The following is a 115,343-nucleotide window of genomic DNA, read 5'->3' as shown; positions in this document are numbered from 1 at the left end:
CAGCGGGGCGATCGGCAGACAGCGCTCGCCCGGCACGTCCAGCGGCTGCCGGCTGGTGGCGAGCACGCTCAGCCCGGGGGCCTCGCGCAGCAGGATGTCGCAGAGCATCGCGCACGCGTCGACCAGGTGCTCGCAGGTGTCGAGGACGATCAACATCCGCCTGCCGCGCAGATGTTCGACGATGGCGTCCAGCGGTGTCATCCCGGACTGCTCGGGCAGCTCCAGCACGCCCGCGAGCGTCGGCGGCACCAACTCCGGGTCGTGCAGGGCCGACAGCTCCACCAGCCGTACTCCGTCCGGGAACCGGTCCGCGACCGCGGGGGCCGCCCGGAGTGCCGTACGGCTCTTGCCGACGCCGCCCGGTCCGACCAGCGTGACCAGCCGCGACCGCGCCAACTCGCTGTGCAGCAGCGCGAGTTCGTCGGTGCGTCCGACGAAGCTGGTCAACTCCACCGGGAGTTGACCGCCCCGCCGCTGTCCGAAGCCGTATCCCATGCCGCCCCCATACCCGTCCGCCAACCGGTCACCAGCGTAGGGTCACCACAGCGTAGGCGAGTGACTCCCGAGCGTGAACGGTAGTCGAGTCCGGCGGGTGGGCGCGAGATCGCGCCGGTGGCTCAATGAGGGGGCGCGCCGATCAGGCGGTGTGCGCGCCCCTCACGCCGGGCTCGCCCACCCGCCGCTCTCGACGGAGCGCACCATGGCGTCCAGTACCGCCGCGCTGCGTACGGCGTCCGGGAGCGTGGCGCCGTACGGCTTGCCCTCGGCGACGGACCGCAGGAAGCGGTACGCCTCGATCACCTTGAGGTCGTCGTAGCCCATCGCGTTCGCCGCGCCCGGCTGGAACGCGCCGAACTCGCCGTCGCCCGGGCCGACATACACCGTGGTGACGGGCTGGTCCTGGTACGTCGTGCCGCGGCTGACGGCCAGTTCGTTCATCCGGCGGAAGTCCCAGAACACCGCGCCCTTGGTGCCGTGCACCTCGAAGCCGTAGTTGTTCTGCTCGCCGACCGAGACCCGGCAGGCCTCCAGGACACCCCGGGCGCCGGAGGCGAAGCGCAGCAGGCAGTTGACGTAGTCCTCGTTCTCGACCGGGCCCAACTCGCCGCCGGTGGCCAGGGCGTGGCCGGCGGTCGCGCCGGTGGGGCGGGCCCGCTGCGGGAGGAAGATCGCGGTGTCGGCGGCGAGGGAGGTGATGTCGCCGAGCAGGTAGTGAGCCAGGTCCGCGCCGTGCGAGGCGAGGTCGCCCAGGACGCCGTGGCCGCCGCGCTCCAGCTCGTAACGCCAGGTCAGGGCGCCGTCCGGGTGGGCCGCGTAGTCGCTGAACAGGCGGACGCGGATGTGGGTGACCGTGCCCAGCTCGCCCGAGGCGATCAGGTCGCGGGCGGCCTCCACGGCGGGCGCGTTGCGGTAGTTGAAGCCGACCGCGCCCTGGACACCGGCCTTCGCGACCGCGTCGGCCACGGCGGAGCTGTCCGCAGTCGAGAGGCCCACCGGCTTCTCGATCCAGATGTGCTTGCCGGCCTCCGCCATCGCGACGCCGATCTCGCGGTGCAGGAAGTTCGGCGCGGTGATGCTCACCGCCTGCACGCGCGGGTCGGCGACCACCTCGCGCCAGTCGCGTGTCGTGGAGTCGAAGCCGAACTGCTCGGCGGCCTGCTCGGCCCGCCCGGGCACGTCCTCGGCGACCGTCACGAGCCGCGGCCGCAGGGTCAGCTGCGGAAAGTGGTGCGGGACACGGGCGTACGCCTGGGTGTGCACCCGCCCCATCCATCCGAAGCCCACGACGGCAACACCGAGCGAGGTCACCATGACTGCCCTTCTTTGGACCGGTCCATAAACTGTCCCCGCCACATTGGAACCCGTTCGTCCTGATGTCAATACGTGGACGTCAACACAGAGTGTCCGTGCCTTTGACAGGGGGCGCGACCGCGTGGAACGGTCCAGCCATGAGCGCTCCGACCATCCGTGATGTCGCCGAGCGGGCCGGTGTGTCGAAATCCCTGGTCTCCCTGGTGCTGCGCGGCTCCGAGCAGGTACGACCGGAGAAACGGCAGGCCGTGTTGGCCGCGGTGGAGGAACTCGGCTACCGCCCGAACGCCGCCGCCCGCAGCCTCAGCGAACGCCGCACCCGCTCGGTCGGCGTCCTGCTGAACGACCTGCGCAACCCCTGGTTCGTGGAACTCCTCGATGGCCTGGGCTCCCGCCTGCACGAGAACGGCCTGCACATGATGCTGGCCGACGGCCGCCTCAACCGCCACCTCGGCGAGGACCTCACCCGCATCTTCACGGAACTCCGCGTCGACGGCCTGATCGCGGTGGGCACCCTCCCCGGCTCCGAGGAACTCCTCGCCGCCGCGACCCACATCCCCACGGTGGTCGCGGGCGCCGTCGAGCCGGTCCTGCCTCACGTCGACGTCGTGGCCGGCGACGACTCGTACGGCGCCGCCCTGGCCACCGAGCACCTCATCGACCTGGGCCACCGCCGCATCGCCCACATCGCCGGCCAGGGCGTCGCCGGCGAACTCCGCCGCACCTCCTTCGAAAGGGTCATGCACGCCCACGGCCTGACCGACCTCGCGACGGTCGAACAGGGGGACCACACGGAGGAGGGTGGTTACCGCGGGATGGTCCGCCTGCTCACGGCCCCGCAACGCCCCACGGCCGTCTTCGCCTTCAACGACATCGCGTGCGTCGGCGCGCTCTCGGCGGCCGAGGAGTTGGGCCTCCAGGTGCCTCGGGACCTGTCCCTCGTCGGTTACGACAACACGTACCTCGCGCGCCTACGACACCTCTGGCTCACCACCGTCGACAACGGCAGCCATGACATCGGCCGCCGCGCCGCGCAGCTTCTCGTCCACCGGATGAAGGACCCGAGGCGGGCGGCGGAGACGGTGTTGTCGGAGCCGCGGCTCGAGGTGCGGGGGACGACGGGGCCGCCGCCCGTGACCGGCACGCCGTAGCAACTGACGCGCACGGCCCGGTGGTTGAGTGGCAGGATGGGCGGCTGTGAGCGAGCACAGCGCATTCAGGACCATCGCCGGGGCCGCCGCGCCGCTGTACGTGACCACGCTCGCCGCCTCGGCCGGCTCGCTCGTCGACACCGCGTTGCTGGGCCGGCACGCCACCGTCTCGCTGGCCGCGTTCGCCGTGACGGTCGCGGTGTTCAGCCCGGCCACCGCCACCGTGGCGGGCGCGTTGCGCGGGGTGATGCCGTTCGTCGCGCCGCATCGGGACGACCCCGAGGGGCTGTTGCCGCTGGTGCGCAGCGGGATGTGGCTGGCGTTCGCGGTGGGCGGGGTGTGCGCGGCGGCGGTCGCCGCGGTGCCGCTGCTCGGCGGGGCGTTCGGGGTCCCGGGCGCCGTACTCGACCAACTGGGCGTGTTTCCCTGGATGTTGGCGGGCAGCGTGCTGCTGATCGCCGTCAACTCGTCGGCCACGTCCGTGCTCGTCGCGCTGGGGCGGTCGGCGCAGGTGATGCGGTCCGGGCTGGTGGGTACCGCCGTGTCCGTGACGCTGTCGGTGCTGCTGGTCGGGGGACCGGGGCCGCTGCCGAGCTTCGGGCTGACGGGCGCCGGCGCGGCCATGCTCGCCTCCGCTCTGGTCGGGGCCGGTCTCAACCAGTACGCGCTGCGCCGCCGCACGGTGCTCGCCGGACGCCCGGTCCGACCCGGCCGGCCCGATCCGCGCGAGGTGCTGCGGCTGGCCCGGGTCGGCCTGCCGCTCGGCGGGACCGTGCTGGTGAAGTTCTCCGTGCTGGGCGTGCTGACCTTCGCCGCCGCCCGTATCGGCACCGACAGCGCCGCCGTGCACAGCGTCTCCGAGTCCCTGGTGAACGTCGTCTTCAGCGCCGCGGTGGCCGTCGGCCAGGCCACGGTGCCGCTGATCGCCGGTTACGCCGAGGAACGCGACCTCGCCCGCATCCGGCGCAGCGTGACCGCCGGCTTCGGGGTCGCCCTGTGCGCGGTCGTCGTCCTCGGGGCCGTCCTGGTCGTGCTGCGGGACCCGGTGATCGGCCTGTTCACCAGGAGCCCGGGTTTGGCGGACCAGGTCGTACGACTGTTGCCGCTGGTCCTCGCGGTGGTCGTCACCGACGCCCTGCAGGCCGTCGCGGGCTTCGGCCTCGTCGGCCTCAAGCGCACGATGCCGAGCCTGGTCTCCACGGCGGTGTGGTTCGGGGTGCTCGCGGCCCTCGCCGTGCCGGTCGCCGACGCGGCGGGCCTGACCGGCCTGTGGACCGCACTGGCCTGCGCGAACCTGCTCCAGGCGGTCACCAAGTCCGTGTCCTTCCGGCGACACAGCGCCCGGATCATCGGCGCGGCCGGCCCGGCGGTGGTGCGGGACGGGGGCGCCGGTGCGGTGCAGAGGCGCTGAGCAGCGGCAACGGGGACCCGGCGAGGTCAACAGGGCGCGCCCGCAACGGTCGTAGGACCGGTCCGAGTCGTTGAACACGGGCGTCCGCGCCCGCCACCTGGTACGACGCCGGTGCTGTCGGGCGCCTCGCGATGTGACGTCGCCGCGCCGCGCCCATTACGGTCGTAGGGACCACGGGAGCGCCGGAAGAGGGGCAGCATGGGCAGCCGGAACGCGGGGGAGCTCACGCGGATCGAGGACGCGGCGCTGACCCTGGCCGCGCAGGCCGGTGATGTGGCTGCCCTGGGACTGCTGCTGGAGCGGCACCGGGCGGGGATGCGGGCCGTCGCGGTGAGTGTGCTGGGGCCGGGGCCCGATGTGGACGACGTGGTGCAGGACGCGGCGCTGACCGCGCTGCGGCGGGTGGGGGACGTGCGGGATCCGGAGGCCGTGGGGGCGTGGCTGCGGATGATCGTGCGGAACGCCGCCCGTTCGCTGCTCCGGGGGTCCGTCGACTTCCGGCCGCTCGACGACGCGCAGGTGCCCGCCACGGACGCCGGTCCGGAGCGGTGGCTGGAGCATCACGCGATGCGGAACTGGATCTGGGAGGCCATCGAGGAACTGTCTCCCGTACTCCGACTGCCGCTGGTGCTGCGGTACTTCAGCGTCGGCGTCACGTCGTACGAGCAGATCGCCGAGGCCTGCGGAGTCCCGGTCGGCACGGTGCGCAGTCGGCTCAGCCAGGGGCGGGCCAAGCTCGCGCCGGCCCTCGCCGCCACGGCGGACGCTCCGCACGGCGACGTAGGACGCCGCACCCGCGCCAGCCGGATCGAGGCGCGCGAGACGCTGGACGCGGCCGAGAGCGGGCACTTCGGCAAGCTGCTCACCGAGCGCTGGTCGCCCGAGGCCGCCCTGATCCAGGGGAACGTACCGGTGGGCGGCCGGAGTCTGCTGGTGCGCGGGATGGAGTGCGACCTGGAGGCAGGCGTACGGCAGCACCTCGCGCACGCCGTGGCCGGACGGTCGCTCGTCGTCTGGGAGATGGACATCACCAACCCCGACGACGACCCCGAGCACTGTCCGCCCGCCGTGGCCTGGCTGATGAGCCTGGACGGAGCCGGGCGGGTGCATCGCCTGCGTCTCGTCCACCCCCGGCCGGTGCCGATCCCGCAGTCCCTCATGGTGTGACCGGCGTCACGTCGCCTGTTTCGAACTTCGGCCTCTCTCCCGCGTCCTGTCCGTGTCATCGCCGCACGCCGAACAGGGAGATCCCATGAGCACCACCCCCTCGACCGACCCGCTCGCGACCGGAACCCACACCGTCGAGATCGACGGGGTCACGCAGAGCTACCACGTCCACGGCGCCGGACCGGTCTGCATCGCGCACTCCGGCGGACCGGGCATCTTCTGGGAGTACCTGCGCATGCCCGCGCTGGAGGAACACCTCACGGTCGTCTACCCGGAGCCCATCGGCACCGGCGCCTCCGGCCGGCTGCCCTCCCACCCGCACGGCTACACCCGGGCCCGCTACAGCCGGTACCTCAGCGGGCTGATCGAGCACCTCGGTGTCCCCGAGGTGTATCTGCTGGGCCACTCGCACGGCGGTTTCGTCGCCCAGTACCACGCCCTCCACCACCCCGACCGCATCGCCGGAGTGATCCTCTACGACAGTGCTCCCGTGACCGGTCCCGAGCACGGCGCCGAGGCCATGCGCAAGGTGCAGGCCTTCGCCGAGCGGCACGCGGACAACCCGGGACTCCCCGAGGTCGTGGAGGCGTTCCAGAGCATCCCCACCATTTCCGACGACGCACAGATGACCGCCGTGGCGCGGGGGATCTTCCCCGCCTACTTCGCCGACTTCTGGGGCCGGGAGGCGGAGTTCGGTCCCGCGCGGGGCGCGGTGGAGGCCACCTACATCTCCGGCCTGGACGAGGACCTCACCCCGGACGTCATCGACGACCGAGCCGACCTCGGTTCGCTGACCGTTCCGACCCTCGTCCTCGTGGGTCGCCACGACGTCATCTGCGGGGTGCGCTGGGCCGAGGAACTGCACGAGCTCATCCCCGGTGCGGAGTTGGTGATCCTGGAGGACAGCGGGCACTTCGGGCACCTGGAGGAACCGGAGGTCTTCGCGAAGGCGGTGACGGCGTTCGTCGAAGCCCCCGACGGGAACGAAGCGGCTGCCGGGAACGAAGCCGCTGCCGGCAACTAGGTCATTTGGTCGAAGCCCCGACGGACGGTCCGGCCTAGCTTGGACTTGTCCGGAGGGTTTCCGACAGGACAGACCGACAAGACACAAGGAGCTACGGCATGAGTGCCGTCAAGAACATCGTTCTCGTGCATGGCGGATTCGTCGACGGTTCCGGCTGGCAGAAGGTGCACAGCCTGCTCACCCAGGACGGCTTCCACGTCAGCGTCGTGCAGAACCCGACCGTGTCCCTCGTCGACGACGTGGCGGTCACCCACCGCGCCCTCGACGCCCTGGACGGCCCGGCGGTCCTCGTCGGCCACTCCTACGGCGGCGCCGTGATCACCGAGGCCGGCCGGCACGAGGGTGTGGCCGCGCTCGTCTACATCGCGGCCTTCGCGCCGGACAAGGACGAGTCGGTCGGCACGCTGGTCGCCGACCCGGCGCCCGGCGCGCCCGTGCCGCCGATCCTGCCGCCCGTCGACGGGTTCCTCTTCCTGGACCGGGACAAGTTCGCCGCGTCCTTCGCGGGCGACCTGCCGGCCGAGGACGCCGCGTTCCTGGCCGACTCGCAGGTTCCGTGGGGCCTGGAGGCGCTGGGCGGCCCGATCACCGAGCCGGCCTGGCGTGCCAAGCCGAGCTGGTACCTCGTGGCGACCGACGACCACATGATCCCGCCGCCGGTCCAGCACCAGATGGCCGAGCGCGCCGGCGCCACCGTGACCGAGGCCGCCGGAAGCCACGCCATCTACGTCTCCCAGCCCGCCGCGGTGGCGGAGCTGATCAAGCAGGCCGCGGCCCACCAGGCCTGACCTCTGACCTCTGACCACCTGTCAACTCCCCGCTTCAGCCCGCCTGTTCACAGGCGGGCTGTCCGCGTAGCCTCCTGAAGAAACCGAGAGGGAAACAGAGCCCCATGACGACCGCCGTCCAGCCGTCCGTCGCCGAGCAGTCCGAGGCGGAAGCCCTCTACCGATTCCAGACGGAGACCCCCGAGTCCGTCCGCAGCGCGCTCGGCATGAGCGCCACGCGGATCGGCGGCGGTGTGGTGCTGTCGATGCGCAACGACATCACCCGCTTCTGGAGCAAGGCCCTCGGCTTCGGTGTCACCGCCCCCGTTACCGCCCAACTCATCGAAGAGGTCTGCGACTTCTACCGGGCGGCGGGCACTCCGCAGGCCGCCTTCCAGATCGCGCCCGCCTTCCTGCCCGAGGACTGGCCGGAGATCTGCGCACGGGAGGGCATCGTCCGCGACTCGTCCTGGGCGAAACTCGTCTGCGCGACCGAGGAGGCCGTCGCCCGCGCCGACGCCCTGGACGTCCTCCCCGACGGCATCCGCGTCACGCCCCTGGAGGCCGAACACGCCCTGGAATGGGGCACGGTGATGATGCGGGCCTTCGGAACACCGGTCGAGCACTACGCCGAGATGGGCGCCTCCACCGTGACCCGGCCGGGCTGGCATCCCTACGGCGCCTGGCTGGACGGGGAGTTGGTCGGCACCGGCACCCTGTACGTCCGCGGTGACACGGCGCAGATGTTCGCCGGCGCCGTCCTTCCCCACGCCCGCGGACGCGGCGGCCAGACCGCACTGCTCGCCGCCCGGGCCCGCACGGCACGGGAGTTGGGCTGCCGTGTCCTCGTCGCCGAGACCGGTGCCGAGACCCCCGGCACCCACAACAGCTCCCTGCACAACATGCTCCGCCTCGGCTTCGAGGTGGCCTACGAACGCCCCAACTGGAGCTGGCACCTCACGCCCGACCAACAGTGAGCCGGTCGCCTCACGGGACGGGGCCGGTCAGCGCGTCGCGCAGGCCGCCCCGCGAGGTGACGTTCAACTTCCGGAAGACACTGCGGAGATGGGCCGCCACCGTGCGCGGGGACAGGAAGAGCTGCGCGGCGATCTGCTTGTTCGTCAGCCCCGTGGCGGCCAGTTGGGCCGCCTGCCGCTCCTGCGGAGTCAGCAGTGCGTGCGGGTCCTGGCCGTCGGACTCGACGGGCCTGACGGGAATCCCGCTCGCCCGCAGCTCGTTGGCCGCCCGCGCACTCCACGGGGCGGCCCCCAGCCGCTCGAACGTGCCGAGCGCCGCGTCCAGATGCGTGCGGGCCGCGCCGCCCGCCTTGGCACGGCGCAGCCTCTCGCCGTAGGCCAGGCAGATCCGCGCCCAGTCGAACGGCCAGCGTTCGGCGCCCGGTGTGGCGATGGCCGCCTCGAACAGGTCGTGGTCGATGAAGTCCGGGGTGGCCATGGCCTCGGCGGCGTCCGTCAGCATGGCCAGCCGGGGCGAGAGCGACGGGATGTCGGTCTTCCGGACCGCCGCGACGTGCGCGGCGGCCTCCTCGTGGTGGTCGGTGCGGGTCGCGGCCTCGGTGAAGTCCAGCAGCAGCCACAGGGCGTGCGGCATGAACGGCCGTACCTCGCCCGGTGTGCCGAGGGCCCGCAGGTGGCGGTGGGCGGCGTCGAAGTCCGCGCTGCCGAGCGCCGACAGGGCCCGGATGCGGGAGGCGTAGACCCGCAGCGCGCCCAGTCCGCGCGGGTTGCCCCAGGACACGAGCCGGTCCGCGATCTCGCGCGCGGTGCTGCCGTCGCCGCGCGCGGCGGCCACAAGTCCCTGCTGGAAGTGGCCTGTTGACGCGGTCAGGCGGTAGTCGTACGTCTCGCACCAGGCGAGGCCCTCCGCGGTGATCTCCAGCAGGTCGTCCCACTGGCCGCTCGCGTAGGCGTCGTTGCCGAGCAGGAACTGCGCCTGGATCGCCAGGGCGATCGCCCCGCCGTCGCGGCCGTCGTCGACGACCCGGCGCAGCGCGCTGCGGCAGCCCGGCAGCCGGTCCACGTACGAGGCCGAGAGCGCGACCCCGAAGACCCGGACGGGGTCGGTCTGTTGGTGCAGGCCGGAGACGAGGTGGTCGAGCCGGTCGAGGAACGGCAGCGCGCCGTACGCCGGGTCGCCGAAGGTGCCCAGGATCACCGGCAGCAGGCGGCGCGAAGTGGGCGGACGCCGTCGCTTCACGAGGTTCTCGAAGGAGTGCCACAGCTCCGGTCGGCCGCCGTAGAAGCACACCATGAGAAGGGTGTTCAGGGCCTCGCGGAAGATGTCCTCGACCGTCTCGCCGTCCTCGGGCCACACCTGGGTGTCGATGGCGCCGATGAGCAGCCGGTGGGCGGTGTCCACATCGCCCTCGCCGTTGAGGAGTCGACTGGCCGCCGCTGTGGCGGCGGCGAGGGATTCGACGCCGGACGGGTCGGCGCGGTCGGCATTGTCCAGCAGCGCGCGGACGTTGCGCAGATCGCCGGTGATGTTGGCGCCGAGGCAGGCCGCCTCCGCCAGTCGACGTGCCTTGCCCGTGCCGGTGACGCTCAACTCCGAGGCGCGCAGCAGGGTGGTGATGGCGCCGACGGCGTCACCGCGGCGCAGGGTGCCGTAGGCCACCTCGTGCAGCAGGGCGGCCACTTCGTCATCGGGCCCTACGGCAGCTTCGGCCAGGTGCCGGGCCCGGTGCTCGGAACCCTCGGGGAGTTCCGCGGCGAGCGCAAGATGTCCCCACCGGCGCTCCTCGCTGGTCGACAGCTCCAGCACCGCCGAACGGGTCAGCGGATGCCGGAACTCCAGCCTGCCGGTGACACCGTCGACCTGGACGAGCCCGGCCCGCTCGGCGGGGGACAGCCCGGCGAGACCGTCCGGTTCACCCAAGGCCCGCTGGAGGATGTGCAGTTCACCCGAGCCGTCCAGCACGGCGAGCAGGAGCAGCTTGCGGGTCGCGGTCGGGAGCGCGGCGACCCGGATGGAGAAGATGCCCTTGAGGCGCTCGGTCAACGGCAGTACGGCCGGCAGGGTGCCCCGCTCCGTCTGCTGCAAGTCGTTGAGGGGGACGGGCAGTTCGAGCAGTGCCAGGGGATTGCCCAGGGCTTCCGCGACCAGTCGCCGGCGGACCCTGGCCGCCATGGCGGGGAACCGGTCGGCCACCAGCTCGTTCGCCGCCGCGTCGTCCAGGGGCCGGACCTCGTACTCGCGCAGCCTGATGTTGCTCAGGAACGACTCGTCCCCGGTACGGGACGCGCCCAGCAGGGCGACCGGCTCGGTGTGCAGGGAGCGGGCGAGGCTCCCCAGGACCGTGGCGCTGGGCCGGTCCACCCATGCCACGTCGTCGACGAGCAGCGCGAGCGGACCGGCCTCCGTGGCCACCCGGGCCAGCAGGGCGTGCACGGCGTTCGCGATGGCGAGGAAGTCGGTCGGCTGCTCCTCGGACAGCCCGCGGACCGCCTGGAGGGTCTCCGCCTGCCGTGCGGGCAGCGCGGGAATCCCCTCGGCGAGCGGTTGCAGCAGCTGGTTCAACGCCGAGAAGCCGATGCCCTGTTGGAACGGGCAGCCCCTGACCCGCAGCACCTGGAAGCCGGCCTCGGACGCGCGCGACGCCGCGGCCTCCAGCAGCGCGGTCTTGCCCACCCCGGCCTCCCCGGTCAGCATCAGCGCGGCTTCCCCCGCGAGGGCGGTTTCGAAGTGCCTGTCGAGGACGGCCAGTTCGGCCGATCGTCCGATGAGGACCGGCGGGGTGAGGGATGCCGATGCCATGACGCCTCCCGTGGTGGTCGAGCGGGAACAGGAACTGACGGATCGTCCGATGTCGGGGCTCAGGCGGATTGCCCGATGCCGGTTCACGCGATGTGTGCGGCCGCCTCGGTGGCGGCGTGCTGGGCGGCGACGCGGTCGACCTTGACCGTCTCGCCGTCCACGACGACGGCCTCGCCCGCGACCCAGACGTCCTGGACCGCGCGGGAACCGGCCGCCCACATGAGGTTGGCGAGCAGCCGGCCGTCCTCGACGTCGAGGCCCGCGGTGAAGTGGGGCCCGTCCACGGAGAGATGGATCATGTCCGCCCAGTTTCCCGGGCGGAGCGAGCCGATGTCGGTCCGGCCCAGGGCCGCCGCTCCGGCCGAGGTCGCCATGAGGAAGGCGTCCGTGGCGGTGAGGGCCATGGCGTCGGAGGCGGCGAGACGGGCGAACATCATCGCGAGGCGCGCCTCCTCCCACAGGTCGAGGTCGTCGTTGCTCGCGGGCCCGTCGGTACCGAGACCGACCGGGACGGACGCGGCACGCAGGGCACGCAGGTCGGCCGTACCGGAGGCAAGTTTGGCGTTCGAGCCGGGGCAGTGCGCGACACCGGCACCCGCCTCGGCGAGCAGCCGGATGTCGTCGTCGGAGAGGTGCACGGCGTGGGCCGCGAGCAGCCGCCCGTCCAACAGCCCGGTCTTCCGCAGCAGTTGGGGAACCGAACCGTGCAACTCCCGCTGGGCGACGTCCTCGGCGAGGGTCTCCGCGACATGGATGTGCACCAGGGCGCCGCGCTGTGCCGCCTCCTCCGCCGTCGCCCGCAGTGCCTCCGGCGGCAGGGTGTAGGCGGAGTGCGGCCCGTAGCAGAGCTCGACGCGCTCACCCGGTCCGAAGCGCAGGCCGTCCGTGTCGATCCACTTCCCGATCGCCGCGAGAACGGTGCGCCAGTCGTCGCCGGGCCGGTCGAAGTACGCCGGGGCGATCAGGACCCGGCTCCCGGCCTCCAGCGCCGCGTCGGCCACCTGCTCGGCGTGCGCGTACATCTCGGCGCTGGTCGTGACGCCGTAGCGGAGCATCTCGACGCAGCCCAGCAGCATGCCCGCGTGGGCGTCGCGGGGGCGCATGCGGGCCTCGGCCGGCCAGATGGCGTCCTGGAGCCAGGACGACAGCGGAAGGTCGCCGCCGAGTCCCCGCAGGAGCGTCATCGGGGAGTGCGCGTGGGTGTTGACCAGGCCGGGCGCGAGGATGCCGGACAAGGAGGTGAGCGGGACGCCGGCCGGGAGCGGGGGAGCGCCGGCGGCCGGACCGCAGTGGGTGATGCGGCCGTCCGGGCCGACGTCGACCACGGCGTCGCGGAGCACGGAACAGGACGGGTCCGCCGGGAGGACCACGGGGGCGAGGAAACGTCGTGACAGGGACATGGGCGAGCTCGCTTCCGGTAGGCGGTTCCGACGTGGACAAGATGCGGGACCGGTCCAAAAGTTCGATCCGGGCGGGGTGAAGTCGATCACAGGGGTGGGGCCGGGTGCATCTGTCTGTCATGGGCACCGCCGGTTTCGGGCGGATAGGATGAGATGTGTCTTCCTGGAGCCAAGCTCTGACCGTCTCCTCCGCGAGTGCCTGGGACGAGGTCTTCACCGACTTCCACGGCGCGAGCCGCATCCAAGTGCCGGACCGCCGCGCACCGTGGACCGGGCACCTCGAGTGGCAGCGGTCGAAGACCTACAGTCTCGCGCTGTGCTCCGGCGGGGCGGAAGTGGTCGACCGTGACACCCGGCACATCCGCACCGATCCCCGCGGCACCTACGAACTCCTCGTCCCGCTCACCGGATCGGCCCGGGTGGAGCAGGGTTCGGCGTCCGGCGAGATCGGGCCCGGCGTCATGGCGCTGTGCGACATCGACCGGCCCCTGACGTTCGCGCACGGAGCCGACCTCCGCAGCATCTCCCTCATCGTGTCCGGGCAGCACGTCTCCGCGCGCAGCCCGCTCGCGGCCCGGGGACCGCACCTGATCGGCGGCGACCGCGGACTCGGCCGTGTCATACGGCAGTTGACGACCACCCTGCACGAGGAGCGCGAGCACCTCTCCGAGACCACCTTCGACATCGCCTGCGACCGGCTCCTCGACCTGGTGTGCCTGGCCGCGGAGGGCGGGATCGACTCGGCGCCCACCGGACAACGGGCGAGCGTCGAGGCCGCGATCCGGCGCTACGTCCGCGAGCACGCCTGCGACCGGGACCTGGACGTCGTCGGCATCGCGCGGGCGCTCGGCTGGTCCGCGCGCTACGTCCAGCAGGTGCTCCAGGCCGCCGGCACGACCTCGCGCGACCTGATCCGCCGGGAACGCCTGAACATCGCCCGTTCCCGTCTGGCGAGCGCGAGGTGGAGCACGTACTCGATCGCGGAGATCGCCCACGCCAGCGGCTTCGGCAGCCACGCCTCCTTCGCCACCGCGTTCCGCGCGGAGTTCGGCCTGACTCCGCGCGAAGCCCGGGGCAGGCCCTAGGAGTTGACCGGGGTGAAGTACCGGCGCGGGTTGTCGACCAGCATGGTGGTGAGCTGGGCCTCGGTGACGCCGGCGGTGCGCAGGGCCGGGAGCACCTGGTCGTGGAGGTGGGTGTGGTGCCAGTTCGGCGCGATCTGCTCCCGTACGCCCGGCGGGAACCAGTCGATGTGGCAGGACGCGTCGTGCGACAGAACCATCCGCTCGGCGAACCCCTCGTCCGCGAGGGCCGCGACGGTCGCCACCCGCTGGTCCTCCGGCAGCAGGATGTCGAGGCCGAAGCGGTCCATGCCGACGTACGAGCCGTTGTCGATGAGCTGATGCAGATAGTCCAGGTCGGCGGTGTCGCCGCTGTGCCCGATGACGACCGCGCCGAGGTCCACGCCCTCGCTGCGCAGGATGTCCTGCGCGACAAGTCCCGTACGAGCGGCGGGACTTGTGTGCACCGTGATCGGGGCGCCGGTGCGCAGATGGGCCTGGGCGACCGCGCGCATCACCCGCTCGACGCCCGGGGTGAGTTCGGCCTCGATCGCGCACTTGAGGAACGCGGCCCTGATGCCGGTGTCCGCGATGCCCACGGTGAGTTCGCGGACGAACAGGTCGGTCATGCCCTCGGGGCCTCCGAGGATGGTGCCCGGGCCGTGGTAGCGGAAGAAGTCGGGGATGTCGGCGAGTGTGTAAATGCCGGTCGCCGCAACGATGTTGAGGTCGACCTGCTCGTTCACCTGCGCGACGCGCGCCACGTTGCGGCCGAGCCCGATGACGGTGGGGTCGACGAGGGTGGAGACACCGGTCGCGGCGAGGGCCTTCAGCCGGGTCACGGCGTCGGCGACGCGCTCCTGCTCGTCCCAGGTCTCCGGGAGGCTCTGCCGGAGTTCCTCACTGACGACGAAGACGTGCTCGTGCATCAGGACGGAACCGAGTTCGCTCACCGGCACGGGGCCGCGGACGGTCTGCACCTGCGGGGTCGGGGTCATGCTGATCCTTTGTTCCTTTGTCGCTGAGAGCTGATGGCTGATACCGGAATCGCCGTTCAACAGGGCGTCCGGGACGGGGTGTTGAGGCTGGGGGCGCGGGGAGCGGAGGTCAGCTGCCGGCGACGCCGGCCGCGGCCCGTCTGACGAGGTCGGCCACGACATCGGGCCGGGACACGTACACGGCGTGGCCGGCGTCGGTCCCGGTGACCGTGCTGCCCGCCCGCCGGGCCATGGCCCGCTGCACGGCGGGCGGGATCATCCGGTCGTCGGTCGCCACCAGATACCAACTCGGCTTGTGCCGCCAGGCCGGCTCACCGATGGCACCGCCGAGCGCGTCGAGCCCCCACGGCACCTGCGAGTCGGCCATGAACTCGGCCTCGGCGGCGGGGAGATCGCCCGCGAACGCGACGTGGAACCTCTCCCGGTCGAGGAACAGGAACCCGTCCACCGGCGGCAGGATCGGCGGCACCGGTGCCCCCGGCGCGGGGTCGGCGATCAACGTGCCGACGGACTCGCCCTTGTCGGGCACGAACGCCGCGATGTACACGAGCGCGGCGACCTTGTCATGCGTACCGGCCTCGGTGACGACGGCCCCGCCGTACGAGTGCCCCACCAGGACCGCCGGCCCGTCCTGCGCGTCCAACACCCGCTCGGTCACCGCGACATCGCCCGCGAGGGACACGGTCGGATGCTGCACGACACTCACCCGGAACCCGTCGTCCGTCAGCATCCGGTACACCTCCCGCCAACCGGAGCCGTCCACGAACCCGCCGTGGACGAGTACGACGTTCTTCACCAGTTCCGATGTCATGGAGCCGACTCTTCCAAGACACCACCGACGCCGTCTTTCGCGCCGGCGCGCAGTCCTTTCGCGGGAGCGCGATGCCCTGCCGGGGGCTGAGCGGGTGCCGGGGCTCGGGTTCGTGGTGGGGCTCGGGTTGGTCGGTGGGGCCTGTCGAGGGCTCGGGGGCGGAGTAGTTGCCGGCGGTTGGCTTCCCGACTGGCTTCGGGGGAGCCGTGGCCGGGGCCCCGGGACCGTACCGCCGGGATTCGTGGTTCTGGTCCGGGCGGTCGGCGGGTCCTGTCGGCGGGCCGTAGCGCAACTCGCCGCGCGAGCGGAGCAGCCGTTGGGGTCCCGGGGCCCGCACACCCCGCTTCGCCCCCCGCTTCGCGGGCTCCGCTCCTTGCAGCCCGCGACGACCCGCCGACGGCACGCGTCCCGGCTCACCAAAGGTCCCGCTCACCTGGTTCCCGTGCCGGACCGCCTATCCCGCCACCGCCCACTCCGCCTACCTCGACCCCGTCACTGCCCGCCCCCCCCGTCCCCCCGCCCCGCCACTGCCTCCTCGCTTCCCCCTCCCCGCACACCACGACGAACCCCCCTCCGCGCGCTCCCCTCATGTCGTGAATAGCGTGCTACGTCATGTTCCGCCCCGCGCTGGTACGTTGCTCGGGCGTCGGAGTCGTCCGGCGCCGACCCACGCACCCACGCGCTCACCCACGCGCCCCGGGAAGAAGGAGAGGCGTCCAGTGGCCCCGCACGGGACGCGCCGCAGCTTGCCTGCCCTGTTCACCGTCGCTCTCGCGTTCGTCCTGCTGGCCGGACCGGCCTGCGTACCCGGCGTGGAGGCACCGCCCCCGCCCCCGCAGGCGGCCCCCGCACACCAGTCCGACCCGCCGACGGCCTACGGCGCCTACGTCGGCTACGGCGCCGACGCCGTACGCCGGGTCGCGGGGTTCGGTGCCTGGCTGGGCCGGCCCGAGCCCCGGGTGGGGCACGCGTATCTGCCCGGTGACAACTGGAGCGACATCGAGGGCGCGTCGAGCGACCTGGACCAGTGGGCCGACTGGCGCCGGGCGCGGCAGGACCGTCTGCTGGTCCTCAACGTGCCGATGCTGGACCGCAACGAGGCGCACCTCTCCGACGACGTGGTCCGCACGGAGTTGGAGGACGGGGCGGGCGGGCGGTACGACGACCACTTCCGCGCGCTCGCGCAACGGCTGGTCCGACTCGGCGTCCCGGACACCGAGATCGTCCTCGGCTGGGAGATGAACGGCATCACCTACAGCCACCGCTGCGCGCCCGCCCCCTCGTCCTGGAAGCAGTACTGGACGCGCATCGTCACCGCGATGCGCTCCGTACCCGGACAGCACTTCCGCTTCGACTTCACGCCCACCCGCGGCCTCGACGCGATCCCCTGGACCGACTGCTACCCCGGCGACCGCTGGGTCGACGTCATCGGCATGGACGCCTACGACAGCCCCCGAGGCATGCCCTTCACCGACCAACTGACGGAACCGTACGGGCTGTTGGCGCAGGTCGACTTCGCCCGCGCCCACCACAAGCCGATCGCCTACCCCGAGTGGGGCTTGTTCGACAACGGCGACAACCCCACCTACGTGCGCGGCATGCTCACCTGGATGGCGGGCCAACACCCGCTCTACCAGACCATCAGCGACTACTGCCCGCACGGCGTGTGGCGCTGCCGCGCCAACCCCAAGTCCTCGGCCGTATACAGGGCACTGACGGATCATCAGCCGTGAGCGCGACGGCGAGGACGCGGAGAACGGCACCGCCCGGGGGAGAGGGTGGTGCCGTTCTTCGTCGTAGAAAGCAGAGCGTCGAACTACCCTGCTACGCCGTCCACTTGACGTTCGGGTTCACCTGGCCGGTCCAGTTGAAGATCGCCATGTTGTCCCAGCCGTCCCCGCTGTTGGCGATGTCGGCCGGGTCCCAGCCGTTGCCCGCGACCGCGTACCAGGTCGGCTCCCAGTAGAAGACGCCGATCGCACCCGCGCTGCGGGCCGTGTTCTGCACGGCGGTGAACTCCGCGCCCTGGCCCGCCCAGGTGAGCGGATAGCCCGAGCACCCGGACGTGACCGAGTTCGCCGTGCTGTCCGCGTCGGACGTGGTGAACGGGTAGGCCGTCTCCGCGATGATGACGTCCTTGCCGTAACGGGACTTCATGTCCGAGACGACGCTGCCCATGTTGGCCAGCGTGCCGTGCCACATGCAGTAGTAACTCAGCCCGGTGATGTCCCAGTTGACGCCCTGCGCCTTGATGCCGTCGTAGAACCAGCGGGCGTTGGAGTCGCTGTCCGCGTCGGCGGTGTGGATGATCACCTGCGTGGAACTGTTGCACGCCTTGGTCGCGTTGTAGCCCGACTTCAGCAGCAGCGCGAGGTTGGTGAAGCTGTTGTTGACGACCTTGCCGTCGTCCCACAGCATGCCGACGTTGATCTCGTTGCCGATCTGCACGCTGTCCGGGGTGGTGCCCTGGGACTTGAGGCTGTTGCAGACGTCGTAGGTGTAGTTGTAGACGTCGGTCTGCAGCGCGCTGATGCCGTGGCTCGACCAGGCCGCCGGCTTGTACTGCTTGCCCGGGTCGGCCCAGGTGTCCGAGTAGTGAAAGTCGACCAGCAGCTTCAGGCCCTTGGCCTTGACCTGCTTCGCGTACGCGAGCACCTTCGCCTTGTTGTTGTAGCCGCTGGCGGGGTTGTTCCAGATCCGCAGGCGCACGTAGTTGACGCCCGCGGCCTTGAGGATGTCGAGCGGGTCCTTGGCGGTCCCGCTGGAGTCGTAGTACTTGGCGCCGAGGTCGATCGCGCGCTGCGCGGAGGAGACATCGGCACCGAGCATGGTGAGCGAGTTCGCGGCGGCGGCGTTCGTGGGGGTGAGCATCGCCGCCGGCAGGGCGACTGCGGCCAGCAGCAAGGCGGCCTTCACTATGCGGCCCGGGATTTTCACGGGGAACCCGACCTCCTTGGGTCGACTGACATGCGCATGCGGGTTGGGGTCTGAGAACGTTCACAGTAGGAGAGGTAACAGGCGCTGTAAATATGTGTGTCGGTTGTATTTCCCGCAGTTGGTGGGCGTGATGTTCGCGCGAGCGGGTTGGGAACGTACACAACCAGGCGCACAGGGTGGTACCTCGGTACTACGCCCGCGCCCTCAACGGCCCCTCGGTACGACGGGTTCGGGACCCCCGCGCCCCTAGCGTGGCCGGTGCCCAGTGGGGGCAGTGGCACGCGAACGTGAGGGATGTCGATGATCGAGGCGCAACAGCTGACGAAGCGGTACGGGGAGAAGACGGCGGTCGACCGGCTGGACTTCGTCGTCAAACCGGGCACGGTCACCGGCTTCCTGGGCCCGAACGGTGCCGGGAAGTCCACGACGATGCGGATGATCGTCGGCCTGGACGCGCCCACCGGCGGCACGGTCACGGTCAACGGCAAGCCCTACGCCGAACACACCGCGCCGCTGCAGGAGGTGGGCGCGCTCCTGGAGGCCAAGTCGATCCACCCGGGCCGGTCCGCGTTCGACCACCTGATGGCGCAGGCCTACACGCACGGCATCCCGCGCCGCCGCGTCGACGAGGTCATCGAGCTGACCGGACTCCAGTCCGTGGCCAAGAAGCGGGCCGGGGCCTTCTCCCTCGGCATGGGCCAGCGGCTCGGCATCGCCGCCGCGCTCCTCGGCGACCCGGCGACCGTCATGCTCGACGAACCGGTCAACGGCCTCGACCCCGAAGGCGTGTTGTGGATCCGCAACCTGCTGACCGGGCTCGCGGCGGACGGTCGTACCGTCTTCGTCTCCTCGCACCTGATGAGTGAGATGGCGCTCGTCGCCGACCACTTGATCGTCGTCGGACGGGGGCGGCTGCTGGCCGACACCACCGTGCAGGACCTCGTCCGGACGGCCGGCGGTGACACCGTCACCGTGGCCTCCGAGCAGCCGGCCAGGCTGCGCGAGGTCCTCGCCGGTCCCGGGGTCGAGATCACCGGCGAGGTCGGCTCCGAGGAACTGCACGTCACCGGGCTGACCGCGCGGGCCATCGGCATCAGGGCCGCCGAGCACGGCATCCCGCTGTTCGAACTCAGCGCACGGACCGTCTCGCTGGAACAGGCGTTCATGGACCTGACCCGGGACGCCGTCGAGTACCACGGCTCCACCACCGTCGAGACCGCAGGGAGGGCCGCGTGAGCACCATCACCGCGACCGACAGCGCCGCACCCGCAGCCGTACGGCAGGCCCGTCCGCCGTACAAGGTCACCGGGCGCCGGGTGCTGCGCTCCGAGTGGGCCAAGCTGTGGTCCCTGCGCTCCACCTGGATCACCCTGGGCCTCGGCCTGCTGTTCCTGATCGCGTTCGGCCTGATCGCCGCCGCGCACTACAAGTCCTCCTACGACGGCGGGCATCTGCGGCCCGACGACGCCAACTCCACCGCGCTCGACATCTCCCTCTTCGGTACGAACTTCGCGCAGCTCGCCCTCGGTGTGCTGGGCGTCCTGGTCACCGCGGGCGAGTACTCGACCGGCATGATCCGCTCCACCCTGGCCGCCGTACCGCGCCGCCTGCCGGTGCTGTGGTCCAAGGCCCTCGTGTTCGGCGTGGTCGCGCTCGGTGTCTCCCTCGTCGGGGTGTTCGTCGCGTTCCCGATCGTGAGCGGCATCGTCTCCGGTACCCCGGCCGCTCTCACGTTCTCCCACTCCGGAGTCGTCCGCAGCCTGTTCGGCGCGGGTCTCTACCTCGGCCTGGTCGGTGTGATCGGCACCGCGCTGGGCGCATGGCTGCGCTCGGTGGCCGGCGGTATTTCGGTCCTGGTCGCCTCGCTGATGCTGGTGCCGGGCCTGATCTCGCTGCTGCCCAGCTCCTGGCAGGACAACATCAGCCCGTATCTGCCGAGCAACGCGGGCGAGGCGATGTTCTCGCTGACCCACGACGCGACGACCCTCTCGCCCGGCGCCGGACTCCTGGTCTTCCTCGGCTGGACGGCGCTCGCGCTGGGCGGGGCCGCGTACCGGCTGGTGCGCAGCGACGCCTGAGGCCGGTTCCTCTCGCGGCCACGACGCGGCATCCGTCCTGTTCACGAGGCGGGTGCCGCGCCGACGCTCCCCGCGGGAGAGCCCCCACAATGGACAGGTGACCTCCATGAACCCGGACCAGTGACACCGATGAGTCTCGACGACCCCGCCCGCACGGCGTTCGCGGAGGCGGACCTCCCGTGGGGTCACCCCCTGGCGGGCGGGCTGTCCCGGTTCGGCCGGCGGATCAAGCTGGGCGACCGGCGACACCCCTGGGTGCTGGACACGGCTCTGATCGTCCTGGTCGTGGTGATGTTCTGCCTGCCGGACATGCTGGACGGCGACGACGGCCGACGGCGCGGCTTCGACAACAGCTTCATCCACCTGCCCTGGCCGGCGACCATCGCCCTGCAGGCGGGTCTGGTGCTGCCGCTGCTGTGGCGGCGACGCCGGCCGACCCTGGCCTTCGCCCTGATCGCCGCGGTGTTCTTCGTCCAGGCCGCGCTGGGGGTCTGGCTGCGCGCCGACGTCGCCCTGCTCATCTCCCTCTACAGCCTGGTCCTGCACGGGCAGTTGCGCCGGCTGCCCGCCGCCTGCGCCGTGACCCTCGCAGCCCTGGGACTGTTCGCTCTCCGGCTGCCGTCCCAAGTCCCGGTCCTGGACGCGCTGTTCGTGCTGTTCAGCACGATCACCGCCGCCGTCGCGCTCGGCTTCGTCGTCCGCATCCGACGCGCCCAGCTCGCCGTACTGCGCGACCGCGCGGCCCGCCTGGAGATCGAGCGCGACCAGCGCAGCAAACTCGCCGCCGCCGCCGAACGCACCCGTGTGGCACGGGAGATGCACGACATCATCGGCCACAACCTCTCCGTCATCATCACCCTCGCCGACGGCGGCGCCTACGCCACCGAACTCGCCCCCGAACGCGGAAAGCAGGCACTGCTCCTCATCGGCGACACCGGCCGCCAGGCGCTCGGTGAACTCCGGCGCATGCTGGGCGTGTTGCGCGTCCAGACCGCCACCCCGGACGCCCCCGAACTCAGCCCCCAGCCGGGCGTCGCCGACCTCGACGCCCTGTGCGCCCGCATCCGCGCGGCCGGACCGCAGGTCGTGTACCGCACCGGCGGCGAACCGGCCGCCCTGGATCGTGGGGTCCAACTGACCGTGTACCGCATCGTGCAGGAGGCGCTCACCAACGCGCTCAAGCACGCGGGCCACGACACCCGCGTCGAACTGGCGGTGAACGTCGAGGACTCGCGGGTGCACATCGACTGCCACGACACCGGCCCGGGCGAGATCGCCGCCGGGCCCGTACCGGGCCACGACGAAGGACACGGACTCGCCGGCATGAGAGAACGCGCCGCCCTCTACCACGGCACCGTCACCGCCGGACCCGCCCCCGGCGGCGGCTGGACGGTACGGGTCACCCTCGACCTCACCCCGCTCGACGCGATCGGGGGAGCGGCATGACGACCGTGCTCATCGTGGACGACCAGCCCCTCCAACGCCTCGGATTCCGCATGCTGTTGGAGGCCAACCCCGACACCGAGGTGGTCGGCGAGGCCGGGCACGGCGGCGAGGCGGTGCGGATGGCCGCCGAACTGCGTCCCGACGTGATCCTGATGGACGTACGGATGCCCGGCATGGACGGCATCGAGGCCACCCGCCGGGTCGTCTCGGCCGGCGACCGCTCCCGCGTCCTCATCCTCACCACCTTCGACCTCGACGAGTACGCCCACGAGGCACTGCGCGCGGGAGCCAGCGGCTTCCTCCTCAAGGACGCCCACCCCGAGGAACTCCTCGCCGGCATCCGCGCGGTGGCCTCCGGCGACGCCGTCATCGCCCCCGCACTGACCCGCCGCCTGCTGGACGCCTACGCCCAGCACCTCCCGAAACGCTCACCGGAAGGACCCGCGCCCGCACCGGCGACGGACGACCCCCGCATCCGCGCCCTCACCGAACGCGAGCACGAGATCCTCGTCGCGATCGGCCAGGGCTGGACCAACGGCGAGATCGCCGAGCGCCTGTTCCTCTCCGAGTCCACGGTCAAGACCCACGTCGGCCGCGTCCTGGCGAAGGTCGGCGCCCGCGACCGCATCCAGGCCGTCATCCTCGCCTACGACCTCGGCCTCGCCCAGCCCAACGCGCCTGACCAGTGACCGTCCGGTGCTCCACGCCGGTTGACCGTCGCCCCACAAACCCCCTGCTCACGCCGGGTTTCCCGGTTCGTCCCCCGGACGGGCAACAGGAAACCCGTCGACCCCCGCAGTCCCCCGGGACAGGCTGATCCCGTCAGCACGAAGGACGGCCTGCGACGACGCAGGAGACCCGCTAGGGGGAAACATGCGCAAGATGTTGAGCGCCGCCGCCGCGTTCGCGACCGCGGCCACCGCGGTGGTGGCGATGAGCGGAGCGGCCCAGGCAGCGCCCGCCAGTGGCAGCACCGTGTGGGGATGTCCGTCCGGGGCGGTGTGCATCTGGGGCCAGGGCGTCTACCCGCCCGACAACCCGAACCCGACCAACGTGTACTACAGCTACGGCGCCCACAACCTGAGCAACCAGCTCGGCTACCACTACGTCCTCAACAACCAGTACGGCGGCGCCTCGGCGAGCCTGTGCAAGAACTACGGCGGCACCAACTGCGTCCTGACCCTGCAGCAGGACTACGTCACCTACTACGACCTCACACCCATCAACTCCATCACCCTCAACCGGCCGTAGCCGGACCTCTCGCCACGGGGGAGCGACTGCCGGGACCGGTCCACACCGGTCCCGGCAGTCCCGTTCTCGCCACTCGGGTGAAAGTCCTGTCTCCCTGTCGGACCCCCGCAGTAACCTGGGCATCCGCCGTCTCACGATCCGGGCAGACCAGTGCCAGGGGGGACGCCTTGGGGGACCAGGCACACGACCACGCGGGCGCCGACCGGACCGACCAGCCGGAAAACACCGCGCAGGCCACGCTGTCCTTTCCCGCGCAGCTCAGACGGCTGCGCAGGGAACGCGGACTGTCGCTGGCCGACCTCGCACGCCGGACGCACTACAGCAAGGGCTATCTCAGCAAGATCGAGACCGGCGTCAAGCGCGCGACCGTCGACGTCGCCCGTCAGTGCGACCACATCCTGCGCGCCGAGGGCGAGTTGCTCCGCCTGGTGGAACCGGGCAGGGAGCGCGGCAACGATGTCACCGCTCCGCCGTGCCCCTACCGCGGACTGTCGGCGTTCACCCCGCAGGACGCCGGCTGGTTCTTCGGCCGGGAGCGGGCCACGGCCGCGCTGGTCGAGCGGGTCTTCCAACGCGTCGGCGGCGGACCGCTGTTACTCGTCGCCCCGTCCGGCGCCGGCAAGTCCTCGCTGCTGAACGCCGGTCTCGTCCCGGCACTCCGCCGCCCCGGCGGCTTCCCGATGCCGGGCGCCGACCGCTGGCCGGTGGTCGCGCTCACGCCCACCGCCCATCCGCTGGAGGAACTCCTCGAACGGACGGCGAAGATCCTCGGCAGCGATCTCGACCTCACCGCACAACAGGTGGCGGACCGCCCCGAGATCCTGCTGGAAGCGGTCCGCGCCCGCTCGGACGCCACCCCGCCGGGCCCCGACGGACGCCGCCCGCCACCGGCCCTGCCGGTGCTGCTGGTCGACCAGTTCGAGGAACTGTTCACCCTCTGCTCCGACGAGAGCGAGAGACGGAGCTTCGTACGGGTCCTGCGCGCACTGTCCACCGGCCCGGACCCCGCCGTCGTCGTGCTCGGCGTCCGCGCCGACTTCTCCGGGCGCTGTCTCGAACTCCCGGAAATCGCCCCGGTGTTCACCGACGGACTGTTCGTCCTGCTCCCGATGTCCGTCGCCGAACTGCGGGAATCCATCACCCGCCCCGCCGAACTCGCCGGCGTCACCCTCGAACCCGGCCTCGTCCCCCTCCTCCTGCGCGACGCCGGACTGCGCGACGAACCGGGCGGCGCGACCGGCTCCACCACCCCCGACGACACCCCGTCCGGCGCCCTGCCCCTCGTCTCCCACGCCCTCCTCGCCACCTGGCAGCAGCGCGAGGACACCACCCTCACCGTGGCCGGATACGAGCGCACCGGCGGCATCCAAGGGGCCGTCGCCCGCACCGCAGAGACCGTGTTCGCCCAGCTGTACCCGGCCGAGCAGAAGACCATCCGGCGCGTGCTCTCCCGGCTCGTCCACGTGTCGGACGACGGGACCGTCGCGACCCGGCGCCGGGCCGGCCGCAGCGCGCTCATGGAGCAACTCGCCGACGTGGACGCCGCGTCGGCCGCGCTCGACGTGTTCGTGCGGGCCCGCCTCATCACCGTGGACCGCGACACCGTGGAGATCACCCACGAGGCGCTGTTGCACGCCTGGCCCCGACTCCGCGACTGGATCCACGCCGACCGGGCCGGACTCCTCATCCACCAGCAACTCGCCCACGCAGCAGCCGAATGGGAGCGCGAGGACCACGACCCGTCCGCCCTCTACCGCGGCACCCGCCTCGACACCGTCCGCGCCTGGGCCGACGACCTCGACGGCCGCAGCCGGCTCGGCCCCCGCGAAGAGGCCTTCCTCCGGGCCAGCCAGGCGGAGGAGGACACCCGCCGGCATCTGGCGAGGCGTCAGATCCGGTTCAGGCAGGCCCTGTTGGCGACCCTCGCCGTCCTGCTCGGCCTCGCCGTGACCGCCGGCGGCCTCGCCTACCAGCAGCGCGCGAGCGCCCTCGACCAGGAACGCGTCGCCCGCTCCCAGGCCCTCGCCGTGCAGTCGACCTCCCTGGCCGGTGGCCGGCCCGAGGCGTCGATGCTGCTCGCCGAGGAGGCCTACCGCGCCGACCCCACCCCCGAGGCACGCGGAGCCCTGCTGAGCACCCAGGCCCAGGCCTTCTCCGCCCGCCTCACCGGCCACAAGGGGCCCGTCAACTCGGTCGCCTTCGCCCCCGGCGGCGCCCTGCTGGCGACGGCCGGCGGGGACGGCACCGTACAACTGCGCCGCACCGCCGACCACCGCACGATCGCCACCCTCACCCTCCCCGGACGGGCCCGGTCCGTCGCCTTCAGCCCCGACGGGACCACGCTCGCGGCGACCTCCACCGACGGCCCGGTACGGATCTGGGGCACCGCCGACCACCGGGTACGGACCCTGCTGCCCCCGAGCACCGAGGGCGCCCGCGCAGTCGCCTTCGACCCCCGCGGCCGTACCCTCGCGATCGCCGCCGCCGACGGCTCGGTCCAGCTGTGGGACACCGGCGGCGACCACCCCTCCGACGTACGGCTCGTCGGGCACACGGGCCGGGTCGACGCGCTGGCCTACGCCCCCGACGGGCGGACCCTCGCCTCGGGCGGCTCCGACCGGACCGTACGCCTGTGGGACACCGACCGTTGCCGCCCCCTCGCCGTCCTCGAGGGGCACACGGATGAGGTGCTCGGGGTGGCGTTCGCGCCGGACGGCCGGAGCGTGGCCTCCGGGGGCATCGACCGGACCGTACGCCTGTGGGACGTCGCCTCGCACCGGACCACCGCGATCCTCACCGGGCACAGCGACGACATCAACGCGGTCGCCTACACGCCGGACGGCGCGACGGTCGTCAGCGCGAGCGGCGACGGCACGACCCGCCTGTGGGACGTGCGCACCGGACGCACGGCCGCGATCCTCGCCGGGCACACCGACTACGTGATGTCCGTCGCCGTGAACTCCACCGGGACGACCCTGGCCACCGGCGGGTTCGACCAGTCCGTGGTGCTGTGGGACCTGCGCGGCCCGGTGCTGACGGCGCGTCCGTTCACCGAGGTCACGCAGGCCGCGTACAGCCCGGACGGGACACTTCTCGCGACCGCCGACGCGGACCACACCGTCCGGCTGTGGGACGTGGCGCGGCGCCGGGTCGTGGCGACGTTCACGGGCCACCGCGAGAGCGTCTTCTCCGTGGCGTTCGCACCGGACGGCCGCACCCTCGCCTCGGCCGGCTCCGACGGCACGGTCCGGCTCTGGGACGTCCGCGCCCGCCGCCCGCTCGCCGTCCTCACCGGCCACACCGGGGACGTCTTCTCGGTGGCGTTCGCTCCCGACGGCCGCACCCTCGCCTCCGCCGGCTCCGACCGCACGGTCCGGCTGTGGGACGTGTTGACTCACCGTCAACTCGCCGTCCTGAAAGGCCACTTGGACTCCGCCAACGACGTCACGTTCAGCCCCGACGGCCGCACCCTCGCCAGCGCGGGCGACGACCTGACCGTACGACTGTGGGACACGGCCGACCACCGCCTGCTCGCCACCCTCACCGGACACACCGGCGCCGTACGCGGCGTCGCCTTCAGCCCCGACGGCCGGACCCTCGCGAGCAGCGGCAACGACGGCACCGTCCGCCTGTGGGACGTCCGCCACCGCCGCGCCGAGGCCTCCCTGACCGGGCACACCGGATCGGTGCGCGGCATCGCGTTCTCCCCGGACGGCCGGCTCCTCGCCAGCAGCGGCAGCGACCGTACGGTACGACTCTGGGACGTGCCCGGACGGCGGCCCTGGGCCACCCTCACCGGGCACACGAACGCGGTGTGGGGCGTCGCGTTCGCCCCGGACGGGCGGACTGTCGCCAGCAGCAGCAACGACGGGACCGTACGACTGTGGGACCTGGACCTCGGGGCACGACTCACGCGAATCTGCCGTATCCGCAGGGCGATGGGACCGCAGGAGCGCAGGACGCTGATGCCGGGACTGCCCGTGTCCTTCACCCCCGCGTGCGCGAAGCCCTGAGCACGGAGGGCCAAGTGCCCCTGGCGGGAGGGGGTTTCCCCAGGGTTTCCCGTTGCCCTTCGGGGTGGGGTGACGCCCGGTCCTCGACCGGCCGGGCCGCGCTCGGCAGGCTGATGGACGACCACTCACGGATCAGAGAAATCGGGGGTCCCGGCATGCTCCGGCGGACCGGAATCATCGGCACACTCATCGGGCTGTTCGCCCTCCTCCTCTGGGCACCCGCGGCCGTCGCCGCCCCGGCGGCCGACAGTTGCGGTGTCCTCGCACCCGGCGGCTCGGCCGCCGCCGAACGCGCGATCGCCGCCGCCTGCGCCCAGGTCGACGCGGGCACCTGGTACACGTGGGGCGGCGGCCACGGCGCACAACCCGGCGCCACCTACGGCCAGGTCGACCCCACCGACCCGGCCAGCGAACACGACCCGGAACGGCTCGGGTTCGACTGCTCGGGCCTGGTGCGGTACGCCTACGCGCAGGCGGCCGGCTCCGACATCCTCAACGGCGTCGCGAGCCAGCAGTACTACACGGTCCGCGCAGCCGCCCGCTTCACCGCAGCCGAGGGCGAAGCCCCGCTGCTGCCGGGCGACCTGCTGGCCTACGGCACCTCGCAGAGCCTGCACCACATCGCCATCTACCTCGGCGCGGGCAAGATGGTCGAGGCTAAACAGTCCGGCACGCATCTGATGGTCAGTGATGTCCGCCTGGGCGGCGACTACTTCGGCGCCGTCCGCGTCAACACCGGTGCGGTGACCGGCCATGTCTTCCAGACCTGGGGCACCGGGGTCTGGACGAAGACGGCACCCTCCGTCAGCGCCGGCCGCGTCTACGCCTTCCCCTACTCGACCACCATCCGCGTCGAGTGCCAGAAGCACGCGGAGGTCGTCACCTCCGACGGCTACACCAACGACGCCTGGGCCTATCTGCCCGACTACAAGGCATGGATGACCAACATCTACATCCAGGGACCGGCCTGGCTCGACGGCGTACCCACCTGCACCTGACCACCTGCCCCTGAAAAATCCGATGCCCCACCACCCCGGGCTTCCCTACACTCGCCACATCCGTTGACGAGTGAGGGGAGCCCGCCGTGCGTGACCGCACCGCCGTGATCCTCCTGTCCTCGTCCCTCCGGTGCCCGCTGCGCGGCCGGTACCGGACACCCGTGACGAGTCACTGACGTCACGTCAACCTTCCTTACTCGTACGGGAATTGCGCCGCCCTGCACGGAATCACTCTCGAAAGGCCACGGGCCGTGCGCACCGAACGCCCTGTCACCAACCCGCTCTCCGCCGTCCGCAACCTGGGCATCCTCGCCCACGTCGACGCCGGCAAGACCACCGTCACCGAGCGGTTCCTCTACCTCACCGGCACCACGCACAAGCGCGGTGAGGTCCACGACGGCACCACCGTCACCGACTTCGACCCCCAGGAACGCGACCGCGGCATCACCATCTTCGCCGCGGCCGTCACCTGCGCCTGGGACGGCCACCGCATCAACCTGATCGACACTCCGGGACACGTCGACTTCGCCGACGAGGTCGAGCGTTCGCTGCGTGTTCTCGACGGCGCGATCGCGGTGTTCGACGGCGTCGCGGGCGTGGAGCCGCAGAGCGAGTCGGTGTGGCGCCAGGCCGACCGGTACGGCGTGCCGCGCATCGCCTTCGTCAACAAGCTCGACCGCGCGGGCGCCGACCTCGACACGGCCGTCGCGTCGATCCGCGAGCGGCTCCATCCGGCGCCGCTGGTGGTGCAGTTGCCGATCGGCACGGAGGACGGTTTCACCGGAGTCGTCGATCTGCTGCGCCTACGGGCCCTGGTGTGGACCGACGGCAGCGATACGGCGGAGGAAGTCCCGGTACCGGAAGGCCTGTTGGCGGAGGCACGGCGGCGAAGGCGATTGCTGGAGGAGGCGGTGGCGGAGCTACACGCGGTTGCCCTGGAGGAGTTCTACGCCGAATCCACGCTGTCCGCCGGGACGTTGAGCGCGGCACTGCGCGACCTGACCCGCACCGGCGACGGTGTGGTCGTGCTGTGCGGCTCGGCCTACCGCAACCGCGGCATCGAGCCGTTGCTGGACGCCGTGGTGGCGTATCTGCCGTCGCCGTCGGACGTGCCGGCGGTACGGGGGACGGATGAGGACGGCGGTGAGCAGAAGCGAGCCCCCGACCCTCAAGTGCCCTTCTCCGCACTGGCGTTCAAGGTGAGCGCGGTCGGCGCCGGGCGGCTGACGTATCTGCGGATCTATTCGGGCACGATCGAGAAGGGAGACACGGTGTGGGACCCGGGTACGCGGCGTACCGAGCGGATCGGGCGCATCCTGCGGGTGCAGGCCGACCGGCACGAACGCCTGGACCGGGCGGTCGCCGGGGACATCGTCGCCGTGGCCGGGCTGAAGTCGGCCCGCGCCGGTTCGACGCTGTGCGCGCCGGACGCCCCGCTCGTCCTCGAACCGCCCACGGTCGCCGACCCGGTGGTCTCCGTGGCGGTCGAGGCCCGCAGGAGCACCGACACCGACCGGCTGGCATCGGCCCTGGCCCGACTGGCCGAGGAGGACCCCTCCCTGGTCGTACGGACCGACGCCGAGACCGGCCAGACGGTCCTGTCCGGCATGGGCGAACTGCACCTGGAGGTCGCGGTGGAGAAGATCCGCCGGGCGACGGGTGTCGAGGTCAACGTCGGCCGCCCGAGGGTGGCTTACCGGGAGACCGTCGTGCGCGGGGTGTCCGGGCTGGTGTTCCGGCACGTCAAACAGGACGGCGGTGCGGGCCAGTTCGCGCACGTGGTGCTGGACGTCGAACCGCTCGACGGCCCCGGCTTCGAGTTCAGGTCGGCGGTCGTCGGCGGCCGGGTACCGCAGGAGTACGTCCGCTCGGTGGAGGCGGGCTGCCGTGACGCCCTCGCGGAGGGACCGATCGGCGGCCATCCGGTGACCGGGCTGCGCGTCACGCTGACCGACGGGGCGACCCATGTGAAGGACTCCTCGGAACAGGCGTTCCGCACGGCCGGCCGCCTCGGCCTGCGGGAAGCCCTGCGCACCTGTACGACGGCCCTCCTCGAACCGGTCGTCGAGGTCACGGTCACCGCGCCCGAGGACGCAGTCGGCACAGTCCTCGGCGACCTCGCCGCACGACGCGGCAGGGTCACCGGCACGACGACCCGGGGCGGCTCGGCGCTCGTCACGGCGACCGTGCCGCTGGCCGAACTCTTCGGCTACGCGACGCGGTTGCGCGGCCGGACCCAGGGCCGGGGGACGTTCACGGCCCGGCCGGCGGGGTATGCGCGGGTGCCGGGCGGGGTGGCGGTCGCGCGGTAGCGGTACGGGCGGGAGGTGTCTCCTCACGGGGGCGCCTCCCGTTGCCGATGGCGGGGGGACGCTCTCCGCGCGGGTGAAGGGGGTGCGTGTGGGCGCGGGGTGGAGTGGCAGCCCGGTGGCTGTGCTCGGACGAGGGAGTCCCGGTACGCGACACCTCCCGCCGCAGGTCTCGGGACCAGCACATTCGCATCCGAGGTGGTGTGGACAGGGAGATTCCACCTCCGCTGAGCGGCTCCTGGCAGGACGTGTGAGGGGTAGAAAGCCACAGGCCAGAGAGCATGTGACAGGCCATCAGACAACAGTTGTAGCCCGCCAGTCCAGCCGTCGAGCCCAGCCTCGTTAGCCAGCAGGGTGAACAAGCAAACAGCGCCCGACCTGCGGCAGGTGGTCGGGCGCTAGAACGCGGGGCCTACGACCACGACGCCCGACGCCGCGCGAGCACAGGGATAGCCGTGGCCCTCAGGCATCAGGTCTGCCCACACCAACCCGTGTGGTGTGGGCACTTGGGCACGAGCACCGAGATGTTACCGCTCGGACTTTTCTACAAGATCCGCAACGCCAAAAGCGCCGACAAGTAGTAGCTGGTCCACTAGATCAAGAACCTGTCCCCGGCTTTCGCTCGATGTGGACTGCGCGTACGCCCGGATAAGCAGCTCACCGACATGCCGCGCATCGGCAGCAGCGCGATTCTGGATTTTTCCGGAGGCCCCACCATGGATCTCAATAAATCGGCGTGCACACTCCAATGCCAAGTCGTCGACGCGGTCCGGAGCATGCTCAAGAGTGATTAGCAGTTGCGGCAAGGCATCCTCGAAGGACGCGGACTCCATTAGCTGCCTGAGAGGATCTCGCAGAGGACGGAGTCGCTCACCTCGCACAGCCGAAGCAAACTCGGCAATTGCCTTGCGCACCTCGCCTTCAGGGTCATCAATGAACTGCTCGAAGGCTCGCTGAGTGATGATCATGTCGGTCGCGTTAGACAGCCCTTGAGCACAAGCCCTGGCAGCGCCAATGCGACTGGCTACGTCTTCACCTGAGAGCACTGAATCCAACAGTTCTGCCGAGCTCCACTGCATTGCAGCCAGGGCGGCCAATTGCCCGCCGCACTGCCGCGCCGCATAGCTGTCCGATTGCAGCATGCGTTCAATCACGGGCTTCGCTACGTCAGGGTTCTCAAAACCAATGTGCGCGATAAGCCGTACTACATGACGCGTAGCAAGTAGTTCATCGTCTGCATCAACGAGCCGAGCGAAGGCATGCAAAGCCTGAGGACGAGCGTGACGCATGGAAGCATGGATCAAATGTGCGACACAAGATCGCACTGTAACGGCTGGGTCCACAGCCATTACGTCTAGAACTGGCAGAACCAGTGCTGTTCGAGAAGCATCCGCGTCATAGATAAGGAGGTCACCTAGAACCTCCGCCGCACTACCTCGCGAAGAATTAATCCCGGACACGTACAGGTCTTTCCCCTGAGTGTGCTCTTGATTAGCAGTTTGGACAGTCAGGCTGCCGTCAGCTGGATCACTAGCGCTAGTCGCACGGTCGACGACTAGTTGAACAATATCGAGGGGAACTACTTTGAGGTAATTCCTGATGGCAGATCCCAGCCACTGATTGTTTGCCTCGTGTCCGAGGGAAGCAATGTGTCTGACAGCGTCAAACACCGGCGCAGGGTCGGCAAGGGCTTCGGCATTGCCTAGTCCCATAAGGATTGCATCACAGTAAGCAGGGTGGACGCTTTCATCAAATCGAAGAGCCAGCCGAGAGAACCTCTCAGGGTCGCTCTTCGTTTGTTCCTGTAGGACATGCGACTGCTCGTAAGCACCGCCGGTGTGAGTCTGCCAGTTGGTTTTTTCTGAGTTGTGTCTTGCGATGGCACCCAACCACTGCTCATCGTTCATGTACCCAGCGGCAGCCTGATTAATGGGAGCGCCGATAGCACCGCCCACTATTCCTTGCGGCTCTGCTGGTTGATCTGTGTCAAACTTCCTGCGCAGTTCGCCGAGTCGACGGCGCCCTTGCTCAGATAGCCGATCTTCCTGCATCGCTGAAAGCAGATTGAATGGATACCAGCCCGTCGGCTTGGATTCCCAGGGAAAACGAACTTCGAAAATCGCAGCTTCAAGCCTGGAAAATGTCTCATCAGACATGAACTGGCTCGTGCTCTGGATCAGTTCCCGCGTTTTCCATACAGCGTTTGCTGCATAGTAGCCACTAATGAATCGGTGGGTCCCTTGAAGTAGAATCTCGGCTGCCCAATCCGCGTAATGGCTGCCCGCCGCGCGCAATGCTTCGTAGAGGAGCCACTGCGCAGTGTCGTGGGGGTCAGATGCGAGGCTTTCGAGAACAGGGCGAGCCGACTCAGCGTCCTTTTCAACCAATCCACGAAGCGTCGTAGCAGCTCCAGCTAGAAGTGCGTCTTCAAGCTCATGAACGTTAGTCCGTGGGTACCTATGAGAGAAGTGTCGATCTCTAATAGGACGGTCCTCACCGCCTTCATAGGCCGTCGCAGCCATCACTTGCAGCATGTACGGGATTAGGTGTTCACAGAAAAGATCGGGCGCTCCGACTGCCGCGAGCTGCACGAGTTGGATTACGGAGTAATCCTGGTCAAGTAGCGCCTCAACTTTCCCATTGTCGTCCACGGCCATTGCGTCAGGCCGATCGACAAGGTGAGCAGCCAACAGCTCCACTGCCCACTGTGGCTCATGTTTACCCAGGTCATGAGCCGATAGCCAGAGCTCATCCGTCCTTGCTGCATATTGACCGCTCCTCACAGCATCGAGGAGTAGTTCAAATATCGGGCGACTACGGTAGATGTCAGAGAATCGGGTCACCCAAAGAAGATATTGTGGATACTCTGGCACAGCTTTGTGCGCCTCAAGGATCGCTGCTAGACGGTCAGGGTTGGTCTTCGCGGCGCCAACCATAATGTCAATGGCTCGCCCCTGGTGTGCTTCATCCGGTCCAGCCAGCCACTCTTCGATTACGCCTTCAGCATCAAGGCGCTCAAACCATCCTGCGGTTTGGAGAGAGCGCCACAAACGCTCATCAAAAGTCGGATCCGTATCCTGAACACTTGTCACCATCTCCCATTCACGGACCGATGGGTTCGACAAGGATCCAACAATTTTGAGGGCCACATCCTTGATGTGGAACCGAATATCAGGACTTTTTAGCAGAGCCTCCACCTCTACAGCAAAGCGGTCTGGTTCAAGCTCCCGTAGATGGTTCATGATCTGGCGAACTTGCGCCCGCCGGAAGAGTTCTTGTTCTCCGCCCAACAAGAACGTTACAAGTGATTCATGGCGCTCGATCCAGCCGCGAGAAAAGGCGTAGTCAAAGAAGCTCTCATGGAAGAACGCAATCTGCTGGCCATCACGAACCAGAACATGCTCTGAGACAAGGAGTCCCGCATCATCAGCCAGATCATCGGCGTCTAGAGCAGTAATCGGGACAGAGAGCCTCTGTCTTGCACTGATGGCCTCAGCAAGGGTCGAGATGACTTTGTTAAAGCGAACTGCATCACGTCGCTGACGGCAGTCCGTCAGCTTGCGCTGCCAGAAGGCGTCGAAGAGGTTCTTCGTGGCTTGAAATGCCATGGCGTCTTCGTCGCCGGCGATGCTCTTCAGTAGTACAAGATTCAGTGGAGAGCGCAGCAGTCTCTTTTGATGGGAAGTCAGAACGTTTGCATCCAACCCCATTGCACGAACCGACTCTGCGACTTGCTCGTCGGATAGCTCCCCGACCTCGACATGCGCACAAATCTTAGCGTCTACGAGTTCGCGGATCCGATAGTCATTCTCGACATCAAATTTCCGGCAAGCGAGAATGACCGTCATCGCAGGGAATGCTGAGGCTTCGCGGACCAAGCTCGCAACGGCGTCGAAGTTCCTCGGCATTCTCCCCGACGCCAGGCTCACGGCATCCAACTGATCCACGATCAGGACACTCGAGCGCTCTCCAGCAACCGCAGCAAGCGCCGTGACGGGAGAAACATCGACGCCGATCCTTTCCCCTAGCTCAGTCGTAGAGGAGAAAGGTTCGAGGCGATCAAGCCGGAAAGCTAGAAGTGGCACCGAATTCGCGTCAAGAGATTCGTAGACGTGATGAAGTGTGGCACTCTTTCCCCCGCCGCCATGACCCATCAATAGGAGAAGCTTGTCCGACCCATTGACTAGATTTACTAGCTGGGCGGTTTCCGAGCGGTCGATAGCCGGCTGAAGGAGCTCTCGTTCAATACTCGAAGCCCACCCCTTAGAAACCGAGCTGACCTGTTCGGAAATTCCACTTGCGTTAAGTAGCCGTGCCCGGCTCAGTCCATAGGTGCCCAAGCGGGCCTCAATTGCCGGGGCATCAAGCGTTACGCCAAGAGCGTTCTGAACCAAATCCCCCAAGCCGACTGCCGCAAGGCTTCCAGCCGCACCTTCCAAGAGCAGCTCCGCTAGTGCTCCGTTCATATTTACAATGTCTTGCTCATCCGGCCAAGAGATCCAGAAGCCCCGCAAGATTTCCCAGGATTTCTCCGCAGATCCAAAGATGTCAGGAGAGCAAAGATCATCAAAAGGATCCCTGAGCCCCTCCGTTAGCCAATGCTTAATGAAATCCTCATGACTCGCTGAACGTCTCGCACGATCGGCAAGATCTTTGAGGGAGCTGGCAGGCAACAGGGAAATGAAGTGGAAGTGACGTCCATCTTCGACGTGCGAGCGAACGTTCTCCCAAATCCCTTTACTTTGAAGAGACTTGACCGTCCAGGTGTTTGCGCTGCCGTTCTGACGCTTTAGTTGGTGAACCTCCATGGTGTCGCCATATAGATAAGTGAACTCGACGCCCTGGCTCAGATCGCCAACGCCCTCCACCGTTAGAGAATTGCCTGTGCCAAGAAGCACGTAGAGAATGTGCCGAATCGTCCAGGCTCCTTCGTAGCGGTTACCAAATTTGTCAGCCTCACCTCCCGGCCGAGGACTCATGAGGACCTCCTCTTCTGTTGCGAGTCCTGTGCAAGATCGTTCATCTACAACTAAGGAGACATCGTCTCGGGCTCCACCTTTCTACTGCCATTCTACTGTTTATGGTGACTTCATTACCACGCTAGGTAGTGGCTCAGTCAGGCCGTTCGGTTGCAGCAAGCTTCGTCAATACAGGGATAGCGGCGATCTTCTCGGGCGTGAGGTCTGCCCAGACCAACCCGCTCGGTCGACGGCGGTTGGCGCACGGGATCACCTCGTCTGGGGTGACGATGTAGTCCACGCTGAAATCGTGCTCGGTCTCGGGGATCTCGTCGTCGATGACCTGGAGCGAGTGCACGGGCGCGACGATGACCGTCTTCATGGTGACGAGGCCGGCTTCGATGAGAAGGGCAACTTCAAGGTCGGAGTACCCCGCGCCCTTACCGATGCGAGCACCGGAGCGGTTCACGGCGACGCTGCCGCAGACCACGATGTCGATGGGCTGCACCTCATCTACGCCGACACGTTGGGCGACCTGAGCCGCCCCCTTCTTCTCGGCGGCCTCCTCGGGAGGAAGCGTCAGCTTCTGGGGGTCGAGCAGGTAGAACGGTTGGACGCTGGCCATCTTCGGCACGGCCATGTAGACCCGCTTGCCGTCCTTCAGGGCCCGAACGCGCACCGGCAGTTGTGCCCAGTCAGGGTTCGCCTTGATGGTTGTCGCCTCGCGCCACTCGTCCAGACCGGCAAGTTGTTCCGCGGTCGCCTCCGAGCCGTAGAACCCGGGAATCTTGCCGTACGAGTCGGCCGGGGCACCGTCACCGTCAATGAGTCGACGCCACACCCGCTCGCGTACGGCCTGCTTGGCCTGGTCGATGTCTGTCACGCCCCACCTATCTACATCAGGGCGAGCAGGCGATCGTTAATCTCCTGCGCCCACGGCTCCGTCCTCCACTGCCGTAGCTCACGGCCAGCAGAGAAGGCCAGATTAAGGCCACCCCCACCGCGAGTCAGCTCGACAGCATCAATGGTGCGGTGCATGGTCGCGGCGGCTTCGTCGAGTTTGCCTTGGCGGATGAACGCCAACGTCAGGTTGCCAAGCGCGATGGCCTGAGACTTCTTCTTGGCAGCCAGAGCCCGAGAAGTCATGCGTAGGATCGGTTCGGCTCGCTCAGGGAGATCGAGCGCCAAGTAGCAGGAGCCCGCCAGCCGATTGAACTCGTTGACCGTGTAGTACGGCGCGGCCAGATCGTCCGGGTGCACCCGGTCAAACTGAGCCTCGGCCTTTTTCAAGGAGTCCTCGCACTCCTTGAGTGCGCCGGTCATGGCGTGCCCCTCAGCAACGTGCAGAAGGCTCAGACCAGTCAGCGACGGACTGACCGCCTTGGCGACCTCGGCGGCCTGCTCGGCAAGCGTCACCCCTCGGGCAGCGTTCTTCTGACCGTACAGCGCAACGAAGCTCATGCGGAGCGTGGCGTACGACTCGGTGGATGGGTCACGAGCATGTCTTGCTGCTGCGACGGCTTCTTGGAAGTACCGAAGCGGTGCGGCATGGTCGCGCCGCTGAGAGACATCCCAAGTCAACTGGCCAAGGAATGTTGCCGAATCTGCTTCGACTTCGTAGAGCGCGCGGCGCACACGAGGGTTTCCAGCGTTCTCGCGGAGGTACTGCACCTGCCCATGAAGTTGACCAGCCGTACCAAGCAGGCTGGTCGAAGACTCTTGGTCGTAGGACTCATCGAGTTGCCGCAGCCGCTCGTGAAGGTAGGCGACCACCACCAGGTCCGCGGAGGCCGGATTCTCCAACGCATACGTCATGCGGTCGCTGGGCTTGGTGTCCGTGACCGTGATGTCGTCGAGGAGGGCTTGAAGTTCCTCGGTCGAGACCCTGAGCGTCCGCGCCAGTTTTGGCCGTATATACGCTTGAGGTTCGGTCTCGGCAGCTTCCCAGCGACCTACCGTGCTGCGCTCGACGCCAAGAAACTCGGCAAGGCTCTCTTGCGTGAAGCCTGCCGCTTTGCGACGTTGACGAAGACCGATGCGCTTCGCTGCCATCGCCCATCCCTCCGGTTACGGGGCGAGCTGCAACCGTAGCGGTACGTAGGCCATTTGCGCAGGCCAGACCGGTGGATGCATCGTGGATACGTCATGCGTGCGGCACGTTTGCTGTGGTCTTTGCGCAGGTCAAACCGCTTCTCTGGGTTGCAGGTTGGCGGGCAGTTGGATCCCCCGCCGCTGCTCGCCAACCGTTCCCACCCCCGGAGGAACGGATGACCCCGCCATGTTCGGATACATGCGGCTCGCCGCATCCGATGACGACACGGACGACGAAAACGAGGCAATCAAGCGGGAGTTGGCGAAGCACGCCAGCCGTGAGGGCTTCACGCTGGAGCGACTGTTCATCGAACGGCTCCACGCTGACGAGGAGTCGGCGTTCTTCTCCTTGATCGACGCACTCAAGAGCACCAACGTTCGCCATGTGATCGTGCCGTCCCTGTGGCACTTCGCCCGGCTCCCTGGTCTGCAAGCAGCGATGCGAGACCACGTCGAGCGCGAGCTTGGCGTGCGTCTTTGGGTGGTTCAGGGCTCTTCGATGCCGAGGAGCAACGCGTCATGAGCCACGCCGACGTTGTGCACCCGATTCCGCTACTGGCCGCGTCGCTTCGGTTGACCGCCATCCCTACGGCAGTCGGCCACTCCCGGATGTTCGTCCGACACACGCTGAAGCGCTGGAACCTCGAAGAACAGGAGGAACCAGCAGCACTCGTCATGAGCGAGCTGGTGACGAACGCGATCAAGGCCAGTGGCATCACCGACCCCAACCCGGAGCCGTGGCAGATCAAGGCCGACCACGTCGTCGGCGTGCAGCTGCAAGTCGTGCACGGCAAGTTCTTCGTCGAGGTATGGGACCGCACACCAGAGACGCCGGTGCGTCAGAACCCCGACTTCAACGCCACCAGCGGTCGAGGGCTGTTGCTTGTCGACGCTCTGGCCGAGAAGTGGGACATCTACCGTCCCCATGTCGGCGGCAAGGTCGTCTGGGCCCAACTGCTCGTAGAGCTTCCCATAGATCAGCCCCCCTTCGATGTGCCGCAGCGACCGTTGTTGTTGCCTGCTGGCGTTCGGGCTCCCTGGGGACCGGTTGAACTTCAGGCGCGTCAAGCACTGCTCGACCGTCTAGCCGCGACAACGCTCGACCGAAGGGGGTGACACGCATGGGAGGACAGTCCTAGGCGCTGGGGCCGGCGAAGGGTTGGTCGGCTCGATCGAAACGAAGTCCACACAAGGAACCGCACCTCCGTTCAAGTGAGCGGGGGTGCTGTTTGATGACCGTGGAATGCAGTGGAGCTTGTCGGACCCGACGACTACCGTTGATCTATGACGGACAGTCAGCTTGATCCTCTCGCGAGACCTGCGCGCCTTGATCCCTTCAGTTCAGGCACGCCGCACTTCGTCGGCCTCGTGGACACCAACGCCCTGATGAGCAGCATCGAAAACGACTGCCGTCACGGACGTCGGTCACGGCTGCTGAGGATGAGCGACAACGGATCTGCCGTTCTGTTCGCCGCCGATCACGTCTACGACGAGATGTACGAACGGCTTCCTCGGTTCGCCAAGCGCTGCAAGGTGCCCCTGGCACCGTTGGTGGAGTGCTTCGAGGAGGTCTACCTCCCCGTGCTTCGGTTCGTCGCCCTGTCAGACCTGGATGTTCCAGACCAGCAAGTGCTCGCCATCACCGACCCGGACGACGTACCAACTGGCTTGCTCGCCAAGCTCGTTGCACCATGCGTCGTGTTCTCAGAAGACAGGCACCTCAAGAAGCCCGGTCTGGCACCGAAAGAGTGGCGCGAGGCTGCCGCTTCGGCTGTGGACATCGCAGAAGGTAGCCAAGACCAAGAGACCACCATAATTGTCGCCGCCTTGCCCTTCAGGCTCACAGCCGAGCTAGTCATCTTCTTTGGGCGCAAGATGGGGGTGTCTCCGTGGCTCCTTGGCGGCATCCTCCTTGGCGCGGGTGTTCTCCTGCTTCAGAAGCAGGATCGAAGAAAGACAACGACTCAGGTGGCTGGCAAGGTCATCGAGGCGATTGCCATCCAACTCGCCGACGGCATGGCGCAAGAACGGCGAGGCATCGAGAGTCTGCGTGATGTCCTCCTCCCAGCGCCTTCACGGCCGACGCTCCGACAGCAGGTAGCCATCGCGTTGGCCCGGCAGCCCCAGCCACTGCTGGCCGCAGAGGTGCACGAGCTGATCTACGGCCACTTCCCGGACGAGCCGGCCGTGAGCGTCCAAGATGTGCGGGCTGTGCTCGAAGAAGGTTCGGAGTTCGTTCGGGTGCAGCGCTATCGATGGCAACTCGGGCGCGAGGTGGCACCGCGGACGCGGTGAACGCGGTGACCAACCTCGCTCAGGCCGCAGCCAGTTGGGCACTCATGTTTAAGGTCGATGCCACCAGCACGAGGACGGATCAACTCCCACCTGACTCCTCCTCGTGGGGGTTCACCAATTCATCTCGCGTCACGACTCGCGGACTTGCCTTCCCCCGTTGGCTCGCGCGCGGGGTCCGAGGGACGCTACTTACGCGCCCTCCAGGAGGTGTGCCGGCGCCGGGCGCGGTGATGAACCGCCCGGTGCCCGTCCCCGTAGGGGAGGTGTCCACGGTGGAACACCTCCCGCCGCCTGCCCGTGGGAGGCACGCCCGGGACCACACTTGTCCACGGGCCGACCCCGACAACCGAGGAGCACCGCATGATCTTCATCGCCGTACGGTTCCCCGTCCGCCCCGAGTTCCGCGACGAATGGCTCGACCGGGTCGCCGACTTCACCGCCGCGACCCGGGCCGAGCCGGGGAACCTGTTCTTCGAATGGTCCGTCGACGCGACCGACCCCAACCGCTTCGTCCTACTGGAGGCGTTCGCCTCGCCCGAGGCAGGTGCCGCGCACGTTGGTTCCGAGCACTTCAAGGCGGCGATCGCGTGGATGCCGGACGTCGTCGCCGAGACGCCCGACATCATCAACGTCGAGACGGAGGGCGGGGGTTGGTCGCCGATGGCGGAGATCACGCCACGGCGGTGACGCTGATGGTGACGGTGGCGGGTGTGGGCCGGAGGGGGAGCTCCGGCCCACACCCGCCACGACCTCAGGGGTACGACACCACCGTGGACGGGATCGTCGACGTGCCCGAAGTCGCCGCGCCCGTCTCGTTGATGACGTGTTCGTACTGGCCCTGGCCGCCGAGCGAGACGACCAGCAGGTCGTGGAACTTCACGCCCGACCGGGTGGGGGCCGAGAAGCCGTTGTGCTGCACGATCGTCGGGTCGACGTTGTAGTAGCAGTAACTGCCGAGACCCCAGCCCTCGTGCACCGTCACGTTGGCACCGACCTTGTAGGCCGCGTAGCCCTTGATCGAGCCGTTCTGGATCGCGGCCTGGTTCGGGGCGTCGTACGCCTTCTCGTTCTGGAAGAAGATCGTGCGGCCCCGCTCGCCGTTCCACTGGACGTCGTACTTGTTGAAGTGCTCGACGAACAGGCCGGTGGTCAGCACGTCGGCGCCGTTGACGACGAGGCCGTAGTCGGCCCGGTTGGTGTCCCAGCCGATGCCCGTGCCGTGGTCGGCGCGCCAGAGCCAGGTGTGGTCGACGATGGTGTGGCGGTTGTTGATGACCATGCTGGTGGTGGCCTTGCCGGCGCCCGCGCCGCCGATGCGGACGAACACGTCCTGCACGGTGGTCGGGTTGGCGGAGTGGTCCGTCGTCGTGCCCGAAGGGCCAACTTCCAGCAGGGTGTTGGAGTTGACCGTGCCCGCGTCGATCAGGAACCCGGCCAGGCGTACGCCGTCCACGTCGGCGGTCTTGAGGGCCGTAACTCCGTTGTCGGGGACGAGAGTTGCGTAACCCAGGCCCAGGACAACGGTGTTGGCGCGGTTCACCTGGATCGGCTGGTCGAGGTGGTAGATCCCCGGGGTCAGCAGGAGGTGAAGTCCCTGCGTGAGCGCCTGGTTGAGGGTGGCCGCCGTGACGCCCGGCTTCGCGACGTAGAACTGGGAGAGGGACAGCGAGGTGCCGCGCGGTGTGCCGTTGCCCCAGGTCACCCCGCTCGCGTTGGTGCGCTTCTCGGGGAGGAAGACGCGGTACTCGGTGCCGTTGAGGTAGAGGAAGGGCTTCTCGCGCGAGACGGGGGTCGTGGCGAGGGTGGTGTACACCGGGTTCGGGAAGCCCTGTGCCGGTGCGCCCTGCACGCCCGAGAACACCATGTTCCAGACGCCGTTGAGCCAGCTGCCGATCACGCTGTCCCGGGTGTACCACTGCTGCTGCGAGTACGGCTGGACCTGGCCGTCGATCCGGCTGTCGGCGATGTAGCCGCCGCTCGCCCAACCGTAGCCGTTGGGCGCGAGGTTGAGGTTGCCGCGCACGTGCATCCGACGGAAGGGGGCCGCCTGAGCCACGGCCCACCTGTTGGTTCCGCTGACGGGGACCAGCGCGAGGTTCTCCGCCGAACGCCAGAAGTTCTGGGTGGCGTTGCCGTTGAACCAGCCCGCGTCGACCGTGACATCGCCGTTGATGGTGGTGTCGTCGGGGGAGAGGCCGAGGCCGGCGATCGAGGTGTAGAAGCCGAGTTGGGCGTTGAGCCCGGAGTAGGTGCCGGGCTTGAAGAAGAAGGCATAGCGGCCGGTGCCGAACTGGGCCGTCTCCTGCTGGGCGAAGATCTGGTCCAGCTTCGCCTGGATGCCGGCGGTGGACGGGTCGAAGACGATCACGTTGGGGCCGAGATCGCCGCCGCCCGGCAGTGCGCGCGGTGTCACCGCGGTGGGGGTGGACGGGGCGGCCGAGGCGGCTGTGGGCAGGCCGGCCAGCGCGGACGCGGCGGCGGCCGCAGCGAGAACGGTTCTGCGTCGAACTGAGGACATGTCGCGGCTCTCCTTGTTCATGAAATGAACGCCGGTGGGGTTGGGAGCGCTCTCTCGCGGGGGAATGCTTCAGGTCCGTGAACGCGGTCGTCAAGAGGTACGACCGAGTTCGACGAGTGGCGTCCAAACTCTTGACGCCTTTGGCTTCCGAGGTTTAACTCACGTCCTAAATTAAGTCGTGAGTGCACTCCCTGAAGGGACACCCGGAGCATGCGCAGCATCCGAGCCGCGGCCGTAGGCGCCGTCACCATGTCACTCGCCCTAGCGGCCACGGCCTGCGGAGGCGGTTCGTCGACGGGCGGGGGGTCCAACGACTCGCCCAAGACGCTGACCTACTGGGCCTCCAACCAGGGCGCCAGCATCGCGATCGACAAGAAGGTCCTCCAGCCGGAACTCGACAAGTTCAAGAAGCAGACCGGCATCACGGTGAAGCTGGAGGTCGTGCCCTGGTCCGACCTGCTCAACCGCATCCTCACGGCGACGACTTCGGGCCAGGGCCCCGACGTCCTGAACATCGGCAACACCTGGAGCGCCTCCCTTCAGGCCACCGGCGCCTTCCTGCCGTGGAACGCGGCCAACTTCGCGAAGATCGGCGGCAAGGACCGCTTCGTGGACTCCGCGCTCGGCTCCACCGGCGCCACGGGCAAGGACCCGGCCGCCGTCCCGCTGTACTCGATGGCGTACGCGCTCTACTACAACAAGCAGATCTTCGCCGACGCGGGCATCTCCCAACCCCCCGCCACCTGGGCCGAGTTGGTCGCCGACGGCAAGAAGATCCAGGCGAAGGGCAAGCAGGTGCTCGGCGCCGAGGGCGCCAACGTCTCGGAGAACATCCACCACACCTTCGTCTTCGCCAAGCAGCACGGCGCCGACTTCTTCACCGCCGACGGCAAGGCCGACTTCACCAACGACGGTGTCGTGGCCGCCGTCAAGCAGTACGTCGACCTGATGGCCAAGGACAAGGTCATCCCGGTCGGCAACGCCGAGTACGCGCAGAACCAGTCCGTCAGCGACTTCGCCAAGGGCAAGACGGCGATGCTGATGTGGCAGTCCGCGTCCGCCAACCTCAAGTCGCAGGGCATGAGCGACAGCGCCTACGGCATCGCCCCGATACCCGTGCAGTCCGGCACCCCGGGCACCGGCGCGCAGGTCGATTCGATGGTGGCCGGCATCAACCTGGCCGTCTTCAAGAACACGGACAACTTGGACGGTTCCACCAAGTTCGTGAAGTTCATGACGAGCGACGCCGAGCAGAAGATCCTCAACACCGCCTACAGCTCCATCCCGCCGGTGAAGGCCGCGCAGGAGGACACGGCGTTCAACACCCCGGCGAACTCCGTCCTGAAGAACACCCTCGCGACCAGCGCCGCCGCGCTGCCGCAGGTCGCCGACGAGTCCCAGTTCGAGACGGCGGTCGGCACGGCCGTCAAGGACCTGTTCGCCGACGCCGCCGCCGGACGCGCGGTCACGACCGCGTCCGTCAAGGCGGAGCTCGAAAAGGCCCAGCAGCAGATGCCGGCGAAGTGAGTGCGACTGTGACGAGCACTGTCACCCCGGAGGCCGCCGTGCGGAAGAACCCTTCCGACCCGGCGGCCCCCGGCCCGCGCCGGCGGCGCGGCGAACGGATCCGCCGTATCGGACTGCCGTACCTGCTGCTCCTGCCCGCCCTGATCCTCGAACTCCTGGTCCACCTGGTGCCGATGGTGATCGGCATCGTCATGAGCTTCAAGGAGCTCACCCAGTTCTACATCCGCGACTGGGGCACCGCGCCCTGGTCCGGCTTCGACAACTACAAGGTCTCGGTGGATTTCAGCGCCCCGGTCGGCAAGGCGCTCCTCCACTCCTTCTTCGTCACCGTGGGCTTCACCCTGCTGTCGGTCGGCTTCTGCTGGCTGATCGGCACGGTCGCCGCGATCTACATGCAGGACGAGTTCCGCGGCCGTGGCTTCCTGAGAGCGCTCTTTCTCATCCCGTACGCGCTGCCGGTCTACGCGGCCGTCATCACCTGGGTGTTCATGTTCCAGCACGACAACGGCCTGGTGAACCACGTCCTGCACGACCAGCTGCACCTCACGGACAAGCCGTCGTTCTGGCTGATCGGCGACAACAGCTTCTACGCGCTGTTGATCGTCTCGGTGTGGAAGGGCTGGCCGTTCGCCTTCCTGATCGTCATGGCCGGCCTGCAGAACATCCCCAAGGAGTTGTACGAGGCGGCCTCGATCGACGGCGCAGGACGCCTGCAGCAGATCCGCCGCATCACCCTGCCGTCGCTGCGCCCGGTCAACCAGGTGCTGGTCCTCGTCCTGTTCCTCTGGACGTTCAACGACTTCAACACGCCGTACGTCCTGTTCGGCAGGGCGGCCCCCGAGGCCGCGGACCTCATCTCGGTCCACATCTACCAAGCCTCGTTCGTCACCTGGAACTTCGGCACGGGCTCGGCGATGTCGGTCCTGCTGCTCCTGTTCCTGCTCGTCGTCACCGGCGTGTACCTGGTGCTCACCTCACGCGGACGGAGGTCGGCCGATGTCTAGTTCCTCTCTGACCAGGTCGCCGATGGCCCCGCCCCGCTCCTTCCTCTGGTCGCGGCGGATCTTCCTCACCCTGCTCGCTGGCTTCGTCCTGGTGCCGGTGTACGTCATGCTCTCCAGCTCCCTGAAACCGCTCTCGGACGTCACGGGCAAGTTCCGCTGGCTGCCGAGCGGTTTGACGATCCGCCCGTACATCGACATCTGGTCGACGGTCCCGCTCGCGAAGTACTTCGTGAACTCGCTGATCGTGTCCGTCGCCGCGACGGTCTGCTCGGTGGTGATCGCGGTCTTCGCCGCGTACGCCGTCAGCCGCTACGAGTTCCGCGGCAAACGCGTCTTCACGGTCACCGTGCTGTCCACCCAGATGTTCCCCGGCATCCTCTTCCTCCTCCCTCTGTTCCTCCTCTACGTCAACATCGGCAACGCCACGGGCATCGCCCTGTTCGGCTCGCGCGGCGGCCTGATCCTGACGTATCTGACCTTCTCCCTACCCTTCTCCATCTGGATGCTGATCGGGTACTTCGACTCCGTGCCGAAGGACCTGGACGAGGCCGCCCTGGTGGACGGCTGCGGTCCGCTCGGCGCGCTGCTGCGGGTCGTCGTACCGGCCGCGATCCCCGGCATCGTCGCGGTCGCCGTCTACGCCTTCATGACCGCGTGGGGCGAGGTCCTCTTCGCCTCCGTGATGACCAACGACGCCACCCGCACGCTGGCCGTCGGACTGCAGGGCTACTCCACGCTCAACGACGTGTACTGGAACCAGATCATGGCCGCCTCGCTGGTCGTCAGCGTGCCCGTGGTCGCCGGCTTCCTGCTGCTGCAGCGCTATCTCGTCGCCGGGCTGACGGCGGGCGCCGTCAAGTGACCGACCCGACCAACTCCGCTGACCGTAAAGGGACTTCAGTGACCATCGACTTCGCCGCGCTCCCGCACGACTTCCTGTGGGGCACGGCCACCGCGGCGTACCAGATCGAGGGAGCCGTCGCCGAGGACGGACGCGCGCCGTCGATCTGGGACACCTTCTCGCACACCCCCGGAAAGATCGACAACGACGACAACGGCGACGTCGCCTGCGACCACTACCACCGCTGGCGCGAGGACATCGGCCTGATGCGCCAACTCGGCGCCAACGCCTACCGGTTGTCGATCGCCTGGCCCCGGGTGATCCCCGGCGGCGACGGCCCGGTGAACCCCAAGGGCCTCGCCTTCTACGACGAGTTGGTGGACGGACTCCTTGAGGCGGGCATCACCCCCTCCGTCACCCTCTACCACTGGGACCTGCCCCAGGCGCTCCAGGACCGGGGCGGCTGGCCCGAGCGGGCGACCGCCGAGCACTTCGCCGCGTACGCCTCGGTCGTCGCCGAACGCCTCGGCGACCGCGTCACCCACTGGACGACCCTCAACGAGCCCTCTTGCTCGGCCTGGATCGGCCACCTCGAAGGCAAGATGGCCCCGGGTTGGACCGATCTAACGGCGGCCGTCCGCGCTTCCTACCACCTGCTGCTCGGCCACGGCCTCGCGGCGCAGGCGATCCGAGCCGCCTCCCCGTCCGCCCAGGTCGGCATCGTCAACAACCTCTCCACGGTGTACCCCGCGAGCGACCGCGACGAGGACGTCCAGGCTGCCCGCCGGCAGGACGGTCACGTCAACCGCTGGTGGCTCGACCCGGTCCACGGCCGCGGCTTCCCGGCCGACATGGTCGAGACGTACGGCGTCGAACTCCCCGAGCAGCCGGACGACTTGGCGACGATCGCGGCGCCCTTGGACTGGCTCGGCCTGAACTACTACTTCCCGGCGACCGTCGCCGACGCCCCCGACGGCCCGGCCCCCTACACCCGCGCCGTGCGCCGCCTCGGCGTCCCGCGCACCGGCATGGACTGGGAGATCGACGCGTCCGGCATCGAGACCCTGCTGCTCCGCCTCACCGAGGAGTACGACCCGCGCCGGATCTACGTCACCGAGAACGGCTCCGCGTTCCCTGACGTCGTCCGCCCCGACGGCACCGTCGACGACCCGGAACGCCAGGACTACCTGGTCCAGCACCTCGCCGCCTGCGCCTCGGCCGCCCGCAGGGGCGCCCCGCTGGCCGGCTACTTCGCCTGGTCGCTGCTCGACAACTTCGAGTGGGCGTACGGCTACGAGAAGCGGTTCGGACTGGTCCACGTGGACTACGAGACCCAGGTCCGCACGATCAAGGGCACCGGCCGCCGGTACGCGGACATCATCCGCGACCACCGCAGCCGGGCGCGGCGCGCGGCCTGACCGAGACCGCCCCGGTGGGTGAGGGCGGGGGAGCCCGCATCCACCGGGGCACCATCAGTCCCATCAGCATCAGCAACCCCATGAATGTCATGCGCACGACAACAAGATCGGCACCTTCATCGCCCTCTCCACCACCTCCTTCAAGGAGACCCGCATGCCATCCCGCACGCTCCTCACAGCCCTCGCCACGCTCACCACCGCGGCCCTGCTGTCCACGGGCCCCGCCCTCGCCGCCCCCGCCCCGCAGGTCGCGGCGGCCGCGACCTGGGACACCGACCGCGCGGCCGCCGCCTACGCCGCGAACCCGGCCGCCGTCACCGCCTCCGGCAGCGAGAACGCCGGCACTACCCCGGGCCTCGCCTTCGACGGCGACGGAGCCACCCGCTGGTCCAGCAACTTCGCCGACGACGCCTGGATCCGCCTCGACCTCGGCACCACCCTCCGCGTCGACCGCGTCACCCTCGACTGGGAGGCGGCCTACGGCAAGAGATACGTCCTGGAGATCTCGAAGAACGGCACCGACTGGACCCCCTTCTACACGGAGACGGCGGGCACCGGCGGCTCGATCACCACGAGCACGTACCCCCAGGAGGTGACGGGCCGTTACGTCCGCCTGCGCGGCCTCGAACGCGCCACGCCCTACGGCTACTCGCTCTACTCCTTCAAGGTCTACGGCGGCGAACCGGCCCCCGCGTCCACGACCCGCACCAACCTCGCCCTGAACCACCCCGCGTACTCCAACTACTACCAGCACAACGGCAATTCACCGGCCTACGTCACCGACGGCGGCTGGCCCGCCAACCTCAAGGACGACGCGACCCGTTGGTCCAGCGACTGGAACGCCGACCGCTGGGTCTCGGTCGACCTGGGCGCGACCTCGACGATCGACACGGTCGACTTCTACTGGGAATCGGCGTACGCCGTCGACTACTTGCTCCAGGTCTCGGACGACAACACCACCTGGCGCACGGTCTACGAACCCTCGGCCGCCGACATCGCCGCCCGCCGGGCGAACATCCAGGCCCCCGCCGACGCGACGGGCCGCCATGACACGGTGACCCTGCCCCAACCGGTCACCGGCCGCTACGTCCGCATGCTCGGCAAGGAACGCCGCTCCTTCTACAACCCGGCCCCCTACACGGCCCAATTCGGTTACTCGCTCTACGAGTTCCAGGTCTGGGGCACCGGCGGCAACGCGTCCGCCGCCTACCCGGCCCTCCCCGGCGACCAGTCGGGCACGTACCAGACCACGTTCTTCGACGACTTCACGTCGGCGGCCCTGGACCGCTCCAAATGGCGGGTCGTGCGCACCGGCACGGAAATGGGCTCGGTCAACGGAGAGTCCCAGGCATACGTCGACTCGACGGACAACGTCCGCACGCAGAACGGCGAGTTGATCCTCGCGGCGAAGTACTGCAAGGGCTGCACGCAGGCGGGCGGTGGTACGTACGACTTCACGTCGGGCCGCATCGACACCAACACGAAGTTCGACTTCACGTACGGCAAGGTCAGCGCCCGCATGAAGCTCCCGGTCGGCGACGGATTCTGGCCGGCTTTCTGGCTGCTGGGCAGCAACGTGGATGACCCGTCCGTGTCCTGGCCGGCCTCCGGCGAGACCGACATCATGGAGAACATCGGCTACTCCAACTGGACGAGCACCTCGCTGCACGGCCCCGGCTACTCGGCGGACGGCAACATCGGCGCCCGCCAGACCTTCCCGAACGCCGGCACCATCGACCAGTGGCACACGTACGCCGTCGAATGGACCCCGACCGCGATGCGCTTCTACGTCGACGACAACCTCGTCCAGGAGACCACCCGCAACAAACTCGAATCGACCCGAGGCCAATGGGTCTACGACCACAACCAGTACGTCATCCTCAACCTCGCCCTGGGCGGCGCATACCCGGCCGGCTGGAACCAGGTGACGACGCCGTACTGGGGCCTGCCGCAGTCGAGCGTCGACAAGGTCGCGGCCGGGGGAGTGCAGGCGGAGGTGGACTGGGTGCGGGTCGAACAGAAGAAGTGACAGCTGGGCCGGTCCGGAGCGCGGCACCGGACCGGCCCGTTCGGCGGGGGGCAATGCGGTTGCCGCCCGCCCGGCCCCCTGACACGCTCACGCCCATGCCGACCTTCTCCGCCCCCGACGGAACCCGCCTCGCTTATCACGCATCGAGCGACGGGCCGCCCCTGATCTGTCTCCCCGGCGGACCGATGCGCGACTCTGCCTACCTCGGCACCCTCGGCGGCCTGACCGCCCACCACGATCTGATCCGGCTGGACCTGCGCGGCACGGGCGCGTCGGAGGTGCCGAGGGACCCGGCGTCGTACCGCTGCGACCGCCTGGTGGACGACGTCGAGGCACTTCGCGAGCACCTGGGTCTCGACCGGATGGACCTGCTCGCCCACTCGGCCGGCGCGAACCTGGCCGCGCTGTACACGGCCCGCCACCCGCACCGCGTGTCCCGGCTGGCCCTGATCACCCCCAGCGTCTACGCGGTCGGCATCCGGATCTCCGCCGAGGACCGCCTGGCGGTGGCACGACTGCGCGGGTCCGAACCGTGGTTCGGACCCGCGTTCACCGCCCTGGAGGAGATCACCGCCGGCCGTGCGACCCCCGACTCCTGGCAGGCCATCTCGCCCTTCGCGCACGCCCGTTGGGACGAGGCGGCACGTGCCTTCGACGAGGCCGACGCGAAGGAGAAGAACGCGGAGGCCGCGACCGCCTACGCCGCCGAAGGCGCCTTCGACCCGGCCGAGACCCGCGCGGCGCTGGCCGACTTCACGTCCCCGGTGCTGGTGCTCGCCGGGGAGTTCGACATTTCGGGGCCGCCGCGCGCGATGGCGGAGTACGCGGAACTGTTCCCGAACGCGCAGTTGGAGATCCAACCAGGTGCCGGGCACATGCCGTGGTTGGACGACGCGGAACGGTTCCTTGTCGCCGTCGGGGCCTTGCTGACATAGGGGACACCGGGCTCTGTGCTAGGTATGACGCCATGCCGCTTCCGCATTTCGAGCTCAGTAGTTCCCAGTACAGGATTCTGGCCGAAGCGTCGCTCCGACCCCTTCCCGATCCTGCGAACGACGAGGCAGCCCAACAGGAGTGGATCGTCAGGGAGTTGGATCCGGAAGGGGTTCAGTCCGAGGTGTCGGAGCTGGTTTTCCTCGGGCTCGTCGTTCGAGAGGGCAGCGCTCTGGCCCTGACCGCGCTGGGATCGGCTGTGCATCACCGCGCCGGTCATGAGGCCGCCGAGGAGCGACTGGCCGCTGTGGCGCGGCTTGCCGAGGCGATGGAGGACGCGAATCCTCGGCTGGCCCGTACCGTTCGGCAACTGGTGCAGGGAAGCATCTCGCTCGGGGAGGCGCTGGCCCGAGCGGCCAGGAGAGAGTGAGAGGTGAGCGGGCGTCAGCCATGGTCGGCCCCCGACGCGAACAGCGTGCCTTCCTGGTGGTGCCGGGCCTTCCGTGCCGAGGGTGGGACGGGAAGAATTCCCGCCGTGGTCAGATCGGCGACCGTCACCATGTTTCCGGCCAGAACGTCGGTGAGCAACGCGCTCTGCGCGGGTGCCAGATCGGTGAGACGACGCAGGGCGGAGAGAAGCTCGATCAGATCGGTCGTCCACTCGTGCGGCCAGCTCTCGACATGGATGTCGTCCAGGGGGCTGGTCTTCTTGCTGGTGGGAGATGCCTTGCGGTAGCCGAACCACTTGTTCACGATCCCCATACCGCCGACGTCGTATCCCCAGACGGCCTCGGGCACCGGTGAGAAGGCGGCCTCGCCGACGTACAGCGTCTGGACTTCGGCGTCGTAGCTGATCCGGGCCGGGAGCTGCTCACCGATGTGGCTCAGATACTTCACCTGCCGCTCGTCCCCAGGGACGTATTCGACGTTTCGGGGCCGTGCGAGCGACGGAGCCGTACCGCGCTCTCCGTACGTGGATGCCCAAAGTACTGCGCGGCCGAGTGCGACTCCCCGTTCCCACAGTTCCCGTTCCCGAGTGAGCGGGAGACGTACGCCCGGGGTGAGCAGTTCCTCGGTGAAGTGTTCGGTGAAAGCCCTGTGGCCGGCGACGGCGACCGTGTACGCCGCGAGATCGTGGACGGTGACCCGCTCCATGTCCAGGACACGGGCGAGATACGGCAGGAGCCCGGCGGGAGTGTTCGCGGAGGCGTCGGGATGGAGGAGCGGCAGGACCCGGCCGCCGCGGCCGTTGAAGTGGTGCGTGTCGGGGAGCAGGTGCGTCGCCACCACGGCCGGTCCGGAGTCGATCGCGTGGGACGACTGCTGGTTGAGGAAGATCTGACCCGGCTGGAGGGAAGCCCACAGATCAGGGCGGGGGCGGTCGAGGACGCGACTGTCGGCGATCAGAAATTGACGATCGAAGCTCCGGAGCCCGATCTGTATCAGCTCCGGTGTGGAGACGGTTTCCCGACCTATGGGGAGCGCGGAGGCGCCATGTCCCGGCAGCGGATCTCGTCTGTCCGCCAACGTACGGCCATCTGTCTCCTTGAACAGCTTGGCCTTCTCAACGGGGTCGGTCTCCCGGACCATCCGGGCCCATCGGCGACGTAACGTCTCGACCGAGGGAGAGCTCACCCAGGAGCGATTCGATGTAATCCCCAGGCTGCCCCAGGGAAACAGGTCGGCCAGTTCGGGGAACGAGCCCCAACCCGAGTGCGTGGCCGGTGTGAACGGTAGTGGGCTCTCGGCGTGAGTGTCCCGCCAGCCCTCGTCGTCCAGGCGGACGTCCTTGATCTGACGGAACTTGTCGGCGCGTCGGCCGGTCACCTCTCGATAGTGGACGAGGGCCTGGTGCTTCGGCCCACGTACCGCGTCCGCTCTGCGGACGAAGATGTGAATCGCCAGGGGCTGTGCGACGCCGGGGAAGACCCGGTTGGGGACCGGCGCCCGCAGACCTTCGGGCGACAGGTTGATGATCCAGCCTTCGTCGCACGTCCGGCGCAGGTAGTCGCGCATACCGCGTCCACCCGGCCCGGTGGCCCACCCCGACGGGGTGATCAGGCAGACGACTCCGTGCCGGTCCTCGGGATGTGCGTCGAAGACCTTCCAGGTCGCCCAGCGCCAGAAGTACACGTACATGTTTTTGAGCACGTGCTCGTAGCGCCCGTTGTCCGGGTAGCGGAAGGCGTCGAGAAGCGGAGGTTCCTGGCCGGACGGACGCTTCTCCACCCAGCCGCCACGGTCTTCCGCCTTGTCGTCGTAGGGAGGGTTGGTGACGACCGCGGTCACGGGTGTGCGTGCCTTGATGCGGTTGGCGCGTCGGCGGGAGTCGGCGAGGGCACCGTAGGTGGAGGCCAGGTACTCCTCCTCCACGAAGGGGTTGTCCAGGGTGTCCGTGACGAAGAAGCTCAGGCCGTTCCGCGGAAGTGGCGCTCCGTAACGCTTGAGCAGGTCGGACGCGCGGAGTTCGGCGACCGCGAAAGGGCCCATTTGGAGCTCGAACCCGAACAGTCTGGTGGCGAGCCGGGAGATCGCGTCGCGGGCCATCGCCGGGCCATGACGCTCCGTTGCCTGCTCGGCCACCCGCTCGATGATGGTGTGGAGGAACGTGCCGGTGCCCATGGCGGGATCGATGATCTTCACCTCGTCCGCGCCGAATCCGTCCTCCTGGCCGAGCCGGGTGCGCACGACGTCCTCGGTGAGTCGGACCATCTCCTCCACGATCTCGTGCGGTGTGTAGTACGAGCCGCTCTGCTGGCGCAGCTCCGGGTCGTAGACCGTGAGGAAGTGCTCGTAGAGATGGAGGTACGCGTCGCGGTTGCCCGCTCGAATGACCTCCCAGTCCACATGCGCGATGCTGCGGGTCAGCAGGTCGAGCGTGACGGTGAAGCGTTCGTTGATGTTGTCCGTGAGCAGTTGGAGCGCTTTGCCGATGAGGGCGTGGTCCGCGTCGAGCCGACGGCCGATCTCGTGAAAGGAGTTGGGCTCCAGCGGGATGTGCTCGGTGTGGGCCAGCAAGAGGGCGAAGGTGATGCTTTGGGCGTATCCGTCGGCGAAGGTCGCGTCGTCGGCGGTGGGAAAGAGTAATCGCCGCCAGTCGTTCCTGAGGCCGGTGAACGGGCGGGCGCGTACGTCGTCGTCGGGAGCGGACGACCGCGCCTCGAAGCCCAGTTGCTCCAGAACCGTGGAACGAAGCAGTCGGCAGAGGGGTGCTATGTGCTGAACGAGGCGCGAGACCTGGGTGATCCTCGGCGGGGTCCAACGCAGGAACTGTTTCAGCAGAGCGTCGAATGCGGTGGGGTTGTCGAGCGAGAGCCTCTCGCCCGCGCTGTGGAGCGTGCCTCGGAAGAAGACGGTCTCCCCGACCTGCTCGCCATGGCGGAACAACCGCCACTCGGTCCCGTTCGAGTAGAGGAGGTTGGGCAGATCCTGGAGCTTCTCCCATTGCTCGCGGTTGTGCCGGGAAAACGTCTCCGGGTCCACGGACAGTCCGGGTTTCTTCAGTTCGACATAGCCCGTGATGTCATTGTTCGCGCGCACCGCGTAGTCCGGGCGTACCCCCAGGTCGGGGAGACGGTATTCGTCGTGCCAGGTCACATCGTGGAACTGGTGACGCTCGCCCACGGTTTTCAGCAACACCTCGAGTGGAGCCCGTATGGCCGACTCCTGACCGCCACCGCCGGACAGTTTCCGTCGGCACTCCCGACCGAAATCCGCCACGGCCCTGCGTAACCAGCCGTACTCGTCATCAGGCATGTTCCCCCCGAATGAGAATCGCCCCAGCCGACTCGTTCCGGGGCGCACCGCATGCAAGTCAGTACGTCAAATGCGCTGTGCCTGACTGATCGTGACGGACCGTATCCGGTGTGTCCATCCCCCGGGCCGAGAGTTCGCGGCCCAGCGCGCCGCTCCTCTGAAGTGCGAACGGCCTCGGTGAGGACCTGATCCGTCTACTCGACGCGACGGGCGTCGAGTAGACGGTCTGACGGCGGGGAGCTGTATCAGCAGTCCCTGAACTCCGGCGACTGATTCAGCACCTGCGACCGCACCGAAGTGAACCGCGCATACGTCTCCCCGCCCAACGCCCCCGGCCGGAACGCCGCCACCCGGTGGCAGTTCTGGAAAGCCAGCGCCACCCCGAAGTGGCGCTCCAGGCTGCCCCGGATCGCGTCGCTGGCGAGGGCACGGAGGAGTTGGCCGCGCTCCTTCTCGGACGGGGGCGGGGTCTGGTTGTCGGTGAAGTCGGCTGTGGTGTCGCGGAGTTCGGTCGCGAGGCCGGCGATGAGGTCGTAGGCGTAGGGCAGGGACGTGCGGACCGTGTCCACGAAGTCCGCCTCGCGGATGTCACCGTTCTCGGCTTCGGCGAGGAGCTTCGGGGAGACGTCGAGAGACATGAAAAGGGGTGTCCTGTCGGGTAGTTGGTGAGTGGTGGGGAGATGGAGATCAAGGCTGTGGTGTCGGGCCCGGCACGTACTCCGGGTCCACCTGTGCCGCCAGGTCCAGGCCCGTCGCCCTGTCCGCCCACGCCCGCGCGTTGCGGAGGTGGAAGTCGACGGCGTGGCGGTGCAGGGTCGGCCAGTCACGGGGGTGGGCGTCCACGGCATCGCGGAGGACGTTCAGGGCGTGGCGGTTGTGCGGCTCCAGCGCGTCCAAGTCGAGCGGCCCGCGGCCCTGTTCGGCCGCGCGTACCCCGGGGGAGTGGACCAGGTGGGTGAGGAGGTCGTCGCCCACCTCCTCCTTGAGGAAGAGCAGGTCGTCCTCGCCGGTCACCTTGTTGCCGATGACGGCGACGCGGATGCCGAACTCCCGCGCGTGGTCGCGGTATTGGCGATAGACGGAGACGCCCTTGCGGGTGGGTTCGGCCACCAGGAACGTCAGGTCGAAGCGGGTGAAGAGGCCGGAGGCGAAGGCGTCGGCGCCGGCCGTCATGTCGACCACGACGTATTCGCCGGGGCCGTCGAGCAGGTGGTTCAAGTACAGCTCCACCGCGCCGAGTTTGGAGTGGTAGCAGGCCACCCCGAGGTCGCTCTCCTCGAACTCGCCCGTCGCCATCAGCGGTACGTCACCCGCACGGACCACATGACGGGCGTGCACCTCGTCGTCGCCGAGCAGGCGCAGCAGGCGTGAACCGCGCCCCGGCGGGGTGGTCTTGATCATGGCCTCGGGGGAGGGGATGCGCGGGTTGGTGCCGCGCAGGTGGTCCTTCAGCTCGGTCAGGTGGGCGGCCAGGGGTGGGGCGGTGACCGGTTCGGTGTCGGGGGACAGCGCCTCGGCCAGGTGCTGGTTGATGTCGCCGTCGACGGCGAGCACGGGGGCGCCGGAGCCGGCCAGATGGCGGGCGAACAGGGCCGACAGCGTGGTCTTGCCGCTGCCACCCTTCCCGACGAACGCGACGCGCACTACCGGTCCGCCGCAATCGCAGTTTTGAAAATGAATGTCATGTGGCTAGGTTTTAGGGGTCGGCCGCAGGGCTGTCAAATCGGGAGCGGCCATCGGGGGTGCTCGCCGTGACGATCAAGGACCGGAGTCTTAATGCATATGATGTGCAAGTGCTTGATTACTGCATCAGGGCGGCGGGCCCAAACGACCTCGACGGTGCGCGTGCCGTGATGCTCGACACCGTCTACCGCGACTTCACCACCGGGTACGTGCCCCGCTGGCACGGCGACATCATCGACCCGGCCGCCGCCTACCTCGCCCCCTCCCGCCACACCCTCCTGGTCGCGCTCGACCCCGCCGACGACGCCGTCGTCGCCACCGGTGCCCTCGACTCCCGTGCCCCGGCCCACCCGCCGAACCCGCGCCGGCTCGCCGAGCGTTACCCCTCCGGCGAGACCGCCCAACTGCGCCGGATCTACGTCCGCCCCGACCACCGCCGCCGTGGCCTCGCCCGACGCCTGGTCGGCGAGCTACTCGCGTTCGCCGCCGCCGACGGCCACTACCGCGCCGTATATCTGCACACGGATCCGGCGGTGCCGGGTGCCGAGTCCTTCTGGCGGTCGCTCGGCAAGGTCGTGCTCGACGAGCGCGAGGAACCGGGCGGCGGCCAGGGGATCATCCACTTCGAGATACCGATGGGGCGGTAGACGCACCGTGCACCGTTTTCGACTCCTGCTCGCTCTCCTCCTGGCCCCGGCCCTGACCGGCTGCTTCGCCTCCGGGGGTGCCGACGACCCGTCCGGTGAGGCGAAGTCCGGCTCCCGGCTGCGCGTCGCCCTCGCGTTCCCGCCCGCCGAGAACCTCTCCCCGTACGGCGCCGACGCCACCCTCCTCAGCCGCCTCGGCGTCACCGAAGGTCTGACCTCGCTGGACGCCAACGGCGCCGCCGCCCCCGCGCTCGCCCGTTCCTGGCAACGCGAGGGCGACCGCAGCTGGCTGTTCACCCTGCGCGAGGCGACCTTCCAGGACGGCACCGAGGTCACCCCGGCCCGCGTGGCCGCCGCCCTCACCCACGCCACCGAGGCGAAGTCCGCCCCCGCCGCGCTCTCCGGCGTCACCCTCACCGCGGAGTCCGCGGGCGGCGACCGCGTACGCGTCACCACCAACTCCCCTGATCCCGTAATGCCGTTGAGGCTGGCCGGTCCCGCTCTCGCCGTCCTCTCCCCGAAGGCGTACGACGAGAAGGGCCGCGTCGACCCGGTCGGCACCGCCACCGGTCCCTTCGAACTGACGAAGGTCACCGGCTCCACGGCGGCCACCCTCGACCGCTTCGACGACTACTGGGGCGGTCTCGCGCAGGCCTCGGGCATCGACGCACGGTTCATCGCGGACGGCACCGCCCGCACCAACGCCCTGCGCACCGGACAGGTAGACATGGCGGAGGCGATACCCGTCGCCCAGGCCGTCGGCCTCGACGCGGCCACCCGCCGCGAGACCGCCACCACCCGTACCACGAGCCTCCAACTCAACACCAGGACAGGGCCGTTCAAGGACCCGAAGCTCCGCGCCGCCGCCCGCGAGGCCGTCGACACCTCCGCACTCGCCAAGGGCGTCTACGAAGGCCACGCCGACGCCGGTACGGGCATCTACGGCCCCGCCGTCACCTGGGCCGCCGGCAAACGCGAGCAACCGGTCGGGCGGGCGAAGGCTGCGGCGCCGGACGGGACGACGATCACCCTGGCGACGTACGACAACCGGCCCGAACTCCCCGAAGCCGCACAGGTGTTGAAGCAGCAGCTGGAACAGGCCGGATTCAAGGTCGAGTTGGAGGTGCGCGAGTACTCGCGGATCGAGAGCGACGCCCTGGCCGGGAAGTTCGACGCGTTCGTCGTCGCCCGCAACACCCTGGTGGACACCGGCGATCCGGTCGCCGTGCTCGCCAGTGACTACACCTGTGACGGCGGCTACAACCTCGCCCTGCTCTGCGACAAGGACGTCGACCGGGCCGTCGCGAAGGCGCAGCGCACCGCCGACACCTCCGCACGCCAGAGTGCGGCGATGGCGGCCGAGGCCCAGATCCTCGGCACGGACGCCGTCGTGCCGCTTGTCCACCAGCGGGTCGTCACCGGCGTCAGTACCTCCGTCAAGGGCGTGCTCCTCGACCCGTACGAGCGCACCCTCGTCGGCACCGGAACCCGGCGCTGAACCATGCCGCACCGCACGGCCACACTCCTGTGGCGCGCCTTCCTCGCGGCCGCCCTGGTGTGCGCCGTGGGCCTGCTGCCCTGGCTCTCCCGCACCGACCCGGCACTCACCGTCCTCAAGGCGCGGTCGGCGGAACGTGACCCCGATCCCGCGGTGCTCGCCGCCGTCCGCGCCCAACTCGGCCTGGAGGACGGTCCGTTGCGGTTGCTCGGGCAGTGGCTCGGCGGGCTGCCGCGCGGGGATGCCGGGCGGTCGTGGATCTCCGGGGACGCGGTCATGCCCGGGGTGCTCCAAGCACTGGGCGCGTCCCTGCTGTTGATGGGCGCGGCGCTGGTGGTGGCCTTCGGCACCGCCGGGTTGGTGTGCGCCCGCACGTTGTGGCGGGGCGGAGCCGAGGCGTCGCGACCGGGCGGCTCCGGCTCCGCCGTGCTCGCCGCGCTCCCCGAGTTCCTCACCGCGTCCGTGCTGGCCACCGTCGTCGGTGTGCAGCTCGGCTGGCTGCCCGCCCTCGGCTGGTACGGGCCGCGCTGGATCGTGCTGCCCGCGCTCGCGCTCGGGCTGCCCGCCGGGGCCGTGCTCGGGCGGCTGCTCGACGATCTGCTGCCCGGTGCGTTCGCCGAGCCGTGGGCGCGGGCCGCCGCCGCGCGGGGGCTGCCGGAGCGGACCGTCGCGCGGCAGGCCGTACGCCGTTGTCTGCCCGGGCTGTTGCCGAACATGGGGTTGTTCGTCGTCGGGCTGACCGGCGGGGCCGTCGCCGTCGAGCAGATCTTCGACATCCCCGGACTCGGCCGCACTACTCTCCAGGCCGCCCTGGCCCAGGACCTGCCCGTCCTCCAGGCCGGCACCCTCGCCCTCCTCCTGCTCGCCGCCGTCGCCGCCGGACTCTCCCGCCTCGCGACCCGCCTCCTCGTCGGCCCCGCACTTCGTTCCGGCGCCCTCCCGTCCCTCCACGGCCCCGCCCCAACTGCCCGACGGACCCTGCCCGTTGTCTACGGCTCCCTGCTCCTGGGAGTCGTCGCACTCGGGCTGCCCCGCGACCCCCTCGCCCTCAACACCCGTCTGCGTCTCCAACAGCCCACCTGGGCCCATCCGTTCGGCACCGACGCGCTCGGCCGGGATCTCCTCGCGCGGGTCGCCCACGGTGCCGTCGACACCCTGCTGCTCGCCCTCGCGATCAGTGCCGTCGCGCTCGGTACCGGCGTTCTGCTCGGGCTGCTGCCCCGGGTGTCCGGGCCGCTCGTCGACACGGTGAACGCCGTACCGCCGGTCCTCGCCGCGCTGTTGGTCGCCGCCGTGGCCGGAAACGGCAGCGGTACGCCCACCCTCGCCGTGGCCGCCCTCGCCTGGACCCCGCTCGCCGCACACACCTCCGCGCTGCTGCGGCAGGAACGCGCCACCCTGCACGTGACCGCCACCCGGGGCCTGGGCGCGGGCCGTTGGCACATCCTGCGCCACGAACTGCTGCCCGCCGTCCTGCCACCCGTCACCCGCCACGCCCTGCTCCGGCTGCCCGGTGTCGCCCTCGCCCTCGCCTCGCTCGGCTTCCTCGGCCTCGGCGCCCAACCCCCCTCCCCGGAATGGGGCCTCCTCCTCGCCGAGAACCAGCCCTACGCCGAACGCGCCCCCTGGGCCGTCCTCGCCCCCGCCGCCGTCCTCGCCCTGCTGGGCGCGCTCGCGGTGACGGCGGCCGGAGGCCTGCGAGTCGCCCCAGTCAACAGAGCTGGCAGGCAAAGGGAGTTGGCCGCCCGATGACCTCCGTGGCCCTCGCGCGAACCCCTCTCTCCCCGCTGCTCCGGTTGCTGATCCTCACTCAACTCGCCTTCAACATCGGCTTCTTCGCTGTCCTGCCGTTCCTCGCCGAACACCTGGCGGACGTGATCGGCATGGCGGGCTGGCTCGTCGGGCTGGTGCTCGGGCTGCGCACCTTCAGCCAGCAGGGGCTGTTCGTGGTCGGCGGGGCGCTCGCAGACCGGTACGGCGTACGGCCCGTGGTGCTCGCGGGGTGCGTGCTGCGGATCGCCGGGTTCGGCTGGCTCGGGTACGCCGAACGGACCTGGGCCGTCGTCGGGGCGGTCCTGCTCATCGGGTTCGCCGCCGCGCTGTTCTCACCGGCCGTGGAGTCCGAGGTCGCGCGGCAGGCGGTCGCGTGGGAGGAGAAGGGCGGGGGTGAACGGACGCGGGTGCTCGCGCTGTTCACCGTCGCGGGCCAAGTCGGGGCGTTCGTCGGGCCGTTGCTCGGTGCGCTGCTCCTCGCGGTGGACTTCAGGGTGACCTGTCTTGCCGGAGCCGGAGTGTTCGTGCTCGTTCTCGCCGGCCATGCGTGGTTGCTGCCGCAGCACATCCCCGGACGGGCGCGGATCACCCGGAAGGGCGGCATGCGGACCCTCGTGCGCAACCGGCCCTTCCTGGCGCTGTGTTGTGCCTACGGCGCCTATCTCCTCGCGTACAACCAGCTCTATCTCGCCCTCCCCGAAGAGGTCGAGCGCGCGACCGGTTCGCAGGCGCCGCTGGCCTGGCTGTTCGCGTTGTCCTCGCTGCTGGTGGTGACCGCGCAGCTGCCGGTCACAGTGTGGGCGGGGGAGCGGCTCGATCCACGCCGGTCCATGGCGGCCGGGCTGCTGCTGATCGCCGTAGGGTTCACGGCCGTGGCGGTGGCACGTCCCGCCCAACTGACCGGCACCGCCGGGCTGTTGCCCGCGACCGTCCTCGTCGTCCTGCTCACCCTCGGCCAGATGCTCATCGCCCCCGTCGCCCGCGCCTGGATCCCGGACCTCGCCGAACCCGACCGCCTCGGCCTCTACACCGGCGCGCTGTCCTCCGCCTCCGGACTGATCGTCCTCCTCGGCAGCGCGGCCACCGGCACCCTTCTCGACACCGGGCTGCCGGCCGCCATGCCGTGGCTGGTGCTGGCCGCCGTACCGGCAGCGGCGATCGGGTTGTTGCCGCGCGGAAAGTCCCGGTAAATCAACGCATGCCCGCATGAGTTCCCCCACCCCGACTGAACGCCCCACGCGCCACCCCCGTACCAAGCCATGAACCAGATATGAGCTGCCCCCTAAACCGCCATCGACGGCTACGGCGGCAGCGGCCCGTGGGAGGATCCGTCACCATGAGCGCATCCCCGGCGGTACGGAGCCTGCGCGCCGCGGTGTTCGCCGCGGTGTGTGTGCTGCTGGCTGCCGCCGGGCACGGGCTCGCCACCGGCGCGACGCCCCCGCTGTGGGCGGACGGCGCCGGGTTCCTCGTCGTGTTCGGCATGGGGTGGCTGCTCGGCGGACGGGAACGGTCCATGCCCGGCATCGGTGCCGCCATGCTCGCCACTCAGGCCGGCCTCCACCTCGGCTTCGACCTCGCGCGGCCCCGGACCGGGATGGCGATGGCCGGGATGGCGCACATGTCGGGGCACACCATGGCGCCCATGCGGCAGACGCAGGCGATGACCCCGCACGCCGTGGCCGCCCATGTCGTCGCCGCGCTCGTCGCGGCCTGGTGGCTGCGGCGCGGTGAGGCCGCGCTGTGGTCGCTGCTGCGCTGGGCCGTCGCCTTCGTGCCGGGACTGGTCGCCTGGTGGCGGGACGCCCCCGCCCCGTTGCCCGCCCGCACCGCCCGCCGGTCCGGACGCGCCGCCGCCGACGCGGCCCCCCTGCGCCAGCTCCTCCTGCGGCACGCGGTCAGCCGCAGAGGGCCACCGGCCCCGATCCCGTACCCGGTCTGACCACCCAACTTCCTTTTCCCGTACGGAGATCACTTCACCATGTCCGCACACCGCACCACCCTGCGCCGCGCAGGCACCGTCGCCGCGCTCGCCACCGCCGGAGTCCTGGCCGCCGCCGGCGTCGCCTCCGCGCACGTGACCGTCCACCCGGAGAGCTACGCCAAGGGAGCCACGGACGGGGTCATCACCTTCCGGGTCCCCAACGAGGAGGACAAGGCGAGCACCACCAAGGTCCAGGTCTATCTGCCCACCGACCACCCCGTCCTCGGCGTGCTGGTCACCCCGCAGAACGGCTGGACCGCGAAGGTCACCACCAGCAAGCTCAAGACGCCGGTGAAGACCGATGACGGGACGATCACCGACGCCGTCTCCGAGATCACCTGGACCGGCGGCAAGATCGGCGCCGGCCAGTTCGAGGACTTCAACGTCGCCTTCGGTCAACTGCCCGACGACACCGACCAGTTGACCTTCAAGACGCTGCAGACCTACTCGGACGGCAACGTCGTCCGCTGGATCGAGGAGACCACGGCAGGCGCCGACGAGCCGGAGAACCCGGCGCCCGTCCTCAAGCTCACCGCGAAGGAGAGCGAGGACGGCGACGAGACCCCGGCCGCCTCCGCCTCCACGGCGGCCACCGACACGAAGACGACCTCGGCCTCCTCGTCGAGCTCGAGCAGCGACTCGACCGCCCGCGGGCTCGGCATCGCCGGCCTGATCGTGGGCGTACTGGGTCTGGCGGCCGGCGCGTTCGCGGTCGTGCGCAGCCGGTCCCCGCGGTCGTAACCCCGTAGCCCCGCAAGCCGAAGGGCCCGGATCCACCACCTGGTGGTCCGGGCCCTTTCGGCGTGAGCGTGCCAACTGCCTCTACTGCGAGACCAGTTCGAGGACCTTCTCCTCGGCCGGGATCTCCTCGACGAGGGAGGTGCGGGAGGTGCGCCACAGCCACAGGATGTCGCGGCCGAAGGACCACACCAGGGTGCCCAGCGCGAGCGCGACGACGCCGATGTTGGCCGTGTGCGGCAACAGGTCCGCGCCCGCGAGGAGGAGCAGGATGCCCTGGGTGGCGGCGACCGTCTTGCGGGCCGTGCTCGGCGGCAGCGGGGCGTTCAGCCACAGCCAGACGCGGGCGGCGGCGACGAACGCGTAGCGCATGCCGCCGATCAGCAGGACCCACGGGCCGAGCTGTGTCGAGACGTACACGCTGAGGACGAGGATCAGGAACGCGTCGACCTCCATGTCGAAGCGCGCCCCCAGCGCGGTGGAAGTGTTCGTGCGCCGGGCGACCTTGCCGTCGACGCCGTCCAGGATCAGGGCCACCGCCGTCAGGCCGACCAGCAGGGTGACCGGCGGCGAGCTCTCGAAGGAGTCCGCGACCAGCGCGGTCACCCCGCCGACCAGGATGGCCCGGCCGAGGGTGACCCGGTTGGCCGGGCCGAAGGAACGGGTCCGGGTCCGGTGCAGCGCCTTGGAGAGCACGGCCCAGGTGGCGATCGCGAATGCCAGGCCGGTCAGCCAGCCGGCCGGCCCCATTCCGATCGCCGTGCCGAGCAACGCCAGCAACAGGATCTGAACGCCCGCTCCCACAGCGGTCTCCTGCTGGACCAGCCTTGCTTCGTATGTGTTGTTCAGGGCCACCGCACACCCTCCGGCCGTATGACAGAGTCGATCAACGCCGCGTACTGTGCGCGGCCTGTGGTTACCCGTACGTGAACAGCTTCCCGATCGTTCAGGAGGAATCCGATGAAGCGCACCGCGAGGGCGTTTTGGATCGGTCCACCCGGTCACGGCGAGATACGAGACGTCGTCCTGCCCGACCCCGCCGAGGGCGAGGTGCTGGTCCGTTCCCTGTGGTCGGGCGTGAGCCGCGGCACCGAGACCCTGGTCTTCCGCGGGGGCGTCCCCGAGAGCCAGCACGCGACCATGCGAGGACCGTTCCAAGAGGGCGACTTCCCAGGTCCGGTCAAGTACGGCTACCTCAACGTGGGGGTCGTGGAGGAGGGCCCGGCCGCGCTGCTCGGCCGTACCGTCTTCTGCCTCTACCCGCACCAGACGCGCTACGTCGTCCCCGCGAGCGCCGTGACACCGGTGCCGGACTCCGTGCCCGCCGGGCGGGCCGTCCTCGCCGGGACCGTGGAGACCGCGGTCAACGCCCTGTGGGACGCGAGGCCGCTGATCGGTGACCGGATCGCCGTGGTCGGCGGCGGCATGGTCGGCTGCTCGGTGGCCGCGCTGCTGGCCCGCTTCCCGGGCGTACGTGTCCAGTTGGTGGACGCCGATCCCACGCGCGCGAAGATCGCCGAGGCGCTGGGAGTCGGCTTCGCGCTCCCGGCGGACGCGCTCGGCGACTGCGACCTCGTCGTCCACGCCAGCGCCACCGAACAGGGCCTCGCCCGCGCCCTGGAACTCCTCAGCGCCGAGGGCACCGTCCTCGAACTGAGCTGGTACGGCGACCGGAAGGTCAGCCTCCCGCTCGGCGAGGCCTTCCACTCCCGCCGCCTGGTCATCCGCAGCAGCCAGGTCGGCACCGTCTCCCCGAACCGCGCCAACCGCAGCTACGCCGACCGGCTCGCCCTCGCCCTGGACCTGCTCGCCGACCCCGCGCTCGACGCGTTGGTCACCGGGGAGAGCGACTTCGAGGAGTTGCCGGAACTGCTGCCGAGGCTCGCCTCCGGGGAGGTTCCGGCACTGTGCCACCGTGTCCGTTACGCCGACATCGGCTGAGAACCGTTCAATTCCGTACGACAAGCGCGTCTGACCTGAGAAAAGAGTGAGAGTCGGCTGAACAGGGGGAGGCGTGCAGCCGTACTACACGGCATCCCCCGGCAGGGATCAGCCGGGGGACCAGACGCGCCGCACCTGGAGGGTCGTCCGTTGTTCAGCATCACCGTTCGCGATCACATCATGATCGCCCACAGCTTCCACGGCGAAGTGTTCGGACCCGCGCAGCGGTTGCACGGGGCCACGTTCCTCGTGGACGCCACCTTCCGGCGCGAGCAGCTGGACGACGACAACATCGTCGTCGACATCGGCCTGGCCACCCAGGAACTGGGCGCCGTCGTCAGCGAGCTGAACTACAGAAACCTCGACAACGAACCCGACTTCGCCGGCGTCAACACCTCGACGGAGTTCCTCGCGAAGGTCATCGCCGACCGGCTCGCCGAGCGGATCGAGAAGGGCGCACTCGGCGAGGGCGCCCGCGGCCTCGCCGGTCTCCAGGTCACCCTGCACGAGTCGCACGTCGCCTGGGCGAGTTACGAGCGTGCGCTGTGAACGACGTGACCATCGACCGCACCACCTCGCTGGGATTCCTGCCCGCGCAGCGCGCCGCCTCCCGGAATGCCGAGATCATCCCCATGTCCCTGCGCACCGTGCACTTCGTGATGCCGGGCGGCGTCGACGACCCGGCCACGCCGAGCGGCGGCAACGCCTACGACCGGCGCGTCAGCCTGGACCTGCCCGGCTTCGGCTGGCAGGTCCACAAGCACGCCGTGGACGGCGAGTGGCCCCGGCCCGGTACGGCCGCCCGCGCCGAACTGGCCCGCGTGCTGAGCGAGTTGCCGGACGGCGCCGCCGTACTCCTCGACGGGATCGTGGCCTGCGGAGTCCCCGAGATCATCGTCCCGGAGGCCGACCGGCTGAGCCTGGCCGTCCTCGTCCACCTCCCGCTCGGCGACGAGACCAGCCTCGAAGCTTCCGTCGCCGCCGAGCTGGACGCAAAGGAACGCACCGTCCTGCGGGCCGTGTCCGCGGTGATCGGTACCAGCGACTGGGCGGTCCGCCGCCTCGTCTCCCACCACGGCCTGGCCCCCGACCGGGTCCATGTCGCCACCCCCGGCGCCGACATCGCCCCCCTCGCCTCCGGCACCGACGGCGTCTCCCGCCTCCTGTGCGTCGCCACACTGACCCCGCGCAAGGGCCAGCACCGGCTCATCGAGGCCCTGGCCGCCGCGGCCGACCTGCCGTGGACCTGCGAGTGCGTCGGCGGCTTCGGCAACGACCCGGAGTACGTCGACCACCTGCGCGACCTCATCAAGCAGTACGGCCTCCAGGACCGCCTGCACCTCGCCGGCCCGCGGGCCGGCGCCGCACTCGACGCCACCTACGCCTCCGCCGACCTCATGGTCCTCATGTCGTACGCCGAGACGTACGGGATGGCCGTCACCGAGGCCCTCGCACGCGGCATCCCCGTGTTGGCCACGGACGTCGGCGGTCTCCCCGAGGCGGTCGGCCGCGCCCCCGACGGCGGCGTGCCCGGCATCCTCGTCCCGCCGGAGGACCCCGCCGCCCTCGCCGCCGAACTGCGCGGCTGGTTCGGCGAGGCCGACGTACGCCGACGGCTGAAGGCGGCGGCCCGGGGTAGACGAGCGGCGCTCGACGGCTGGGCCACCACGGCCCGCAGCCTGGCCGGCGTACTCACCCGGCTCCCCAGCGAATCCCGGAGGGCGGCATGACGAACACGCAGGCCGCACAGACCGGACGGATTCCGGCGCAGCCGGGTCCCAGGGGCGTACCGCTGGGCATGTTGGTGCCCCCGGCGCAGCCCGCAGTGCAGGACGCGACGGCCGAGCGGCCGGGGCCGGAGGACGTGATGGCGGGGACGGTTTCAGCGGATGCCGGCGAGCAGACCGGGCCGGGTTCCGTGATCCCCGGCGCCGGGCCCGCGAACCGCCCCGGCGAGCGGGCCACCGTACGGCTGCGGGACGTCGGTCCCGACGATCCGCCGCGCTACGCGCCCGAGTGGCTGGAGCTGCGGGAGGGTGCCGACGCCGTCGCGCGGGCGCCCGAGCTGCTCGACCCGCTGCGCATCCGGCTCGCCAACCTGCCGGGCCGGTCCGGGGTCGTCATCCACGACCTGGGCTGCGGCACCGGCTCGATGGGACGGTGGCTCGCGCCCCGCCTCGACGGCGCCCAGCACTGGATCCTGCACGACCGCGACCCCTATCTCCTGCACTTCGCCGCCGTGGCCTCCCCGCGTGCCGCCGCCGACGGCAGCCGCGTGACGGTCGAGACCCGGCGCGGCGACGTGGCCCGGCTGACCCCGGACGCGCTGGTCGGCGCCTCGCTGGTGACGGCCTCCGCACTGCTGGACGTCCTCACCCGCGAGGAGGTCGACGCGCTCGTCGCCGCCTGTGTCGGCGCCGGATGCCCCGCGCTCCTCACCCTCTCCGTGGCCGGACGGGTCGAGATCACCCCGTCCGAACCGATGGACGCGGAGATCGCCGACGCGTTCAACGCCCACCAGCGGCGCGACGGACTCCTCGGCCCGGACGCCGTCACCGTCACCTGCGAGGCGTTCGCCGCGCACGGCGCGACGGTCCGGGTCCACCCGAGCGCCTGGCGGCTCGGCCCCGACGAGGCCGCGCTCACCGCCGAGTGGCTGCGCGGCTGGGTCGGCGCCGCCGTCGAGGAGCGCCCCGAACTGAAGGAACGCGCCGACCGCTATCTGGAACAGCGCCTGGCGGCCTGCGCGGCAGGGGAGTTGACGGTGCTGGTCCACCACAGCGATCTGCTGGCGCTGGCCCGGCCGACGGGGGGAACGTCATGAGCGTCGAGACGATGAGGACGGTCGCACCGCGGGCGGCCACCAAGACGCGCAGGGTGCGCGTGGAGCGGTCCGCGCCGGTCGCCCTCGAACTGCGTGCCGAGAACGCGGTGCAGCAGGTGCAGCGACGGCCTCGGCACACCCCGCCGCTGCACAGCTCGGCCGTCTCCGGCGACCGCATCGGCGTGATCGTCGCCGCCCCGCGCCCCGGCACCGACCGCGCTTCCGGCGCCCGCCGCGTCCTGGGCGCGATCCTGACCCGGGTGAACTCCCGCGCGGTACGCACCCACTTCGGCACCGTCGCCGGTGTCACCATCCTCGGCGTCCTCCTGTGGCGCCTGGGCACCGGCGTCTTCCTGGACGGGCTGCGCCGCATCGACGTACCGACGCTGCTGATCGGGCTCGGGATCGGGGTCGTCACCACGGTGTTCAGCGCCTGGCGGTGGGCCCTGGTGGCGCGCGGACTGCGCATCAAACTGCCGCTCGGCCCGGCCGTCGCCGACTACTACCGCGCCCTGTTCCTGAACGCGGCCCTGCCCGGCGGCATCCTCGGCGACGTGCACCGGGCGGTCCGGCACGGACAGAGCGCCGGCGACATGGGCCGCGCCGTACGCGCCGTGGTCCTGGAGCGCGTCGCGGGCCAGATCGCGCTGGCCGTCGTGGGGGTGGCGGTCCTGCTGGGCCTCGACTCCCCGGTGATGGCCGACGCCCGCAGCATCGCCCCACTCGTACTCCTCGGCGCCGTCGGGGCGTTGGCGGTCGTGGCCGCCCTGCGGATGAACCGCCCGCCCACCGCCACCCGCCGCGGCCGCGCGCTGCGCACCACCCTCGACGAGGCGCGCGCCGGACTGTTCTCCCGCGCCAACTGGCCCGGCGTCACCGTCTCCTCGCTGATCATCCTGGCGGGCCACCTCGCGATGTTCGTGGTCGCCGCCCGGGCCGCCGGATCCGCCGCCACCGTCGCCCAGCTGCTGCCGATCGCGGTCCTCGCGCTGGTCGCCATGGGCCTGCCGCTGAACGTCGGCGGCTGGGGCCCCCGCGAGGGCGTCACCGCTTGGGCGTTCGGCGCCGCCGGCCTGGGCGCGAGCAGCGGCCTGTCCGTCTCCGTGATCTACGGCGTGCTCAGCTTCGCCGCCGCCGCGCCCGGCCTGCTGGTCCTGGTCGCCCGCTGGTACACCGGCCTGCGCACCGCCGGGACCGGCACCGCCGTACCGGACCCGGAACCCGCTCAGGCGTCCGCGGTCAGCATCGAGAAATACGCGCCGAAGGAATCGGCGAGGCTCGCCAGCAGTGCCTTCCCCTTTTCCGCCGAGCCGAGGGACGGGCGCCCGATGACGCCCGACTCGGTATAGCCGGACATACCGAGCGTCAGGAGATGGCGACGGTCGTCGGCGACGAAATCGGAGGTCTCATAACCGGGACGGATCAATTCGGGATGAGCGTGCAGCAGAATGGAGGTCTCGATTTCCCCCGCATGCATATCGGTGAGCAACGAGGTCACCACCCCCGCCCGCTCCAGCGCCGTCTCCCAGTCCTCGGCGGCCGGGAACAGCGCCATCCGCTCACCGCGCGCGGAGGACTCCTGAACGACGTTGCCCAGCACGTAGTTTCCGCCGTGACCGTTGACCACCACCAGGGTCTCGACCCCCGACCGGCGGAGCGAATCAGCGATGTCCCGCACCACCGCATGAAGGGTCACGGAAGAGATGCTGACGGTCCCCGGCCAGGCCGCGTGCTCGTGCGAGCAGGCGATCGTCACCGGTGGGAGCAGATGCACCGGGTACGCCGCCGCGATCTCCCGGGCGACGGCACAGGCGACGAGGGTGTCGGTCGCCAGCGGGAGGAACGGGCCGTGCTGCTCGAAACTGCCGACCGGAAGGACGGCGACCTGTGTTGAAAGACTTGCCCCCCTAGTCCGTACGTCCTCCGTGGTGTCCGCCGGCACCAGTCCGTATGCCGCCGTCCGTGAGTCCGAACCATTCATTTTTTCACGGCCTTTCGTCTCTGCTTAGGAACCAGATCATGACAGAAAACATTGGCGTACTCGGCAAGAAGAAGTCTCCACAGCCCACGGGCGTGGAACGCGTCGTGAATGCTCCCTTGCCCACCGTGTACGGCAAATTCCAGGCGATCGGCTACCTGGACCACGACCGCGGTGACGAGCAAGTGGCCCTGGTCTACGGCGACATCGGCACGGACGACGTACTCACCCGACTCCACTCGGAGTGCCTGACGGGTGATGCCTTCGGCTCCCAGCACTGCGAGTGCGGCGACCAGTTGGACGCGGCGATGCGGGCCGTGGTCGCCGAAGGCCGGGGCATCGTCGTCTACTTGAGGGGCCACGAGGGCCGCGGGATAGGCCTGCTCGCCAAGTTGCGCGCGATGGCCCTGCAGGCGGAGGGCCTGGACACCGTCGAAGCGAACCTCGCCCTCGGCCTGCCGGTCGACGCCCGCGACTACGGCGTCGCCGCCGAGATCCTGCACGACCTCGGGGTGGCGAGCGTCCGCCTGCTCTCCAACAACCCGCGCAAACGCGAGGCGTTGCTGGAACACGGCATCAAGGTCTCCGAAGAGGTACCGCTGTTGATCCCGCCCTGCGAGAACAACATCACCTATCTCCGCACCAAGCGGGAGCGCCTCGACCACCACCTGCCCCATCTGGACGCGGTGGCGCACTGGTCCTGATTCCGGCGAGCGGAGTCCGGATAGGAAGAGGGAATGACCGACGACGTCCTCTTCCTCTCCGGCGACCGGATCAGGCACCTGCTCGACGCCGACGCGGCCATCGCCTCGCAGCGCGCGGCCTTCACCGCGCTCGGTGCCGGCGACGCCGACCTGCCCGGCAAGATCATGCACCCGAGCCGCTTCGACGACAGCGTCGTCTTCGCCTATGTCTCCCGGCTGTCGGCGGACACCGGGGCGGTCGCGAAGTTCGGCAGCGTCAACCCCGCCAACGCGAAGGCCGGACTGCCCACCGTCCACGCGGTGATCAGTGCCCTCGACCCGCGCACCGGGCAACTGGTCGCGGTCATGGACGGCACGGCGGTGACCACCCTGCGCACGGCCGCCGGTAGCGCGGTCGCCGTCGACGCCCTGGCCGTCCCCGACGCCGACCGTCTCGCCGTCCTCGGCTCCGGCACCCAGGCCCTCGCCCATGTCCGCGCGATCGCCCGGGTCCGGGACCTGAAGTCCGTACGACTGTGGAGCCCGAACCCGCAGCGACGCGCACACGCCGCAGAAGCGCTCTCCGCCCAACTGCCCTTCCCCGTCGAGGCGGTGGACACCGCGAAGGAAGCCGTGACCGGCGCGTCCGTGGTCGCCGCCTGCACCCTCAGCACCACCCCCGTGGTGCACGGCGCCTGGCTCACGCCCGGCTGCACGGTCGTCAGCGTCGGCTCCTTCGAACCCACCCGCAGCGAGGTCGACGCCGAAGTCCTACGACGATCGGCGGCCGTCGTGGTCGACGACCCGGAGACCGCCGCCGGGCACGCCGGACCGGTCGTGACCGCCCTGCGCGACGGACTGCTCGCCCCCGACGACCTGATCCCGCTCGGCGCCGTACTCACCGGCCGCCGCAGCGCCCGTACCGGAGTGGACGACATCGTCTACTACAACAGCGTCGGACTCGGCATCCAGGACGCGGCAGCGGCCTGGGCCGTCATCGACGCGGCACAGAAGGAGCGCCCGTGAAACGTCAGGCCGAGGTCGTCGTCATCGGCGGCGGGGTCATCGGTACGAGCATCGCCTACCACCTGGCCCGCGCCGGCGTCAGAGACGTCGTCCTGGTCGAACGGGACGAACTCGCCGCCGGGTCCACCTCCAAAGCGGCCGGCGGAGTGCGGGCACAGTTCTCCGACGGGCTCAACGTGCAGCTCGGCGCGCGCAGCCTGGAGGCCTTCGACCGCTTCGAGGAGGACACCGGGTACGACATCGGGTTACATCGCGTCGGCTACCTGTTCCTGCTGTCGACGCCCGAGGAGGTCGCCAACTTCGAGGCGGGCGTCCGCCTGCAGAACTCCCTCGACGTGCGCAGCCGCATGATCGACCCGGCCGAGGCCCAGCGGCTCTCCCCGCTGATCAGTACCGAAGGGCTGCTCGCCGCCGCCTACTCGCCCGACGACGGCCACTGCACCCCCGAGGCCGTCGTCCACGGCTACGCCTCCGCGGCCCGGGCCCACGGCGCGACGATCCTGCGCCACACCGACGTCACCGGCATCGAGACGCACGGCGACACCATCACCGCTGTGCTGACGACCCTCGGCCGCATCGACACGAACACGGTGATCTGCGCGGCCGGTGCCTGGTCCAAGGGGATCGGCGCGATGGCCGGCGTGGACCTCCCCGTGCAGCCACTGCGCCGCCAGATCGCGGTCACGGAACCGGTGACGGGCCTGCCGCCGAACCTCCCCATGACGATCGACTTCACCACCAGCCTCTACTTCCACAGTGAGGGCCCCGGCCTCCTCGTCGGCATGTCCGACCCCGACGAGCGTCCCGGCTTCGCCACCGACACCCACGACCGCTGGATCCCCCGCCTCGCCGAGGCCATGCGCCGCCGCGCCCCCGACCTCCTGGAGCTGCGCCGCACCGGCGGCTGGGCCGGCCTCTACGAGAACACCCCGGACCACAACGCCCTGATCGGCGAGGCCACTTCGGTCTCCCGCTTCCTCTACGCCACCGGCTTCTCCGGCCACGGTTTCCTGCAGGGACCGGCCGTCGGCGAGGTCGTCCGCGACCTGTACCTCGGCCACGTACCCTTCGTGGACGTCAGCCCCCTGAGCGCCGGCCGGTTCGCGGCCGACGCCCCGCGTCCGGAGGTCAACCTGGTATGACCGAGCTCCATCTGTGGCTGCGCCACGAGGCCCGCACGACCGAGCGCCGCACCCCGGTCGTCCCCTCCGACGCCCGCCGACTCGTCGAGAACGGGGTGACCCTCACGGTCGAGGAGTCTCCGCAACGGATCTTCCCCATCGAGGAGTACGAGGCGGTCGGCGCCCGGGTGGCACCCGCGGGTTCCTGGGTGTCGGCGCCGCGGGATGCGGTGATCCTCGGCCTGAAGGAACTCCCGGACAAGCCGGCCGAGTTGACCCACCGCCACATCTTCTTCGGGCACGCCTACAAGGGCCAGCCGGGGGCGAGCGACCTGCTGAGGCGGTTCGGGGCAGGAGGAGGGGCGCTGCTCGATCTCGAATACCTGGTGGACGACGACGGACGCCGCCTCGCCGCGTTCGGCTTCTGGGCGGGCTACCTGGGCGCGGCCCTCGCCGTACTCCAGCACCGGGGCCGCCTGGTCGCCCCGCTGACGCCCACCTCGAAGGAGGAGCTGGACAAGACCCTCCAACCCGCCCCCGGGGACGCGGAGTTCAGCGCGCTGGTGATCGGCGCGCTGGGCCGCAGCGGCCGGGGAGCGCGCGTGGCTTTCTCCGCCGCCGGTGTCGAACCGACCTGTTGGGACCTCGCCGAGACCCAGAACCTGGACCGCCCGGCCCTGTTGGCCCACGACGTACTGGTCAACTGCGTCCTGGCGACCACCCCCGTCCCGCCCTTCCTCCGCGCGGAGGACCTCGACGACCCGGCCCGCCTGCTCCGTACCGTCTCCGACGTCACCTGCGACGTGGGCTCGCCCCTGAACGTGCTGCCGGTCTACGACCGCACGACCGAATGGGACGACCCGGTACGGCAGTTGCGCGAGCGGCCCCCGCTCGACCTCATCGCGATCGACAACCTGCCGTCCCTGCTGCCGAGAGAGTCGAGCACCGACTTCTCGGCGGCACTGCTGCCCCAGCTCCTGGACTTCGGGACGGGCGGGGCGTGGGGTCGCTGCCTGGACCTGTTCCGTACGAAGTGCCGAGAACTCGGCATCGACATCACCGCCGTGGAAGGGGAGTTGGGCCATGTCTGAGGTGGTGCGCGCGAGCGGTACCGTCCACTGGATCGGCGCCGGGCTGTCCACGGGCAGCGGTCTCGCCCTGCTGTGTGATGCCGCCGAGCGGGTGCGGCTGTGGCACCGCACCGAGGAGCGTGCGGCTCAGGCCCTCGACCACCTGGGCCTGACGGGCCGCGCGGAACCGCGTGCGTTCACGCTCGCCGCGCTCACCGCCGAACTGGCGCCCGGAGACGTCGTCGTCTCCATGCTGCCCGCGCCCGAACACGCCGCGCTGCTGGCCGCCTGTGTCCGACGCCAGGCGCATTTCGCCTGCTCCAGCTATGTCTCGGACGCCGTGCTCGAACAGGTACCGGCGGCCGAGAAGGCGGGCGTCGTCGTCCTCACCGAGGCCGGTCTCGACCCCGGCATCGACCACCTCTTCGCCCACAGCCTCGTCGCCCGCGCCCGGGAGGCGATCGGTGCGGGCACGGCGGCCTCGTACCGCCTCACCTCGTACTGCGGTGGTGTGCCGGCGGTGCCCAACGACTTCCGGTACCGCTTCAGTTGGGCGCCGGCCGGGGTGCTGGGCGCGCTGCGCTCGCCGGCGCGCTACCTGGAGGACGGCGTGGAGACGGTCGCCGAACGGCCCTGGGAGGTGACCCGGCCGCACGTCGTCGACGGCGAGACCTTCGAGGTCTATCCGAACCGGGACAGTATGCCGTTCATCGAGCAGTACGGGCTGCCGGCGGCCTGGCAGCCGCGGACGTTCGTGCGGGGGACGCTGCGTCTGGAGGGCTGGCTGCGGGCCTGGGACGCGGTGTTCGACGAACTGAAGGCGGGCGACGACACGCGGATCGCCGCGCTGGCAAGGGAGTTGGCGGCCACCTACCCCACCACGGACGCCGACCACGACCGAGTCGTCCTGGCCGTGTCCCTCGACGTCCGGGACGACACGGGCCGGACCTGGTCCGGCAGCTACCTCCTCGACCTGGTCGGCGACGAGGAGGAGAGCGCGATGGCCCGCTGCGTCTCGCGTCCGCTCTCCCTCGCCGTCCGCCACATCCTGTCCGACGACCTGCCGTCCGGTCTGAACCGGGCGGCGGAGACGGCGGAACGGTCACGGGAGTGGCTGAGCGAACTGGCGGGGGAGGGGCTGGAGTTCACCTTGCGGGTGGATCAGTAGCGGTGGGTGCGTGTGGCTCGGTGGCCGTGACCGGGCGGCTCAGTCCACGACCGCCTCGTGCACCAGCTGCTTCAGCTCCGGCATGATCTTCAGCGACGACTTCGGCCGCAGCTGCGTCATGAACTGCACGGTGAGATCCTGGCTCGGGTCCACCCAGAACGTCGTCGTCGCCGCCCCGCTCCACCCGAACGTGCCCAGTCCCGTGGGGGACTGGGTGCGTTCGGGGTCGATGACCACGGAGACACTGAGCCCGAAGCCGATGCCGTCGTTGCCGGACTCCTGGTGGGCGGGGCTGCCGAAGGCACGCATGTCGGCGCCGTCGGGGAGGTGGTTGCTTGCCATGAGGTCGACGGTCTCGGGGGCGAGCAGCCGGACGCCGTCGAGTTCGCCCCGGCGCCGCAGGAACTCCGCGAACCGGTGCACGTCGTACGGGCTCGCCGCCATCCCGCCGCTGCCCGACAGGAACCGCGGCCGGCCGCCCCGCAGTGGCAGCCCGGCGATCGGCTCGATACCGCCGCCCTCGGCGTCGCCGTACAACTCGGAGAGCCGGTCGGCCTTTTCGTCCGGGACCTGGAAGCCGGCGTCGGGCATGCCGAGCGGCCGGAAGATCCGCTCGGCGAAGAACTCGTCGAGCCGCTGCCCGGACACCACCTCGATGACCCGGCCCAGCACATTGGAGGCGACGGAGTAGTTCCACTGTGTGCCCGGCTCGAACTGGAGCGGCAGACTCGCGTAGATGTCGATCGTCTCGGCGAGGTTCGCGCCGGGAGGCACGGACGACTCCAGGTGCGCCTCCCGGTAGAGGGCGTCGACGGGGTGCGAGTGATAGAAGGCGAAGGTCAGGCCCGAGGTGTGGGTCATCAGATGCCGGATCAGCATCGGCTGCTCCACCGGCCGCGTCTTCACGTCGGAGCCGGAACCGCTGTCGTAGACCCGCATGTCCGCGAAGGCCGGGAGGTGGTCACCGACCGGGTCGTCCAGCGAGAGCCTGCCCTCCTCGACCAGGAGCAGCGCGGCGACCGCGGTGACCGGCTTGGTCATGGAGTAGATCCGGTACAACGTGTCCGGCGTGACGGGGAGTCCGGCCGCGACATCGCGGTGTCCGTGGGCGGTGAGGTGGGCGACGCGGCCGCCGCGGGCCACGGACACCAGGAAGCCCGGCAGGCGCTCCACGTCGACGTAGTGGGCGAAGTGCTGGTCCAGGCGGTCCAACGCCTTGTGATCCAGTCCGACCTCGTCCGGGTCGACTTCTTGTAGCAGCTGTGCCATGGCTCTCCTCCGAATTGCGTTCACGAGGTGGGGTCCCGCATACCCGGCCCCGGACACCTCGGAACTCATCGTCGCGCAGGAACACCTGCGCGGTCTCCTGTAACGGGGGGATGTGTGAGCGACGCGACTGTCCGTCCGGGCAGTGCGAGGCAGGCGAGAGCGCCGGTCAGGGCCACCGAGGCGAGGATTCCGAGGGCCCACTCCCGGCCACTTCCGGCCATCAGTGCGCTTCCGGCGGCGACCCCCAGCGTCGGACCCACGTTCACGGCGGTCTGTTTGAGCCCGCCCGCCACCCCGGCCGACTCGACGGCGGCCTCCCGCACCACCACCTGTGTCGCCGCCACCATCACCGTCCCGAACCCGGCCCCCAGCAGGGCGAATCCCGCGCACACCGCGACCGTGCCCGAGGCCCGGGACAGCACGAATACCCCCAGGGCCACGACGATCATCGCAGCTCCGGCCGTAGGACGCGCCCCGACCCGGCGCAGCACCACCGCGCTGCCGGGCGCGGCGAGCACCATCGCCCCGGCCAACGGCAGCCCCCGGAGGGCACTTTGGAAGGGGCTGAGCCCCATCGTGTCCTGCAGGACGTAGGTGACGACGAACAGAGTTCCGGAGAAGGCGGCCGACGCGGCGAGCAGCATCCCGAGCGCGCCACGGATCGCCGCCGACCCGACGACGTCCGGCGGCAGCAGTGGATGGGCCGTACGACGTTCATGGCGTACGAAGGCGAGACCGGCCAGCGCCGACACGGCCAACCCACCGGCCGAACCGGGGAGATCCACCAGCGCCTGGATGAGGGAGGCGAGGGAGAGTGCGAGCAGCAGGGCACCGGGCAGATCGAACCGGACAGTGGCTGCTTCTGTGCGCTGCGGGCCCCGAACGGTGAGCGCGAGCACGCCGAACACCAGCGAGGGCACGACGTTGAGGAAGAACACGGCCCGCCAGCCCACTGTGCCCACCAACGCCCCGCCCACCAACGGACCGGCGGCAGCCGCGATGCCGATCACGCTCGTCCGTACGGCGATCGGCATCCCGAGCCGGTCGGGCGGGAACGCGGTACGGAGCATGCCGAGCGTGGCCGGCTGGAGCAGCGCGCCGAACACCCCCTGGACGACCCGGAGTCCGATCACCCAGCCGACACCGGGCGCCAGCCCGATCCCGGCCGAGGCGACCCCGAAGCCGAGCATGCCGAGCCCGAACACCCGCTGATGCCCGTACCGGTCCCCGATCCGCCCGGCCGACACCAACAGGCCGGCCACGGCGACCAGATACGCGGTGCTCGTCCACTGGACCTGCGCGAGCGACGCCCCCAACTCCCGCTGCAACGTGGGCTGTACGACGGTGAGCACGGTCCCGTCCAGCGCGACGATCGCCGCCCCCGCCACACTGCTCGCCAGCACGAGCCTCCGGTGCACCGTCACAGGGCGGCCTCCGGACCGAGGTGCGCGTCGAGGGCCGACCGCAGCAGGGGTACGAAGTCGTCGGCTCCGGTGGCGAGTTGGAGGCTGCCCCAGCGCCAGAGCTGGGCGACGCCGTGCAGGTTCGCCCACAACGCGCCCGCGACCAGGCGGGCGTCCACGTCGGGACGGGCCCGGCCGACCAGGTCCACCAGGACACCGAACAGCGGCAGGCTGGTGTCCCGCAGCCCCAAGTTACCGCTCTCCAGAAGATCGTGACGGAACATCAACTCGTACATCCCGGAGTTGTCGAGCGCGAACTCAAGATAGACCCGCCCCAGCGCCGTCAACTGCGCTCGTGGGCTCGCCGTACCGTCCCCGACCGCCCCCCTTGCCCGCTCGCCCAACTCGGCGAAGCCGCGCCGGGCGATCGCGGACAGCAGCTCCAGGTGGGTGGGGAAGTGACGGCGCGGCGCGCCGTGCGAGACACCGGCCCGCCGGGCGATCTCACGCAGGGTCAATGCCTGCGCGCCCTCCTGGGCCACCAGTTCCACACCGACGTCGACCAGGCGGTCCCGTAGTCCTGTCTCCGGTTCGCTCATGCTCATAGACACTGTCTACCGGGTTTTCGTAGACAGTGTCTACTCGTCGGCTCTTGGCTCGGGGAATGCGTGACGTGCTTCACACGGTTGAGGGATGCATGACTCACGACGCGACGCAGGACGCACTGCTCCAGTTGCTCTCCGAGGGCCACGGCGGAGTGCTCATCACCCTCAAGAGCGACGGCCGGCCCCAGCTGTCGAACGTCAGCCACGCCTACTACCCAGACAAGCGGATCATCCGTGTGTCGATCACCGACGACCGCGCCAAGACCCGCAACCTGCGCCGGGACCCCCGCGCCTCGTACCACGTGACCAGCCCCGACCGGTGGGCGTACACGGTCGCCGAGGGCACGGCCGACCTCACCCCGGTCGCGAAGGACCCGCACGACGACACGGTCGAGGAACTCATCCGGCTCTACCGGGACGTCCTCGGCGAGCATCCGGACTGGGACGACTACCGGGCGGCGATGGTCCGTGACGGACGCCTTGTGCTGCGGCTGAGGGTGGAGCGGGCGTACGGCATTCCGAAGGGTGCCAACCAGGGGTGACCCATCGTCACCATCCTTCACCGGCGCTAAGGTTGATCCGCTGTGCGGTGGGCGGACGACGGGGGAGTGCACGCGGTGATGGATCTGCTGTCCACGGGCGCCATCGGTGCGGTGTTCGGAGCCGTCGGCTCCGGGATGGCGAGCGAGGCAGGCAAGTTGGCCTGGGAGTCGGCCGGCGGAATGGTCCGCCGCCTCGCCGGGCGCGAGGTGACCGCACCGGCCACCCCCGACGAACTGGACGCGGTCGCCCGCATGGTCCACGACCGCGTCCACGACGACCCCGAACTCGCCCTGATCTGGACCCGGTTCGCGCGAGGCGTGCGCACCCCGGGCCGGGTCACGGGGCCCGGACGGCACTGCCTCCCACCGGCACCCCGTTCCTTCACGGACCGTCAAGAGGCCCTGAAACTCCTGGACAAGGAGGCGATGCGCCCCTTCGACGGACGCCCGCGACTCGCGCTCCTCCACGGTCCCGAGGGCATCGGCACCAGCACCCTCGCCCACCACTGGGGCGCACGGCAGACGCACCGCTTCCCCGACGGGCAGCTCTACGCCGACCTGCGCGCGCTCGGCCCCGAACCGGTCCTGGCCACCCTGCTGCGCCAACTCGGCCTGCCCGACGAGGACATACCGCCCTCGGCCGCGGACCGGTCCGCCCTGTTCCGGCGCTCCCTGTCCGACCGCCGGGTCCTCGTGGTGCTCGACCACGCCCGATCCGCCGCCCAGGTACAGCTGTTGCTGGCCCCGGCGCCGGACGTGGTCACCCTCGTCGTCGCCCGGCATCCGCTCGCCGGCCTCGACGCCCTGCGGATCCCGGTCGGTCCGCTGGCCCGCCGGGACGCGAAACGACTGCTCACCGAGTTGGCCGGCAAACCGGCGGTCAGCGCCGCCCGTGCCACGCTGCCCGCCGTACTGGACCGCTGCGCCGGCTCGCCCTACGCGCTGCGCGCCGCCGCACCCCGGCTGACCATGCTGCCGGAGACGCCGGCCGGGCCCGGGGACGACCCGGTGAGTTCCGCCGTCGAGGACTCGTACCGCCTGCTGAACCCCGATGCCGCCCGCCTCTACCGCCTGACCGGCCTGTACGACTGGCCCGCCCTGGACGCCCGCGCGGCTGCCCGGGCCGCCGACATCGACGAGGCTGAGGCGGCCCGGCTCCTCGACGAACTGGCCGACGCCCTGCTGGTCGAGCGCACGGACGACGGCCGCTACCGCTACCGGCCCGCAGTCCGTGCCTACGCCGAGCGGACAGCCGCCGCCACGGACGGCATCGCCGCCTGCTCCGCCGCCGTGTCCCGCACCGTCCAGGGATATCTGCAGCTCGCGCTCGCCGCCGCCCAGGCCGCCCTGCCCGAGAGCTGGCGCGTCCCGTCCGCGACCACACCGCTGTCGTACGAGAACCGGGGCGCGGGCGTCGCCGCACTCGCCGCCGAGGCCCCCAACCTGGTCCAAGCGGTGCACGCGGCCGAGGAGTTCGGCGACTGGGACACCGTCGTCCTGCTGGGCCAGGCCCTGTGGCCGCTCCAACTCAAGGCCGGCCACCACGACATCCTGTTGCCCGCCCTCCAGGCCGGAGCGCGTACGGCGGACGCCCACTTCCCGGGCACCCGCACCGCCGGTGCCCTGCACGCCCAACTCGCCCACAGCCTCATGGAGTTGCGGCGCTGGGACGAGGCGGAGCCCGAGGCGCTCGCGGCGGCACGGGACGAACGGGCGGGAGGACATGTGCGCGGTCATGCCTCCGCCGTCGAGTTCCTCGGACTGCTCCGGCTGCGCCAATGGCGCTTCGACGAGGCGTACGCGGCCTTCGACGAGGCGTACACCATCCTGGACGGCATCGGTCCCGGCGATGAGGGTGCCGCAGATCTACCGCGCGCCCGCGCCCTGTTGGAACGCCACCGAGGTCGGGCCCTGCGCGGACTCGGCCGCCAAGCAGAAGCCGTCGAACGCCTGGAGCGTGCGCTGGCCTTCTTCCGTACGAGCGGCGAGGCCTACAACACGGCCCGCACCCTCACCGACCTCGCCGAAACCCGCCTGAACGGCGGCGAGTTCACGGCCGCCCGTGCCCTGATCGACGAGGCGACCATCGCTCTCCGCGACGAGAAGGCGGAACAGCACCTGGCGTATCTGCGCAGCCTGCGTGAGCGCTGCGACGGCTAGCCACGCGTCACCCGAACATGGTGAACAGCCCCTCCCGTGTGCACCGTCAGCCCCTGCGTGACGACCTCGTGCAGTGACTTGCCGGACGTGAGCCAGGCGTGCAGCGCCGAGGCGTGGGCGGCCGGGTCGGTGTCCGACCCCGGCTCGGCGCGCAGGTGCAGCAGGGTGCCGTCCGAGGTGCGGACCACGGAGGTGCCGGGGCCGGTGATGTACGCGGCGAGGGCGCACTGCGAGTGCCGGGCGAGTGTCTCCGTCGTCCAGAGCGCGGGTGACCCGAAGCGCGGGTCGTCGGCCGCGCCGTACCGGAACACCACGTCGGCGAGGGCTAGTTGGGACTGCTCGCGGGTGTCCTCGTGCACTGCCAGGTGGACGTCGCCCGTGCCGCCGGGGGCCGCCGGGTGCGGGCCCGCGTACCGGACGACGGAGACCTCGGTGGTGCCCAGGAGTTGGGTGAGCACCTGGAGCGGGACCGTGTGCGTGGCCGGTTCGAACGGCGGGAGCGGGAGCGGTTCGAGGAGGGCCGGCGCGTCCGGTTCGGGGATGCCGACGAGGCCGTAGAAGAGGCGGCGGAGGAGGGTCGCCGACTCGCCCGGGGCGGAGCTGGTGAAGGCGGCGGGGTCGGGTGAGGGGGTGTGCGTGTCGATCAGCCGGGTCAGTTGGGGGCGCAGTGGGAGTGCGGGGTCCAGGCGGGGTGCCGTACGGACGAAGGCGTGCACGGGAGCGTCGGGGGCGAGGCCGGTGAGGGGTGCGGCGCCGAGGAGGACGGGGGTGCCGAGTGCGGCGGCGTAGTAGGTCACCGAGCCGTGGTCGCCGATGACCGCGTCTGCGGCGAGCAGCGCCTGGCGCCAGCCGTGCAGGGGGTCGACGAGGGTGAGGCCGGCGCGGCGGGCGCGGTCGAGCCAGGCGCGGATCTGGCCGGGGCCGTGGCCGTACCAGATGTTGGGGTGCAGGACGGCCGCGAAACGGTACTCGTCGACGGGGAGTTCGGAGGTCAGCCGGGGCAGCAGGGCGGGCAGGACGTCGTCGCCGAACAGGGAGTCCGGGTTCCAGGTGGAGCTGAGCACGACCAGCCGCTGGGCACGTCCGACGCCGAGCGCCCGTCGGTACCGCTCCCGGTACGGGCGCGCCGCCAGCATGCGGTCCCAGCAGGGATCACCGGCCAGTACGGCCGTGGGGGCGGCCTCGGGGCAGACGGCACGCAGCCGCTCCAGCTGCTCGGGGTGCGACAACACCAGTGCGTCCGCGACGAGTTTCCCGCTCTCGTCGAGCAGCCACTCGGGCGACAACCCGAAGACCGGAGTCGCTGCCTCCGCCAACTGGCCGCCGGCCGTTGGGTGTTGGGTGTTGGGTGTTGGGTGTCCCCAGCGTCTTAGTGTATCCGACACCGTGGGACAACACGGCCAATACGCCGGAAAGTGCCCGGAGTTGACCGCCGAAGCTCGCCGAGACGGCCAAGTCGACCGGTGTCCGCACAGCTTGTTCCCACGGCACCACCGGCACCCCGGTTTCCGCCAGCAACTCGGCGACCCCGGCCCGGAAGGCCGACGACCCCGTGCATGTCACCAGCAGCTGCACCCGGAAGTCGTCGTGGAAGAGCGGCAGTACATCGAGCAGCCGGGTCGCGGACGTCACGTTGTGCACGACGAACAGCACCTTGCGGCTGTGCCCCCGCGTCGCCCACCGATCGGCGTCGTCGCCGACCGGCACCCGTATCCACTCGGCCCCCGTCACGCCCCTCGACCACCTTTCGCACGTGTGATCGGGCAACGATAGTCAGCCCCGGGCCCGCGTGCACCGGCCGCCCCTGAAATCGGCCGGTGCACACGGAGGCCCCTACGGGCGGCGCGGGGCGGCGAGCGCTTTGCCGGCGCCCCGTGCACGCGGGTTCGTGATGTTGCCGGGGAACGGTGCTGTTCTTTTCTGCTCGTTCCGGCCGATGTTCTTGCGCGAAACGTCATCTGTCAACGGGGGTGGGGGGCGGGTGAGGTCCTAGGACATGAGGTGCAGGACGGATGGCCGATGGTCCGGCGATCACCGTCCGCCTAGGCTGCGGGACGCGTCAGCGCAGTTCGGGAACGAGGGAGTTGAGGTCACGATGCCCGTCAACGGCCGTAGTCACATCCGGATCGCCCGCCCGTCCAGGGATCTCGCCGCGGCCGGGCGATTCTGGGCCGACGGCCTCGGGCTCGCTGTCGTGTGGCGGGCCGAGGGCGGCTCCGAACCCGGCGAGCACGACCTGCTGATGCTCGGCTGGCCCGATGCCGACTGGCATCTCGAACTCGTCCACGAACCCGGCGGCCCGGTCGACCCGCGCCCCACCGAGGAGGACCTCCTCGTGATCTACGTCGACGGCCCGGTGCCGGAGGAGCTGGTCACGCGGCTCGAGGAGCACGGCGGCAAGCGGGTGCCGTCACCCAACCCGTACTGGAACGAGTGGGGCGTCACCGTCGAGGACCCGGACGGCTACCGGCTGGTGCTGTGCACGCGGGCGTGGTCCAACACGTAGACCGGCGGGACCGGCGGCCGGCACGCGCGAAACCCCCGGGCACCGGAGTCCGCAGGGCGTCCGGCACCCGAGGGTGCTCACAGGGTGGCGACAGTCAGGCCGTCACCGTCTCCGGCCGGGACGCCTCGCGGGGTGACCGCACGCCGAGCAGTTCCGTCGGGACCTTGTTGGTCTCGCGGGCCGAGAGCGCCGCGATGACCGGCGGGACGCACAGCGCCGCCGTGAACAGGGCCACCGAGGACCAGTCCGAGCCGTCAGGACCCGCGATCTGCGCGGCGAACGTGACCGCGAACCCGGCCACCGCGAAGCCGATCTGCGTGCCGATGGCCATGCCCGACAGCCGGACCCGGGTCGAGAACATCTCGCCGTAGAAGGAGGGCCACACGCCGTTCGCGGCGCTGTAGACCACGCCGAAGGCGACGACGCCGAGGAGCAGGATCAGCGGGTACGAGCCCGTGGAGATCGCCCAGAGGTAGAGGAACATCGTGAGCGCGCTGCCGACCGCGCCGATCAGATACACCGGGCGGCGGCCGATGCGGTCGGAGAGCGTGGCCCACAGGGGGATCGTCGCGAGGGCGACGAGGTTGGCGAGCGCGCCCACCCACAGCATCGACGAGCGGGACATGCCGACGGAGTCGCTGGTCGCGTAGGCCAGCGCCCACACGGTGAAGATCGTGGAGACGGAGGCGATGAGCGCGCCCGCGACGACCCGCAGGACATCCGCCCAGTGCTCGCGCAGCAGCACCACCAGCGGCAGTTTCACGACTCCCTCGGTCGCCGCCTGCTGGGCGAAGGCCGGGGTCTCCTGGAGCTTGCGGCGCATCACGTAGCCGGCGACCGCGACCAGCACGCTCGCCCAGAACGGGACGCGCCAGCCCCAGGACAGCAGCTGCTTGTCGGGGAGTTGGGCGACCGCGAGGAACACGAGGGTGGCGATGAGCTGGCCGCCCTGGGTGCCGCTCAGCGTGAAACTGGTGAAGAAGCCGCGCCGGTCCGACGGCGCGTGCTCCAGCGTCATGGAACTGGCGCTGGCCTGCTCGCCGGCCGCCGAGATGCCCTGGAGGACCCGGCACAGCACGAGCAGCACCGGGGCGAGGCCACCGACCTGCCCGCGGGTGGGCAGACAGCCGATGAGGAACGTCGACAGGCCCATCAGCAGCAGCGTGAAGATCATGATCTTCTTACGGCCGACCCGGTCGCCGAAGTGTCCGAGGAACAGCGCGCCGACCGGACGGGCCGCGTAGGCGACACCGAAGGTCGCGAGGGAGAGCAGGGTCGCCGTCGCCGGGTCCGAGTCGTCGAAGAAGACCTTGGGGAAGATCAGGGCTGCGGCGCTGCCGTAGATGAAGAAGTCGTAGTACTCCAGAGCGCTGCCGATCCAGGCGGCGGCGGCCGCCTTTTTCGGCTGCCCGACAGCTTTGGCGGGGACGGACACGGCTTGCTCCTTCGGGGGAACTCCAACGTAAGCGGAGTGAGCGGCGGGGGAGAAGTGCCGGATCCCTGGGGTGACGGGACGGCCGTGCCGGGTGTTGCCCGGCTAATTAACCCACTGGGTAGTTAGTAGCGGTGGCTACGGATGTTGCGCTCACGTTTCCCGGGTGTCAAGAGGCCGTACCGAAGGATCTTGCGGCTCAGTCCGTCGCCCGCTCCGCCGTCAGATAGGCGATCACCATGTCGCCCAGCATCGTCCGGTAGTGCTCGCGCCGCGCCGGTGCCACCAGGTCGCGGCCGAACAGGGCGCCGAAGGTGTGCCGGTTGGCGACCCGGAAGAAGCAGTAGGAGCTGATCATCGCGTGCAGGTCGACGGCGTCCACGTCGGCCGTGAACAGGCCGGACTTCTGCCCCGACTCCAGGATGCGGCGGATCACGTCGAGGGCGGGCGAGCCGATCTTCCCGAGCTTCTCGGAAGCGGCGATGTGCTCGGCCCCGTGGATGTTCTCGATGGACACCAGGCGGATGAAGTCCGGGTGCTGCTCGTGGTGGTCGAAGGTCAGCTCCGCCAGGCGCCGGATGGCCGCGACCGGGTCCAGGTGCTCGACGTCCAGGCTCTGTTCGGCCTCGCGGATCACGCCGTAGGCCCGCTCCAGGACGGCCGTGAAGAGCTGCTCCTTGCCGCCGAAGTAGTAGTAGATCATCCGCTTGGTGGTGCGGGTGCTGGCGGCGATCTCGTCGACGCGGGCGCCGTCGTAGCCGGCCCGTGCGAACTCGTGGGTCGCCACGTCGAGGATCTCGGCCCTGGTGCGGGCCGCGTCACGGATGCGCCCGTTCGGTCGTGCCGGTTCTTCGACGCTGGTCATCGGGTTCCTTGGCTTCTTTCGGGCGCGGGCGCGGTGTGCGGCCGATTGTAGAAGGAGGGGCGGGCGGCGGGCGGTCGAGTTCCCGGCCGGGGCTTCCCGTGACCCGGCGATACTGATATAGCTAACGTACTAGTTCGTACATTAGCGAGCCGCTCAGCTCAGGAGGACCACGTGGTCGACGTCTCCAAGGACTCGTATCTCGTCGGACTGATCGGTTCCGGCATCGGCCCGTCCCTCAGCCCCGCCCTGCACGAACGCGAGGCCGACCGGCAGGGCCTGCGCTACCTGTACCGGCTCATCGACATCGACGTGCTCGGCGTCGGCCCGGAGGCGGTGGGCGGTCTGGTGCGCGCCGCCCGCGACCTGGGCTACGACGGGCTCAACATCACCCACCCGTGCAAGCAGCTCGTCATCGAGCACCTGGACGGGCTCGCCCCGCAGGCCGAGGCGCTCGGCGCGGTCAACACCGTCGTCTTCGAGGCGGACGGCCGCGCGATCGGCCACAACACGGACGTCACCGGCTTCGCCGCCTCCTTCGCGCGCGGACTGCCCGACGCGCCCATGGAACGGGTCGTGCAGCTGGGCGCGGGCGGCGCGGGCGCGGCCGTCGCGCACGCCACGCTCACCCTCGGCGCCGAACGCGTCACCGTCGTCGACGCGCTGCCCGAACGCGCCACCGCCCTCGCCGACTCCCTGAACCGCCACTTCGGCGCCGGCCGCGCGGCCGGCGCCGGCTCCGACCTGTTGCCCGGACTGCTCGCCGACGCCGACGGCATCGTCCACGCCACCCCCACCGGGATGGCCGCCCACCCCGGACTGCCCTTCCCCGCCCGCCTGTTGGACTCCTCGCTGTGGGTCGCCGAGGTGGTCTACCGCCCCCTGGAGACCCAACTCGTGAGCCTGGCCCGCGCGTTGGGCTGCGCCACCCTCGACGGCGGCGGCATGGCGGTCTTCCAGGCGGCCGACGCGTTCCGCCTCTTCACGGGGCGCGAGCCCGACAGCGCACGGATGCTCGCCGACATCGCGGAACTCGCCGGTGCGTTGCCCGCGCCGAAGTAGTTGTGCCCGCGTCGGCATGGGCGGGCCCGCGCCGAAATGGCCCTGCCCGCGCCGAAGTAGTTGTGGTCGCGCCGAAGTGGTCGTACCCGCGCCGACATGGGCGGGCCCGTGCCAAAAGGGCCGTGCCCGCCCCGAATCGGCCGTTCCCGCCCCGAAACGGCCCTGCCCGCAGCGAAATTGAGAGGTACCCCGATGCGTACGTCCATCGCCACCGTCTCCCTCAGCGGCTCCCTCACCGAGAAACTCACGGCCGCCTCCCGGGCCGGCTTCGACGGCGTCGAGATCTTCGAGAACGACCTCCTCGCCAGCCCCCTCACCCCGGAGGAGATCCGCGCCCGCTGCGCCGACCTCGGCCTGTCGATCGACCTCTATCAACCCATGCGGGACATCGAGGCGGTGCCCGAGGCCGAGTTCGCCCGCAACCTGCGCCGTGCCCGGCACAAGTTCGAGCTGATGCGCAGGCTCGGCACCGACACCGTCCTCGTCTGCTCAAGCGTCTCCCCCCTCGCCGAGGACGACGACGCGCTCGCCGCCGCCCAGCTGAGCCAACTGGCCGACCTCGCCCAGGAGTTCGGCGTCCGCGTCGCCTACGAGGCGCTTGCCTGGGGACGGCACGTCAGCACGTACGACCACGCCTGGCGCATCGTCGAGACGGCCGACCACCCGGCACTCGGCACCTGCCTGGACAGCTTCCACATCCTGTCCCGGGGCTCGGACCCCAAGGGCATCGAGGAGATCCCCGGCGAGAAGATTTTCTTCCTCCAGCTCGCCGACGCCCCGCTGCTCGCGATGGACGTCCTCCAGTGGAGCCGCCACTACCGCTGCTTCCCCGGCCAGGGCGGCTTCGACGTCGCCGGACTCGTACGGCACGTGCTGAGCGCGGGCTACGACGGCCCGCTCTCGCTGGAGATCTTCAACGACGTGTTCCGGCAGGCGGAGGCGGGCCCCACGGCGGTCGACGCCCACCGCTCGCTGCTGGTCCTCCAGGAGACGGTCGGTGTGGCGCGGCTCCCCGCTCCCGTCGTCCCCACGGGCATCGCCTTCGCCGAACTCGTCACGTCCGACGCGGAACCGGTCACGGCACTGCTCGGCGCCCTGGGCTTCGCGCGCACCGCCCGTCACCGCAGCAAACCCGTTGACCTGTGGCAGCAGGGCGAGGCCCGCGTCCTGGTCAACACCGGCCCCGCCGTACGCCGGGACGGCACCGCCCTCGCGGCGATCGGCCTGGAGTCACCCGACCCGGAGGGCGCCGCCCGCCGTGCCGAGGCCCTCCTCGCACCCGTCCTGCCCCGCCGCCGCGCCCCCGAGGACGCCCCACTCGAAGCCGTGGCGGCACCGGACGGCACCGAACTCTTCTTCTGCTCGAAGGACACCCCCGAACTCCCCGGCTGGCGCGCTGACTTCACCGACACCACCGGTCAACTGCCCGCCGGGACAGGCGTCCGGCGCATTGACCACCTCGCCCTCACCCAGCCCTGGCACCACTTCGACGAGGCAACTCTCTTCCATCGCAGCGTCCTTGGGCTCCACGCGCAGGAGAGCGTCGACGTCGCCGACCCCTACGGCCTGCTGCGCAGCCGCGCCGTCACCACCCCCGACGGCAGCGTCCGTATCGCCCTGAGCGTCGGCGCGGCCCCGACCGAGGACGGCGCCCCCGCCCAGCACATCGCCCTCGCCACCGAGGACGTGGTCACGGCCGCCCGCCGCTTCCGTGACTCCGGCGGCCGACTGCTGCGGATGCCCGCGAACTACTACGACGACCTCGCGGCCCGATTCGCCTTCACCGAGGGCGAGTTGGAGACGTACCAGGACCTCGGCATCCTCTACGACCGGGACGCGGGCGGCGAGTTCCGGCACTGCTACACGCGGACGGTCGGGCGGGTCTTCTTCGAACTGGTCCAGCGCGACGGCGACTACCGCGGTTACGGCGCCCAGAACGCGCCGGTGCGGCTGGCCGTCCAGCACACGGCGAAGGCCCTCACTGGCGGCTGACGGTCCTGCTCACGCCGGTGATGACGGTCGTGGCCAGGATCCAGCCCGTGATGATCAGGGCGTAGGAGAGGTACTGGTACCAGCCGTCCGGCGCGAACGCCTCCTCCTGGCCGAAGGAGATCACCGGGAGCAGCAGGTCGAGCGTGTAGAAGAACGGGTTGAAGTGCGGGGCCTCGGACGCCTTGAGGGCGTGGGGGTGGTGCAGGCCGTAGGCGAGGGAGCCGACGGCGAGCAGGGACAGCAGCCAAACGGCGGCACGGAGGGGACGGAAGCCGTAGCCGACGGTGACGTCCTGGGCGTAGCCCCACATGCGGCCGTACCAGGGTTGGGTGCCGCGCAGGCGGCGCTGCTTGGCGAGTTGGACGCGGCGGGCGGCGCTGTCGTCGCCGATCCGGCGGTAGGCGGCGGCCAACTCCTCGTAGGCGTGCGGGACATAGCCCGCGCCGTCGCGTTCCACCATGGTCAGCCGGCGCTCGGCGGGCTCGTGGGGGAGGAGCGAGGCGTAGGTGAAGCTGGTGAGGAAGACCTTGTCCGGCAGTACCGCCGGCTCCAGCCACAGGACGTCGACCTGCGCACTGTGCAGCACGACAGCGCCCTTGATGGGCGGGCTCTCGCGCAGCCAGAGCTCCCCCATGGTGGAACTGCTCGCCAGCAGCACGGAGTCGCCCGGGTTGGACAGGGTGGAGTACGACAGGTCCAGCCGGCCCGCGATCCGGGCGCCGCGCAGCCCGATCCAGCCCTCCACCAGGGCCTGCCGGAACAGGATGTTGCCCTCCACCACGAGTACTTCGGCGTCGAGGGCGGAGCCCCCGGGGTTGGAGAGGTGCGCCGTGTTGAAGGTGAGCGACCCGGCGACAGTCAAGCCGCTGAGCCGTATCTGACCCTGGGTGCGCAGTCCGGTCGCGCGGAGATCGTCGCCGACGGCCGCCTGGTTGAGCTGGAGTACGGGCTCCTCGGCGTCCGGAGCGATGATCTCCGAGCCCTCCAGGTACAGGCTTCCGGCGATCTTGACCCCGGCGAGCCGTACCACTCCGCGGAACCGGGCCCGGGTCAGCCGCAGCACGCCGTCCACCCGCATCGAGTGGGCGGTGAGCCCGGGCAGGACGGAGTCGCCGAGGTTGAGTTCGCGCAGCCGGGCCGCGTAGCAGCGGGGCGCCTCGTCGAAGTGGCAGTACCGCAGCCGGACCGGGTGGTCGATCGTCGCGTACTGGAGGTCGAGCATGCCGGTGATCCGGGCGCCCGCCAGGCTCAGGGAGGGTATCTCGCCCGCCTCCTGCGGTCCGTTGAGCAGCAGTGCCCTCAACACCTCGGCGCGGACGGTCCGTTCGGGCCCCCAGTCGGCACCGAGGGCCACGTCCTCGTCCTCCGCCGCACGGAAGTCCACGGACTCGCCCAACGGGAAGGCCCGCCACACCTGTTCCTCGGCCGGTGTCAGATCGTTGATCTCCATCAAGCGGGACTCTAGCCGCGTGGACGCCACGGGCACAGGGGACGACCGCGGCCCGGACCGCGCGTCAACGCGTGGTCCGGGCCGGGGAGTTGTGCCGTCGCTACGGCCGGGTGTTCCACTCCGCGATCACCGGGCGGTCGTGCTCGGTGGACAGGCGGCTGACCGTGCCGGTCGCCAGCTGGAACAGCCGTCCGTCCGCCGCCGACAGGCCCAGCCGGCGTGCCGTGAGGACGCGCAGGAAGTGGGCGTGCGCCACGAGGACCACGTCACCGTCCCCGAGCGCGGTGTCCACCCGCTTCAGGACCCGGTCGGCGCGGGCACCGATCTCGTCCGGGGACTCGCCGGGGTGTCCGGCGGGACCCGGCGGCACGCCGTCGGTCCACAGGAACCAGTCGGGGCGGGTGCGGTGGATGTCGACGGTGGTGACGCCCTCGTAGGCGCCGTAGTCCCACTCGTGCAGATCGGGGTCGGGTACGGCCCCGGTGATGCCCGCGAGTGCGGCGGTGCGTATCGCGCGGCCGAGCGGGCTGGTCAGTGCGAGCGCGAAGGTCCGGCTTGAGAGGAGCGGGGCGAGGGACTTGGCCTGTTCCTCGCCGTGCTGGGTGAGGGGCAGGTCGGTCCAGCTGGTGTGCTGGCCCGACACGCTCCACTCCGTCTCACCGTGGCGGACCAGAAAGAGATCCCCCACGGCGCACTACTCCTTGGACTCGACGGCGTGGCCGCCGAACTGGTTGCGCAGCGCGGAGATCATCTTCATCTGCGGCGAGTCGTCCTGACGCGACGCGAACCGCGCGAACAGGGAGGCCGTGATCGCGGGCAGCGGCACGGCGTTGTCGATGGCCGCCTCGACGGTCCACCGGCCCTCGCCGGAGTCCTCCGCGAAACCGCGCAGCTTGTCCAAGTGCTCATCGCTGTCAAGGGCGTTGACGGCGAGGTCGAGCAGCCAGGAGCGGATGACGGTGCCCTCCTGCCAGGAGCGGAACACCTCCCGCACGTCCGTGACGGAGTGGACCTTCTCGAGCAGCTCCCAGCCCTCGGCGTACGCCTGCATCATGGCGTACTCGATACCGTTGTGGACCATCTTCGAGAAGTGCCCGGCGCCCACCTTGCCGGCGTGCACGAAGCCGAACTCGCCCTCGGGCTTGAGCGCGTCGAAGATCGGCTGCACCTGGGCGATGTGCTCGGCGTCGCCGCCGACCATCAGCGCGTAGCCGTTCTTCAGGCCCCACACGCCACCCGAGACGCCCGCGTCGACGAAGCCGATGCCCTTGGCACCCAGCTCCTCGGCGTGCTTCTCGTCGTCCGTCCAGCGGGAGTTGCCGCCGTCCACGATGACGTCGCCGGGCTGGAGCAGCTCGCCCAGCTCGTCGACGACCGACTGGGTCGGGGCACCGGCCGGGACCATCACCCAGACCGTGCGCGGGGCTTCGAGCTTCTCGACCAGTTCGGCCAGGTCGCTCACGTCGGAGACCTCGGGGTTGCGGTCGTAGCCGATGACGGTGTGGCCCGCGCGGCGGATGCGCTCGCGCATGTTGCCGCGGGCACGTCGGCGCCCTCGGTCAGGGCGGGTTCGACGCGCTTGGCGAGGACCTTGCCCAGCTCGACGCCCCACTGGTCGAAGGAGTCGATGTTCCAGATCGCGCCCTGTACGAACACCTTGTGCTCGTAGAGGGCGATCAACTGGCCGAGGACGGACGGCGTCAGCTCGCTCGCGAGGACGGTCGTCGTGGGGTGGTTGCCCTTGAACGTCTTGTGCGGCACCAGCTCCTCGGGCACCCCTTCGGCGCGCACCTCGTCCGGAGTCTTGCCGAAGGCCAACGCCTGTGTCTGGGCGAAGAAGTTGGCCATCAGCAGGTCGTGCTGCTTCTTGAGCCCGTCGCTCAGCTCTGCCACCGGGTTGACGAAGCCGATGAAGTCCGCCGGGATCAACTTCGTGCCCTGGTGGATGAGTTGGTAGTAGGCGTGCTGCCCGTTCGTGCCGGGCGTGCCCCACACCACCGGCCCGGTCTGCCACTCCACCGGATTCCCGTCCCGGTCCACCGACTTGCCGTTGGACTCCATGTCCAGCTGCTGCAAGTAGGCGGTGAACTTGGAGAGGTAGTGGGAGAGACCGATCGCCGAGTCGTAGGAGTAACGGCCGCCGACCCAGTCCCAGAACTCGAACATGTTGTCCGTGTCGATACCGAAGTCCGACACCTTCCCTGCGTTCGTCGACAGCGCCACGAAGTGCTTCGCGACGGCCTTGTCGTCACCGCCGAGACCCTCAAGGAGCCATGTCCGGGCGGACGTCGCGTTGGTGATCGTCTCGATCGTGGTGAACGTCTTGGACGCGACGATGAACAGCGTCTCCGCCGGGTCGAGGTCACGGGTGGCCTCGTGCAGGTCGGCGCCGTCCACGTTCGACACGAACCGGACCGTCAACGAGCGGTCGGTGAACGCGCGGAGCGCCTCGTACGCCATCGCCGGACCGAGGTCCGAGCCGCCGATGCCGATGTTGACGACATTGCGGATACGACGGCCCGTGTATCCGGTCCACTCGCCGGAGCGGACGCGCTCGGCGAAGCCGGCCATCTTGTCGAGCACGGCGTGCACTTGGGGCACGACGTTCTCGCCGTCGACCTCGATCACCGCGTCGCGCGGGGCGCGCAGCGCGGTGTGCAGGACCGCGCGGTCCTCGGTGACGTTGATCTTCTCGCCGCGGAACATGGCGTCCCGCAGCCCGAACACACCGGTGGCGGTGGCCAGTTCCTGGAGCAGGGCGAGGGTCTCGTCCGTGATCAGGTGCTTGGAGTAGTCGATGCGCAGATCGCCGACGCGTACGACGTACCGCTCCGCACGCTCCGGGTCCGCCGCGAACAGCTCACGCAGCTGCGGGTGCAGCAGCGCGTCCGCGCGGTGGTCCTCCAGCGCGGCCCACTCCGGTCGCCGGGTGAGCTTGGGGGAGTCAGACATGAGAGGGGGTCTCCTTGGTGCCCTCGGCCCGCAGGGCGATGGCGTACATCTCGTCGGCGTCGAGGCGCCGCAGCTCCTCGGCGATGAGTTCGGAGGTGGTGCGGACCTTCAGCGCGAGGGTGCGGGAGGGCTGCCCGGGCAGGGACAACGTGGCCAGCGGCCCGTCGGGGCGGTCGATGACGACCTCGCCGGCGGCGGTACCCAGGCGTACGGCGGTGACGACCGGTCCGGCGGTGACCACGCGGTCGATCTTCACCTTCAGCCTGGCCTCCAGCCAGCGCGCCAGCAGCTCTGCGGCCGGGTTGTCGGCCTCAGCCTCCACGGCACCCGAGGTGATCTTGGACTTGGCCTGGTCGAGGGCCGCCGCCAGCATCGAGCGCCACGGGGTCAGCCGGGTCCAGGCGAGGTCGGTGTCGCCGGGCGCGTAGGCACGGGCGCGGGCGTCCAGCGCCTCCAGGGGGTTCACCGCCGCGTACAGGTCGGTGATCCGGCGCTGTGCGAGGGCGCCCAGCGGGTCCTTCGCCGGGACCTCGGGCGCCTCCGCCGGCCACCACACGACGACCGGCGCGTCGGGCAGCAGCAGCGGCAGCACCACGGAGTCGGCGTGGTCGGACACCTCGCCGTAGGTCCGCAGCACGACCGTCTCGCCGGTGCCCGCGTCGGCGCCCACCCGGACCTCGGCGTCGAGGTGCGAGTTCGTGCGGTCGCGCGGGGTGCGGGCGTGCCGCTTGATGACGACCAGGGTGCGCGAGGGGTGCTCGTGCGAGGCCTCCTCGGCCGCCTTGATCGAGTCGTAGGCGTTCTCCTCGTCCGTGACGATGACCATCGTCAGGACCATGCCCACGGCAGGGGTGCCGATGTCGCGGCGACCCTGCACCAGCGCCTTGTTGATCTTGCTTGCCGTGGTGTCGCTCAGGTCGATCTTCATGGCCTGCGCCAGCTCCGTCCGTCTCGTGCGAGCATCTCGTCCGCCTCCTGGGGCCCCCAACTGCCCGAGGAGTACTGCGCGGGCTTGCCGTTCTGCGCCCAGTACTCCTCGATCGGGTCGAGGATCTTCCAGGACTCTTCCACTTCCTGGTGGCGCGGGAACAGGTTGGCGTCGCCGAGCAGCACATCCAGGATGAGCCGCTCGTACGCCTCCGGGCTCGACTCCGTGAACGACTCGCCGTAGGCGAAGTCCATGGACACGTCCCGGATCTCCATCGAGGTGCCCGGCACCTTCGAGCCGAACCGGACCGTCATGCCCTCGTCGGGCTGGACGCGGATGACGATCGCGTTCTGGCCCAGCTCCTCGGTGGCGCTGGAGTCGAAGGGGGAGTGCGGGGCCCGCTTGAAGACGACCGCGATCTCCGTGACGCGCCGTCCGAGCCGCTTGCCGGTGCGCAGGTAGAAGGGGATGCCCGCCCAACGGCGGTTGTCCACCTCCAACTTGACGGCCGCGTAGGTGTCGGTCTTCGACTGCGGGTCGATACCGTCCTCCTGGAGGTAGCCGACGACCTTCTCGCCGCCCTGCCAGCCCTCCGCGTACTGCCCGAACACCGTGTGCTCGCCCAACTCCTTCGGCAGCCGCACCGACTTGAGCACCTTGAGCTTCTCGGTGAGCAGCGCCTCCTCGTCGAAGGCGATCGGCTCCTCCATGGCGGTCAGCGCCATCAGCTGAAGAAGGTGGTTCTGGATGACGTCACGGGCCGAACCGATGCCGTCGTAGTAGCCGGCGCGCCCGCCGATGCCGATGTCCTCGGCCATCGTGATCTGGATGTGGTCGACGTAGGACCGGTTCCAGATGGGCTCGTACATCTGGTTGGCGAAGCGCAGCGCCAGGATGTTCTGGACGGTCTCCTTGCCGAGGTAGTGGTCGATGCGGAACACCTGGTCCGGGTCGAACACCTCGTGCACGATCTTGTTCAGCTCGCGCGCGCTCTTCAGGTCGCGCCCGAACGGCTTCTCGATGACCGCACGCCGCCAGGACCCCTCGGCGGCCGTCGCCAGGCCGTGCTTCTTCAGCTGCTTGACGACCTTCGGGAAGAACTTCGGCGGTACGGAGAGGTAGAACGCGTAGTTGCCGCTGGTACCCCGAGAGGAGTCCAACTCGTCGACCGCCGCGCGCAGTTGCTTGAACGCCGTGTCGTCGTCGAAGTCGCCCGGGATGAACCGCATGCCCTCGGCGAGCTGCTGCCAGACCTCCTCGCGGAACTCGGTCCGGGAGTGCTCCCGCACCGAGTCGTGCACCACCTGCGCGAAGTCCTGGTCCTCCCAGTCCCGCCGGGCGAACCCGACGAGGGAGAAGCCCGGCGGCAGCATGCCCCGGTTGGCCAGGTCGTAGACGGCCGGCATCAGCTTCTTGCGGGACAGGTCACCGGTGACCCCGAAGATGACAAGCCCCGACGGGCCCGCGATACGGGGGAGCCGGCGGTCGCGCTCGTCACGCAGTGGGTTGTCCCAGTGGGCGGCCAGGGCGTCGGTGAGTTCCTCGACGGTGAGCGCCTCGGTCTCCGGTGCCCCGGTATCCGGCGCCGCTGCCGGTTTCGTTGCGGGAAGTTCCTCGCTCATTCCCCGTCGACCCCCTTGCCGCTCAGTGACTTCGCGACGGCGTCCAGCAGGTCCTGCCAGGCCACCTCGAACTTGGCGACGCCCTCGTCCTCCAACTGCTTGACGACGACGTCGTACGAGATCCCCAGTCGCTCTACGGCGTCCAGGTCGGCGCGTGCCTGCGCGTAGCCGCCGGTCACCGTGTCGCCGTGGATGTCGCCGTGGTCGGCGGTGGCGTTCAGGGTGGCCTCCGGCATGGTGTTGACCGTGCCGGGCGCGACCAGCTCGTCGACGTACAGGGTGTCCTTGTAGGACGGGTCCTTCACGCCGGTCGAGGCCCAGAGGGGGCGCTGCCTGTTGGCGCCGGCGCTCGCGAGACCGGTCCAACGGCCGCCGGCGAAGACCTCTTCGTAGGCCTGGTAGGCGAGCCGCGCGTTGGCGAGGGCGGCCTTGCCCTTGAGGGCGAGGGCCTCGTCCGTGGCGAGCGCGGTCAGGCGCTTGTCGATCTCGGAGTCGACGCGAGAGACGAAGAAAGAGGCCACGGAGTGGATGGTCGCGAGGTCGATGCCCGCGGCGCGTGCCTTCTCCAGGCCGGCCAGGTAGGCGTCCATGACCTCGCGGTAGCGCTCCAGGGAGAAGATCAGCGTGACGTTGACGCTGATGCCCTCGCCGATGACCTCGGTGATGGCCGGGAGACCGGCCTTCGTCGCCGGGATCTTGATCATCACGTTGGAACGGTCCACCAGCCAGGCCAGCTGCTTGGCCTCGGCGATCGTCGCCGCCGTGTGGTGGGCCAGGCGCGGGTCGACCTCGATGGAGACCCGGCCGTCCCGGCCGCCGGTCGCCTCGTAGACCGGGCGCAGGATGTCGGCGGCGGCGCGGACGTCGGCCGTGGTCATCATCCGTACGGCTTCCTCGACCGTCACCTTGCGCACGGCGAGGTCGGCGAGCTGCTCCTCGTAGCCCTCGCCGGAGCCGATGGCGGCCTGGAAGATGGACGGGTTGGTGGTGACGCCGACGACGTTCTTGGTGTCGACGAGTTCGGCGAGGTTGCCGGACTCGATCCGCTTGCGCGACAGGTCGTCCAGCCAGATGGAGACGCCCTCGTCGGACAGGCGCTTGAGAGCTCCCGCGGTGGCGGTCACTTCGGTCACTGTGATCATCTTCTTTCTGGCGATCGGATCAACCGCGCGCGGCGGCGAGGGATTCCCTGGCGACAGCGGCGACGTTCTCGGCCGTGAAACCGAACTCGGCGAACAGGGTCTTGGCATCGGCGGAGGCGCCGAAGTGTTCGAGGGAGACGATGCGTCCTGCGTCACCCACGAACCGGTACCACGTGAGACCGATCCCGGCCTCGACCGCAACGCGGGCCTTCACAGACGGCGGAAGGACGCTGTCGCGGTACTCGCGCGACTGCTCCTCGAACCACTCCACGGACGGCATCGACACCACCCGGGTGCCCACGCCCTCGGCCTCCAGCCGCTCCCGCGCCTCGACGGCGAGGTGGACCTCGGAACCGGTCGCGATGAGCACCACGTCGGGGGTCTCGGTGGAGGAGTCCTTCAGGACGTAACCGCCGCGCGCCGCATCGGAGTTGGGCGCGTACGTCGGCACACCCTGACGGGTCAGCGCGAGGCCGTGCGGGGCCGGGTCGGTGGCGTGCCGCTTGAGGATCTCGGCCCAGGCGATCGCGGTCTCGTTGGCGTCGGCCGGGCGCACGATGTTCAGGCCCGGGATGGCGCGCAGCGAGGCGAGGTGCTCGACCGGCTGGTGGGTGGGGCCGTCCTCGCCGAGGCCGATGGAGTCGTGGGTCCAGACGTACGTCACTGGGAGCTGCATCAGCGCGGAGAGGCGGACGGCGTTGCGCATGTAGTCGGAGAACACCAGGAAGGTGCCGCCGTAGACACGGGTGTTGCCGTGCAGGGCGATGCCGTTCATCTCGGCCGCCATCGAGTGCTCGCGGATACCGAAGTGGATCGTACGACCGTACGGGTCGGCCTCCGGCAGCGGGTTGCCCTTCGGGAGGAAGGACGACGTCTTGTCGATGGTGGTGTTGTTCGAGCCGGCCAGGTCGGCGGAGCCGCCCCACAGCTCGGGCAGGACCGTTCCAAGTGCCTGGAGGACCTTGCCGGAAGCGGCGCGGGTCGCGACGGAGGAGCCCGCCTCGAACACCGGCAGGGAGTCCTCCCAGCCCTCGGGGAGCTGGCCCGCGACGATCCTGTCGAAGAGCTTCGCCCGCTCGGGCTGGGCGCCGCGCCACTTGTCGAGTTGCTTGTCCCACGCGGAGTGCGCCTCGGCACCCCGGTCCAGGGCCTTGCGGCTGTGCGCGATGACCTCGTCGGCGACCTCGAAGGCCTTCTCGGGGTCGAAGCCGAGGACGCGCTTGGTGGCGGCGATCTCGTCGGCGCCGAGCGCGGAGCCGTGGGCGGCCTCGGTGTTCTGGGCGTTTGGAGCGGGCCAAGCGATGATCGTGCGCATCGCGATGATCGAGGGGCGCCCGGTCTCGGCCTGCGCCGTCCTGAGCGCCGTGTACAGCGCGTGCGGGTCGATGTCGCCGTCGGCGGCGGGCTCGATGCGCTGGGTGTGCCAGCCGTAGGCCTCGTACCGCTTCAGCACGTCCTCGGAGAAGGCGGTCGCGGTGTCGCCCTCGATGGAGATGTGGTTGTCGTCGTAGACGAAGACGAGGTTGCCGAGCTTCTGGTGGCCGGCCAGGGAGGAGGCCTCGGCGGAGATGCCCTCCTCCAGGTCGCCGTCGGAGACGATCGCCCAGATGGTGTGGTCGAAGGGCGACTCGCCCTCGGGGGCCTCGGGGTCGAACAGGCCACGCTCGTAGCGGGCGGCCATCGCCATGCCCACCGCGTTGGCGACACCCTGGCCGAGCGGTCCTGTCGTGGTCTCCACACCGGCCGTGTGCCCGTACTCGGGGTGGCCAGGCGTCTTCGAACCGTGCGTCCGGAACGCCTTCAGGTCGTCCAGCTCCAGCTCGTACCCGGCGAGGTACAGCTGCGTGTACAGCGTCAGCGAGGTGTGGCCGGGGGAGAGGACGAAGCGGTCACGGCCGGTCCACTCGGGATCCGCGGGGTCGTGACGCATCACCTTCTGAAAGATCGTGTACGCGGCGGGAGCCAGGGCCATCGCGGTGCCCGGGTGTCCGTTGCCGACCTTTTGGACCGCGTCAGCGGCCAGAACACGGGCGGTGTCGACGGCGCGACGGTCGAGATCGGTCCACTCGAAGCTGTCAGGTGTGTGCGCGTTCATCTTCAAGAAGTCCTCGGTAAGAGCGGAAGAACTGCTCGGACGTCTTCAAATCTAAAAGTCTGACTTTTACGAGGGAAGGTGCCGGTGTGCCAGCCTGTGGTGAAAGTGGGACACCGAGTTCGGCTTCCGGGCGGCGCGAGAAGGACATGACGGACAGAACTATCCAAGACGTCGGCGGTGACGGCGACGTGATCAGAACGTTTCCCTTCCCTGTCGATCTGAGCGTCTGCGGCGTCGGCATGCAGGTCGGCCCGATGGGTGCCGGGCGCGCCTGGCACGCCGACGTACCCCTGCACCGCGTCCACCGCATCGACTTCCATGTGGTGATGCTCTTCTCCGAGGGCCCGGTCCGCCACATGATCGACTTCGCCGAGTACGAGGCGAACGCCGGCGACGTCCTGTGGATCCGTCCCGGCCAGGTCCACCGCTTCTCCCGGCCCGACGAGTACCGCGGCACCGCCCTGACCATGCAGCCCGGCTTCCTCCCCCGCGCCACGGTCGAGGCGACAGGCCTGTACCGCTACGACCTCCCCCCTCTCCTGCACCCCGACGAGCCCCGCCTGGCCGCCCTGCGCGCCTCCCTGGGCCAGCTCCAACGCGAGTACGAGGACACGGAGACCCTCCCCCTGAGCCTGCACACCTCGGTCCTACGACACTCCCTGACGGCCTTCCTGCTCCGGCTCGCGCATCTCGCGGCCAGCTCGGCGGAGGCGGCCCGGCAACAGGCCGACACGACGTTCACGCTCTTCCGCGACGCCGTCGAGAAGGGCTTCGCCACCAACCACAGCGTCAGCGCCTACGCCGACGCCCTCGGCTACTCCCGCCGCACCCTCGTCCGCGCGGTCCGCGCCGCCACCGGCGAGACCCCCAAGGGCTTCATCGACAAACGCGTCGTCCTGGAGGCGAAGCGGCTGTTGGCCCACACGGACCTGCCGATCGGCCGGGTGGGGGCGGCGGTCGGGTTTCCGGACGCGGCGAACTTCTCGAAGTTCTTCCATCAGCACACCGACCTGACGCCGGCGGGGTTTCGGGCGGAGCTGCGCTGAGGGTGCGGGCATGCCGAAAGGGGGCTCCACGCGCGCGTGGAGCCCCCTTTGTCCGTGGGGAGTCGGGATCAGTGACCGAAGTCGAACCAGTTCACGTTCACGAAGTCCGCCGACTGGCCGCTGCTGAAGGTGAGATAGACGTCATGGGTGCCGGTGACCGAGCTGATGTTCGCCGGGACCGTCTTCCATGACTGCCAGCCCCCGGTGTTGGCCAGCGAGAAGCTGCCGATCGGGGTCGCGGTGGGGCTGTCGAGGCGTACCTGGACCAGGCCGCTGACCCCGCTCGCCGCACCGCTCGCGACCCGGCCGTAGAACTGGGTGGCCGCCGTGGAGCCGAAGTTGACGCCCTTGTAGAGCGCCCAGTCGCCGTTGGCTATCGAGCCGATGTCCTGACCGCCGCCCGTGTCCGTCGTAGTCTCGGCGATGGTGCCGGACTGGCTGTCGTAGGACTCGGCCTGGATGGCGCTGTAGGCGTCACGGCTGCCGGTCGGCGGGGTCGTGGTACCGCTCCCACTGGACTGCAGTACCTGGACGTAGTCCACCGTCATCGGGTGGTTGGGGTCGGTGGCGCTGGTGGGGCCGCCGCCGTACGCCGCCGGGAAGCCGCCGCCCATCGCCACGTTCAGGATGATGAAGAAGCCGTGGTTGGTGGCGTTGGCCCAGGTGGTGGCGTCGACCTGACTGGCGTTCACGGTGTGGAAGTTGACGCCGTCGAGGTAGAAGCGGATCTGCTCGGGGCTCGTCGACCTGTCCCACTCCATGGCGTAGGTGTGGAACCCGGCCTGGCAAGTGGTCCCCGTACAGGCGGTGTTGCCGCCGATTCCGGTCGTCTCGTTGCAGGGGCCGCCCGGGTTGGTGCCGCAATGCACCGTCGCCCAGTCGGTGTTGAGACCCTGGACGTTCTCCATGATGTCCAACTCGCCCACGCTGGGCCAGTTCTGGTAGTTGCCCCGGAACGGCGCGCCCAGCATCCAGAAGGCGGGCCAGTAGCCGAGCGCCGACGAGCCCGTGACGTTCGGCATCTGGATCCGGGCCTCGACGCGCAGCTTCCCGCCGGCCGGCGGCTGGAAGTCGGTGCGGTTGGTCTCGATACGGCCCGAGGTCCAGTTGCCGGAGGCGTCGCGGCGCGGCGTGATCAGCAGGTTGCCGTTGCCGTCGAGCGCCACGTTGTTGGTGGACGAGGTCATCGTCTCGACCTCGCCGGTGCCCCAGTTCGCGGCGCCGCCCGGATACGAAGTCCCGGTGTCGTAGAGCCAGTTGGTGGTGGAGACACCGGTGCCCGCGGTGCCGTTGAAGTCGTCCAGGAACACCTGCGTCCAGCCCGACGGGGGCGTAGGCGCGGAGGCGTTCGCGGGCAGGGTGATGGCCGTGGCGGTGGCGGCCGCCAGGCCGAGGGTGCTGAGGACGGCGATCAGGACACGTCGTAGGGGACGGGGTCTGTGCTGCGTGCCGGAGGTCTCACTCATGGGTGCCTCTCGGGTACGGAGTGGGGATGCGGGTGCCGTGCCTGCTTGAGAGCGCTCTCACACAGTGGTTGCGCGGTCAATGTGCTCTCAGCCACTCCGGTCGTCAAGAGGTGAAGCCGTGAAAGTCCTTTCGTCGCAGGTGAGTTCAGGCGATGAATGAGGTGATTGCGGAGGTTTCCCGGGATGTCGTCCCCGTCGGAACCAGCGGAACTAGACGGCGCTCCCCGCTTTCCAGTCCGCCCACGACAGGTTCCAGCCGTTGAGGCCGTTGTCCGCCGCCACGGTCTTGTCGCCGGAGTTCTTCACGATGACGACGTCGCCGAGCATCGAGCTGTCGTAGAACTTGTAGCCCGCCACGGAGCTGTTGTTCGCGCCCTTGGCGTCGTGCAGGCCCACGCAGCCGTGGCTGGTGTTCTGGTTGCCGAACACCGAGGTGGACGCCCAGTAGTTGCCGTGCACGAAGGTGCCGGAGGTGGTCAGGCGCTGGGCGTGCGGGACGTCGGAGATGTCGTACTCGTCACCGAGCCCGACCGTCGAGGACTCCATGCGGGTCTGCTTGAACCGCTCGCTGATCACCATGATCCCGGCCCAGGTGGTGTGCTGAGCGTTGCCGCCGCTGACCGGGTAGGTGGCGAGGGTCTTGCCGTCCCGCTTGACCACCATCTCCTTGCTGGACAGATCCACCGTGCTGATCTGCTCGCGCCCGATGTTGAAGGTGACGTCCTTGGACTGAACGCCGTAGATGCCGTCCTGGCCCTCGACGTCCTTCAGCCGCAGGCTGAGCGTGATCTTCGTGCCGGCCGCCCAGTACGTCTCGGGCCGGAAGTCGAGCCGGGTGTCGCTGAACCAGTGCCCGACGACCTCGACGGCCGGCTCGGCGGTGACCGTGATCGCCTTCTGGACGGCGGCCCGGTCCTTGACGGCGTGCGTGAAGTTGATCGACACGGGCATGCCGACGCCGGAGGTGGAGTTCGCCTCGGGGGTGAAGTAGCCGACGAACGTCTCGCCGGGCGACTTGGTGGTGAAGGTCGCGGTCTTCGCGGCGGCGCCCTGCGCCTGCGCCGCGACCGTGTACTTCGTGCCCGAGTACGGGTTCTTCGTGGACGTCCATTTCGTCTTGGCGTCGTTGAAGGACCCGGCCAGCGTGGAGCCGTCGTTGCCGGTCACCTTCACGGTCGCGAGTGTGCCGTCGGTCACGACGACCGTGACCGGGTCGGTGAAATCGGCCTTCTTGGTGCCGTCGGCGGGTACGACCGTGACGGTCGGCGTCTTCGCGGCCTTCACGGACGCGGTGGACGACGAACCACCGGAGGAGGAGCTCTCCGTGGCGCCCGCGGACCCGCTGCAGCCGGTCAGAACGGCGGCCGGTACCACCCCGAGCACGGTGAGGACCCCACGCCGGGACCACCTCTCCGACTGCTTCTCGGACCGGTTGGATATGTGCGACACGCCCACGACACGCCTTCCTCCGCATATCGCGCACACCCCCTGGCCGTACGCGACGAGATCACCAGTGCCGTTGCATCCTGCGTCACTTCCCTGGATTGAATCTTTGAATCCCAGGGGCTCCACCTGAGATTCCTGTGAAGAGAACCTGAAGGAAGGCCTGAAACCACGGTTGCCGGAGGCTCCGCGAGTGTGAACAGAGTATGAAGGCGCCGTCCGGGGCCCTGAGTATCCGGTGAGATCCCCGTCTCGCCATGGCTTCCCCACCTGCCCGGTCGGAATAGTGAGAAAGGAACTGAAGGCGGAGTTCCGTTTCGACGGCTCCGCGGCAGCCCACCGCCGGAGGTATTCGTGACCGAAGTCCGCAAGCGGCCCACCGTGGCGATCGTCGGAGCGGGCGCGGCAGGTATCCTGACCGCCGTCCAGCTGTGCGAGACGGCCACGCGCCGCCGGACCCCCCTCGACCTGGTCCTGGTCGACCCGGCCCCGGAAGCCGGCCGCGGCACGGCCTACGCCACACCTGATCCACGCCACCGCCTCAACGTGCAGGCGGGCGGCATGAGTTGCTACCCCGATGACCCCGGCCACTTCACCCGCTGGCTGTGCCGCCACGGCGAACCCACCGTCAGCGGCACCGACTTCGCCACCCGCTACCGCTACGGCGCCTACCTCGCCGACACCCTCGCCCAGGCCGTCGTCCGCTCCCACGGCACGGTCTCCGTACGACGACTGCGCACCCGCGCCGAGAGCTGTACCGGCACCCCCGAAGGCCCGGTGGAACTCCACCTCGCCGACGGGGGACTCCTCACCGCCGACAGCGCGGTCCTGGCCACCGGCCCCGCCGCTCCCACGGCCGCCTGGGCCCCGCCCGCGCTGCGCACCTCGACCCGCTTCGTCAACTCGCCCTGGAAACCCGGTGCGTTGGACGCCGTACGCGAGGACACCGCCGACATCCTCCTCGTCGGCACCGGCCTCACCGCCGTGGACCTCGCCCTCACCCTCGACCGGCCCGAACGCACCGTGCACGCCGTGTCCCGCAGCGGACTCCTGCCGCAGCCGCACGCGTTGGGACCGGCCGGCGCGATGGAGGCGCCGAGGTGGCCGCGCGACCTGACGCTGAGCGGACTGCGCCGGACCGTCTACCGGCACGTCAGCCGCTCCGTCCGCACCCACGGCGACTGGCGCCCCGCACTGGACAGCCTGCGCCCGCACACCGCGAGACTCTGGCACAGCCTCACCCCCGAGGAACGCGGCGAGTTCCTCGCGAACGAGGGCGCGATCTGGAACACCCACCGCCACCGCATGGCCCCCGCCACCGCCGAGTCGGTGACCCGGGCCCGCACCGCACGACGCCTCCAGGTGCACACCGGCACGATCGCCGAAGTGGCGGAGGACGAGGGCTCCTTCGTGGTCACCCTGTCCAACGGCCGTTCCGTACGCGCGGGTTGGGTGATCGACTGCACTGGCCCGGGGCAGCGGCTCGAAGACCCGTTGTGGCGCGGGCTGTTCGAGAGCGGCGCGGCCGTGCCCGGTCCGCTCGGCATGGGGGCCGCCACCCGCGACGGACGTCTCCTCGACGGCCAAGGTCGTTCCCTACGACCGCTGTTCACCCTCGGCGCCCCGAGGCGCGGCGAACTCTGGGAGACCACGGCGATCCCCGAGATTCGCGTCCAGGCGGCCGCCCTGGCCCGGCAGTTGCTCGCTCCATCGACCCGCCGCGCCCGCCGCAGGCCGGTCGACGGACTCGGACTCGCCCTCTCGACCCACGCCGAAGCGGCCACCGCGTACCGCAACGGGCTGGACCGCGTCCTCAAGGTGCGCGCAGGCGCGGAGGACGCCTTCGCCCGCGCGGTCGCCCTGGACCCCGGATTCGCCCTGGGCCACGCGGCGTTGGCCCTGCTCGGCCACGAGTGCGGGGCGGCCGTCGACGTCCCCCGGGCGCTCGCCGACGCCCAGCGCTGCGCACACGAACGGGCCGACGACCGCGAGCGTTCCTTCGTCGAAGTGATCACGCGCCGCGTCCAATCCACCGACGGGGACCGCGCGTTGATACGCCACCTCGACGCCCACCCCGCCGACGCGCTCGCCCTCGCCGCCGCCGTACCCACCATCGCCTTCTCCGGCGTCACCGACCTGGACGACGACTACGCGCTACGGTTGGTCGAGCGGACGTCCCCCGCCTACGACGGGCACTGGTTCCACACCTCGCTGCTCGCGTTCCTGCGTCAGGAGCAGGGCAGGCTGCGTGAGGCGGGTGAACTCGCCCACCGAGCCTTGGGTGTTGAGCCCGCGTCCGGGCACGCCGTGCACGCGCTGGCCCACGTCCACTACGAGTCCGGCGCCCACGAGGCGGGCCGGGACTGGCTGGACGGCTGGGTGTCCGGACAGGGCCGAGGTGCGGTCCACCGGGCCCACTTCTCCTGGCACATCGCCCTGCACGAACTCGCGTTGGACGACCCGGCCGCCGTCCGCAGGCGCTGGTTCGCCCAGTTGGCGCCGGGCCGGGTGACCGGGGTACGCGCACTCGTCGACTCGGGGTCACTGCTGTGGCGGGCCCGGCTCAGCGGCAACTGGCACGGGGAGCTGCCGACTTCGGACGTCTTGGACTCGGTCGCCTGCGAGGTCCTGGAGCGGCCCGCGACCGCGTTCACGGCTCTGCACGCGGCGGTGGCCCTCACCGCCGCCGGCGACATCCCCGCCCTGCGCCGACTCCGCGACCACGCGGCGGGCGCCGACCCGGTGCAGCGCGAGGTCATCGCCCCCCTCTGCGACGCCTTCACCGCCCTCGTCGAACACCGCTTCCACGAGGCCGCGCGAGGCCTCGACGCCCTGCTGCCGGTCCTGCGCAAGGTCGGCGGCAGCGCGGCCCAACGCGAGGTCGTCGAGGAGACGTTGCTGTACGCGCTGGTGTCGGCGGGGCGGTGCGACGCGGCACGACGGCTGCTGGACGCCCGGCTGGAACGGAAGGGAGCGCCTCGGGACCGGCGGATGCTGGCGGGGTTGGCCGGGTGAGGTGAGGGAGTCGATGTCGGTGGTCCGTCCCCACCCCGCCCGGGACGGACCACCGGCATCGACGTCAGCGACTCGCCAACTCCCGTTCCACGGAGGCCTCTTCACGCAACCCGAACCGGTCGTGCGCCCGGCGCAGCGCCTTCGGCGCCCACCAGGCACGACGGCCGAGCGACGCCATCGTCGCCGGAACCAGCAGCATCCGTACGACCGTCGCGTCGATCAGTACCGCGAGGGTGAGGCCGAGGCCGATCTGCAGGATGGGGGAGAAGCCGCCCGTCATGAAGGCGCCGAAGACGACGGCGAGGAGGAGCGCGGCGCAGGTGACCACGCGGCCCGAGCGGCGCAGACCGGTCACCACGGCCTCCTGGTCGTCGCCCGTGCGGCGCCGGGCCTCGCGCATCCGGGCCAGGATGAACAACTCGTAGTCCATGGCGAGTCCGAAGGCGATCGCGACGATCAGCGGTGGCGCGGTCAGGCTCAGCGCGCCCAGCCCCTGGGCACCGAGGGCGCCGGCGAGATGGCCGTACTGGAAGACCCACACCACCGCACCGAGCGCGGCTCCCAGGCTGAGCAGTGTCGTCGCGATCGTGCGCAGGGGGATCAGCACCGAGCCGGTGAAGGCGAAGAGGAGGAGGAAGATTCCGGCCAGGACGGTCGCGGCGGCCCAGGGTGCGCGGTCGGCGAGCATCGCGCGGAAGTCGACCAACCGGGCTGCCATGCCGGTGACTTGGACCGGTTCGGTGCCGCGCGTCTCCCGGATCCGCCGCACGAGGTCGGTCGCCGCCCTGCCGTCTGCGCTGCCCGGCGGTTGGAGGGACACGACCGTGCCGCCGTCGGGCAGGGTGCGTGACGTGGCGGTGGGGGAGAGGGTGCGGATGCGGTCGGCGGTCGTGGTGTCGGTGCCCGGTTCCAGGACGACGGTCACCGGTGAGACCCCCGTTCCGGCGGGGAAGTGTGCGTCGACCGTGTCGTACAACTGCCTTGCCTCGGTGTTCTTCGGGAGCTGTCGGGCGTCGCCGATGCTGATCTTCAGGCCGGTGACCGGCAGTGCCAGGACGAGCAGGGCCGGGACGACGACGGCCAGGACGGCGATCCGGCGGCGGGCCGCGAAGCGGGCCAGGCGGGCGAAGAGTTGGCCCTCCTCGGCGTCCGGCCTGGCGCGCGCCGGGGCGATCCTGGCGCCGAACCGGGTCAGCAGGGCGGGGAGAAGGGTGATCGCGGCCAGCATGTCGACGACGACCACGGCCGCCACCGCCAGGCCCATGCTGCGCAGGAACGTGCTCGGGAAGACAAGGAGACCGGTGAGGCTGACGGCGACCGTGAGACCGGAGAAGAGGACGGTACGGCCGGCCCGCGCGACGGTGCGGTGCACGGCCTCCCGCACGTCGTCCGTGTGCTGTCGCTCCTCGCGGAAGCGGACCAGCATCAACAGGGCGTAGTCCACGGCGAGTCCGAGCCCAAGCATCGTGGTCACCTGGATCGCGTACACGGAGATGTCGGTGACGTGACTGAAGGCGAACAGCGCCAGGAACGCCCCCGCGATGCCGCTCGTCGCGATCACCAGCGGGAGCGCGGCGGCGCGCAGACCGCCGAACACCACGAGCAGCAGGGCGAGTACGACCGGCAGGGAGATCAACTCCGCGCGCTGCACGTCCTGTTGGGCACGCTCGCCGATCTGCTTCCCCAGCAACGGGCCGCCGCTGACATGGACTTCGGGCGCGTCGATCTGCCGGATGCGGTCCGCCGCCGCGTCCACCGCGTGCTCCTCGGCATCGTCGCTCAGGCCGCCCTCGAGGGTGACCGGGATCAGCAGTGCCCGCCCGTCCCGCGAGGTGAGGCTGCCCGTGGTGTAGGGGTCCGGCACGGCGGCGATCCCGGCGAGGGCACACACATCGGTCACGGCCCGCTCCACCTGGGCGCGCAGGGCGGGATCGGAGACCGCGACCCCCTCGACGACACCGGTGACGGTCTCCCCGGTCGGGTCGACGCGGTCGAGATACTGGGCGGCCAACTCCGACTCGGTGCCCGGGACTTCGGGCACGTTGTCGGACAGCCGGCCGAAGACGCCCGTCCCGAGCCCGAAGCCGAGCAGCAGGAAGAGCACCCAGACGGAGATCACGGTCAGCGGGCGGCGGGTCGCCGCCCGGGCGAGTGTGGAGAGCACGGTCCCTCCCGGCGGGGCATCGGATGACATGCCTCTCAGGCTGGTGGGGGAACGGGTGGCGCCGGATCGCCGGAGCGAGGGGTTCGGCGGCTCGGTCGTACGGGTGAGAGAGGGGCCCTTCTCGCTCCCGAGGGGGAGGAATCCCCGCCGCCGGTAAGGGGGTTGGGCGCGGGGGTCAGCGGCCGCCCGGCCCCGTTCGCAGCAGGGCGGCTCCGAGCGGGGTCAGGGTGTGCAGGACCGTGTTGGCGTGGCGGTGGCTGGTGATCAGGCCCGCGTCGCGCAGCACTGCCGTGTGATGGCTCGCCGTCGTGGGAGTCACGCCGGCCCGGCGGGCGGCCTCGGTGGTGGTGGAGCCGGTCGCGCTGGCTCGCAGAATGGCGGCGCGGGTGGGGCCGAGCAGCACGTTCAGCGGTGGGGAGCCGGTGTGCGGGGTTGTCGCCGGCGGGTGGTGGAGGGGGTAGAGCAGCACGGGCGGCAGTCCGGGGTCGGCCAGGGAGACGGGCGTGTGCCAGCAGAAGTGGGAGGGGATCAGGAGCAGCCCCCGTCCGTCGAGGTGGACGTCGCGACGGTCCGGATACGGATCGACCTCCAGGACCGGTGGCCGCCAGCGGATCGTGGGGCCCAGTCCGCTGAGCAGGCCCTCGGTGCCGGCGTGGAACAGGGTGTGGGCGTGCCGGGCCCGCTCGGCGTGCAGACGTTCCTGGATGCGCTCCTCGTGCGGGGCGATCGCGGCACGGTGGTAGGCGCGCAGGGCGTCCACGAGTTGTTCGCGCGTGTCCCGCTCCGTGAGCCGGTGTGCCCAGGCAGGGGCGCCGACGCCTCGGGCGAGCGCGTCGACCTCGCTCACGACCCGCGCCCGCGGCGTCGCCAGTACGGCCTCCAGCCCGGCGTCCAGTCCCAGGGTGCCTTCCGGCGGCGTCAGGAAGTCGGGGAAGTAGCTGGCGCGCGGGAAGAGCGGCAACAGGAAGGTTTTCACCGTCCGTTCGAGGCCGGCCCGTCGCAACGAGTCGCACGCGGTGCGGAACCAGGGCCCGTAGGCCCAGCGGCCCTCACGGGTCTGGAGCCGGTGCAGACTGACCGCGATCTCCCAGAGCGCGTGCGGCTCGGTCGCCACTCTGACCCTGGTGAGGTCCTCCTGCGTGAAATGAAAGCGGAGCATCCGTTTCCCCGTGGGCCCCCGTTGCCGACCTGCGAAGTGTCGGCGCACTCGCATGAGGATGACAGGGACATACCCGGCCCAGGAACATTAATTCCCGCCAGTGGCAGGCCAGTTGGCACCCTCCACGAGAAAGGCCACGGGATGTCCTCGTACGCGAAGGAGCACAACCGGAAGTCCGGCCGCACACCCCGGCGGGGCCGCAGAGCCCTCTTCGCCACGGCGATCACCTTCGCCCTGGCGGCCCTGGGCCTGATCGCACCGAGTTCGGCGAGTGCGTCGGCGCAGGCGGCATGGGACTGTCCGAGCGGTGATCTGTGCATCTGGACCGGTACCGCCGGCACGGGCAGCCGGTGCACGTGGAGCAACGCCGACACGGACTGGTACAGCGCTCCCGTCGTGTGTTCGTGGGCCGACAACCAGGTCGTCGGGTCGGCCAAGAACAGCGGCACGTCGTCCTCGTACGACTGGGTCGTTCTCTACGACGGTGCGAACTACGGCGGTACCACCTGCTACTTCATCCCGCAGCACGGCGGTACCTGGTCGAACCTCAACTACAAGCTCCGCTCGCACCGCTGGTCGTCCATCTGCTGACCGGCGGATGACGCATCGGCGGGCCTCGGAACGCCGGGACCCGCCGACCCGCGCCGCCCGCGGCGGGCTCGTCAGGGCGCCCCCGGTGTCACCAGCCCCGTCTCGTACGCGCAGATCACCGCCTGCACCCGGTCCCGCAGCCCCAACTTGCCCAGCACATTGCTGACATGGGTCTTCACGGTGTGCTCGCTGACGAACAGGGTCGTCGCGATCTCGGCGTTGGACAGGCCCCGGGCCAGCAGCCGCAGCGTCTCCTCCTCCCGGGCGGTCAGGACCTCCAGCCGGCCGGGCGCGATCTCGGCGACGGCCTCCTCGCGGCGCCGCCGCACGATGTCGGCGACCAGCCGCCGTGTCACCGTCGGCGCGAGCAGCGAGTCGCCGGCCGCGACCACGCGGACGGCGTGCACGAGGTCGTCGCGGCGGACGTCCTTCAGGAGGAAGCCGCTGGCGCCCGCGTACAGCGCCTCGTACACGTACTCGTCCAGGTCGAACGTGGTCAGCATGACGACCTTGCAACCGGACTGCGCGCACACCTGACGGGCCGCCTCCAGACCGTCCATGACCGGCATACGGATGTCGAGCAGCAGGACGTCGGGAGCGTGTCGGCGCACCGCGGCGACCGCCTCGGCGCCGTCCCCGGCCTCCGCGACGACCTCGATGTCCCGCTGGGCCTCCAGGATCATGATGAAGCCGCTGCGGACCAGCTCCTGGTCGTCGGCCACCACCACCCGGATGCTCATCCCAGGGCCGCCTGTCGGTCGGTGGCGACGGGAAGCCGTACGACGACCCGGAAGCCGCCGTCGGGTCCGCGGCCGGTCTCCGCCGTGCCTCCGCAGGCGGCCGCCCGCTCCCGCAGACCGATCAACCCGTGGCCGCCGACTTCGCCCGCCGGGCCTCGTCCGTCATCTGTCACCGTGAGCACCAACTCGTCCCCCGTCCAGTCGAGTTCGACGGTAGCGGTGGAAGCGCGCGCGTGCTTCACGGTGTTGGTGAGCGCTTCCTGGACCACCCGGTAGACGGCGACCTCGGTGTCCGGGGGCAACGGGCGCGGCACCCCGCTCGTCCGCAACTCGACGCGCAGGCCCGTGGATTCGGTGACCTGGCGCAGCAGTCCGGGCAGCGCGGCGACCCCCGGCTGCGGCCGGTGCCCCGAACTCCCGTCCCGCTGCTCGTCCTTGAGCACCCCGAGGATGCGCCGGAGCTGACCCATCGCGTCCCGGCCCGCCCCCGCGATCGCGTCGAACGCGGCCTCGGCACGCTCGGGATCACTGCGTACGACCACCGGGCCGGCCTCCGCCTGCACCACCATCAGGCTCACCGCGTGGGCCAGGATGTCGTGCATGTCCCGGGCGATCCGGGCCCGTTCCTGTGCCGTGGCCCGCGCGGTGTCGGCGGCGCGCTCGCGCTCCAGGCGCCGGGCCCGGTCCTCCAGGGCGGCGGTGTAGGCGCGTTGGACCCGGGCGAGGCTGCCGAAGCCGTACGCGCACAGCAGGCTCAGCAGATGGAAGGCGTACTCGAAGGGCAGGGCGTGCTCCTTGTGCTGCATGACCACGGACACGCCGATCAGCCAGCCCGCGAGCATCAGGCGCCGCTGCCAGGGAAGGCAGCGGGCCGCGACGGTGTAGAGGGCCACGAGGCCGCCGTACATCACGTCCGGCGGTGGCGCGTGGTAGACCGCCATCGCGGGCGTGGCCGCCGACACCACCCACGCCGTCGCGAAGGGCGCCCTGCGCCGCCACACCAGCGGTACCGCCGTACCGGCCCCGAGGAGCCAGCCCTGCCAACTCAGCGGATCGCCGCCCTCGTCGGGGAAGAGCCATTGCAATGACACCGCGAACAGGACGAGCGCCGCGAGTGCCGAGTCGACTGCGTACGGGTTGGCGGTCCTGAGCCGGGCGACGGCCGGTGCGAACCAGTGCTGAACATCCATGAGCGGCTCCTCGGGGCAAGGGCCGTTCCAGTATCACGACGTCACACGGGCGTGGCCTCGCCGGTGAGAGGGATATCCGCGCCCGGCACGTGGGATCTCCTCACGGCTCCGGCCGCCACCCCAGCGCCCGCGATATCCCGCGCGCCGCGAGCCGGACCGCCGGGATCAACGCCGGTACCTGCGCGTCCACTTGAGGCACCACGACCGACACCGCCGCCACCACCGCACCGCCCGGCTCGCGCACCGGCGCGGCCACCGACAGCGCGTCGTCCGTGATCTGACGGCTGCTCACCGCGACGCCGGTGCGCCGTACTTCGGCCAGTTCCCGCCGCAGCCGTACCGGATCGGTGATCGTGTACGGCGTGAAGGACGCCAACGGGCCGGTGCAGTAGGCCTCTTGGGAGTCCGGGTCGCCGTGTGCCAGCAGGGCGAGGCCGACCCCGGTGGCGTGCAGCGGCCAGCGGGCGCCGACCCGGATGTGGACGCCGACCGCCGAACGGCCCGAGATCCACTCGGTGTAGACGACCTCCGCGCCGTCCCGCACCGCCAACTGCACGTTCTCGTGCGTCGATTCGTACAGGTCCTCCAGGTAGGGGAGGGCGACTTGGCGCAGGGCGAGGCCGCGGGGGGCGAGGGCGGCGATCTCCCACAGTCGTAGGCCCACGTGGTAGATCCCGGACGCGTCCCGTTCCAGCGCGCCCCATTCGGTGAGGGCGCCGGTGAGGCGGTGGGTGGTGGTCAGGGTGAGGCCGGCCCGGCGGCTGATGTCGGACAGGGACAGGGCCGTGTGCTCGTGGTCGAAGGCGGCGAGCACGGCGAGCAGCCGGTCGGGCGCGGACCGCGTGACGGGTGCCGACCGGGCGGTCGTCGCGGACCCGGGGGTGGTCGCGGGCCGGGTGGTGGTGGGCATGGCCGGGCCTCCGTCCAGCGTCAGGCGAGTCCGTCCTCGGCGACTCGCTGCAGCAGCGTGTGCAGGGTCTCCCGCTCGGTCGCGTCGAGGGGGCCCAGCAGTTCGTTCGTGACGCGCAGGCCGGCCTCGTCGGTGTCGCGCAGGAAGCCGCGGCCGTTCTCGGTCAGGACCACGATGCGGCTGCGGCGGTCGTCGGGGGAAGGGCGGCGCTCGGCGAAACCCAGCTTCTCCAGGTCGTCGACCAGGCCGACGATCGCGCTCGGGTCGTAGCCGAGCCGGGTGCTCAGTTCGCGCTGGAGGGCGCCCTCGGACGTGGCGAGGAAGCGGAGGAGGGCGTAGTGGCGCAGCCGTAGGCCCGACTCCTGGAGGAACGTGTTGAAGAGCTGACCGGAGCGCAGGCCCAGCCGGTACATGAGGTAGCCGGTGTCCGCGTGCAGCCCGCGCATCCACGGCTCGTGCGCGTCGATCGGGGGGTTCGCTGCGTGCTGCTGGCGGGCGATGGCGGGCTCCCTGGGTCGAGGCCCCGGGGTGGGGCGTGCGGTGGTTCGGAGTCAGTGTGACGCACATGGTCCGTCGGCAACAACTATTGACGTCAACAATTATTGCTCTTAGCTTCGATCTCGAAGCCGCACCGGTGCCGTTCGCAGTCACGGTCCCGGTGTGTCGTACCGCTGCCTCGTCTTGTGAAGGGACCGCTCGTGCCCAGCATCGATCTGACCGGCAAGGTCGCCGTCGTCACCGGCAGTGGCCGGGGCCTCGGCCTCGCCTACGCGCACGCCCTGGCCGCCCACGGCGCGTCCGTGGTCGTGAACGACATCGACGAGGCGGTGGCCGAGCAGGCCGTGAAGTCCATCACCGAAGCGGGCGGCACCGCCGTCGCCGAGGTGGTCCCGGTCGGTACGACCGAGGCCGCCGAGCGGCTGGTGAACCGTGCCGTCGAGGAGTTCGGGCGGCTCGACATCCTGGTCACCAACGCGGGCATCCTGCGCGACAAGGTGCTGTGGAAGATGACCGACGAGGACTTCGACGCGGTGATCACGACCCACCTGAAGGGCACCTTCACCTGTGCCCGCGCCGCCGCCGTACGGATGCGCGAGCAGGGCGAGGGCGGCAGCCTGATCCTGGTCGGCTCACCGGCCGGCCAGCGCGGCAACTTCGGCCAGACGAACTACTCGGCCGCCAAGGCGGGCATCGCCGCCTTCGCCCGTACCTGGTCGATGGAGCTGGGCCGCGCGGGCATCACCGTCAACGCGATCGTGCCGGTCGCCGCGACCGCGATGACCGAGACGATCCCCGCGTTCGCCCCGTACATCGAGGCCATGCGCAACGGCGAGCCGCTGCCCGACTTCCTCCGCAAGGGCGAGGGCTTCGGCACCCCCGAGGACTGCGCCGCCCTCGTCCCCTTCCTCGCCTCCGAGGCCGCGCGCGGCATCACCGGCCAGGCCATCGGCATCGGCGGCGACAAGGTGGCACTCTGGTCCCACCCGCAGGAGATCAGCGCGGCCTACGCCGACGGCGGCTGGACCCCCGACACCCTGGCCGACGCCTTCCCCACCTCGGTCGGGGCCGAACTCCAGTCGGTCGGCATTCCCGCACCGAAGCTGCCGGAGGCGTGATGACACCCCCCATGGACATCGGCGAACGCGTCATGGACGTCGGCGAACTCGTCGCGATCGACGTCCACACCCATGCGGAGGTGTCCTCCAAGGGCCACTCCTCCCTGGACGACGACCTGCACGATGCCTCCTCCGCCTACTTCAAGGTCGCGGGCAAGCGGAAGCCGACCCTCGAGGAGACCGCCGCGTACTACCGCGAGCGGAAGATGGCCGCCGTGATCTTCACGGTCGACGCAGAGTCCGCGACCGGCACCGAGCCCGTCCCGAACGAGGAGGTCGCCGAGGCCGCCGCCGCGAACGCGGACGTCCTGATCCCCTTCGCGTCCATCGACCCGTTCCGGGGCCGAGCGGGCGTGAAGCAGGCGCGGCGGCTGGTCGAGGAGTACGGGGTGAAGGGCTTCAAGTTCCACCCCAACATCCAGGGCTTCTTCCCCAACGACCGGGCCGTGGCGTACGACCTCTACGAGGTCATCCAGGAGACGGGCACCATCGCCCTCTTCCACACGGGCCAGACGGGCATCGGCGCGGGAGTGCCGGGCGGGGGCGGGATCCGCCTCAAGTACTCCAACCCCCTGCACGTGGACGACGTCGCCGCGGACTTCCCGCACCTCAAGATCATCCTGGCGCACCCGTCCTTCCCCTGGCAGGACGAGGCCCTCGCCGTCGCCACGCACAAGCCGGGCGTGCACATCGATCTGTCCGGCTGGTCGCCGAAGTACTTCCCGCCGCAGCTGGTGCAGTACGCGAACACCCTGCTCAAGGACAAGGTCCTCTTCGGCTCCGACTATCCCGTCCTCACCCCGGACCGCTGGCTCGCCGACTTCGAGAAGCTGCCGATCAAGGACGAGGTCAAGCCGAAGATCCTCAAGGAGAACGCCGCCCGCCTGCTCGGGCTGACGTAAGGGGCGCCGGATGCGCAACGAGGGACTGGGGTCATGGCCCGCACGCCGGGCCCGCAAGACCCCGCACCGCACGGCTTTGGTGCACGGTGGTTCGTCGACGGACTACGGCACATTGCATACACGAACCACCCGCCTCGCCCACGCCCTACGAGCCCGGGGCCTCCGCCGCGGCGACCGCATCGCCTACCTCGGCCCCAACCACCCCTCCTACCTGGAGACCCTGTTCGCCGCCGGCACGCTCGGCGCGGTCTTCGTCCCCCTCAACACCCGCCTGGCCGGCCCCGAGATCGCCTACCAACTCGCCGACTCCGGTGCCAAGGTCCTCGTCCACGGCCCGACACACGCGGGTCTCGTCGCCGGACTGCCGGGCAGCACCGACGTACGGATCTACATCGAAGTCGGCGCGGAGTACGAGGAGTTGCTCGACGCGGCCTCCGCCGAGCCGATCGACGAACCCGTCACGGCCGACGACACCTGCATCATCATGTACACCTCGGGCACGACAGGTCGCCCCAAGGGCGCGATGCTCACCCACGGCAACCTGACCTGGAACGCGGTCAACGTCCTCGTCGACACCGACCTGATCGCCGACGAACGCGCCCTGGTCTCCGCCCCGTTGTTCCACACGGCCGGCCTGAACATGCTCACCCTGCCGGTGCTGCTCAAGGGCGGTACCTGTGTCCTGGTCGAGGCCTTCGACCCGGCGGCCACCTTCGACCTCATCGAACAGCACCGGATCACCTTCATGTTCGGGGTGCCCACGATGTTCGACCAGCTGGCCCGGCACCCGCGCTGGGCCGACGCCGACCTGTCCTCGCTGCGCATCCTCACCTGCGGCGGCTCCCCGGTCCCGTCGCCGCTGATCGCCGCCTACCAGGAGCGCGGGCTGACCTTCCTCCAGGGCTACGGCATGACGGAGGCCTCGCCCGGAACCCTGTTCCTGGACGCCGAACACGCGGTCAGCAAGGCGGGTTCGGCGGGGGTACCGCACTTCTTCAGCGACGTACGGGTCGTACGACCGGACCTCACCCCCGCCGACGTCGGCGAGACCGGCGAGGTCGTGGTGCGCGGACCCCATGTCATGCCCGGCTACTGGGGGCTGCCCGAGGAGACGGCCGCGGTCTTCGCCGACGGCTGGTTCCGCAGCGGGGACGCGGCCCGGAC

At 70.1% G+C, this 115,343-nt stretch carries 91 protein-coding genes and 1 pseudogene (2 of these 92 only partly in view); 54 read left to right on the top strand and 38 right to left on the bottom strand.

Annotated elements, in window-relative coordinates:
• Positions 1-495, bottom strand: partial view of an ATP-binding protein gene (locus tag OO70_RS19230; protein WP_043672107.1) — the start only. Its footprint begins 1,809 nt before the window's first position; the window shows 495 of its 2,304 coding nt (coding positions 1-495); the start codon lies at positions 493-495; its stop codon lies beyond the left edge, outside the window.
• Positions 496-657: 162 nt separating this feature from the next.
• Positions 658-1,812 carry a Gfo/Idh/MocA family protein gene (locus OO70_RS19225; RefSeq protein ID WP_043672104.1) on the bottom strand — a complete coding sequence of 385 codons (1,155 nt, stop codon included), beginning with the start codon at positions 1,810-1,812 and terminating at the stop codon, positions 658-660.
• Positions 1,813-1,949: 137 nt separating this feature from the next.
• On the opposite strand from OO70_RS19225, the gene OO70_RS19220 reads away from it, so the two are divergent.
• From OO70_RS19220 to OO70_RS19195, 6 genes are all read left to right on the top strand, one after another.
• Positions 1,950-2,963: a LacI family DNA-binding transcriptional regulator gene (locus tag OO70_RS19220; RefSeq protein WP_043672101.1), complete on the top strand. Its 1,014-nt coding sequence runs from the start codon at positions 1,950-1,952 to the stop codon at positions 2,961-2,963.
• A gap of 46 nt (positions 2,964-3,009) precedes the next feature.
• A complete protein-coding gene (locus OO70_RS19215; RefSeq protein ID WP_078651450.1) occupies positions 3,010-4,374 on the top strand; it encodes an MATE family efflux transporter in 1,365 nt (454 codons plus the stop codon).
• 198 nt (positions 4,375-4,572) lie between these two features.
• Positions 4,573-5,541, top strand: coding sequence for an RNA polymerase sigma factor (locus tag OO70_RS19210; RefSeq protein ID WP_043672098.1), 969 nt, complete (start codon positions 4,573-4,575; stop codon positions 5,539-5,541).
• 85 nt (positions 5,542-5,626) lie between these two features.
• The gene (locus tag OO70_RS19205; RefSeq protein ID WP_051741365.1) at positions 5,627-6,565 is read left to right on the top strand and encodes an alpha/beta fold hydrolase; all 939 of its coding nucleotides are present in this window, start codon (positions 5,627-5,629) and stop codon (positions 6,563-6,565) included.
• Positions 6,566-6,663: 98 nt separating this feature from the next.
• Positions 6,664-7,353 (top strand): alpha/beta fold hydrolase, encoded by a 690-nt coding sequence (locus OO70_RS19200; RefSeq protein WP_043672095.1) that lies wholly within the window; start codon positions 6,664-6,666, stop codon positions 7,351-7,353.
• A gap of 104 nt (positions 7,354-7,457) precedes the next feature.
• Positions 7,458-8,309 carry a GNAT family N-acetyltransferase gene (locus OO70_RS19195; RefSeq protein ID WP_043672091.1) on the top strand — a complete coding sequence of 284 codons (852 nt, stop codon included), beginning with the start codon at positions 7,458-7,460 and terminating at the stop codon, positions 8,307-8,309.
• A 10-nt stretch (positions 8,310-8,319) separates the two neighbouring features.
• Here the strand turns inward: OO70_RS19195 and OO70_RS19190 are convergent, their stop codons facing one another.
• On the bottom strand, positions 8,320-11,109 hold the full coding sequence (locus OO70_RS19190) for an ATP-binding protein (RefSeq protein WP_043672088.1): 2,790 nt from the start codon (positions 11,107-11,109) through the stop codon (positions 8,320-8,322).
• 83 nt (positions 11,110-11,192) lie between these two features.
• The gene (locus OO70_RS19185) at positions 11,193-12,509 is read right to left on the bottom strand and encodes an amidohydrolase family protein (RefSeq protein WP_106971700.1); all 1,317 of its coding nucleotides are present in this window, start codon (positions 12,507-12,509) and stop codon (positions 11,193-11,195) included.
• Positions 12,510-12,664: 155 nt separating this feature from the next.
• Between OO70_RS19185 and OO70_RS19180 the strand changes: the two genes are divergently transcribed.
• A complete protein-coding gene (locus tag OO70_RS19180) occupies positions 12,665-13,594 on the top strand; it encodes an AraC family transcriptional regulator (protein ID WP_043672085.1) in 930 nt (309 codons plus the stop codon).
• On the opposite strand, the gene OO70_RS19175 is transcribed toward OO70_RS19180, so the two are convergent.
• Together OO70_RS19175 and OO70_RS19170 are read right to left on the bottom strand one after the other, a co-directional pair.
• Positions 13,591-14,568: a phosphotriesterase family protein gene (locus OO70_RS19175; protein WP_043672083.1), complete on the bottom strand. Its 978-nt coding sequence runs from the start codon at positions 14,566-14,568 to the stop codon at positions 13,591-13,593. The two genes, OO70_RS19180 and OO70_RS19175, sit on opposite strands and share 4 nt — an antisense overlap.
• 109 nt (positions 14,569-14,677) lie before the next feature.
• On the bottom strand, positions 14,678-15,379 hold the full coding sequence (locus tag OO70_RS19170) for an alpha/beta fold hydrolase (RefSeq protein ID WP_043672080.1): 702 nt from the start codon (positions 15,377-15,379) through the stop codon (positions 14,678-14,680).
• A 719-nt stretch (positions 15,380-16,098) separates the two neighbouring features.
• On the opposite strand from OO70_RS19170, the gene OO70_RS19165 reads away from it, so the two are divergent.
• On the top strand, positions 16,099-17,112 hold the full coding sequence (locus OO70_RS19165) for a glycoside hydrolase family 26 protein (protein ID WP_043672078.1): 1,014 nt from the start codon (positions 16,099-16,101) through the stop codon (positions 17,110-17,112).
• Positions 17,113-17,203: 91 nt separating this feature from the next.
• On the opposite strand, the gene OO70_RS19160 is transcribed toward OO70_RS19165, so the two are convergent.
• Entirely contained in the window at positions 17,204-18,316 is a 1,113-nt protein-coding gene (locus tag OO70_RS19160) for a glycoside hydrolase family 53 protein (RefSeq protein WP_234336869.1), read from the bottom strand.
• 300 nt (positions 18,317-18,616) lie between these two features.
• Here OO70_RS19160 and OO70_RS19155 point away from each other — a divergent pair, with 300 nt between their 5' ends.
• The 8 genes from OO70_RS19155 (at position 18,617) to fusA (ending at position 30,414) form a co-directional block, all read left to right on the top strand.
• Entirely contained in the window at positions 18,617-19,552 is a 936-nt protein-coding gene (locus OO70_RS19155) for an ABC transporter ATP-binding protein (RefSeq protein WP_043672806.1), read from the top strand.
• Complete coding sequence (locus OO70_RS19150; protein WP_043672074.1) at positions 19,549-20,394, top strand: ABC transporter permease; 846 nt, start codon at positions 19,549-19,551, stop codon at positions 20,392-20,394. The genes OO70_RS19155 and OO70_RS19150 overlap by 4 nt, the downstream gene beginning before the upstream one ends.
• 129 nt (positions 20,395-20,523) lie before the next feature.
• Positions 20,524-21,840, top strand: coding sequence for a sensor histidine kinase (locus OO70_RS19145; RefSeq protein ID WP_043672072.1), 1,317 nt, complete (start codon positions 20,524-20,526; stop codon positions 21,838-21,840).
• A complete protein-coding gene (locus tag OO70_RS19140) occupies positions 21,837-22,529 on the top strand; it encodes a response regulator (protein ID WP_043672070.1) in 693 nt (230 codons plus the stop codon). Before OO70_RS19145 ends, OO70_RS19140 begins: the two co-directional genes overlap by 4 nt.
• A gap of 184 nt (positions 22,530-22,713) precedes the next feature.
• Entirely contained in the window at positions 22,714-23,091 is a 378-nt protein-coding gene (locus tag OO70_RS19135; protein WP_043672068.1) for a hypothetical protein, read from the top strand.
• Between the two features lie 167 nt (positions 23,092-23,258).
• On the top strand, positions 23,259-27,104 hold the full coding sequence (locus tag OO70_RS19130; protein WP_043672067.1) for an nSTAND1 domain-containing NTPase: 3,846 nt from the start codon (positions 23,259-23,261) through the stop codon (positions 27,102-27,104).
• Positions 27,105-27,259: 155 nt separating this feature from the next.
• Positions 27,260-28,102 (top strand): NlpC/P60 family protein, encoded by an 843-nt coding sequence (locus OO70_RS19125; protein ID WP_043672065.1) that lies wholly within the window; start codon positions 27,260-27,262, stop codon positions 28,100-28,102.
• A gap of 251 nt (positions 28,103-28,353) precedes the next feature.
• Positions 28,354-30,414, top strand: coding sequence for an elongation factor G (fusA, locus tag OO70_RS19120; protein ID WP_043672062.1), 2,061 nt, complete (start codon positions 28,354-28,356; stop codon positions 30,412-30,414).
• Between the two features lie 524 nt (positions 30,415-30,938).
• On the opposite strand, the gene OO70_RS19115 is transcribed toward fusA, so the two are convergent.
• The 3 genes from OO70_RS19115 to OO70_RS19105 all read right to left on the bottom strand — a co-directional run bounded on the left by OO70_RS19115 (position 30,939) and on the right by OO70_RS19105 (position 37,421).
• Positions 30,939-35,390 (bottom strand): NACHT domain-containing protein, encoded by a 4,452-nt coding sequence (locus OO70_RS19115; RefSeq protein ID WP_043672803.1) that lies wholly within the window; start codon positions 35,388-35,390, stop codon positions 30,939-30,941.
• 133 nt (positions 35,391-35,523) lie between these two features.
• Positions 35,524-36,252 (bottom strand): 5-formyltetrahydrofolate cyclo-ligase, encoded by a 729-nt coding sequence (locus OO70_RS19110; protein ID WP_043672059.1) that lies wholly within the window; start codon positions 36,250-36,252, stop codon positions 35,524-35,526.
• An 11-nt stretch (positions 36,253-36,263) separates the two neighbouring features.
• On the bottom strand, positions 36,264-37,421 hold the full coding sequence (locus OO70_RS19105) for a helix-turn-helix transcriptional regulator (RefSeq protein WP_043672056.1): 1,158 nt from the start codon (positions 37,419-37,421) through the stop codon (positions 36,264-36,266).
• A 238-nt stretch (positions 37,422-37,659) separates the two neighbouring features.
• Here OO70_RS19105 and OO70_RS19100 point away from each other — a divergent pair, with 238 nt between their 5' ends.
• From OO70_RS19100 to OO70_RS19085, 4 genes are all read left to right on the top strand, one after another.
• Positions 37,660-37,983 (top strand): hypothetical protein, encoded by a 324-nt coding sequence (locus OO70_RS19100; RefSeq protein ID WP_234336868.1) that lies wholly within the window; start codon positions 37,660-37,662, stop codon positions 37,981-37,983.
• On the top strand, positions 37,980-38,576 hold the full coding sequence (locus OO70_RS19095; protein WP_063749725.1) for an ATP-binding protein: 597 nt from the start codon (positions 37,980-37,982) through the stop codon (positions 38,574-38,576). Before OO70_RS19100 ends, OO70_RS19095 begins: the two co-directional genes overlap by 4 nt.
• A gap of 168 nt (positions 38,577-38,744) precedes the next feature.
• Entirely contained in the window at positions 38,745-39,755 is a 1,011-nt protein-coding gene (locus OO70_RS19090) for a PIN domain-containing protein (protein ID WP_234336867.1), read from the top strand.
• 360 nt (positions 39,756-40,115) lie between these two features.
• Positions 40,116-40,442 carry a putative quinol monooxygenase gene (locus tag OO70_RS19085; RefSeq protein WP_043672050.1) on the top strand — a complete coding sequence of 109 codons (327 nt, stop codon included), beginning with the start codon at positions 40,116-40,118 and terminating at the stop codon, positions 40,440-40,442.
• A 64-nt stretch (positions 40,443-40,506) separates the two neighbouring features.
• On the opposite strand, the gene OO70_RS19080 is transcribed toward OO70_RS19085, so the two are convergent.
• Positions 40,507-42,273: a hypothetical protein gene (locus tag OO70_RS19080; RefSeq protein WP_043672047.1), complete on the bottom strand. Its 1,767-nt coding sequence runs from the start codon at positions 42,271-42,273 to the stop codon at positions 40,507-40,509.
• 210 nt (positions 42,274-42,483) lie between these two features.
• Here OO70_RS19080 and OO70_RS19075 point away from each other — a divergent pair, with 210 nt between their 5' ends.
• The 7 genes from OO70_RS19075 (at position 42,484) to OO70_RS19045 (ending at position 50,455) form a co-directional block, all read left to right on the top strand.
• On the top strand, positions 42,484-43,800 hold the full coding sequence (locus OO70_RS19075) for an ABC transporter substrate-binding protein (RefSeq protein ID WP_043672044.1): 1,317 nt from the start codon (positions 42,484-42,486) through the stop codon (positions 43,798-43,800).
• Between the two features lie 8 nt (positions 43,801-43,808).
• Positions 43,809-44,804, top strand: a complete 996-nt coding sequence (locus OO70_RS19070) for a carbohydrate ABC transporter permease (protein WP_106971699.1) — start codon at positions 43,809-43,811, stop codon at positions 44,802-44,804.
• A 22-nt stretch (positions 44,805-44,826) separates the two neighbouring features.
• Positions 44,827-45,666: a carbohydrate ABC transporter permease gene (locus OO70_RS19065; RefSeq protein ID WP_043672038.1), complete on the top strand. Its 840-nt coding sequence runs from the start codon at positions 44,827-44,829 to the stop codon at positions 45,664-45,666.
• 38 nt (positions 45,667-45,704) lie between these two features.
• Positions 45,705-47,063, top strand: coding sequence for a GH1 family beta-glucosidase (locus tag OO70_RS19060; protein ID WP_043672036.1), 1,359 nt, complete (start codon positions 45,705-45,707; stop codon positions 47,061-47,063).
• Positions 47,064-47,217: 154 nt separating this feature from the next.
• Positions 47,218-49,092, top strand: a complete 1,875-nt coding sequence (locus tag OO70_RS19055; protein WP_043672033.1) for a discoidin domain-containing protein — start codon at positions 47,218-47,220, stop codon at positions 49,090-49,092.
• A gap of 95 nt (positions 49,093-49,187) precedes the next feature.
• Positions 49,188-50,027, top strand: coding sequence for an alpha/beta fold hydrolase (locus tag OO70_RS19050; RefSeq protein WP_043672030.1), 840 nt, complete (start codon positions 49,188-49,190; stop codon positions 50,025-50,027).
• Between the two features lie 32 nt (positions 50,028-50,059).
• A complete protein-coding gene (locus OO70_RS19045) occupies positions 50,060-50,455 on the top strand; it encodes a hypothetical protein (RefSeq protein ID WP_043672027.1) in 396 nt (131 codons plus the stop codon).
• Between the two features lie 14 nt (positions 50,456-50,469).
• Here OO70_RS19045 and OO70_RS55370 read toward each other — a convergent pair whose 3' ends face one another.
• The 3 genes from OO70_RS55370 to OO70_RS19030 form a co-directional block, all read right to left on the bottom strand.
• The gene (locus tag OO70_RS55370; RefSeq protein ID WP_234336866.1) at positions 50,470-53,649 is read right to left on the bottom strand and encodes a type ISP restriction/modification enzyme; all 3,180 of its coding nucleotides are present in this window, start codon (positions 53,647-53,649) and stop codon (positions 50,470-50,472) included.
• 377 nt (positions 53,650-54,026) lie between these two features.
• Complete coding sequence (locus OO70_RS19035; protein ID WP_043672020.1) at positions 54,027-54,419, bottom strand: SCO5389 family protein; 393 nt, start codon at positions 54,417-54,419, stop codon at positions 54,027-54,029.
• Between the two features lie 49 nt (positions 54,420-54,468).
• Entirely contained in the window at positions 54,469-55,425 is a 957-nt protein-coding gene (locus tag OO70_RS19030; protein ID WP_043672017.1) for an ATP-binding protein, read from the bottom strand.
• Positions 55,426-55,574: 149 nt separating this feature from the next.
• Here OO70_RS19030 and OO70_RS19025 point away from each other — a divergent pair, with 149 nt between their 5' ends.
• From OO70_RS19025 to OO70_RS19000, 6 genes are all read left to right on the top strand, one after another.
• Complete coding sequence (locus OO70_RS19025) at positions 55,575-56,111, top strand: GNAT family N-acetyltransferase (protein ID WP_078651448.1); 537 nt, start codon at positions 55,575-55,577, stop codon at positions 56,109-56,111.
• 7 nt (positions 56,112-56,118) lie between these two features.
• Positions 56,119-57,609, top strand: a complete 1,491-nt coding sequence (locus OO70_RS19020) for an ABC transporter substrate-binding protein (protein WP_043672011.1) — start codon at positions 56,119-56,121, stop codon at positions 57,607-57,609.
• A 3-nt stretch (positions 57,610-57,612) separates the two neighbouring features.
• A complete protein-coding gene (locus OO70_RS19015; protein ID WP_043672009.1) occupies positions 57,613-59,361 on the top strand; it encodes an ABC transporter permease subunit in 1,749 nt (582 codons plus the stop codon).
• Positions 59,358-60,572, top strand: coding sequence for an MDR family MFS transporter (locus tag OO70_RS19010; RefSeq protein WP_043672005.1), 1,215 nt, complete (start codon positions 59,358-59,360; stop codon positions 60,570-60,572). Before OO70_RS19015 ends, OO70_RS19010 begins: the two co-directional genes overlap by 4 nt.
• Positions 60,573-60,718: 146 nt before the next feature.
• A complete protein-coding gene (locus OO70_RS19005) occupies positions 60,719-61,324 on the top strand; it encodes a hypothetical protein (RefSeq protein WP_043672003.1) in 606 nt (201 codons plus the stop codon).
• A gap of 39 nt (positions 61,325-61,363) precedes the next feature.
• Positions 61,364-62,107 (top strand): YcnI family copper-binding membrane protein, encoded by a 744-nt coding sequence (locus tag OO70_RS19000; RefSeq protein WP_043672000.1) that lies wholly within the window; start codon positions 61,364-61,366, stop codon positions 62,105-62,107.
• 81 nt (positions 62,108-62,188) lie between these two features.
• On the opposite strand, the gene OO70_RS18995 is transcribed toward OO70_RS19000, so the two are convergent.
• Positions 62,189-62,959: a CDP-alcohol phosphatidyltransferase family protein gene (locus tag OO70_RS18995; RefSeq protein ID WP_043671997.1), complete on the bottom strand. Its 771-nt coding sequence runs from the start codon at positions 62,957-62,959 to the stop codon at positions 62,189-62,191.
• Positions 62,960-63,064: 105 nt separating this feature from the next.
• Here OO70_RS18995 and OO70_RS18990 point away from each other — a divergent pair, with 105 nt between their 5' ends.
• The 5 genes and pseudogenes from OO70_RS18990 to OO70_RS56050 form a co-directional block, all read left to right on the top strand.
• Positions 63,065-64,045, top strand: a complete 981-nt coding sequence (locus OO70_RS18990; RefSeq protein WP_043671995.1) for a zinc-dependent alcohol dehydrogenase — start codon at positions 63,065-63,067, stop codon at positions 64,043-64,045.
• 150 nt (positions 64,046-64,195) lie between these two features.
• On the top strand, positions 64,196-64,594 hold the full coding sequence (locus OO70_RS18985) for a 6-pyruvoyl trahydropterin synthase family protein (RefSeq protein WP_043671992.1): 399 nt from the start codon (positions 64,196-64,198) through the stop codon (positions 64,592-64,594).
• The gene (locus OO70_RS18980; RefSeq protein ID WP_043671990.1) at positions 64,591-65,775 is read left to right on the top strand and encodes a glycosyltransferase family 4 protein; all 1,185 of its coding nucleotides are present in this window, start codon (positions 64,591-64,593) and stop codon (positions 65,773-65,775) included. The genes OO70_RS18985 and OO70_RS18980 overlap by 4 nt, the downstream gene beginning before the upstream one ends.
• A complete protein-coding gene (locus OO70_RS53795; protein WP_043671986.1) occupies positions 65,772-66,869 on the top strand; it encodes a hypothetical protein in 1,098 nt (365 codons plus the stop codon). The genes OO70_RS18980 and OO70_RS53795 overlap by 4 nt, the downstream gene beginning before the upstream one ends.
• A pseudogene (locus OO70_RS56050) lies at positions 66,866-67,942 on the top strand (lysylphosphatidylglycerol synthase transmembrane domain-containing protein); the annotation flags it as partial. The gene OO70_RS53795 and the pseudogene OO70_RS56050, both read left to right, overlap by 4 nt.
• Positions 67,943-68,094: 152 nt before the next feature.
• On the opposite strand, the gene OO70_RS18970 reads toward OO70_RS56050, so the two are convergent.
• Positions 68,095-68,850, bottom strand: coding sequence for a creatininase family protein (locus OO70_RS18970; RefSeq protein ID WP_051741362.1), 756 nt, complete (start codon positions 68,848-68,850; stop codon positions 68,095-68,097).
• A 38-nt stretch (positions 68,851-68,888) separates the two neighbouring features.
• On the opposite strand from OO70_RS18970, the gene ribA reads away from it, so the two are divergent.
• The 5 genes from ribA to OO70_RS18945 are packed head-to-tail and all read left to right on the top strand — an operon-like array spanning position 68,889 to position 73,915.
• Positions 68,889-69,551, top strand: coding sequence for a GTP cyclohydrolase II (ribA, locus tag OO70_RS18965; protein ID WP_043671982.1), 663 nt, complete (start codon positions 68,889-68,891; stop codon positions 69,549-69,551).
• A gap of 33 nt (positions 69,552-69,584) precedes the next feature.
• Positions 69,585-70,556 (top strand): ornithine cyclodeaminase family protein, encoded by a 972-nt coding sequence (locus OO70_RS18960; protein WP_043671971.1) that lies wholly within the window; start codon positions 69,585-69,587, stop codon positions 70,554-70,556.
• Positions 70,553-71,698 carry an NAD(P)/FAD-dependent oxidoreductase gene (locus OO70_RS18955; RefSeq protein WP_043671969.1) on the top strand — a complete coding sequence of 382 codons (1,146 nt, stop codon included), beginning with the start codon at positions 70,553-70,555 and terminating at the stop codon, positions 71,696-71,698. Before OO70_RS18960 ends, OO70_RS18955 begins: the two co-directional genes overlap by 4 nt.
• Positions 71,695-72,768: a saccharopine dehydrogenase gene (locus tag OO70_RS18950; RefSeq protein WP_043671966.1), complete on the top strand. Its 1,074-nt coding sequence runs from the start codon at positions 71,695-71,697 to the stop codon at positions 72,766-72,768. The genes OO70_RS18955 and OO70_RS18950 overlap by 4 nt, the downstream gene beginning before the upstream one ends.
• Positions 72,761-73,915, top strand: a complete 1,155-nt coding sequence (locus OO70_RS18945) for a saccharopine dehydrogenase family protein (RefSeq protein ID WP_043671963.1) — start codon at positions 72,761-72,763, stop codon at positions 73,913-73,915. The genes OO70_RS18950 and OO70_RS18945 overlap by 8 nt, the downstream gene beginning before the upstream one ends.
• Before the next feature lie 39 nt (positions 73,916-73,954).
• Here OO70_RS18945 and OO70_RS18940 read toward each other — a convergent pair whose 3' ends face one another.
• The 3 genes from OO70_RS18940 to OO70_RS18930 form a co-directional block, all read right to left on the bottom strand.
• The gene (locus OO70_RS18940; protein WP_043671959.1) at positions 73,955-75,184 is read right to left on the bottom strand and encodes a serine hydrolase domain-containing protein; all 1,230 of its coding nucleotides are present in this window, start codon (positions 75,182-75,184) and stop codon (positions 73,955-73,957) included.
• Between the two features lie 65 nt (positions 75,185-75,249).
• Entirely contained in the window at positions 75,250-76,608 is a 1,359-nt protein-coding gene (locus tag OO70_RS18935; protein WP_063749724.1) for an MFS transporter, read from the bottom strand.
• A complete protein-coding gene (locus OO70_RS18930; RefSeq protein WP_043671956.1) occupies positions 76,605-77,186 on the bottom strand; it encodes a TetR/AcrR family transcriptional regulator in 582 nt (193 codons plus the stop codon). Before OO70_RS18930 ends, OO70_RS18935 begins: the two co-directional genes overlap by 4 nt.
• A 98-nt stretch (positions 77,187-77,284) precedes the next feature.
• On the opposite strand from OO70_RS18930, the gene OO70_RS18925 reads away from it, so the two are divergent.
• Complete coding sequence (locus OO70_RS18925; RefSeq protein ID WP_043671954.1) at positions 77,285-77,734, top strand: PPOX class F420-dependent oxidoreductase; 450 nt, start codon at positions 77,285-77,287, stop codon at positions 77,732-77,734.
• Positions 77,735-77,776: 42 nt separating this feature from the next.
• Entirely contained in the window at positions 77,777-79,894 is a 2,118-nt protein-coding gene (locus OO70_RS18920) for a tetratricopeptide repeat protein (protein WP_324604860.1), read from the top strand.
• On the opposite strand, the gene OO70_RS18915 is transcribed toward OO70_RS18920, so the two are convergent.
• Positions 79,891-81,030, bottom strand: coding sequence for a hypothetical protein (locus OO70_RS18915; RefSeq protein ID WP_043672787.1), 1,140 nt, complete (start codon positions 81,028-81,030; stop codon positions 79,891-79,893). The two genes, OO70_RS18920 and OO70_RS18915, sit on opposite strands and share 4 nt — an antisense overlap.
• 959 nt (positions 81,031-81,989) lie before the next feature.
• Between OO70_RS18915 and OO70_RS18910 the strand changes: the two genes are divergently transcribed.
• Positions 81,990-82,400, top strand: a complete 411-nt coding sequence (locus tag OO70_RS18910; protein WP_043671951.1) for a VOC family protein — start codon at positions 81,990-81,992, stop codon at positions 82,398-82,400.
• A gap of 94 nt (positions 82,401-82,494) precedes the next feature.
• On the opposite strand, the gene OO70_RS18905 is transcribed toward OO70_RS18910, so the two are convergent.
• Positions 82,495-83,835 carry an MFS transporter gene (locus OO70_RS18905; protein ID WP_043671947.1) on the bottom strand — a complete coding sequence of 447 codons (1,341 nt, stop codon included), beginning with the start codon at positions 83,833-83,835 and terminating at the stop codon, positions 82,495-82,497.
• 196 nt (positions 83,836-84,031) lie between these two features.
• Positions 84,032-84,697, bottom strand: a complete 666-nt coding sequence (locus OO70_RS18900; RefSeq protein ID WP_043671944.1) for a TetR/AcrR family transcriptional regulator — start codon at positions 84,695-84,697, stop codon at positions 84,032-84,034.
• A gap of 171 nt (positions 84,698-84,868) precedes the next feature.
• Here OO70_RS18900 and OO70_RS18895 point away from each other — a divergent pair, with 171 nt between their 5' ends.
• Both OO70_RS18895 and OO70_RS18890 read left to right on the top strand, forming a co-directional pair.
• Positions 84,869-85,756, top strand: coding sequence for a shikimate dehydrogenase (locus OO70_RS18895; protein ID WP_043671941.1), 888 nt, complete (start codon positions 84,869-84,871; stop codon positions 85,754-85,756).
• Positions 85,757-85,948: 192 nt separating this feature from the next.
• Entirely contained in the window at positions 85,949-87,748 is a 1,800-nt protein-coding gene (locus tag OO70_RS18890) for a bifunctional sugar phosphate isomerase/epimerase/4-hydroxyphenylpyruvate dioxygenase family protein (protein WP_043671938.1), read from the top strand.
• Here the strand turns inward: OO70_RS18890 and OO70_RS18885 are convergent.
• The 8 genes from OO70_RS18885 to tkt all read right to left on the bottom strand — a co-directional run bounded on the left by OO70_RS18885 (position 87,735) and on the right by tkt (position 97,937).
• Positions 87,735-89,198, bottom strand: coding sequence for a hypothetical protein (locus OO70_RS18885; RefSeq protein WP_043671935.1), 1,464 nt, complete (start codon positions 89,196-89,198; stop codon positions 87,735-87,737). The two genes, OO70_RS18890 and OO70_RS18885, sit on opposite strands and share 14 nt — an antisense overlap.
• Before the next feature lie 100 nt (positions 89,199-89,298).
• Positions 89,299-89,886 (bottom strand): histidine phosphatase family protein, encoded by a 588-nt coding sequence (locus tag OO70_RS18880; protein WP_043671932.1) that lies wholly within the window; start codon positions 89,884-89,886, stop codon positions 89,299-89,301.
• A 6-nt stretch (positions 89,887-89,892) separates the two neighbouring features.
• Positions 89,893-90,729 carry a phosphogluconate dehydrogenase (NAD(+)-dependent, decarboxylating) gene (gene gnd, locus OO70_RS18875; RefSeq protein WP_051741358.1) on the bottom strand — a complete coding sequence of 279 codons (837 nt, stop codon included), beginning with the start codon at positions 90,727-90,729 and terminating at the stop codon, positions 89,893-89,895.
• Positions 90,657-92,150 (bottom strand): glucose-6-phosphate isomerase, encoded by a 1,494-nt coding sequence (locus OO70_RS18870; RefSeq protein WP_043671928.1) that lies wholly within the window; start codon positions 92,148-92,150, stop codon positions 90,657-90,659. Before OO70_RS18870 ends, gnd begins: the two co-directional genes overlap by 73 nt.
• Positions 92,143-93,078 (bottom strand): glucose-6-phosphate dehydrogenase assembly protein OpcA, encoded by a 936-nt coding sequence (opcA, locus tag OO70_RS18865; RefSeq protein WP_043671925.1) that lies wholly within the window; start codon positions 93,076-93,078, stop codon positions 92,143-92,145. The genes OO70_RS18870 and opcA overlap by 8 nt, the downstream gene beginning before the upstream one ends.
• A complete protein-coding gene (zwf, locus tag OO70_RS18860; RefSeq protein ID WP_043671922.1) occupies positions 93,075-94,700 on the bottom strand; it encodes a glucose-6-phosphate dehydrogenase in 1,626 nt (541 codons plus the stop codon). The genes opcA and zwf overlap by 4 nt, the downstream gene beginning before the upstream one ends.
• On the bottom strand, positions 94,697-95,842 hold the full coding sequence (gene tal / locus OO70_RS18855) for a transaldolase (protein WP_043671919.1): 1,146 nt from the start codon (positions 95,840-95,842) through the stop codon (positions 94,697-94,699). Before tal ends, zwf begins: the two co-directional genes overlap by 4 nt.
• 19 nt (positions 95,843-95,861) lie before the next feature.
• Positions 95,862-97,937, bottom strand: a complete 2,076-nt coding sequence (tkt, locus tag OO70_RS18850) for a transketolase (protein ID WP_043671916.1) — start codon at positions 97,935-97,937, stop codon at positions 95,862-95,864.
• Between the two features lie 146 nt (positions 97,938-98,083).
• On the opposite strand from tkt, the gene OO70_RS18845 reads away from it, so the two are divergent.
• Positions 98,084-98,983 carry a helix-turn-helix domain-containing protein gene (locus OO70_RS18845; protein ID WP_043671913.1) on the top strand — a complete coding sequence of 300 codons (900 nt, stop codon included), beginning with the start codon at positions 98,084-98,086 and terminating at the stop codon, positions 98,981-98,983.
• Between the two features lie 68 nt (positions 98,984-99,051).
• On the opposite strand, the gene OO70_RS18840 is transcribed toward OO70_RS18845, so the two are convergent.
• Together OO70_RS18840 and OO70_RS18835 are read right to left on the bottom strand one after the other, a co-directional pair.
• Positions 99,052-100,449 (bottom strand): glycoside hydrolase family 16 protein, encoded by a 1,398-nt coding sequence (locus OO70_RS18840; RefSeq protein WP_043671910.1) that lies wholly within the window; start codon positions 100,447-100,449, stop codon positions 99,052-99,054.
• A gap of 210 nt (positions 100,450-100,659) precedes the next feature.
• Complete coding sequence (locus OO70_RS18835) at positions 100,660-101,904, bottom strand: L,D-transpeptidase (protein ID WP_043671907.1); 1,245 nt, start codon at positions 101,902-101,904, stop codon at positions 100,660-100,662.
• 342 nt (positions 101,905-102,246) lie between these two features.
• Here OO70_RS18835 and OO70_RS18830 point away from each other — a divergent pair, with 342 nt between their 5' ends.
• A complete protein-coding gene (locus OO70_RS18830) occupies positions 102,247-104,907 on the top strand; it encodes an FAD/NAD(P)-binding protein (RefSeq protein WP_199827339.1) in 2,661 nt (886 codons plus the stop codon).
• A 64-nt stretch (positions 104,908-104,971) separates the two neighbouring features.
• On the opposite strand, the gene OO70_RS18825 is transcribed toward OO70_RS18830, so the two are convergent.
• Both OO70_RS18825 and OO70_RS18820 read right to left on the bottom strand, forming a co-directional pair.
• Entirely contained in the window at positions 104,972-107,071 is a 2,100-nt protein-coding gene (locus OO70_RS18825; protein WP_043671904.1) for an MMPL family transporter, read from the bottom strand.
• A 175-nt stretch (positions 107,072-107,246) separates the two neighbouring features.
• Positions 107,247-108,230, bottom strand: a complete 984-nt coding sequence (locus OO70_RS18820; RefSeq protein WP_043671901.1) for an ArsR/SmtB family transcription factor — start codon at positions 108,228-108,230, stop codon at positions 107,247-107,249.
• 141 nt (positions 108,231-108,371) lie between these two features.
• Here OO70_RS18820 and OO70_RS18815 point away from each other — a divergent pair, with 141 nt between their 5' ends.
• Complete coding sequence (locus tag OO70_RS18815; RefSeq protein ID WP_043671897.1) at positions 108,372-108,821, top strand: peptidase inhibitor family I36 protein; 450 nt, start codon at positions 108,372-108,374, stop codon at positions 108,819-108,821.
• 71 nt (positions 108,822-108,892) lie between these two features.
• Here the strand turns inward: OO70_RS18815 and OO70_RS18810 are convergent, their stop codons facing one another.
• From OO70_RS18810 to OO70_RS18795, 4 genes are all read right to left on the bottom strand, one after another.
• Positions 108,893-109,561 (bottom strand): response regulator, encoded by a 669-nt coding sequence (locus OO70_RS18810; RefSeq protein WP_043671894.1) that lies wholly within the window; start codon positions 109,559-109,561, stop codon positions 108,893-108,895.
• Positions 109,558-110,751 carry a sensor histidine kinase gene (locus tag OO70_RS18805; RefSeq protein WP_043671890.1) on the bottom strand — a complete coding sequence of 398 codons (1,194 nt, stop codon included), beginning with the start codon at positions 110,749-110,751 and terminating at the stop codon, positions 109,558-109,560. Before OO70_RS18805 ends, OO70_RS18810 begins: the two co-directional genes overlap by 4 nt.
• A gap of 100 nt (positions 110,752-110,851) precedes the next feature.
• Entirely contained in the window at positions 110,852-111,661 is an 810-nt protein-coding gene (locus OO70_RS18800) for an IclR family transcriptional regulator (protein WP_043671887.1), read from the bottom strand.
• Positions 111,662-111,681: 20 nt separating this feature from the next.
• A complete protein-coding gene (locus OO70_RS18795) occupies positions 111,682-112,107 on the bottom strand; it encodes a MarR family winged helix-turn-helix transcriptional regulator (protein ID WP_043671884.1) in 426 nt (141 codons plus the stop codon).
• A gap of 252 nt (positions 112,108-112,359) precedes the next feature.
• Here OO70_RS18795 and OO70_RS18790 point away from each other — a divergent pair, with 252 nt between their 5' ends.
• The 3 genes in view from OO70_RS18790 to OO70_RS18780 are tightly spaced (at most 32 nt apart) and all read left to right on the top strand, a layout consistent with a single transcriptional unit that may run on beyond the window.
• Positions 112,360-113,277, top strand: coding sequence for an SDR family NAD(P)-dependent oxidoreductase (locus tag OO70_RS18790; protein ID WP_043671881.1), 918 nt, complete (start codon positions 112,360-112,362; stop codon positions 113,275-113,277).
• A gap of 32 nt (positions 113,278-113,309) precedes the next feature.
• Positions 113,310-114,179, top strand: a complete 870-nt coding sequence (locus OO70_RS18785) for an amidohydrolase family protein (protein WP_043672778.1) — start codon at positions 113,310-113,312, stop codon at positions 114,177-114,179.
• A gap of 10 nt (positions 114,180-114,189) precedes the next feature.
• Positions 114,190-115,343, top strand: the 5' portion of a protein-coding gene (locus OO70_RS18780; RefSeq protein WP_043671879.1) for an acyl-CoA synthetase. It continues 352 nt past the right edge of the window; only the first 1,154 of its 1,506 coding nucleotides appear in the window; it begins with the start codon at positions 114,190-114,192; its stop codon lies off the right edge, out of view.

The sequence above is a fragment of the Streptomyces xylophagus genome (genome assembly GCF_000716435.1).
GTDB lineage: Bacteria > Actinomycetota > Actinomycetes > Streptomycetales > Streptomycetaceae > Streptomyces > Streptomyces xylophagus.
The sequence above is the reverse complement of the archived record's forward strand: the minus strand, read 5'-3'. Positions and strand labels throughout refer to the sequence as shown.

Coding starts and splice junctions, on each gene's coding strand:
- OO70_RS19225 (WP_043672104.1), bottom strand. CDS start 1,812: ATGGTGACCTCGCTCGGTGTTGCCGTCGTGGGCTTCGGATGGATGGGG.
- OO70_RS19220 (WP_043672101.1), top strand. CDS start 1,950: ATGAGCGCTCCGACCATCCGTGATGTCGCCGAGCGGGCCGGTGTGTCG.
- OO70_RS19210 (WP_043672098.1), top strand. CDS start 4,573: ATGGGCAGCCGGAACGCGGGGGAGCTCACGCGGATCGAGGACGCGGCG.
- OO70_RS19205 (WP_051741365.1), top strand. CDS start 5,627: ATGAGCACCACCCCCTCGACCGACCCGCTCGCGACCGGAACCCACACC.
- OO70_RS19200 (WP_043672095.1), top strand. CDS start 6,664: ATGAGTGCCGTCAAGAACATCGTTCTCGTGCATGGCGGATTCGTCGAC.
- OO70_RS19195 (WP_043672091.1), top strand. CDS start 7,458: ATGACGACCGCCGTCCAGCCGTCCGTCGCCGAGCAGTCCGAGGCGGAA.
- OO70_RS19190 (WP_043672088.1), bottom strand. CDS start 11,109: ATGGCATCGGCATCCCTCACCCCGCCGGTCCTCATCGGACGATCGGCC.
- OO70_RS19185 (WP_106971700.1), bottom strand. CDS start 12,509: ATGTCCCTGTCACGACGTTTCCTCGCCCCCGTGGTCCTCCCGGCGGAC.
- OO70_RS19175 (WP_043672083.1), bottom strand. CDS start 14,568: ATGACCCCGACCCCGCAGGTGCAGACCGTCCGCGGCCCCGTGCCGGTG.
- OO70_RS19170 (WP_043672080.1), bottom strand. CDS start 15,379: ATGACATCGGAACTGGTGAAGAACGTCGTACTCGTCCACGGCGGGTTC.
- OO70_RS19155 (WP_043672806.1), top strand. CDS start 18,617: ATGATCGAGGCGCAACAGCTGACGAAGCGGTACGGGGAGAAGACGGCG.
- OO70_RS19145 (WP_043672072.1), top strand. CDS start 20,524: ATGAGTCTCGACGACCCCGCCCGCACGGCGTTCGCGGAGGCGGACCTC.
- OO70_RS19140 (WP_043672070.1), top strand. CDS start 21,837: ATGACGACCGTGCTCATCGTGGACGACCAGCCCCTCCAACGCCTCGGA.
- OO70_RS19135 (WP_043672068.1), top strand. CDS start 22,714: ATGCGCAAGATGTTGAGCGCCGCCGCCGCGTTCGCGACCGCGGCCACC.
- OO70_RS19125 (WP_043672065.1), top strand. CDS start 27,260: ATGCTCCGGCGGACCGGAATCATCGGCACACTCATCGGGCTGTTCGCC.
- OO70_RS19115 (WP_043672803.1), bottom strand. CDS start 35,390: ATGAGTCCTCGGCCGGGAGGTGAGGCTGACAAATTTGGTAACCGCTAC.
- OO70_RS19105 (WP_043672056.1), bottom strand. CDS start 37,421: ATGGCAGCGAAGCGCATCGGTCTTCGTCAACGTCGCAAAGCGGCAGGC.
- OO70_RS19100 (WP_234336868.1), top strand. CDS start 37,660: ATGCGGCTCGCCGCATCCGATGACGACACGGACGACGAAAACGAGGCA.
- OO70_RS19095 (WP_063749725.1), top strand. CDS start 37,980: ATGAGCCACGCCGACGTTGTGCACCCGATTCCGCTACTGGCCGCGTCG.
- OO70_RS19090 (WP_234336867.1), top strand. CDS start 38,745: ATGACGGACAGTCAGCTTGATCCTCTCGCGAGACCTGCGCGCCTTGAT.
- OO70_RS19085 (WP_043672050.1), top strand. CDS start 40,116: ATGATCTTCATCGCCGTACGGTTCCCCGTCCGCCCCGAGTTCCGCGAC.
- OO70_RS19080 (WP_043672047.1), bottom strand. CDS start 42,273: ATGTCCTCAGTTCGACGCAGAACCGTTCTCGCTGCGGCCGCCGCCGCG.
- OO70_RS19075 (WP_043672044.1), top strand. CDS start 42,484: ATGCGCAGCATCCGAGCCGCGGCCGTAGGCGCCGTCACCATGTCACTC.
- OO70_RS19065 (WP_043672038.1), top strand. CDS start 44,827: ATGGCCCCGCCCCGCTCCTTCCTCTGGTCGCGGCGGATCTTCCTCACC.
- OO70_RS19055 (WP_043672033.1), top strand. CDS start 47,218: ATGCCATCCCGCACGCTCCTCACAGCCCTCGCCACGCTCACCACCGCG.
- OO70_RS19050 (WP_043672030.1), top strand. CDS start 49,188: ATGCCGACCTTCTCCGCCCCCGACGGAACCCGCCTCGCTTATCACGCA.
- OO70_RS19045 (WP_043672027.1), top strand. CDS start 50,060: ATGCCGCTTCCGCATTTCGAGCTCAGTAGTTCCCAGTACAGGATTCTG.
- OO70_RS19035 (WP_043672020.1), bottom strand. CDS start 54,419: ATGTCTCTCGACGTCTCCCCGAAGCTCCTCGCCGAAGCCGAGAACGGT.
- OO70_RS19015 (WP_043672009.1), top strand. CDS start 57,613: ATGCCGCACCGCACGGCCACACTCCTGTGGCGCGCCTTCCTCGCGGCC.
- OO70_RS19010 (WP_043672005.1), top strand. CDS start 59,358: ATGACCTCCGTGGCCCTCGCGCGAACCCCTCTCTCCCCGCTGCTCCGG.
- OO70_RS19005 (WP_043672003.1), top strand. CDS start 60,719: ATGAGCGCATCCCCGGCGGTACGGAGCCTGCGCGCCGCGGTGTTCGCC.
- OO70_RS19000 (WP_043672000.1), top strand. CDS start 61,364: ATGTCCGCACACCGCACCACCCTGCGCCGCGCAGGCACCGTCGCCGCG.
- OO70_RS18990 (WP_043671995.1), top strand. CDS start 63,065: ATGAAGCGCACCGCGAGGGCGTTTTGGATCGGTCCACCCGGTCACGGC.
- OO70_RS53795 (WP_043671986.1), top strand. CDS start 65,772: ATGACGAACACGCAGGCCGCACAGACCGGACGGATTCCGGCGCAGCCG.
- OO70_RS18970 (WP_051741362.1), bottom strand. CDS start 68,850: ATGAATGGTTCGGACTCACGGACGGCGGCATACGGACTGGTGCCGGCG.
- ribA (WP_043671982.1), top strand. CDS start 68,889: ATGACAGAAAACATTGGCGTACTCGGCAAGAAGAAGTCTCCACAGCCC.
- OO70_RS18960 (WP_043671971.1), top strand. CDS start 69,585: ATGACCGACGACGTCCTCTTCCTCTCCGGCGACCGGATCAGGCACCTG.
- OO70_RS18950 (WP_043671966.1), top strand. CDS start 71,695: ATGACCGAGCTCCATCTGTGGCTGCGCCACGAGGCCCGCACGACCGAG.
- OO70_RS18945 (WP_043671963.1), top strand. CDS start 72,761: ATGTCTGAGGTGGTGCGCGCGAGCGGTACCGTCCACTGGATCGGCGCC.
- OO70_RS18940 (WP_043671959.1), bottom strand. CDS start 75,184: ATGGCACAGCTGCTACAAGAAGTCGACCCGGACGAGGTCGGACTGGAT.
- OO70_RS18930 (WP_043671956.1), bottom strand. CDS start 77,186: ATGAGCGAACCGGAGACAGGACTACGGGACCGCCTGGTCGACGTCGGT.
- OO70_RS18925 (WP_043671954.1), top strand. CDS start 77,285: ATGACTCACGACGCGACGCAGGACGCACTGCTCCAGTTGCTCTCCGAG.
- OO70_RS18915 (WP_043672787.1), bottom strand. CDS start 81,030: ATGCTGGCGGCGCGCCCGTACCGGGAGCGGTACCGACGGGCGCTCGGC.
- OO70_RS18910 (WP_043671951.1), top strand. CDS start 81,990: ATGCCCGTCAACGGCCGTAGTCACATCCGGATCGCCCGCCCGTCCAGG.
- OO70_RS18900 (WP_043671944.1), bottom strand. CDS start 84,697: ATGACCAGCGTCGAAGAACCGGCACGACCGAACGGGCGCATCCGTGAC.
- OO70_RS18890 (WP_043671938.1), top strand. CDS start 85,949: ATGCGTACGTCCATCGCCACCGTCTCCCTCAGCGGCTCCCTCACCGAG.
- OO70_RS18885 (WP_043671935.1), bottom strand. CDS start 89,198: ATGGAGATCAACGATCTGACACCGGCCGAGGAACAGGTGTGGCGGGCC.
- gnd (WP_051741358.1), bottom strand. CDS start 90,729: ATGCGCGAGCGCATCCGCCGCGCGGGCCACACCGTCATCGGCTACGAC.
- OO70_RS18870 (WP_043671928.1), bottom strand. CDS start 92,150: ATGTCTGACTCCCCCAAGCTCACCCGGCGACCGGAGTGGGCCGCGCTG.
- opcA (WP_043671925.1), bottom strand. CDS start 93,078: ATGAAGATCGACCTGAGCGACACCACGGCAAGCAAGATCAACAAGGCG.
- zwf (WP_043671922.1), bottom strand. CDS start 94,700: ATGAGCGAGGAACTTCCCGCAACGAAACCGGCAGCGGCGCCGGATACC.
- tal (WP_043671919.1), bottom strand. CDS start 95,842: ATGATCACAGTGACCGAAGTGACCGCCACCGCGGGAGCTCTCAAGCGC.
- tkt (WP_043671916.1), bottom strand. CDS start 97,937: ATGAACGCGCACACACCTGACAGCTTCGAGTGGACCGATCTCGACCGT.
- OO70_RS18845 (WP_043671913.1), top strand. CDS start 98,084: ATGACGGACAGAACTATCCAAGACGTCGGCGGTGACGGCGACGTGATC.
- OO70_RS18840 (WP_043671910.1), bottom strand. CDS start 100,449: ATGAGTGAGACCTCCGGCACGCAGCACAGACCCCGTCCCCTACGACGT.
- OO70_RS18820 (WP_043671901.1), bottom strand. CDS start 108,230: ATGCTCCGCTTTCATTTCACGCAGGAGGACCTCACCAGGGTCAGAGTG.
- OO70_RS18815 (WP_043671897.1), top strand. CDS start 108,372: ATGTCCTCGTACGCGAAGGAGCACAACCGGAAGTCCGGCCGCACACCC.
- OO70_RS18810 (WP_043671894.1), bottom strand. CDS start 109,561: ATGAGCATCCGGGTGGTGGTGGCCGACGACCAGGAGCTGGTCCGCAGC.
- OO70_RS18805 (WP_043671890.1), bottom strand. CDS start 110,751: ATGGATGTTCAGCACTGGTTCGCACCGGCCGTCGCCCGGCTCAGGACC.
- OO70_RS18800 (WP_043671887.1), bottom strand. CDS start 111,661: ATGCCCACCACCACCCGGCCCGCGACCACCCCCGGGTCCGCGACGACC.
- OO70_RS18795 (WP_043671884.1), bottom strand. CDS start 112,107: ATGCGCGGGCTGCACGCGGACACCGGCTACCTCATGTACCGGCTGGGC.
- OO70_RS18785 (WP_043672778.1), top strand. CDS start 113,310: ATGGACGTCGGCGAACTCGTCGCGATCGACGTCCACACCCATGCGGAG.